This is a genomic window from Ruminococcus flavefaciens (genome assembly GCF_900116855.1).
GTDB classification, from domain to species: Bacteria; Bacillota; Clostridia; order Oscillospirales; family Ruminococcaceae; genus Ruminococcus; species Ruminococcus flavefaciens_R.
In genome coordinates, this window is the sequence record NZ_UETD01000013.1 from 1 (window position 1) to 115,343 (window position 115,343).

At 47.1% G+C, this 115,343-nt stretch carries 99 protein-coding genes, 2 tRNA genes, 1 pseudogene, 1 riboswitch and 1 other annotated feature (1 of these 104 running past the window's edge); of the genes and pseudogenes, 68 read left to right on the forward strand and 34 right to left on the reverse strand.

Annotated features, from left to right (window positions below; genetic code table 11):
- The 4 genes from DSZ37_RS13760 to DSZ37_RS13775 all read right to left on the reverse strand — a co-directional run.
- The coding region (locus tag DSZ37_RS13760) for a relaxase/mobilization nuclease domain-containing protein (RefSeq protein ID WP_181380325.1) at positions 1-719 on the reverse strand (719 nt) is incomplete at its 3' end.
- Entirely contained in the window at positions 719-1,030 is a 312-nt protein-coding gene (locus tag DSZ37_RS13765) for a plasmid mobilization protein (protein ID WP_109727467.1), read from the reverse strand. The genes DSZ37_RS13760 and DSZ37_RS13765, both read right to left, overlap by 1 nt.
- A gap of 605 nt (positions 1,031-1,635) precedes the next feature.
- Complete coding sequence (locus DSZ37_RS13770) at positions 1,636-5,916, reverse strand: calcium-binding protein (RefSeq protein WP_146198195.1); 4,281 nt, start codon at positions 5,914-5,916, stop codon at positions 1,636-1,638.
- Positions 5,913-7,313: a hypothetical protein gene (locus DSZ37_RS13775; RefSeq protein WP_109727469.1), complete on the reverse strand. Its 1,401-nt coding sequence runs from the start codon at positions 7,311-7,313 to the stop codon at positions 5,913-5,915. Before DSZ37_RS13775 ends, DSZ37_RS13770 begins: the two co-directional genes overlap by 4 nt.
- 663 nt (positions 7,314-7,976) lie before the next feature.
- Between DSZ37_RS13775 and DSZ37_RS13780 the strand changes: the two genes are divergently transcribed.
- Entirely contained in the window at positions 7,977-8,744 is a 768-nt protein-coding gene (locus DSZ37_RS13780) for a YhfC family glutamic-type intramembrane protease (RefSeq protein ID WP_207655915.1), read from the forward strand.
- A gap of 34 nt (positions 8,745-8,778) precedes the next feature.
- Here the strand turns inward: DSZ37_RS13780 and DSZ37_RS13785 are convergent, their stop codons facing one another.
- The 17 genes from DSZ37_RS13785 to DSZ37_RS13865 form a co-directional block, all read right to left on the reverse strand.
- On the reverse strand, positions 8,779-10,230 hold the full coding sequence (locus DSZ37_RS13785; RefSeq protein ID WP_109727471.1) for an LCP family protein: 1,452 nt from the start codon (positions 10,228-10,230) through the stop codon (positions 8,779-8,781).
- A gap of 74 nt (positions 10,231-10,304) precedes the next feature.
- Entirely contained in the window at positions 10,305-12,836 is a 2,532-nt protein-coding gene (locus tag DSZ37_RS13790; protein WP_109727472.1) for a hypothetical protein, read from the reverse strand.
- A gap of 10 nt (positions 12,837-12,846) precedes the next feature.
- The gene (gene rlmB / locus DSZ37_RS13795) at positions 12,847-13,608 is read right to left on the reverse strand and encodes a 23S rRNA (guanosine(2251)-2'-O)-methyltransferase RlmB (protein ID WP_109727473.1); all 762 of its coding nucleotides are present in this window, start codon (positions 13,606-13,608) and stop codon (positions 12,847-12,849) included.
- Between the two features lie 153 nt (positions 13,609-13,761).
- Positions 13,762-14,604, reverse strand: coding sequence for a metallophosphoesterase (locus DSZ37_RS13800; protein ID WP_109727474.1), 843 nt, complete (start codon positions 14,602-14,604; stop codon positions 13,762-13,764).
- Positions 14,604-14,846: an acyl carrier protein gene (locus DSZ37_RS13805; RefSeq protein WP_109727475.1), complete on the reverse strand. Its 243-nt coding sequence runs from the start codon at positions 14,844-14,846 to the stop codon at positions 14,604-14,606. The genes DSZ37_RS13800 and DSZ37_RS13805 overlap by 1 nt, the downstream gene beginning before the upstream one ends.
- Positions 14,836-16,638, reverse strand: coding sequence for an HAD-IIIC family phosphatase (locus DSZ37_RS13810; RefSeq protein WP_109727476.1), 1,803 nt, complete (start codon positions 16,636-16,638; stop codon positions 14,836-14,838). Before DSZ37_RS13810 ends, DSZ37_RS13805 begins: the two co-directional genes overlap by 11 nt.
- A 9-nt stretch (positions 16,639-16,647) precedes the next feature.
- A complete protein-coding gene (locus DSZ37_RS13815; RefSeq protein ID WP_109727477.1) occupies positions 16,648-18,150 on the reverse strand; it encodes a DHHW family protein in 1,503 nt (500 codons plus the stop codon).
- A 12-nt stretch (positions 18,151-18,162) separates the two neighbouring features.
- On the reverse strand, positions 18,163-19,563 hold the full coding sequence (locus tag DSZ37_RS13820; RefSeq protein ID WP_109727478.1) for an MBOAT family O-acyltransferase: 1,401 nt from the start codon (positions 19,561-19,563) through the stop codon (positions 18,163-18,165).
- 307 nt (positions 19,564-19,870) lie between these two features.
- Positions 19,871-20,848 (reverse strand): SPFH domain-containing protein, encoded by a 978-nt coding sequence (locus DSZ37_RS13825; RefSeq protein ID WP_109727479.1) that lies wholly within the window; start codon positions 20,846-20,848, stop codon positions 19,871-19,873.
- A 39-nt stretch (positions 20,849-20,887) separates the two neighbouring features.
- Positions 20,888-21,319 (reverse strand): NfeD family protein, encoded by a 432-nt coding sequence (locus DSZ37_RS13830; protein WP_181380327.1) that lies wholly within the window; start codon positions 21,317-21,319, stop codon positions 20,888-20,890.
- A 123-nt stretch (positions 21,320-21,442) separates the two neighbouring features.
- Entirely contained in the window at positions 21,443-22,564 is a 1,122-nt protein-coding gene (locus tag DSZ37_RS13835; RefSeq protein WP_109727481.1) for a glycoside hydrolase family 88/105 protein, read from the reverse strand.
- A complete protein-coding gene (locus DSZ37_RS13840; protein WP_109727482.1) occupies positions 22,561-23,388 on the reverse strand; it encodes a carbohydrate ABC transporter permease in 828 nt (275 codons plus the stop codon). The genes DSZ37_RS13835 and DSZ37_RS13840 overlap by 4 nt, the downstream gene beginning before the upstream one ends.
- The gene (locus DSZ37_RS13845) at positions 23,385-24,263 is read right to left on the reverse strand and encodes a carbohydrate ABC transporter permease (RefSeq protein ID WP_109727483.1); all 879 of its coding nucleotides are present in this window, start codon (positions 24,261-24,263) and stop codon (positions 23,385-23,387) included. The genes DSZ37_RS13840 and DSZ37_RS13845 overlap by 4 nt, the downstream gene beginning before the upstream one ends.
- Positions 24,260-25,570 (reverse strand): extracellular solute-binding protein, encoded by a 1,311-nt coding sequence (locus DSZ37_RS13850; RefSeq protein ID WP_109727484.1) that lies wholly within the window; start codon positions 25,568-25,570, stop codon positions 24,260-24,262. The genes DSZ37_RS13845 and DSZ37_RS13850 overlap by 4 nt, the downstream gene beginning before the upstream one ends.
- Positions 25,571-25,681: 111 nt before the next feature.
- Positions 25,682-26,455, reverse strand: a complete 774-nt coding sequence (sigG, locus tag DSZ37_RS13855) for an RNA polymerase sporulation sigma factor SigG (protein WP_109727485.1) — start codon at positions 26,453-26,455, stop codon at positions 25,682-25,684.
- A gap of 102 nt (positions 26,456-26,557) precedes the next feature.
- Positions 26,558-26,953 carry a hypothetical protein gene (locus DSZ37_RS13860; RefSeq protein WP_109727486.1) on the reverse strand — a complete coding sequence of 132 codons (396 nt, stop codon included), beginning with the start codon at positions 26,951-26,953 and terminating at the stop codon, positions 26,558-26,560.
- Positions 26,953-27,795 (reverse strand): pyridoxamine kinase, encoded by an 843-nt coding sequence (locus DSZ37_RS13865; protein WP_109727487.1) that lies wholly within the window; start codon positions 27,793-27,795, stop codon positions 26,953-26,955. Before DSZ37_RS13865 ends, DSZ37_RS13860 begins: the two co-directional genes overlap by 1 nt.
- A gap of 267 nt (positions 27,796-28,062) precedes the next feature.
- Between DSZ37_RS13865 and DSZ37_RS13870 the strand changes: the two genes are divergently transcribed.
- Positions 28,063-28,866 carry a helix-turn-helix domain-containing protein gene (locus DSZ37_RS13870; protein WP_109727488.1) on the forward strand — a complete coding sequence of 268 codons (804 nt, stop codon included), beginning with the start codon at positions 28,063-28,065 and terminating at the stop codon, positions 28,864-28,866.
- A gap of 122 nt (positions 28,867-28,988) precedes the next feature.
- On the opposite strand, the gene DSZ37_RS13875 is transcribed toward DSZ37_RS13870, so the two are convergent.
- Both DSZ37_RS13875 and DSZ37_RS13880 read right to left on the reverse strand, forming a co-directional pair.
- On the reverse strand, positions 28,989-30,614 hold the full coding sequence (locus DSZ37_RS13875) for a hypothetical protein (RefSeq protein ID WP_109727489.1): 1,626 nt from the start codon (positions 30,612-30,614) through the stop codon (positions 28,989-28,991).
- A gap of 12 nt (positions 30,615-30,626) precedes the next feature.
- Positions 30,627-31,187, reverse strand: coding sequence for an RNA polymerase sigma factor (locus tag DSZ37_RS13880; protein WP_109727490.1), 561 nt, complete (start codon positions 31,185-31,187; stop codon positions 30,627-30,629).
- Positions 31,188-31,485: 298 nt separating this feature from the next.
- On the opposite strand from DSZ37_RS13880, the gene DSZ37_RS13885 reads away from it, so the two are divergent.
- The gene (locus DSZ37_RS13885; RefSeq protein ID WP_109727491.1) at positions 31,486-32,328 is read left to right on the forward strand and encodes a DUF3737 family protein; all 843 of its coding nucleotides are present in this window, start codon (positions 31,486-31,488) and stop codon (positions 32,326-32,328) included.
- 109 nt (positions 32,329-32,437) lie between these two features.
- On the opposite strand, the gene DSZ37_RS13890 is transcribed toward DSZ37_RS13885, so the two are convergent.
- Positions 32,438-33,637 carry an acetate/propionate family kinase gene (locus tag DSZ37_RS13890; RefSeq protein ID WP_109727492.1) on the reverse strand — a complete coding sequence of 400 codons (1,200 nt, stop codon included), beginning with the start codon at positions 33,635-33,637 and terminating at the stop codon, positions 32,438-32,440.
- A 239-nt stretch (positions 33,638-33,876) separates the two neighbouring features.
- Here DSZ37_RS13890 and DSZ37_RS13900 point away from each other — a divergent pair, with 239 nt between their 5' ends.
- From DSZ37_RS13900 to DSZ37_RS14155, 52 genes and pseudogenes are all read left to right on the forward strand, one after another.
- The gene (locus DSZ37_RS13900; protein ID WP_109727494.1) at positions 33,877-35,070 is read left to right on the forward strand and encodes a tRNA(Met) cytidine acetate ligase; all 1,194 of its coding nucleotides are present in this window, start codon (positions 33,877-33,879) and stop codon (positions 35,068-35,070) included.
- Positions 35,071-35,075: 5 nt separating this feature from the next.
- Entirely contained in the window at positions 35,076-36,197 is a 1,122-nt protein-coding gene (locus DSZ37_RS13905; protein ID WP_109727495.1) for a C39 family peptidase, read from the forward strand.
- On the forward strand, positions 36,169-36,846 hold the full coding sequence (locus DSZ37_RS13910; protein WP_109727496.1) for an HAD family hydrolase: 678 nt from the start codon (positions 36,169-36,171) through the stop codon (positions 36,844-36,846). Before DSZ37_RS13905 ends, DSZ37_RS13910 begins: the two co-directional genes overlap by 29 nt.
- Positions 36,847-36,883: 37 nt before the next feature.
- Positions 36,884-37,966: a tRNA 2-thiouridine(34) synthase MnmA gene (mnmA, locus tag DSZ37_RS13915; RefSeq protein WP_207655916.1), complete on the forward strand. Its 1,083-nt coding sequence runs from the start codon at positions 36,884-36,886 to the stop codon at positions 37,964-37,966.
- Positions 37,963-38,478: pseudogene (locus DSZ37_RS13920) on the forward strand (cysteine hydrolase family protein); the annotation flags it as partial. The gene mnmA and the pseudogene DSZ37_RS13920, both read left to right, overlap by 4 nt.
- Positions 38,479-38,592: 114 nt before the next feature.
- Positions 38,593-38,967, forward strand: a complete 375-nt coding sequence (locus DSZ37_RS18040) for a GNAT family N-acetyltransferase (RefSeq protein WP_278298934.1) — start codon at positions 38,593-38,595, stop codon at positions 38,965-38,967.
- Positions 38,968-38,989: 22 nt separating this feature from the next.
- Positions 38,990-39,712: a tRNA1(Val) (adenine(37)-N6)-methyltransferase gene (locus DSZ37_RS13930; RefSeq protein WP_109727498.1), complete on the forward strand. Its 723-nt coding sequence runs from the start codon at positions 38,990-38,992 to the stop codon at positions 39,710-39,712.
- A complete protein-coding gene (gene rsmI, locus DSZ37_RS13935; RefSeq protein ID WP_109727499.1) occupies positions 39,709-40,533 on the forward strand; it encodes a 16S rRNA (cytidine(1402)-2'-O)-methyltransferase in 825 nt (274 codons plus the stop codon). The genes DSZ37_RS13930 and rsmI overlap by 4 nt, the downstream gene beginning before the upstream one ends.
- A 244-nt stretch (positions 40,534-40,777) precedes the next feature.
- Positions 40,778-41,614, forward strand: coding sequence for a PHP domain-containing protein (locus DSZ37_RS13940; RefSeq protein WP_109727500.1), 837 nt, complete (start codon positions 40,778-40,780; stop codon positions 41,612-41,614).
- 9 nt (positions 41,615-41,623) lie between these two features.
- Complete coding sequence (locus tag DSZ37_RS13945; protein ID WP_109727501.1) at positions 41,624-42,385, forward strand: YdcF family protein; 762 nt, start codon at positions 41,624-41,626, stop codon at positions 42,383-42,385.
- An 11-nt stretch (positions 42,386-42,396) separates the two neighbouring features.
- On the forward strand, positions 42,397-42,576 hold the full coding sequence (locus DSZ37_RS13950) for a hypothetical protein (RefSeq protein ID WP_109727502.1): 180 nt from the start codon (positions 42,397-42,399) through the stop codon (positions 42,574-42,576).
- A gap of 66 nt (positions 42,577-42,642) precedes the next feature.
- Positions 42,643-45,171, forward strand: coding sequence for an AMP-binding protein (locus DSZ37_RS13955; RefSeq protein ID WP_109727503.1), 2,529 nt, complete (start codon positions 42,643-42,645; stop codon positions 45,169-45,171).
- A 154-nt stretch (positions 45,172-45,325) separates the two neighbouring features.
- The gene (locus tag DSZ37_RS13960; RefSeq protein ID WP_109727504.1) at positions 45,326-48,577 is read left to right on the forward strand and encodes a lectin like domain-containing protein; all 3,252 of its coding nucleotides are present in this window, start codon (positions 45,326-45,328) and stop codon (positions 48,575-48,577) included.
- Positions 48,578-49,246: 669 nt separating this feature from the next.
- Entirely contained in the window at positions 49,247-50,710 is a 1,464-nt protein-coding gene (locus tag DSZ37_RS13965; RefSeq protein ID WP_181380328.1) for an ABC transporter substrate-binding protein, read from the forward strand.
- A gap of 108 nt (positions 50,711-50,818) precedes the next feature.
- A complete protein-coding gene (locus tag DSZ37_RS13970) occupies positions 50,819-51,874 on the forward strand; it encodes a carbohydrate ABC transporter permease (protein WP_109727505.1) in 1,056 nt (351 codons plus the stop codon).
- The gene (locus DSZ37_RS13975; RefSeq protein WP_109727506.1) at positions 51,871-52,770 is read left to right on the forward strand and encodes a carbohydrate ABC transporter permease; all 900 of its coding nucleotides are present in this window, start codon (positions 51,871-51,873) and stop codon (positions 52,768-52,770) included. Before DSZ37_RS13970 ends, DSZ37_RS13975 begins: the two co-directional genes overlap by 4 nt.
- A 118-nt stretch (positions 52,771-52,888) precedes the next feature.
- Positions 52,889-53,794 carry an ATPase, T2SS/T4P/T4SS family gene (locus tag DSZ37_RS13980; protein ID WP_109727507.1) on the forward strand — a complete coding sequence of 302 codons (906 nt, stop codon included), beginning with the start codon at positions 52,889-52,891 and terminating at the stop codon, positions 53,792-53,794.
- Between the two features lies 1 nt (position 53,795).
- Entirely contained in the window at positions 53,796-54,299 is a 504-nt protein-coding gene (locus DSZ37_RS13985) for a stage III sporulation protein AB (protein ID WP_109727508.1), read from the forward strand.
- Between the two features lie 8 nt (positions 54,300-54,307).
- Complete coding sequence (gene spoIIIAC, locus DSZ37_RS13990) at positions 54,308-54,505, forward strand: stage III sporulation protein AC (RefSeq protein WP_109727509.1); 198 nt, start codon at positions 54,308-54,310, stop codon at positions 54,503-54,505.
- Positions 54,499-54,888 (forward strand): stage III sporulation AC/AD family protein, encoded by a 390-nt coding sequence (locus DSZ37_RS13995; RefSeq protein ID WP_109727510.1) that lies wholly within the window; start codon positions 54,499-54,501, stop codon positions 54,886-54,888. Before spoIIIAC ends, DSZ37_RS13995 begins: the two co-directional genes overlap by 7 nt.
- 7 nt (positions 54,889-54,895) lie before the next feature.
- Positions 54,896-55,990, forward strand: a complete 1,095-nt coding sequence (locus DSZ37_RS14000; RefSeq protein WP_109727511.1) for a stage III sporulation protein AE — start codon at positions 54,896-54,898, stop codon at positions 55,988-55,990.
- A 1-nt stretch (position 55,991) separates the two neighbouring features.
- Complete coding sequence (locus tag DSZ37_RS14005) at positions 55,992-56,453, forward strand: hypothetical protein (RefSeq protein WP_109727512.1); 462 nt, start codon at positions 55,992-55,994, stop codon at positions 56,451-56,453.
- A complete protein-coding gene (locus DSZ37_RS14010; RefSeq protein WP_109727513.1) occupies positions 56,440-56,967 on the forward strand; it encodes a hypothetical protein in 528 nt (175 codons plus the stop codon). The genes DSZ37_RS14005 and DSZ37_RS14010 overlap by 14 nt, the downstream gene beginning before the upstream one ends.
- A gap of 13 nt (positions 56,968-56,980) precedes the next feature.
- Positions 56,981-57,532, forward strand: a complete 552-nt coding sequence (locus tag DSZ37_RS14015) for a SpoIIIAH-like family protein (protein WP_109727514.1) — start codon at positions 56,981-56,983, stop codon at positions 57,530-57,532.
- A 99-nt stretch (positions 57,533-57,631) separates the two neighbouring features.
- Positions 57,632-57,973 (forward strand): Asp23/Gls24 family envelope stress response protein, encoded by a 342-nt coding sequence (locus DSZ37_RS14020; protein WP_028520691.1) that lies wholly within the window; start codon positions 57,632-57,634, stop codon positions 57,971-57,973.
- The gene (locus DSZ37_RS14025; protein ID WP_109727515.1) at positions 57,970-58,428 is read left to right on the forward strand and encodes a GNAT family N-acetyltransferase; all 459 of its coding nucleotides are present in this window, start codon (positions 57,970-57,972) and stop codon (positions 58,426-58,428) included. Before DSZ37_RS14020 ends, DSZ37_RS14025 begins: the two co-directional genes overlap by 4 nt.
- Complete coding sequence (nusB, locus tag DSZ37_RS14030; RefSeq protein WP_109727516.1) at positions 58,415-58,831, forward strand: transcription antitermination factor NusB; 417 nt, start codon at positions 58,415-58,417, stop codon at positions 58,829-58,831. The genes DSZ37_RS14025 and nusB overlap by 14 nt, the downstream gene beginning before the upstream one ends.
- Positions 58,824-59,771: a peptidase M22 gene (locus DSZ37_RS14035; RefSeq protein WP_109727517.1), complete on the forward strand. Its 948-nt coding sequence runs from the start codon at positions 58,824-58,826 to the stop codon at positions 59,769-59,771. The genes nusB and DSZ37_RS14035 overlap by 8 nt, the downstream gene beginning before the upstream one ends.
- Positions 59,771-60,961, forward strand: coding sequence for an exodeoxyribonuclease VII large subunit (xseA, locus tag DSZ37_RS14040; protein WP_109727518.1), 1,191 nt, complete (start codon positions 59,771-59,773; stop codon positions 60,959-60,961). The genes DSZ37_RS14035 and xseA overlap by 1 nt, the downstream gene beginning before the upstream one ends.
- A gap of 4 nt (positions 60,962-60,965) precedes the next feature.
- Positions 60,966-61,169, forward strand: a complete 204-nt coding sequence (gene xseB / locus DSZ37_RS14045) for an exodeoxyribonuclease VII small subunit (protein WP_109727519.1) — start codon at positions 60,966-60,968, stop codon at positions 61,167-61,169.
- Positions 61,170-61,171: 2 nt separating this feature from the next.
- A complete protein-coding gene (locus tag DSZ37_RS14050) occupies positions 61,172-62,062 on the forward strand; it encodes a polyprenyl synthetase family protein (protein ID WP_109727520.1) in 891 nt (296 codons plus the stop codon).
- A 40-nt stretch (positions 62,063-62,102) separates the two neighbouring features.
- Positions 62,103-63,995: a 1-deoxy-D-xylulose-5-phosphate synthase gene (gene dxs, locus DSZ37_RS14055; protein WP_109727521.1), complete on the forward strand. Its 1,893-nt coding sequence runs from the start codon at positions 62,103-62,105 to the stop codon at positions 63,993-63,995.
- Positions 63,982-64,767 (forward strand): TlyA family RNA methyltransferase, encoded by a 786-nt coding sequence (locus tag DSZ37_RS14060; protein ID WP_109727522.1) that lies wholly within the window; start codon positions 63,982-63,984, stop codon positions 64,765-64,767. The genes dxs and DSZ37_RS14060 overlap by 14 nt, the downstream gene beginning before the upstream one ends.
- Positions 64,768-64,778: 11 nt before the next feature.
- On the forward strand, positions 64,779-65,633 hold the full coding sequence (locus DSZ37_RS14065) for an NAD(+)/NADH kinase (RefSeq protein ID WP_109727523.1): 855 nt from the start codon (positions 64,779-64,781) through the stop codon (positions 65,631-65,633).
- A gap of 16 nt (positions 65,634-65,649) precedes the next feature.
- Positions 65,650-66,093, forward strand: a complete 444-nt coding sequence (argR, locus tag DSZ37_RS14070; protein WP_109727524.1) for an arginine repressor — start codon at positions 65,650-65,652, stop codon at positions 66,091-66,093.
- Positions 66,094-66,102: 9 nt separating this feature from the next.
- Entirely contained in the window at positions 66,103-67,764 is a 1,662-nt protein-coding gene (recN, locus tag DSZ37_RS14075; RefSeq protein ID WP_109727525.1) for a DNA repair protein RecN, read from the forward strand.
- Positions 67,765-67,777: 13 nt separating this feature from the next.
- On the forward strand, positions 67,778-68,314 hold the full coding sequence (locus DSZ37_RS14080) for a histidine phosphatase family protein (RefSeq protein WP_109727526.1): 537 nt from the start codon (positions 67,778-67,780) through the stop codon (positions 68,312-68,314).
- A 15-nt stretch (positions 68,315-68,329) separates the two neighbouring features.
- On the forward strand, positions 68,330-70,300 hold the full coding sequence (locus DSZ37_RS14085; protein WP_109727527.1) for a beta-galactosidase: 1,971 nt from the start codon (positions 68,330-68,332) through the stop codon (positions 70,298-70,300).
- 6 nt (positions 70,301-70,306) lie between these two features.
- Positions 70,307-70,741, forward strand: coding sequence for a D-aminoacyl-tRNA deacylase (gene dtd / locus DSZ37_RS14090; RefSeq protein WP_109727528.1), 435 nt, complete (start codon positions 70,307-70,309; stop codon positions 70,739-70,741).
- Between the two features lie 145 nt (positions 70,742-70,886).
- Positions 70,887-72,491 carry a peptidoglycan D,D-transpeptidase FtsI family protein gene (locus DSZ37_RS14095; RefSeq protein ID WP_109727529.1) on the forward strand — a complete coding sequence of 535 codons (1,605 nt, stop codon included), beginning with the start codon at positions 70,887-70,889 and terminating at the stop codon, positions 72,489-72,491.
- 58 nt (positions 72,492-72,549) lie between these two features.
- Positions 72,550-72,746 (forward strand) — a binding site (T-box leader).
- Between the two features lie 59 nt (positions 72,747-72,805).
- Entirely contained in the window at positions 72,806-75,436 is a 2,631-nt protein-coding gene (gene alaS, locus DSZ37_RS14100) for an alanine--tRNA ligase (RefSeq protein WP_109727530.1), read from the forward strand.
- Between the two features lie 43 nt (positions 75,437-75,479).
- Positions 75,480-75,833: a histidine triad nucleotide-binding protein gene (locus tag DSZ37_RS14105; RefSeq protein ID WP_109727531.1), complete on the forward strand. Its 354-nt coding sequence runs from the start codon at positions 75,480-75,482 to the stop codon at positions 75,831-75,833.
- 11 nt (positions 75,834-75,844) lie between these two features.
- Positions 75,845-76,384, forward strand: a complete 540-nt coding sequence (locus DSZ37_RS14110) for a phosphoribosyltransferase family protein (protein ID WP_109727532.1) — start codon at positions 75,845-75,847, stop codon at positions 76,382-76,384.
- An 11-nt stretch (positions 76,385-76,395) separates the two neighbouring features.
- Positions 76,396-78,441 carry a ComEC/Rec2 family competence protein gene (locus tag DSZ37_RS14115; protein ID WP_109727533.1) on the forward strand — a complete coding sequence of 682 codons (2,046 nt, stop codon included), beginning with the start codon at positions 76,396-76,398 and terminating at the stop codon, positions 78,439-78,441.
- Positions 78,441-79,523, forward strand: coding sequence for a DNA polymerase III subunit delta (gene holA, locus DSZ37_RS14120; protein ID WP_109727534.1), 1,083 nt, complete (start codon positions 78,441-78,443; stop codon positions 79,521-79,523). Before DSZ37_RS14115 ends, holA begins: the two co-directional genes overlap by 1 nt.
- An 11-nt stretch (positions 79,524-79,534) precedes the next feature.
- Positions 79,535-80,134 carry a toprim domain-containing protein gene (locus DSZ37_RS14125; protein ID WP_109727535.1) on the forward strand — a complete coding sequence of 200 codons (600 nt, stop codon included), beginning with the start codon at positions 79,535-79,537 and terminating at the stop codon, positions 80,132-80,134.
- Complete coding sequence (locus DSZ37_RS14130; protein WP_109727536.1) at positions 80,124-81,503, forward strand: MBOAT family O-acyltransferase; 1,380 nt, start codon at positions 80,124-80,126, stop codon at positions 81,501-81,503. Before DSZ37_RS14125 ends, DSZ37_RS14130 begins: the two co-directional genes overlap by 11 nt.
- Positions 81,504-81,515: 12 nt before the next feature.
- Positions 81,516-82,646: a DHHW family protein gene (locus DSZ37_RS14135; RefSeq protein WP_109727537.1), complete on the forward strand. Its 1,131-nt coding sequence runs from the start codon at positions 81,516-81,518 to the stop codon at positions 82,644-82,646.
- 14 nt (positions 82,647-82,660) lie between these two features.
- Positions 82,661-83,443 carry an SDR family NAD(P)-dependent oxidoreductase gene (locus tag DSZ37_RS14140; RefSeq protein ID WP_109727538.1) on the forward strand — a complete coding sequence of 261 codons (783 nt, stop codon included), beginning with the start codon at positions 82,661-82,663 and terminating at the stop codon, positions 83,441-83,443.
- A complete protein-coding gene (locus DSZ37_RS14145; protein ID WP_109727539.1) occupies positions 83,440-83,979 on the forward strand; it encodes a hypothetical protein in 540 nt (179 codons plus the stop codon). Before DSZ37_RS14140 ends, DSZ37_RS14145 begins: the two co-directional genes overlap by 4 nt.
- Positions 83,980-84,086: 107 nt before the next feature.
- Positions 84,087-84,764: a 5'-methylthioadenosine/adenosylhomocysteine nucleosidase gene (locus DSZ37_RS14150; protein ID WP_109727540.1), complete on the forward strand. Its 678-nt coding sequence runs from the start codon at positions 84,087-84,089 to the stop codon at positions 84,762-84,764.
- A gap of 15 nt (positions 84,765-84,779) precedes the next feature.
- The gene (locus DSZ37_RS14155) at positions 84,780-85,691 is read left to right on the forward strand and encodes a dockerin type I domain-containing protein (RefSeq protein WP_109727541.1); all 912 of its coding nucleotides are present in this window, start codon (positions 84,780-84,782) and stop codon (positions 85,689-85,691) included.
- Positions 85,692-86,117: 426 nt separating this feature from the next.
- Here DSZ37_RS14155 and DSZ37_RS14160 read toward each other — a convergent pair whose 3' ends face one another.
- Positions 86,118-87,707: a sodium:solute symporter family protein gene (locus DSZ37_RS14160; RefSeq protein ID WP_109727542.1), complete on the reverse strand. Its 1,590-nt coding sequence runs from the start codon at positions 87,705-87,707 to the stop codon at positions 86,118-86,120.
- Between the two features lie 368 nt (positions 87,708-88,075).
- On the opposite strand from DSZ37_RS14160, the gene DSZ37_RS14165 reads away from it, so the two are divergent.
- Complete coding sequence (locus tag DSZ37_RS14165; protein ID WP_181380329.1) at positions 88,076-89,839, forward strand: glycoside hydrolase family 11 protein; 1,764 nt, start codon at positions 88,076-88,078, stop codon at positions 89,837-89,839.
- Positions 89,840-90,025: 186 nt separating this feature from the next.
- Here DSZ37_RS14165 and DSZ37_RS14170 read toward each other — a convergent pair.
- The 4 genes from DSZ37_RS14170 to DSZ37_RS14185 all read right to left on the reverse strand — a co-directional run bounded on the left by DSZ37_RS14170 (position 90,026) and on the right by DSZ37_RS14185 (position 95,622).
- Positions 90,026-90,109: transfer RNA gene (locus DSZ37_RS14170), tRNA-Leu, on the reverse strand.
- Between the two features lie 39 nt (positions 90,110-90,148).
- Positions 90,149-90,225 (reverse strand) — tRNA-Pro (locus DSZ37_RS14175).
- 117 nt (positions 90,226-90,342) lie between these two features.
- A complete protein-coding gene (locus DSZ37_RS14180) occupies positions 90,343-92,709 on the reverse strand; it encodes a clostripain-related cysteine peptidase (RefSeq protein WP_109727544.1) in 2,367 nt (788 codons plus the stop codon).
- A 162-nt stretch (positions 92,710-92,871) separates the two neighbouring features.
- On the reverse strand, positions 92,872-95,622 hold the full coding sequence (locus DSZ37_RS14185; RefSeq protein WP_109727545.1) for an RICIN domain-containing protein: 2,751 nt from the start codon (positions 95,620-95,622) through the stop codon (positions 92,872-92,874).
- Positions 95,623-95,862: 240 nt separating this feature from the next.
- A riboswitch (cobalamin riboswitch) is annotated at positions 95,863-96,070 on the forward strand.
- 128 nt (positions 96,071-96,198) lie between these two features.
- Between DSZ37_RS14185 and DSZ37_RS14190 the strand changes: the two genes are divergently transcribed.
- The 11 genes from DSZ37_RS14190 (at position 96,199) to DSZ37_RS14240 (ending at position 108,077) form a co-directional block, all read left to right on the forward strand.
- Positions 96,199-97,233, forward strand: coding sequence for a sirohydrochlorin cobaltochelatase (locus tag DSZ37_RS14190; protein WP_109727546.1), 1,035 nt, complete (start codon positions 96,199-96,201; stop codon positions 97,231-97,233).
- A 52-nt stretch (positions 97,234-97,285) separates the two neighbouring features.
- On the forward strand, positions 97,286-98,206 hold the full coding sequence (locus DSZ37_RS14195) for a hypothetical protein (protein ID WP_109727547.1): 921 nt from the start codon (positions 97,286-97,288) through the stop codon (positions 98,204-98,206).
- 1 nt (position 98,207) lies between these two features.
- A complete protein-coding gene (locus tag DSZ37_RS14200) occupies positions 98,208-99,323 on the forward strand; it encodes an ABC transporter substrate-binding protein (protein ID WP_109727548.1) in 1,116 nt (371 codons plus the stop codon).
- 5 nt (positions 99,324-99,328) lie between these two features.
- Entirely contained in the window at positions 99,329-100,351 is a 1,023-nt protein-coding gene (locus DSZ37_RS14205; protein WP_109727549.1) for a FecCD family ABC transporter permease, read from the forward strand.
- Positions 100,344-101,453, forward strand: a complete 1,110-nt coding sequence (locus DSZ37_RS14210) for an ABC transporter ATP-binding protein (protein ID WP_109727550.1) — start codon at positions 100,344-100,346, stop codon at positions 101,451-101,453. Before DSZ37_RS14205 ends, DSZ37_RS14210 begins: the two co-directional genes overlap by 8 nt.
- Positions 101,450-102,397, forward strand: a complete 948-nt coding sequence (locus DSZ37_RS14215; RefSeq protein ID WP_109727551.1) for a DMT family transporter — start codon at positions 101,450-101,452, stop codon at positions 102,395-102,397. Before DSZ37_RS14210 ends, DSZ37_RS14215 begins: the two co-directional genes overlap by 4 nt.
- A gap of 70 nt (positions 102,398-102,467) precedes the next feature.
- The gene (locus DSZ37_RS14220) at positions 102,468-102,674 is read left to right on the forward strand and encodes a hypothetical protein (RefSeq protein WP_109727552.1); all 207 of its coding nucleotides are present in this window, start codon (positions 102,468-102,470) and stop codon (positions 102,672-102,674) included.
- 172 nt (positions 102,675-102,846) lie between these two features.
- A complete protein-coding gene (locus tag DSZ37_RS14225) occupies positions 102,847-103,515 on the forward strand; it encodes a response regulator transcription factor (RefSeq protein ID WP_109727553.1) in 669 nt (222 codons plus the stop codon).
- A gap of 1 nt (position 103,516) precedes the next feature.
- Entirely contained in the window at positions 103,517-104,521 is a 1,005-nt protein-coding gene (locus tag DSZ37_RS14230; RefSeq protein WP_109727554.1) for a sensor histidine kinase, read from the forward strand.
- 113 nt (positions 104,522-104,634) lie between these two features.
- Positions 104,635-105,318: an ABC transporter ATP-binding protein gene (locus DSZ37_RS14235; protein WP_109727555.1), complete on the forward strand. Its 684-nt coding sequence runs from the start codon at positions 104,635-104,637 to the stop codon at positions 105,316-105,318.
- Entirely contained in the window at positions 105,315-108,077 is a 2,763-nt protein-coding gene (locus DSZ37_RS14240) for an ABC transporter permease (protein ID WP_109727556.1), read from the forward strand. Before DSZ37_RS14235 ends, DSZ37_RS14240 begins: the two co-directional genes overlap by 4 nt.
- Positions 108,078-108,117: 40 nt before the next feature.
- On the opposite strand, the gene DSZ37_RS14245 is transcribed toward DSZ37_RS14240, so the two are convergent.
- From DSZ37_RS14245 to DSZ37_RS14265, 5 genes are all read right to left on the reverse strand, one after another.
- The gene (locus DSZ37_RS14245) at positions 108,118-108,714 is read right to left on the reverse strand and encodes an acid shock protein (protein ID WP_109727557.1); all 597 of its coding nucleotides are present in this window, start codon (positions 108,712-108,714) and stop codon (positions 108,118-108,120) included.
- A 15-nt stretch (positions 108,715-108,729) separates the two neighbouring features.
- Positions 108,730-110,052, reverse strand: coding sequence for a threonine/serine ThrE exporter family protein (locus DSZ37_RS14250; RefSeq protein ID WP_109727558.1), 1,323 nt, complete (start codon positions 110,050-110,052; stop codon positions 108,730-108,732).
- Between the two features lie 109 nt (positions 110,053-110,161).
- A complete protein-coding gene (locus tag DSZ37_RS14255) occupies positions 110,162-110,788 on the reverse strand; it encodes a response regulator (RefSeq protein WP_109727559.1) in 627 nt (208 codons plus the stop codon).
- A complete protein-coding gene (locus DSZ37_RS14260; protein ID WP_109727560.1) occupies positions 110,785-112,398 on the reverse strand; it encodes a sensor histidine kinase in 1,614 nt (537 codons plus the stop codon). The genes DSZ37_RS14255 and DSZ37_RS14260 overlap by 4 nt, the downstream gene beginning before the upstream one ends.
- Before the next feature lie 215 nt (positions 112,399-112,613).
- Complete coding sequence (locus DSZ37_RS14265; RefSeq protein ID WP_146198196.1) at positions 112,614-114,818, reverse strand: hypothetical protein; 2,205 nt, start codon at positions 114,816-114,818, stop codon at positions 112,614-112,616.
- 449 nt (positions 114,819-115,267) lie between these two features.
- Between DSZ37_RS14265 and DSZ37_RS14270 the strand changes: the two genes are divergently transcribed.
- On the forward strand, positions 115,268-115,343 hold the start of the coding sequence (locus DSZ37_RS14270) for a nitroreductase family protein (protein WP_109727562.1). Its footprint extends 440 nt past the window's final position; 76 of the gene's 516 nt are visible here — the first part of the coding sequence; its start codon is at positions 115,268-115,270; its stop codon lies off the right edge, out of view.

The following is a 115,343-nucleotide window of genomic DNA, read 5'->3' on the forward strand; positions in this document are numbered from 1 at the left end:
CCGTGAAGCTTATTGTCACGGCATCTTCTGCCATTAGGACAAGTGTAGGTAATATACTTTCGGTTGTCCTCCCACCGAACATCGTAGCCTTGCTGCTTCATCAGGAAGCAGAACTGCTTCTTGGTTTTTGCTTGCTTCATCACCTGATTGATGACGTTCATCAGTTCCCACTTGAAGCTCTCGCCGCGCTTGGCTGACCTGTACTCGCTGTCGGAGAGAAAGTCTTTATTCATTTTCTTCTTAGGTGTATCAAGCAAATGGACTCCGTACCGCCGACATATCTCATCGCTGAGCTTCATCAGCTGCTCGACTGACTCTCTGTCGGAATGATACTTCTTTCCGTCCTCGAAGCTGACTGAGTTCACTACCAAATGCGAATGTATATGCTCTCTGTCGATATGAGTTGCGACTACAATTTCATATTTGTTGAAGGCTTTCTCTGCAAGCTCCACTGCGATTTTGTGAGCAAGCTCAGGCTCAATCTCATACCCACTCGGAAAGCTCTGCACCAGATGATAGTACAGACGACCGTTATATTTATGGTACAGGTTCTTAGTCGCGGTCATTTCGTCGAGTGCAGTTTCGGGAGCACAGTTGACTCCTGTCACGAACCGCTTGTCCTCTGACACGGTCTTTTCCTTTCTGCTGACGTAGCTGAGGACGTTCTTCATGCCGCCAGCGGTCTGAGTTTTGTTGTTGATAAAATGGATTATTGGCATCACTTCACCACCTTTGCTATCTCACAGACTGCCGCTGTCACTGCCCTGTGCTGCTCCACAAGCTCGTCCAGTCTGACGGAGTGAAGCCTTCCTTCGTGCGCCAGCATTGCTATCTGATTGAGGTTCCGGCCGATAGCTTTCTGCTGCTTTGCGACCTCGTCCAGCCCGTCAGCCACTACGATTTTCTTGTCAAGTGCCGACCTGAGAACGAAGTCGCTGAGGGACAGCTTGTTCCGCTGAGCCTTGTTGTGTATCCGCTCATACTCGTCATCAGTACAGCGGATAGTGATAGTTCGATTGCGTTTTCTCATTGTATCACGCTCCTTTCTTTTGTGCGATTTTTGAGAGGGGGTTCGGGGTTCGCCCCGACCAGCAAGCGTTCGGCGGACTGCCGAATGCGATGCTGGCATTTCATACTTCCGTCGCCTGTACGGCTCCGTCAGCGGTAGTTTTCTCCTTATGCCAATGCCGCCACATTCGCTCCACGTTGCGCGACAATCGCTTTCACCGCCGCAGGTGGGATAACTACCCGATTTGGACTACTGCGGCAAAAATGGGCATTCTTGTGCGTGACAGTAACTCAGCCGTGACAGTAAAACTACCGACACGGAAACCTACTGACACGCCCCGCAGATGAAGCTATATAGAGTTTTGTGAGCTGTCGGGCAACGCCTGTGTGACGGTAACATTTCTACCGTCACTACTGTCACGCTGTTATTAGCAGAGAAAGGAATGCCTCCATATATATAGCGGTGGGAAACGAAAAAAACGAAGATTTTAATAATCGGGAAGTAAATGTTTGTATATCTGCACGAGTGATGGTTCGTTACGCCATTTGTACTTAGTTATATTTACCAATCAGCAAAAAGAAAAATCCCCCACAGCACTGTGGGGGAAAATATCAATTCAATTTGATTTATGCTGCAAGATCATTTTCATTATGGTTTGTTTCTTCGCTGTCTGTTTCAGACACAGGCTCTTCTGTATCTTCATCAATAGTTTCATCTTCCTCTATAGGATCAGGCTCCTTAGTGAGTATCAGCTCCCATGTGTTCTTATCCACATAGCCCTCGGCTCCGTCTGCAAATCTGATAGTATATGAAGCCTGTCCCCACTTGAAATTGCTGATAATGAGAACGTCATCAGTATCATTTACTGAGATAGTGAGATTTGAACCCCACTGGTCTGAAACAGTTATCTCATCAGATGCAATATCTTTGAGTTCTATATAGTTGTGGTCACTGCCCCACTCATTTATGGTATCGTTAGCATAGCCCTTACCAAAGATGTAGGTATCCTCGCCATTTCCTCCGCAAAGATTATCGTCTCCTGAACCACCGTCAAGTGCATCATTTTCGTTGGTGCCCATTAGATAATCATCGCCGTCTGTTCCCACTATAGGAGCACTCTTTGCCCGGATATCATACTGACCAAGAACTGTTCCGTTGTCAAAAACAAAGCTGTAATCACGGTTGGCATTAAAGTCAAAGAACGCTTTTACGATCATTCTGTCGCCAGTATCCTCACCAAAGTCAATTATAAGGTCATTATTTGACTCACGGGTATTGTTCATATCGCCCGGGAGGTATCCATGAATTACAATCGTATGAAGATCTGATGATGCTGCGATCGTATCGACAGCATATCCTCTGCCGTAAATATATGTATCATTACCGTGATCGCCCTGAAGATAATCATTACCGGCACCGCCGTCAAGTATATCAGCACCGCCGCCGCCATAAATCATATCGTCATCGTCTCCGCCATTTAAATAGCTTGAATCATCACCGTCATAAATGGTATCAATGCCGGCTTCTCCGTATATGATGTTAGTTCCGTTTCTGCCAAGAAGAGTATCGTCTCCGCTGCCGCCATACATGAAGTCTATATTCATGCCGCCTGCAACAGTATCGTTGCCGTCTCCTGCGTAGAAGATATTGAATCTATCGCTTGCATCAAGATAATCATCCCCATCTGTGCCTTCAACAACTTCTCTTGCTGCTCCTCCGCCTATTGTCTGAATATCATCATATGACATAAATTCATAGTTGAAGGGATGATTTATAAAGTCAGAAAGAGTGATCGTGTCACCTGTATATTTATTTGTGAGTACAAATTTTCCATCTAATGAAACAGAAGTACTGTAGTCATCGACGCTTAAGCCGTCAATAAAGATTATTCTGTTATTTCCTTCTGTATCATTAACGATGTCGTCACCATGATAAATTCCGAAGTAGTAACTGTCATCGCCTGCATCTCCGTTCATAGTATCATTTCCATAACCGCTGTAGATCAGATCGTTTCCATTTGAGCCGAAAAGCTTGTTATTGCCATTTTCTCCGAAAACAAAGTCAATCGCTGATGAGCCATGGTATGTGTCATCACTTTCAGCTCCGATGAATGTCTTAGAATTACCTATAAGATCGATTATCATTGCATATTTTGACGATTTTTCTGAATAATACTCACTATATTTTGCAAACTCATTTGTGTTGTGGATTATATCGTATGATTTTAGGTAAACACCAAGATCATAAATAAGTATTTCTGTATTATAATTATTATTTTCAATCTTATTCTCTATTATCTCATTAAGAAGTGAAGTATCAAGATATTTATTGCCATTTTCATCCTCATCTTCAAATGTTACGGCCATATATCCGCCAAATGACATTTTCAGATTAAGAGCATTATAATAGCTTTCTTCAATGTTCTTGTATATCTCTTTAAGCATCTCTGCAGCAGGTGCATTAGGATTAGGACCATCTACGCCCATAAACTCATGTCCCATAAAAGCTTCGATAACATTAAGATCTCTTGCATCAATATTACCGCCTCTGCTGTTGATAGGTATATCTGTAGAATCTGTGATGAAGTAGAGAATCTTTTTAAGATAATAACGCTTAAGTGCTATATCATCGGTGTAATTGAATGAAAGACAAAGATCTAAAAGATCGCCTGTTTCGTCATCGTCAATAGCCTGTTCGATCGTTTTTACATTACCAACAGTTTCTTCACCGTCATGGACCGTACTTGTTGTGTTTACATCGAACCAGAATTCACTGATATGTTTTCCGGCAGTTCCGTCTTTAAAATATACATAAGATGTCTCTTCTCTTCGTGTACTTCTTTCATCCGCATTTTCATTATCAGAAGTATATGGATCAGCATAGCAATTCAGATCTATGTAATCAACATTCAAGGACTTCAATGAAACATAGTCGTCTCCTTCGCTATCACCAAACCAAACTACAAGCTGATCAAATAAAGAATATTCCTCATCTGTTTCTGTCTGATCAGATGTAATATTTCCGAACAAATCATCATTATCGTCTATTTTGCCATTTCCATTTGTATCAAGGCTTCTTAATGCTTCAAATCCATTTGACGATTTTTCGCCGTTTGGCATTATGAAGCAATCGCCGAACAGTTCCCCACCGTTATCGATTTTTCCGTTTCCGTTAAGATCTATTGCAAGGAAACCGTCATGATTCTTTATCCATGCTGTTTTTTCAGCAAATCCATTATTATCAAGATCAAAGTTTATTCCTTCGTCAAGAGAAGTAAACTCTATTTCATCTGTTCCTGAGAAATTGATAATGAGGGGGTCACGCTGATATTCATTCTGTGAGGCTTCATAATTGGATGATTCACTTTCAATCAAAGAAATATTATTTGTTATTTCTGATTCGTTTTCTATTAAGAGTTCATCATACATCTCCATAGTTTGTTCAATATCAAAGAGGGGTGACCCGCCAATGTAGATCATATAATCATGTAAATCTTGAACAAATGGGTGTGAGGAAGAAATGGAAATGTATTCTTTTCCATTTATTACCACAGTTTTTTCGCTTTTAATCATCTCTGCGTACATAGTGAAAAAAGAAGATGCTGTAATTATAGATTGATCACTTCGTTCAAATTGTGTTATCTGTCCAGAAGTGTTATATATTTTTAATGTATTAATTAATCTTGCTAAGATTGTACAATCCAGAAGAACCATTCCTTTTGCAATTATTTCATTAGCTGTTTCTGGATTAGTTGATGATATTATATTCAATAGATCGTCCTTTGTTTTCTTAACAAATAATTTTTGAACTTTTTGAGAATCATTTTCAATAAAATGTTTCATGGTTGGTATTACTATTTCAATAAAGGCTTTACCATTAGTTGCTGAATCTAATAATACTGAAGGAGATGAATTGGTAACTAATGTTTCTTTAACAGCTTTAGTTAATTCAATATTCATAATTTCAGGAGCTTCATTATAAATAGAATCTACTATCTCTTTAACTTCGCTATAAGAATATGCAAGTTCATAGTCTTTATCTGTTGCTGGCGATACCGCTGTTTCAGGCTCTTCCTGTTCTTGTTTTTTTTCTGCATAACGATCAAAATGATAGATTATTAAACCATCACCAGTGTTATTATAATATACTTTATATATTATAGACTCTTTACTACTATTTACCCAATTAAATAAGAATTCACCATTCGGATTGGGCATCATATAGGAATCACTCGCTCCAATTAAAAAAAACGAATTTTCAGGAATAGCATCAACTTCATTACCAATTTGTGTCTTTGGAAGGTATGCATATCTATATAATTGCTCTATACCCAGTATTCTCTTTGGAAATTGTTCATATGAAGGTGGTTTTACTTCCCAGATATGAATAGTATTATAGCCCTCTTTGGCCCAAAGATCAATGCTTCCCTTTTTTCCTTTATAAGTAGTGAAGTTTTTGATTTTTCTAATGGTGCCACTCCAGTCTTCCAAGCCTGTGTAACTTTTCTGTAGTTCTTTCCAGCTATCAAATGTTTCACTAAGTTCTTTTTTATCAGTAGTATATGTTATTTTTAACTCTCTTTTTTGAATATTTGGATTATTCTGTCTAATATGATTTTGAACTAATACATGGATTATACAATATGGCAAATGATCTACGAAATGAAGTTTCCCGAAATCATCATGATAAACATATGTATTATTGTTAGTAGCATAATCATTAAATACAGGTTCGGCCATACATTCCAACGTTGCCTCAACTAAATTTTGATTATTTGAATATCGCCCAACGATGTCGAAAAAATCTAAATCAGCTGCAAATGCTTTGCAATGTGAAAACAAAATATTTGTATAACAAAAAGTCAAAACGGATATAATTGCAAAAAACTTTGAAATGAGTTTTTTCATATATTGTATATCTCCTTTTTAAATGTGATACCTAAATTTTTAAGCAAATTAATGTTATTAGATTTGATTGTTAATTTTTCTTTCATATAACTTTCATATTCTTCTTTTCCGGGGCTTCGATCAGCAAACCATTGATTAAAACTGTTATTTTTTTCAATTGCTTCTGATTTCTTTTTTTCTACCATCGATTGCATAAATGGATTACTTTCCAAAGCTTTAACCATTCGCTGAAATTCATCAGGGAAAACTTTTTCTCTATGCGCAAGAAATTCATCGACATTATGTGTAAGAATCACAACATCTTTGTGTAATCCTGGCAGTACCGAATATCCAAGTTGATATAAGTCATCAAGCGTTTTATTTTTTTCAAAAACTTCAAGTACAAATGGCATTAGTTCCTTTTGACTTTGTTTCAGCGCATCACGCATTTCTTCGCTGTTTCCCTTTGTATAGTAAAAAGAAAATTTTTTATGTGCATTATTTTTAGCCTTAATATTTAATAAATAATTATGAGAAAAACTAATAAGCGGCATCATACACGACTGATTACTTATAGTAGATGGATTTTTATCAAACTCTATCAAATGACGTTCAAGTATATTTAAACTGATACATAATGAAAACCCTTCATATTTATGGTCAAAAGCTTTTTCTTTCATAAACGAAATAATCTGTATGACTTCATCATCTATTACTCGTATAAAATATGGATATTTACTCTTAAGTAACTTAAATCCTTTGGGCTCAAGCAACTCACCATAAACTGATTTGAAAGCGGCATTAAGAGAAAGCTTTTTTTCTTTGATTGCCCTCTTTGCAAAGCCGAGCGTAAAAGTGTTTTCATCTTTCTCTGCATCATCTGCTGAAAACAGTATATTACTGCTGTCCATTCCAATAATTGGCGCAAGCTCTGATAAACTGTCCTCAACAAATACTTCATCCTTGCTGCATATTTCGATAAAGTGATCCCATGTACCGTCCTTACTCAGAAACGGCTTCCATATCTTTTCAGAAGGCTGCGGTATATCGTCACCGAAATAATCATCAGCTCGTCCGAGAATAAGTGTATCAGCTTTTTTGCCTTTTTCGTCGTAGAGCTCCATGATAGCACAGTCGCTGTCGATAACAACTGTGTTAACACAGTTTGTACCAAGCATTTTCGCTATCCTGCCTGTGTCTTTTTGTGATGTCTGATTGCCTTGTTTGTAGGCTTCGGAAGTAATTGTCACCCATTTACAGTTATCAGCAAATCTCAAAATATATGAAAGTTCGCTTTCATCGCTGTCGCAAGCCACATAGCCGTCTTCAGCCATTTTCTTGCAGAATTTATCAACGAACTGATCCTTTGATAATTTTTCGTTGTTAAATATCTGCGTTGAAGTAAAAAAATTGCCCATTCAATTCCTCCTTTTGTAGTGTATATAAGCTGATACATATTGTAAGTATAACGTAACATTGAGTAAAAGTCAATATTCGCATATTAATTAACCTCAAACGCAAGTTATTCTTGCAACAAAGTAAATAATATCACATTTAGAAGTAATAATCAATTAAAAAAGCGTCAAATGTAATTTTTTTGCGTGAAATGCTTTTTATTATTCATAATTTCTTAATTAAGTAGATTGAGATAACTCATTACTAAATAATAAAAGTCGATACCTTTATATAGGTATCGACTATTGTTCCATTCGGTTTGATGATATTTTCTTCTATAAGGGAATCTTTCGTTGCAGGGCGTCCCCTCTCAAAAAACAGTCCACCGGACTGTTTTTTGATTCACCCCTTGCGGAGCGCTTTGTTTTATTTCGTCGCCTTAAAAGCTGAAAGCGACGACCAGAGGCGCCGCCTCTGGACTCTGCCAAAGGAACACAGTCCCTTTGGAATCCCTTACAGGCGTTCAGCAAAGTTATTACGCTAAATTATGATTTATGTTAGTTATAATTGCTGCACTGCTGTATTCGATGTTGACAGGTTCAGCTTCACATTGTATAATTGAATTACGCTTATACAAGGGGAGTGGTATTACGGAAGCGGCAGATTTAGTCTTTTCGGGCAGCACTATGTTCGCGTACCTGCTGACAGCAGTAGTTTATTTGGCTGTGCCTATTGCAGCAGTGTTTGTCATGCGCGGCTGCGGAGCTGTAAAATGGCTGCCTGTCATAGCCGGAGTTATAATGTACTTTATCTCCACAAGGCTCTGTGACCTGACAGTGTGGATAACACTTTTCTCTGCGCCCTTTGCTGTGAAACAGGCGGCGGCAGTTGAGCTGATCTGCATATTTGAGGAAACAGGGCGCTGGCTCGCTATGAAGTATCCGTTGTTCAACATAAGATCATCTCGTTCTGCTGTCTGCTACGGCATAGGACACGCAGGACTGGAGTGCTGGATGAGAGGTATCAGTACCTTCGGGCTGATAGGTACGGGCAACAGACTGAACAGGGAGGGGCTAAGTTCATTTATTGAGGGAAAAACTCCGCAAGCTGCCGATGAGGTAGTTAAGGAGCTTCAAATGCTGACGGATAAGGGTATCATTAACGGTATAGTCGATTCAATAGAGATAATCACGAATTTCGGCTTTCATATCGCTCTTTCCCTGCTCATATTCAAAAAAATGGGAGAGCCGAAGTTCAAGAGGCGCTGGCTGCTGCTCGCCATAGGTCTTCATTATGCGCTGAACTGCATATCATGGGTGACTTCATTAAGCGGTATCCCGCTTCTTAGCAGCATTTTCGGGATCATAACAGGTGCCGCCATAATTATTTTGGTCTACAGACTGATAGATGGCAGAAGCGTCATCGACGAGATACTATATCCAATGGACATATAAAAAAGCCCCTAAGCTACTGCTTCGGGGCTTACGTTTATTTTGACTCTGCGAAGACTTCGTTTTCAATGACCTGACGGTTTCCCTCAATATCATCTATCCAGAGGACATTTCCTACATCCACGTCTTCACCGTGGAATGTACCGTCAGCAGGTATCTGTATCTGCTTTACTTTATAACGGGCACAGAAAGGCATTCTGAGCGAGAGCAGGTACATATTCGCTCCTGACATATTTGTGGATACATCAGGGATAACATCTGATGCGAGATTCTTGAACATTGACGGGCGGAAGCTCTTGATCTTAGAGAATATCAAAGACATTACACGGCGCTGACGCTCTGTACGCTCAAAGTCGCTGTTGCCGACTTTTCTGATACGGGAGTAGGAGAGTGCCTGCTTGCCGTTGAGGTGGAGCTTTCCGCCGCCGTTCAGAAGGTCTGACATCCTGTCGTCACCAACAAGCTCGTTTACTTCGGATATGAGGATAACGTTGATCTCCTCTGCTTCAGCGTCTGAGACTTCGAGGTCTATGCCGCCGACAGCATCTACCAGCGATACAAAGGATACGAAATCAACGGAAACGTAGTCGTCGATGCGGACGTCGAAGTTATACTCAATGGTGTCCATGAGCAGCTCGGGACCGCCGAATGCATAGGCTGCATTGAGCTTGTTCCAGCCGTTATCGGGGATCTCCACATAGCTGTCACGCATGAATGAAGTCATGATTATCTCATTGGTCTTTCTGTTTAGCGAAACAAGTATCATAGAGTCTGAGCGGCCGCGGTCATCGGCTGTTCTGCCGTCAGTACCTATTACAAGGACGTTGCGGACATGACCCTTGCCCACACTGTCAGCGTAGTGATTGCGGTGACCCGCAGGCACCTGATTGACCTGTCTGATAAGACATACGGAAGTGCATGAGTATATTCCGAAAAGCAGCAGGAAAAGTATGAGGATTATATGTATTATCCTGCGGATTATCCTTCCTACAAGAGACTTATGTCTGCGCTTTTTCTTCTTTTTTCTGGGAGCCTCCTCCTCATGACGGGGAGCAGACGGCTTTTTTCCGCCTGTGGGCTGAGGTCTCGGAGACTGTGGAGCCATTGGCGGCGGTGGAGCATATCCACCTCCTCCCGAGGAGGTGCTGCCGTATTCCTGAGGAGCCTGTCTCTCATAGTCATAATAGCGGCGGTCACTGTAATCGAACTGCTGCTGCGGCTGAGGAGGCGGTGTGGACTGAGGAAAGCGGGGCGGCTGTCCTGTTTTTGGAAACTGAGGAGGTGCATCTGTACTGCGGTACTGAGGAGACTGAGGCTTAACGCTCTGCTGCGGAGCCTGTGATGAAGCTCTGCGATTGACCTTTCTCAGGGGAGGAAGGTCTGACTTCGGCGCGCCGTAGCCCTCAAGATCATTGGGAAGGAGCACTGTATCCTCATTATCCGTATTCTGAATGTTGTCATTTTCCCTGTCATTATATCTGTTTGACATGATAATCCCTTTCTCTTTTTATGCTTTAAGAACCTGTATCAGGCTGGTATGCCGATACAGGTTCCTTCGTTTTGTTATGTTTTTTTCAGGCTTACCGCTATGTATGTCAGAGCAGTCCATGCGATATTGTAGACTGTCAGGGCTGTTGCCGACATATACACGAAATTGGACTGGAACGCCTTTGAGAGGATCAGCAGCATACACAGTACAAATCCCAGAAGTATAGAAGCGGATTGCAGTATAAGTCCGATTATTGCGGACGAATGAACTACCTTTGTGCCGATTATAAGCTCGGCAAGTGAAGCAAATTTGCCGGTAGTAGCCATTGAAGCGCTCAGACGGACTGCTTTTTTTGTCTCCTCATAGAAGTCCTCATGGAGCTTTTTGGGGAGTATCCTTGCCATCTCCTCGGGGATACCAAAGAGAGTATTGAGCTTTTTCAGTGTTATGCAGGGATCGATGCTCTTGATGAACATACAGATCTTCTGCTTAGCCAGTTTCTTTGCCCATTTCTTCACATATCTGTCTGCAACGATATCCACAACGAAAAGCGCTGCGAGATTGCCTGATATTGAAAGATAAAGTGCATCCTTTCTGCCGTCAACGAACTCAGCTTCCTGAGTTTTTGTGGGAACGCCTTCGATGTTGTGGCTGGTCATGAGTTCGCGGTTTCCGAAGAGTACGCGCTTGTTGTTTATCCAGCCGCACATTCCCATTCCCTCCTCGTAGGAGTAGTTGTCGATGGGGTAGAGAGCACCGTTTCTGCCTGCAATGACATCCGTGAAGAGCTGGGACATGATACTTCCGGCGTTAGCTGTAAGGCTTGCAGCTTCGAGGAGAGCTTCGTCAAGCTTTGTGTTTGAGAATACCTTTATACCGTCAAGTCTTACAGTACCCTCGGGAAAGAGAGTTCCTGCATCGATGAGAATGGAGTTGGTATCATAGAAGTCGTCAACGCTCTGATAGCCGAGCATTATGCCTTTGTTTCTGATAGCGCTCTTTGAAACATTTTCAAGAGGGATATTTACTACAAAGGGCATTGCTATGCAGGAAGTGGCACATATTATCATACTGAATATTGAGAAGCCGAAAGCGGCAGCCTCCATGGAAGCAAATGTGCCCTTGCAGAAGAAAGTGAGGAATAGAGCGACTATGATGGAGGCGATGAGACACAGCGGGGAAGCCTTGCGGCAGAAGTCGTCGGTCATATCCGAGGAATATGTGTATCTCAGGAAGTCTGTCAGGAAGTCGGTCTTTCTCATAGAAGCGAGGATAGGGAAGTCGCCGAGAGTGCCTCGTGTAATGCGCTCTGCTCTGTCCTCGTCGGTCACATAGGTAACGCCGTGCCTGTCAAAGTTTTTCGACACGAACTTGAAGTTCCTCGCCGCTCGTCTGATGATAAGCAGCTTGCCTATGGCATTTATCAGCAGCGCCAGAATACCCACAGGCATATATATGTGGATATTTTCCGAGCTTACAAGGTCGGGGCGCATAAATGCGGGGATAATTGCAATGAGACAGGACAGTGCGGTGACAGCCGTCATGGAATCGCTGTCTGCCTTGAAGCTGAGCAGCTTTCGCAGTCCCTTTGTGATGACAGCCATGGAGGACAGCACCGAAACTGCGCCCAGTACGAGGTGTATGGTCAGATAGGTCTTTATATGGGACATACTGAGGAAATCAAGTACCGGAAGCTCAAACTGATTGGTCACAGTTATGAAAAGACTGAGGAAGGCAGTCATTGCCAGTATGAACACTCTTACAGAAATAGTGCTCTTCAGTTCGTATATATCCCTGCCCACGTCCTCAACATCACCGTAGTAATTGAAGTCAACGATACGCTTTGTACGCTTTGACTTTGAGTGGAGGGACATGAATTCGTCCGCCTCCTGAGTGATGTGAACATCCAGCTGACCTGCATTTATGTCAGCCTTTTCGCTGAGGTTTATGCTGGTGAGTTCAGCTCTGGGAGCGGGCTCAACGGGCTTTGCAGCTTCAACAGCGGCAGGTGAGGGGACGATATCAGTTATCTGTTTTTTGCCCTCCGGACTTTCAGCCGCCTGTATTATCTGTACCCTGCTTCGTTTTTTCTTCTTGAATTCGGGAGGAGTATACATATACTCTCCCTCGGGAGTCTCCCTTGCATAGGTATAATCGTTGTCCTTGCCGCGTCTTTTCTTGCTGCGCTTTTTAGCGCTCTGGACCTCCTTGGCTCTGGTGGAATCGCTCATTCTCCTTATTTTCGGAGCTTCGTCGGGAGTCATCTGTACGGGAGTAATAGTGCCAGAGGGTATGACCTTTCTCTGCGGATTGGTGCGTATCTCGCTCATGGCGTCAGAGCTTACAACGGCTATTTTATGCCGTGAGAGATCGGCGGGCTTTACATCGTCCGCAGGAGTATCGCTTCTGAGAGCGTTATCGAAAAGAGCTGATTTTTCGTGTGAGACGGGAGGTCTCGATTTGGCTTTTTCAACGATGTCGGGAGATTCAACAGTAGAGTTTATTATCTTCTGGGCATCGACTCTGCCCACTCTTGTCTTGGGTTCTTCGTTATCGGGAGAGTACTCGTCAAGAATAGCCTCCAGCGATGGTTTCTGTTCCGACATAATTATCTCCTTATTTGCTTCCTCTGCGCTGGCGGAGCACCTCATACATGAAGATACCTGCCGCAACGGAAGCATTGAGTGAATTTATCCTTCCCACCATGGGAAGCTTTATCATGAAGTCGCATTTTTTAGCGATGAGCTTGCTTATTCCGAAGCCCTCCGAGCCTATTACAAGACCGACTCCGCCTGTGAAGTCAGTCTCGGAGTAATCTGAGCCCGAGGCGTCTGTGCCGTATATCCACACACCGTTATCCTTGAGGGTGTCGATGCAGGCAGCAAGGTTTGAGACTCTTGCTACGGGGACGTAGCTTGCCGCACCTGCCGAGGTCTTGAAGGCAGTGGCGTTCAGAGAAGCGCTCCTGCGCTTGGGGATAATGACTCCGTCAGCGCCGGATGTCTCGGCGGTACGGATGATAGCGCCGAGATTGTGTGGGTCTTCTATTTCATCGCATATGATGATGAAGGGCTTTGTGCCCTTTTCCTGTGAGACTGCAAGGATATCCTCAACAGTCACATACTCTCCGCAGGCACCCTCGGCAACAACTCCCTGATGGGAAGCTCCGCCGGAAAGGCGTGAGAGCTTTTTATCGTCGGCGTCCTTTACAACGACGCCTTGTTCTTTTGCCATTTTGCGGATAAGTCCGAGACTTCCGCCGTTTCCGTCTATGTAGATAGTGTCGAGGTTAGCTCCTGATTTGAGTGCCTCGATGACGGGATTACGTCCGCATATGATATTTTCGGACATCTCTGCAGTTCTTTTATCTTTTTCCATACCTTACAGCGGGCTCGAAATGCCCATGCTCCTTTTGTTCTGTATAGTCATATCCCTGAAAAGGGAAGATCACTTTTTATTATACCATTATTGAGCTGAAATTACAAGAGCTTTTTTAATTTTCTGCAAATTACCGCGGAAAATAGCGGCTGCTCATCTGTTTATATCTATCACCGAAAGCTCGGGACGGTTGAATATCCTCGGAATGAATATCATTCTCAGCGGACGGGCAAGTCCTACACTTATTATATGCACCGTGCCGTTATATTCGTACATTCCCTGTGTATAATCGGGAAAGATACCCTGATCCGGGGCGTAGAGTCCCTGATCCAGCAGCTTTGGTATCCTCCACTGACCGCCGTGGGCGTGACCTGAGAGGATAAGGTCAAAGTTATCTTTATTATTGAGTCCCTCGCCGAGATAGGCGTCTATCTGCTCCGGCTGATGGGCAACAAGTATATTGTAGAAGCTGCCGTCAAGAGTATCGAAGCACTCCTCGAGCTGTGTCTTGTGTTTGCCCCATGCAACAGAGTCCTCAGCGCCGTATATCCTGACTTTTTCGCCGTTTACGACTGTCTCGGAGAAGTCTCCCATAAGCAGGGGACAGATATCTCTGACCTGATCATAGAATTCCTCGGTATCCTTTCGCATTTCCTCGTGATTGCCCGGGGAATAGAAGCAGGGATACTCAGCGGAAAGTGCCTTCATGAGGGTGAGGGCGTGTTTTGTGCCGCCCCATGCGTCTACCACATCACCGCCGAAGATAACTATATCGGGGTCTGCCTTGCGTACCTCGTCTATTATGCCTGACTGGTCTGTACCGCCGTAGAAGCAGTTGTGGAGGTCTGATATGAAAACTATCCTCATTCCGCTCTGAAGCTTCGGGCTTTTCACATCATATCTCACTGTCCGCATAGTGAAGCCCCATGCGGACAGCAGAGCAAGTACCAGCAGTATAATTGCTATGATAAGACGCTTCTTCGCCTTTTTTGACATTATTTTCCTCTTTCTGCGATAATGTTCATCATTTCACCCACGTTCTTCATGCCCGAGACCTCACGCATTTTGAAACGCATACCGAACTCGTCCTCGACTGCAGCGATGAGGTTGATGTGCTCGATGCTGTCCCAGTCCTCGATATCATCGGAGGTGGTGGAGGGGGTGACTGAAATGGATGAGTCTCCGAAAACGTCGCGGAATACCTCGTTAAGTCTTGCTGTTATCTCGTTATTGTTCATTGCTGTTCTCCTTATCACGAATTTTTATTACTTTGTTCTTGTTTTCGTAGTTTCCGATATCCAGATGCCATACAGAATCGCCGTTTTCCGCTGTACTGTCACAGGTAAAGCCGAATGTGCCGTAAAGCTCCGAGACAAGATGGTTCTTGAGAGTCTTATAGTAGAATCCGTTGAGACGGCTTATTCCTCTTTCCCTTGCAAGGCGCACAAGCTCGTCCAGCATGGCAAGCTCCATATCTCTTTTCAGTACGCGGCAGCTCATGAGCCAGAGTTCGATATCAAGCTCCTCGCCGCGGCACTTGCCTATTACTACGGAAACTATGCCGTTGTCGCCGAACTTGTCCAGAAGTCTTCCGCAGAGGCAGATATGGTCGGGGCTGAGACTGACTTCATGTATCTCGTTCTCTGTGTAACGTTTTGTGGTCAGGTTGAACTGGTTGCTCTTGTTGGTGAGCTGAGTGATACGCTGGATATATATGGGCTTGAAGCCGCATATAACAGCGTTCATATCAAGGCTCAGGAGGTAGTCCTCATAGCTCTCGAATTCCTTGCGCTGCGCAGCTCGCTGAGCATTTGCCTTGTACATCTCCGAGCGTCGCATATCGTCCTCGGAGACAGATGTCACCTCGAAGTAGCCGCCTCTTGAAAGCTTATACATAGCGTCATGGACATTGCTGAGGTTAACAGTCTGTACCATGGGGAGCTGTCCCTCTACGATGGCACACTCCGCAGGATTGTCGTCAACGAACACGAAGCTGTCAAGACCGAGGCTGAGCTCATCAGCGGCTTCTGCGATATTTCTGTCCTTGGGCTCCCAGTTCGCCTTTATGGAGACAAAATCTGAGGGGGAGAGAACACTGCTGGGGTGCTGAAGACCGAGGAGAGCGTTTTCCTTCTCATTTTTGGAGCAGACTGCAAGAAGTACACCGTAGTCCTTATAGCCCTTTATGAAGCTCTGGAATTCCTCGTATGCCTGTCCCACAGCTGTCTCGGGACCTATCTCGATGCCCTCCTGACCGTCATCGCCTATGACGCCGCCCCAGAGGGTATTATCAAGGTCGAGTTCGATGACCTTGTGGTTCTTGCCGTAAATGGACTTGATTATGCAGGCAAGGCTGTACGCAAGGTCTGGGATAACAGCAGTGCTCATGGCGTACTTATAGAGATACCATGCCTCGGCATCATGCCAGTTGGAGAGGCCGCAGACGGCTGAGAGATAATTGATATCATGGATATAGAGACCGTGAGCATTCCTTGCGTAGTCAGAGAACATAACGTTCATACGGTCGATGAAAGCACCGTGACCTGCTGTGCTCCAGCCGTCATAGCTGCCTGTGCGTCTGAACAGGGGCTGCTCGAAATTATTCTGGATTATGGGGCAGGAATAGCGCTGTATAAGGCTTTCCCAGACCTGTCTGAATATGCCGAACTGCTCATCAAGGCGCTGCTGTACGCTCTCGGGCTTCTCAGCAGGACTTTCGGGCAGAAGTGTAAGATTTCTGGAAGTCGTATGGATATATATGATGTCGGGGCAAAAGCTGTCAAGCTCGGGATTACCGAAAACTGCGTCCTCATAGAACTTGTTGTACTCCGACTGGTAGAATTCGGGTTCGATACCGAAATTCAGCAGAAAAAGCTCCAGTGCGGATACGATGTGGTTAGTCGTTGAGCCCCCCAGCACAGCGACCTTTTTCTTGACGCGGACAGTGCCGTCGGAAAGCAGAGCCTTTTTCAGAGCAAGCCTTCTGCGAATAATATCCTTGCCGTCAAACGGAAAGTTGAGTTCTCTCATTTTATCTCCTTATTTGTTAAGATTATTGTGTATGCAGCTGCGGTTTGCACCCACAGCAGAAAATGAGCACATGGCAAAAAGCACATCCGTGGCCTCAACGCTGTCGATGAAGTCGATGGCGTTCAGGTCGAAATAACGTATATCGCAGAGATAAATGTTCTCGAAGGAGCTTGTCAGCATGGGCAGCAGGGCGTTGCCGTAGCTGTCCTTGAATATGACAAGGTTTCTGCCGTTTTTGCACTCTGTATTGACATGGACTATCCTCTCGTCGGAGCCGAATACCATATAATAGCCGGAATTGGGCATAGGAGCCGGATCAAGGAGGAGGTTAGCTGCCACAGGATTTTGGAAATGTGTGTCGTACTGCGTGACAGTAACGGGAGTTTTAGGCTTATAGTATACGAAGTCCTCGGGATTATTGAGCAGCGTAGCGCTCTGTGTGTACATATAGAGTGTACCCACATATCCGGGGAGAGTGACTGTTTCATATTCCGACAGGTCAGCAAAGGGAACACCTGCCATGAGGGCAAATTCCTGTGCTGCGTAGTAAGCGCCCAGAGGCTGCCAGTGGTGGTCGGTTCGGGAGTAAATAGGCTCGTTTTTGTGTGCGTTGAGGATATTGTATGCGTCAACGGGGATGACACCCTTCAGTGAAGCCTCTATCTTGTCGAAGTCATCCTTCTCACTGTAAGCAAGGTTGCTGTACTGTTCGGGGATATAGAATGAACTTGAGGTGGGAAGCACCATTGAGTAGACGTTTTTCCCACCGAGAGCTTCTTTGTATTCATTCACAAATGAAGCGTATTCCTGTTCGGCTCCCCATGCGCCGCCGTAGAGAGTGACACCGCGCTTGTTTACGATGAGGATATTGTTGGTAAGCTCGCCCTGAGCAGGTTCTTCCTCCTGAGGTGGAGCAGTGGTTTCGGGGACAGTGGTTGTCTCTGCTGTCGGGACAGGAGACTGTACATCAGCGGTGGTGGTCACAGGAGCAGCTGTTGTCACAACAGCGGCAGGCTTCTGTATAAATCCGCTGCCGTAAAGCTCCGCACCGTCCTCGCCGTCACCGTATTTTCTGCCTTTGAGAGGGGTGATGTTATCGGCGATGAACTCCTTTATGTGAGCGCGGTCATGGACCGTATCATCGAAGTAGTCCGCAATGCCTGCGGTGTATTTGCCGTTCAGATAGCTCTTTGCCGAGAAGTCCGGGAATGTGGTGAGCATACGGTTTTCGTCATCGGCTTTTGTCTCATGGGGGAGCAGTGCAACGTAAACGAAGCCGCCTGCAAAAATAGCTCCCATAAGGATTATATTGGCAAGAGCAATAGAGTTCAGGGCAGTCTTTCTGCACTGCTTTTTCAGCTTTTTAGCCTTGATAGGTATATCTATGGCTGTGTTTTTGCGGTCCGAAGCCTCTATGGATATAACCGGCTCGGGACGCGCAGCCTTATCGTTCACATCTTCGGACTTGTTTTTTTCTTTGTCCTTTGATGTATTTTTGTTATCTTCATTCATTTGTTTGCCTCTTTAAAATCTGTAATACAGGAATGGGTGTGTGGTCGAATCTACGAGCATAATGCTTGTAATGACCAGAAGAAGTGCTGCGGCTACCGCGGCGGTTGATGATATGACAGCCTTTGAAGCGAAACGCTTGTCCGATACTTTTTTGATGGTGCTGATAATAGGGAAGCAGCATATCACCGCAATGATGAGCAGGTACATATTGTTGATGAGGGATATCCTGTCCTGCACGGCAATAAAGCCGTTTTTGCCAAATCCGAAGGCTGTCTTGAAAAATGTTCCCAGCTTTCCGATATCCTCGAAATAGAATATGCCGAAGCCGATGAATATAACGAATTTGCTGTAAATATGCCTGATGACTACGGGTATCTTCTTCATCTTCTTTTTGCCTATCTTCATTTCGATAAAGACAAAGACGCCGTAGTAGAGTCCCCAGATTATGAAGTTCCAGCTTGCACCGTGCCAGATGCCGGTGCAGAGCCATACAAGGAAGAGTCCGCCGTATTTTCTGCGCTTGCCGAAAATCGGGATATACAGCACATAGTCGCGGAAGAAGGTACTGAGCGAGATGTGCCAGCGCTGCCAGAATTCGGTGATATCCTTGCAGATAAAGGGATGGTTGAAGTTCTCATCAAAGTGGAAGCCGAAAACTCGTCCCAGACCGATGGCTATATCGGAATAGCCCGAGAAATCGAAATAAATTCGCATTCCGTATGCGATGACTCCGTACCATGCGCCAAAGGCGGTGCTGCCGCCGATATTTCCGAGAAAGCTCTCCGAGATGATATTGAGCTGGTCCGCAAGAAGGACCTTCTTTGCAAGTCCGAGGGCGATACGGTTGAAGCCGTAGGAAATATCTCGGAGCTCAACGGTGCGGCTCTCGATCTCCTTTTCGATGGTGCTGTATCTTACAATGGGACCTGCCACAAGCTGTGGGAACAGCGTAAGGAACAGCAGGAAGTTCTTGAAGCTTTTCTGCGGCTTGACCTTTTCCCAGTGACAGTCGATTATATAGGATATGGTCTGGAAGGTATAGAAGCTGATACCGATAGGAAGCCTTATATCGGGAACGGGTATAGAGCATGAAAAAAGGGCGTTGATATTTTCTGCGATAAAGCCGCTGTACTTGAATATGCCAAGCATAAGAAGGTCGTATGCAACAGCCGCAGCAGTTGCAGCAGTATCGCCCCCCTTGCCCTGATATTTTCCGATAATGAGACCTGCTGTATAGTTGACGACAGCGGTCAGCAGCATCAGGAAAATATAAACGGGCTCGCCCCATGCATAAAATACCAGCGAGAAAAATATCAACACCGTGTTTTTTTGTTTGATCCCCCTTGCGGCTGCATAGCACAGCAGGCATAAAGGGAGAAATATATATATAAAGAAAAGTCTTGAAAAAACCATTGTTCTACCGCCTTGTTGCTTTTGTTCTGTATCTTTCTTTTTTACCGCTTAAAGGCAGGCGGAACAGTTAAAATCAAATATTTATCTATATCTTTTTCCTGCGGAAAACATTAAAGCTCCGCATTGAATATTATACAACAAATGCTGCTGAAATGCAAGAGAAAAAGAGCTGGATTTACAAAATTCGGCAGCTTTTTTCAAAAATCGTATCAAGGTACAAAAAATCCGCAGTTATCTGCGGCTTTTTTGTAAGGCGGTGAATTTTTAGCTAAAAAATCCCCCCACCGTTACGGTGAGGGGATATATGTTACTGTACGTTGTTATTATCGTTTGAAACAATAGCCTTGAGACCTGTTGCCAGACCTGCAAGTCCCTGTATCTCACTTGGGATGATGATCTTTGTAGCCTTACCGTCAGCAGCTTTTGCGAAGGACTCAAGTGACTTGAGCTGGATAACTCTGTCGTTAGGATTAGCATTGTTCAGCTTAACGATACTGTCTGCAAGTGCTTCCTGAACCATTTCGATAGCTTTTGCTTCACCGGTAGCCTCAAGTATCTTCTGCTCTCTAACGGCGTCAGCTCTCAGTACCATTGCCTGCTTTTCAGCCTCTGCTTCGAGGATCTGAGCTTCCTTCTTAGCCTGTGCGCGGAGGATCTGAGATTCCTTTTCACCTTCTGCAACGAGGATCTGTGACTTCTTGTCACCCTCTGCCTGGAGGATCTTCTCACGGCGCTCACGCTCAGCCTTCATCTGCTTTTCCATAGCGTCCTGGATCTCACGAGGAGGCAGGATATTCTTGAGCTCAACGCGGTTTACCTTGATACCCCAGCGATCAGTAGCCTGATCGAGGATAGCTGTGATCTTTGAGTTGATAACGTCTCTTGATGTGAGAGTAGCATCCAGTTCCATCTCACCGATGATGTTACGGAGAGTTGTAGCTGAAAGGTTCTCGATAGCTGCGAGAGGTCTTTCAACGCCGTAGATATACTGCTTGGCGTCAGTTACCTGATAGAATACGACTGTATCTATCTGCATTGTAACGTTATCCTTTGTGATAACGGGCTGAGGTTTAAAGTCTACTACTTTTTCCTTCAGTGAAACCTTGCCTGCGATCCTGTCGATGAAGGGAACGAGAACATGGAGTCCTGTTTCCCACTCAGCGTGGAATGAGCCCAGACGCTCGATAACGAAAACATGAGCCTGAGGAACGATCCTGAAGGACCTGATGATAACGAATAAAAGAGCAACGATTACCAATAATACTATGATTCCGAATACATCCATTTTTGATTACCTCCGATTGATTTTATGGATAGTTTAATTTTACTCAGGTCTTACGCGAAGCTTCGCGCCCATGACCTTTGTGACGATGACGATAGCTCCCTCGGGAATTATCGTATTTTCGTCCTCAGGAACGGCACTCCAGTTTACCCCGTTGAGAGTGACACGACCTGTACCTTTGTCGACATTTATCTCCTCGATGACCGTGGCGTGTCTGCCGACGTCAAGTTCGGCATTCGTTGCAACAGCTGCCTTTTTCCTGCGTTTTTTTATGAGCGGTATGCTCAGCAGCAGGAATACAGACGATGATATAATGAATATACCAAGCTGTTCAAATGCGGACAACTCATAGAAATAGCTCAGCAGAAGCGTAATGAAGGCGCCTGCTGCGAACCAAATGGAAACGAGCTGTACCGTAGCGATCTCCGCGATCACGAAAGCGACAACTGCGATAGCCCAAAACAGTACACTCAAGGTGATTTCCCCCTTTCGCAAATATTTGTAGTAATCCCTACAATTCGTATTATATCACGAAAGTGTGAACTTTTCAAGTATGTTTGTCAAAAAAGCGACAAAATTTTTAGTCTTAAAGTATAATTACTGTATCTTTTTGAGCTCTGTATATGCCATTATATAGGGAGCTATGCCTTTCCCGTCATTTTCCACGACTTTTTCGCTGAGATAATACTCTGCGGAGCCGTCACGGCATGCATCGCCGCCGAGACCTCCCATAAGGCAGATATTCTTCAGCAACGGGATATCACCGCTGTTGTCGATGTACTTTTCGGTGACGGTGTTAAAGGCTTTTTTGCCTGCTGTGCGTATGTCATCACCGCAAATGCCAAGCCTTGCAGCTTTGAGGGCAGAGTAGGCAAACAGGAGGGTGCCGCTGGTCTCGGGATAGTTTCCCTCAAGCTCTGCTCTTGCGGGGAGCTGGAGCAGCATACCGTCATCGGTGCAGAAGCTGCACATATCATGAAGAAGCGAAGCAAGCTGCTGCCTCAGAGCGGAGCTGTCAGATGCTATTTCGCAGGTGTCAGCAAGGGCGGCGCAGAGCCAGCCGTTTGAGCGGAGCCAGAATTCGGGGGACAGCCCTGTTATCTTATCTGCCCAGCACATGGTATTGGTGTCGTCATAGCCGTGATAATACAGTCCCGTAACGGGATCGCGCATTATCTTTCTGATATCTGTGAACTGACGCTGAACGTCCTCGGTGACACCGCGCATATCGTGCAGCTTGGCGTACTCAGCCATGAAAGGCAGCACCATGTATGCACCGTCCAGCCAGATCTGGTCCTGATATACAGCCTTGTGCCAGAAGCTTCCGCAGGAAAGGCGCGGATGGCGCACTATCTGTTCATACCACAGCTTTTCAAACCCAAGACGGCAGCGCTCATCGCCTGTGAGCTTCCAGAGTCGGAACAGGTTCTTGCCGCCGTTTATGTTATCGAGATTGTAGTCGGCGAAGTTCATGGTGGGGATAGTGCCGTCCTCGGTGACGTATGTGTCTATAAATTTTACGGAGTAATCAAGCAGCCTTTTGTCGCCGCTTACGTCATAAAGCATAAGCAGGGCGGTTATCATGCAGTTGTCGATATAGTTCCACTTAGGCGGCTTACCGTAGAGAATGCTCTCCTGGTTCCACAAAGGGCTAAGCGGAGGAGACGGCAGTATAAACGAGTCTATATATTTTGAAATGATGTTGTCTGCTTTTGTCATCCTGACAGACCTCCTGCGGTTATACCGCTGACAAATTTTTTCTGTGCGAGTGCAAATACAGCCACGGAGGGGATAAGTCCGATGACGGACATAGCTATAACGGTGCGAAGCTCATAACCCTGACCCGTGCTGTCAACTGAAAGTCTCAAAGCCAGCGACAGGGGATATTTCTCCACCGACTGTATCATTATAAGGGGACCGAGAAAATCGTTCATGGTCCAGAGGAAGGTGAATACCGCTATTGAGATCACCGCAGGCTTTATGCACGGCACAAGCACGAGAAACAGTGTTTTCAGCGTGCCGCAGCCGTCTATCCTTGCAGCTTCGTCAAATTCCCGCGGTATCCCCTTGAAAAACTGAATGAGTATGAATACGAACATACCCTCGCCTGCAAAGAGCGCAGGCAGAGTGAGCGGGATATATGTGTCCAGCAGACTGAGTTTGCTCCAGAAGCTGTACATCGGCATAATTGTAACGATGGCAGGCATGAACATTCCGCAGATGAGCAGTCCGTAGAACAGTTTTTTCAGCGGGAAATCAAATCTTGCAAAGCCGTATGCCACCAGGACCGATGACAGTACCGCAAATACGGTCTTAGGCACTATTATCATGAATGTGTTCAGGAAATAGCGCCCCATAGTGTATGGCGTCACGGTCTGCCATGCTCTTTTATAAACTGACAGGTCGAGACCTTTCGGCATGAACCAAGCTGAGGTGAATATCTCGTCGTTGGTCTTGAAAGAAGCTCCCAGCAGCCACAGCATGGGATAGAGCATAAGCACAGCGACAGCCGTGAGGAGCAGATAGAGAAGGAGCTTTTTCATCGACCGTCCCTCCTCAGCGTTCCCGTTACCCTGTACATTATAAATACAATAAGGGCGATAAGCACGAACAGCAGCCATGACAGCGCATTTGCCGTACCTGCGTCGCCGTAGGTGAACATCTCCTCATATATGGACATACCGATAGTCCGTGTCTTTCCCAGGGGACCTCCGCCGGTCAGTATGTACGGAGCGTTGAACTCCTGCATGGCAGCAATGGTCTGGAGGACCAGATTTATGAAGATAACGTTCTTTATCTGTGGCAGAGTAATGGAGAAAAACGCCCTTGCCCGTCCGCAGCCGTCTACCCTTGCGGCTTCGTACAGCTCTTTGGGGATATCGCGGAGCGCTGCAAGGAAAATTATCATAGTTGAGCCGAACTCCCAGAGCCTCAGCAGCACTATCATAAAAAGCGCTGCGTTCGGGTCTCCGTACCAGCTTACGGGAGAAATTCCGACTGCTCCGAGGAGCTGATTGACCAGCCCTTCCGAGGTGAAAAGATACTGCCACATGATGATGACAGCGAGATTAGCTCCCAGTATAGATGGTATGTAGAAAGCTGTGCGGAATATACCGATCCCCCTCAGCTCCATATTGAGGAGCAGAGCAACAGCCAGCGAGACTGTCAGCTTCAGCGGCACAAGTATGAGGGCATACTTCAGCGTGACTGCGGCGGAGTTCCGTATCTGTCCGTCTGACAGGATATGCTTGTAGTTTTCAAAGCCGACAAAGCTGTTTCCGTCGGTGAGTCCTGTTATAAAGGATGATACGAACGGATAGACTATCAGCAGCAGTGCGCCTATGATAAAAGGCGATATAAGGAGCAGTCCCGTATATCTGCTGACACCTGTGGGATTTCGGTAGGTTCGGGTCTTCATTTTTTTATCTTCTCCAGATATTCTTTGACAGAGCGGTACATCTGCTCTGCGGCGGTCTTGGTATCAGCTGTGCCGTAGGAAACGGATTCGATAGCTGCGTTGTAAAATGACTTCATGCGCGTCAGCTCCATATACGGGCTGATGGTGATGGTATCAGCCTCGGTCAGCATATCCTCACATTCCTTGGAAAGTCCCGTAAGCGAGCCGCTTTGTTCAAGAGCATTGCGAGCTTTCCGTGACGCAGGGATACCGCGGGTAGTTCCCAGTATCTCCGCACATTCCTCATCGTTGAGGAGAAAGTCGACAAAGGCAGCAGCCTCATCGGGATGTTTTGTGTGTCCTGAAACTGCATAGAGCAGCGAAGGCTTTATCATCCAGCCGCTGTTGTTTCCGCTTTCGTCTGCAAGGAGTGGTCCTGATTCGAGGACTCCCTTTGGAAGAACCGCTTCATACTTGCCCACAGCGCTGCCCCATTCCAGAACACCTGCCACATTGCCGCCGATAAACTCGGGGGACTGATAGAGCGCGGCATTGCCGTCCTCGTCTGTACGGGTCTTTACCGTCCTGATGACATGGTTATCCTCAAGGAGCTTGTAGAAATCAAGGGCTTCGCGGATATCCTCCTCGGTAAAGCCCAGCTCGCCGTCAAGGGTTATGAACTGTCTGCCTGTTTTCTGCTGTATGTACACGACTGCAAGATACCACGCTGTGCCGCCCGACTGTATATCCAGATCCATAGGGTAGGCGTCCTCGCTGCTGAAGCTTTTTCCCAGAGCAATGAGATCCGACCATGTCTGTGGATAAGCAGCACCGATGGCGTTGTAAGCCTGTGAATTGTAGAACAGTCCGCGTCCGCTGAGGGATACCGTAACGGCATTGAGTTTACCGTCTACCCGTCCGAAGGATAGTGTTTCCTCGTCAAATCCCGAAAGATCGAGAGTGCCGCCCAGTGAGTCAAGGTCGTAGAAGCCCTTGCAGTCAGGGGACATGGATATGAGCCAGTCATAGTTTATCTGCATGATATCGGGCTCTGTACCGCTGTTCATCTGTGCAGTGACCTTTTCCGTCCAGCCGTCCCAGCCTCCGTATTCGGGGGTGACGGTGATATCGGGGTGCTTTTTGCTCCACAGATCTATGGCTTTCAGAGTCGCTTCGTGTCTGTCGTCGCCGCCCCACCATGAAAAGCGCAGCTCGCACTTGTCAAGGCTCCCATCGGGGGGCGTTACAGAAACAGCTTTTTTGCTTGCACAGGCAGAGAGTGAAAGTGCGCAGCAAAGAGCTGCGGCTTTAAAAAAAATCTTTTTCATACTCTCAGATCCCTGATATAATGATATAATGTAATTATACATCATTATAGAAGTAAAATCAATACAAAAATAGCAAAAACTCACAAAAATGCTTCCTGAGGAGAATATTTTTCATATACTGTTTTTGATGCGGTTTATCGCGCTCTTTTCAAGTCTTGACACCTGCGCCTGAGATATGCCGATCTCTCCTGCAACCTCCATCTGTGTCTTGCCGCGGAAAAACCGCAGATAGAGGATATTCTGCTCACGTTGTCCGAGTCCGCGGATGGCGTCGCGGATAGTGAGCTCGTCCATACGGCTCTCCACATCGTTCATATCGCTTATCTGGTCCATGATATAGAGATTGTCCTCTGAGTCGGAGTACACAGGCTCATACAGCGAAACGGGATCGCTGATGCTCTCAAGGGCAATGACCACATCTGAGCGCTTTTCGCCTATATCAGCGGCTATCTCGTCCATGGTAGGCTCGCGCTGAAGGTTCGAGGTAAGGCGCTCCTTTGACTGAAGTGCCTTGTATGCAAGGTCACGGAGGGAACGGCTCACCTTTACATGGCTGCTGTCGCGGAGATACCTTCTCAGCTCGCCGCTTATCATTGGGACGCAGTATGTGGAGAAGCGTACCTCCTTGGTAAGGTCGAAATTGTCGATCGCCTTCATGAGACCTATAACGCCTATCTGAAACAGGTCGTCTATATCCTCGCCCCGTCCCGTAAAGCGCTGTATAACGCTGAGCACAAGGCGCAGATTCCCCTTTATGAGCCTGTCTCTTGCGTCTTTGCTGCCCGTTTCGCGTATTTCTTTCAGCAGCTTGATCTTCTCGTCCTCTTTGAGTACGGTCAGCTCGGAAGTGTTTATCCCTGCGATGACTACTTTATTATATGCCATTACTATCCCTCCGTAAGGTATTACGAGGATATTATTGCCCGTATGCGGTCTTGTAATCACAGGGAAATAATGGCACAAAAAAGGAGCAGTGTGAACTGCTCCTTAAACTATCTCGGGTAAACGGGACATATGCTTCTTATTGAATTTGCGGATATAGGTCTTATTGAAAGCTGAAACAGCTTTTTTGTCGCTGAGATACATATTCTCGGGCAGAGCCTGAAGCACATCCGCGATATCACAGGCAAGTGCAGTGTCGCCGCCATCGAGGGTCCTGCGAAGTTCTCTTGAGGAGAATACCACAAAAGCCGTTGCAGCGTTGGGAACAGGGCTCTTTATTTGCAGCTCACAGCCCAGACTGTCTGAAAGAATGGCAAGAGCTTCATCTGCCGATATCCTGCCGTCTATCATATCCGCAAGTGCGTCAGCGGCATGACGGCTTTCCGCGGAGTCGGCGTTTGCCCTTATAAAGACAGCTGTCTTTCTGATGATATCAGTCATTACTGCTCCTTTACATAGTCGATGAGCTTGCCGAGGCATAGCTCAAAGCAGCTCCCGTACCATGTTTCTTCCATGTGTGGAATGGTAGCTTCGATACAGTCGAGAGTGAACTTCACGGATATATCAAGGCACTGCTGTATGTCCTTGCCAAGTGTACAGGCTCCGGAGAACACGCTGGAGAAAATATCTCCCGTGCCGTGAAAGCGTGAATTAACATTCCTTCCGAATGAGAAGTAGTATCTGTCGGACTCACTGTCGTAGGCAGCTGCTCCCTGCAGCTTGTCATCGTAGTGAACTCCTGTTATAACGGGGGTCTTGCAGCCCAGTTCAGCCAGTCTGCGGAGCGCGTCTTTGACGTAGTTCTCATCATAGTCCTCGGTGTAGGGGATACCGAGGAGAAAAGCGGTCTCGGTCATGTTTGGGATAATAAAGTCAGCCTTTGCACAGAGCTTCTTCATCTTCTCCACGAACTCGTCCGTAAAGCCTGCATAGAGCTTGCCTGCGTCGCCGAGAACCGGGTCTACTATTATATAATTATCATCTGTTCCGAAATCATCAAAAAAGTCGGAAACTATATCCACCTGTTCCATGGAGCCCAGATATCCTGTGTACAGAGCATCAAAGTGCAGATCCATGGTCTTCCAGTGTGAAGCTATGGCAGGGATATCGCTGGTGAGGTCGCGGAATGTATAGCCGCTGAAGCCCTCGCCCGTATGTGTGGAAAGCACAGCCGTGGGAATGACTGCGGTCTCTATGCCCATAGCCGAAATGATCGGCAGGGCAACTGTCAGTGAGCACTTTCCGAAGCATGAGATGTCCTGTATGGATACGATCTTCTTCATAATCATCTTTCTTTCAAAATAGCGTTATCAATTTATGATTATACAACAAAGATGTTCCTTTGTCAATATGCCGCGCAATACTGACAATATCATGCTGTATACACTTTATAAAAGAACCATTCTGCGAAGTATTATGTCATGATTTTGTTTTAAATGACATGATAGTACCATTGCGGGTTTGACACTGTTTCCCCTCATATGATAAAATCAAATTGGTGGTAAACTCCTTATCACTCGGCGAAAAACAGTTATAAAGGGGAATGGTGTATGAGGATAGAAAGTATAACCCTCGATCATGAAAGAACCAGAAATTTTGTAGTAGAGCGTCCCATGGGCGCAGGAGTATGGGTGTTCCTTGCACTGAAGGCAAGGGCAGTTTTTACTATCGGCGGCAGGGAGATACCTTCACCCGATAACTCTTTTATCCTGCTGACTCCCGAACAGCCATTCAGCTATCGCTGCGATGCGGACGACTTTAAGGAAGACAGCGTTTTCTTTACTCCCGATGATGAGGATATGAAGCGTATCACCGACATGAAGATACCGCTGAACAAGGTAATACCCGCAGCCGAGCTCACAGGAATAACATCACTTCTTCGCAGTATGTGCCTTGAGTACTATTCTGCCAACAAGAACAGGCTTGAGTCTGTGGACCTCTATTTCCGCCTGCTTCTCAGCAAGGTCAACGAGAGCGTTCTCAGCATGAAGAAGATAAGCGCAGTTCACGAGGGGCTTTACATAGAGAAGCTCATGTGGCTCCGCGAGAGCATTTACCGCTGGCCCTCCAAAACATGGACTGTAGACGAAATGGCAGCAGACGTGTCACTGAGCCGTTCAAGGCTCCAGCATCTCTACACCGAGACCTTCGGGATAAGCATATCCAAGGATATAATCACCAGCCGTCTGGACAAGGCGGCTGAGCTCCTGAAAAAGTCGGAATACTCCATCAACAAGGTAGCCGAGCTGGTAGGCTATCCCAATGCCTCTTACTTCAACAGACAGTTCAAGAACGGACTGGGCATGACTCCCACCGAATTCCGCAGGGAATATCAGGAACAGGAGGCAATATAAGCAAAAGCTCCGATAAATTCCGATTTATCGTAGCAGCCGTATAAAATTCAATGCCCCTAAGCGCTTTGAAACGCTTAGGGGCAAAACTTATATATGGGTATTTGTCTTCGCGGAGTTTCTTATTATTCACAGAACCATGGTTTTTTTGAGTTAAGCGTCATTTCCAGATCAATCTGCGTAGCAGTTCCGCCGCCGCTGTAAGGCAGGGGATTGATCATGTCGGTGCACTTTGAGAGATCGGCATTATGGAGAGTAGCCGATAACAGTGGTCTGCCGTAGCCAAGCAGCAGCGTAAGATATACTTCTTCGTTTTTCGGAAGCTTCCAGTTTTCGCCGTCTGTTACCCTGAACTTTATGATAAGGTCGCCGTTAAAAGAGTAATCTTCATAGGTATAAGGAGCAAAGTCCTCGGGACTCAGCTGCTGTCCTTTTTCATTGTGAAGACGTATCACATCGTCCATAGTCAGCGAGCCTGCAACGGGAGCGCTGAGGATAGCCTCTTTGAAAGTCCATTCGTTTACAGCTTCGAGAACATCTTCATAGGAATTTCTTGTCATATCTATGCTGTGTCCGCCAGTTTGGTCTGACAGTGTGCAGACGGCAAGTGCATCGGAGCTTTCGGACTTCTTTACGGTCAGATACCAGTTGCTTCTGTCGATGACGATAAACTTCATGTTCCGTGTGGGATCGAAATAATTGTAGTAGTTGCTGAACTCACGGAAGTCGCCTATTCTCAGAGCAGAGCCCTTTTTAGCAAGCTTCAGGACGTCATCAAGGTAAATGATACCCTCGTATTCTCTCTCGGGCTGAGTCTCATTTATAAAGCTCTGAACATCGTCATATCTTATATCTATGCCGTTCTTGGTATCTATGCCTTCCGTGGCAGGATATTCCTTTTTATTGATACCGCGGAGCAGCCTGATATAGAGCGGTTTCTCGGGCGGCACTCCGCCTACCCAGACAGTATATCCGCTGCCCTCATTGATCCTGAACTCCCAGATATAAAGACCTGAGCCTATATCCTGATAGATATATCCGGTAAAATCGGACCATGTGAGAGCGTCTTTTTTCTTTGAGAGCTCAATAACGTCCTTCAATGTGAGATTTTTTGACATAGGCTTTACCTGAGTTGTGGTTGCAGCCGCCGTAGTCGTAGTTTTTGTGCCTGTTTTGTCAGTCGTTTTCGCTGCGGTCTTGGCAGTAGTTTTGGCAGCTGCTCTGTCGGTGATCCTTCGTACTGTTGTACCTGCGGCAGGGCGGGTAGTCTCATGGACAGCATTTTCGCTATTGTCCGTGCTAACAGCGGTTTTGCCGCTTGTAACAGGCTGGTGAGCTGGATTATCGGTAGTTTCGACGGCAGCTTCATCAGTTACCACAGCGACGGTATGTGTAGTATCAGCAGAACTGCTTTCGATGATGTCAGAGGTCACTGTTGTGGCTGTTGCCATGATAACGGGAGTATCATCAACAGGCTTGCGGTCGGGAGCCTTCATCTTCATAATGCCCAATACTGCGCCGCAGACCACCAGTAAACAGGCGGCAGCAAGGAATACTCTGTGCAGAGCAGGGGAGCGGCGTACTACATCGGTGCCCCTTACCTCATCATCGTCAGCCATATCCATACGGCTCAGAGCCTTGCGGTAGATACGCTCCGAGGTCTTTTTGTCGGCGGCAGTATAGCTGTCTGCAATGCGGCGGACGGTCTTATCGTCTGCATTGTGCAGTATATCGCTAATGTTCCTTTTCATAATATCCCTCCTTCAAAGGGTGATGTCCATATCGGTAAGAATGGTTTTCAGCTTTTTCAGTGCTCTGCGGAGCCTGCTTCTCACCGTTATGGGGTTCATGCCGAGGATACGCGCGGTCTCGGATGAGCTTCTGTCATAGAAGTACTTCTGTATGATTATGGAGGAGTCGGGCTCGCCAAGCTCCTCAATCTTACTCAGGAGAATTGCCGATATATCGGAGCTCTCTGTGTCCGCCTCAATATCGTCTCCCGAGGCGAGAGTGTATTCTGTTTCGGCTTCAAGGGGGATATTGAGAGCGGTATGCGTATTTATTGAGCGTCGGAAGTCTATGGCGCGGCGCTTTGCAGAGGTGCCGATATAGGCTTTCAGCGAGGTATCGCGAAGCACATCATATTTCATCATGACATCGCTGAGCACCTCGGCGGTGCAGTCCTCAACATCGTTTCGGCTTCCTATTCCGCGGAGAATACTGTAAACTATGGTATAGGCATAGCTCCAGTACTCGTCAAACAGTGCCCTGAAACCTTCCTCGGGCGACTCTTTCATCATTCTCTTTATGTCGTTCTCGTTCATTATCCCACCCCCTTTTCGGAAGATACATATATATGTCTTCATTATACACATACGATGAGTAAATGTAAAGTGTTGCACAGAGATGAGCTTCCGATGCCTTTTTACGGCTGAGTTTTGCCGCAGAGTAACTTTATCTCCGCGTTACTTGCTATTTTTGTAATTTTATGATATAAGCGGCGAGCCGCCGCCCCCTGTTTCGCGGCAATGCTTTACATAAAAGCACTTTTTCTCCGCGGACGTTGATTTATTTAAATTTATATGATATAATAGTAGATATTCTACTATGAGGAGTGAGATTATGAAGGAATTACACAACGAGCACTTTACGGGGGAAAGGGCTCTGTTTCAGTGCAACGAACTCAGAATAAGCGGTTCGGTCTTCGATGACGGAGAGTCGCCGCTCAAACACAGCAGATTTATCGATCTTTCCGACTGTACCTTCGGGTGGAAGTACCCTATATGGTACAGCGAAAACATCAGGATGAAAAATTGCAGGATAGGGGAGCACGGCCGTGCGGGAATATGGTATGTCACAGATGTAAAGGTAGAAGATACTGTAATAGAAGCACCTAAGTGTTTCCGTCACTCAAACGGAATAAGCATGAACAATGTCAGCTTTCCCGGCGGGCAGGAGACCCTTTGGAAGTGTGCGAATATCCGTCTGAACAATGTGACCGCAGAAGGTGATTATTTTGCTATGGACTGTGACGGCATGGAGGTCAACAGTCTGAAGCTGACAGGCGGCTACTCCTTTGACGGCGTAAGGAATGTGACTGTCAAGAATTCTGTTATCACAGGCAGAGACGCTTTCTGGAACAGTGAGAATGTCATCATATATGATTCTGTCATCACAGGAAAGTACTTCTGCTGGAATTCACGCAACATCACCCTTGTTAACTGCACCGTGGAGAGCCTTCAGGGAATGTGCTATACGGAGAACCTTATACTCAGGAACTGCAAGCTTCCGAATACTACCCTTGCCTTTGAGTATTCTACTGTAAATGCCGATATAAAGGGCGGTATCGACAGTATCATGAACCCTTACGGCGGCGTGATAAAGGCTGACTCAATAGGAGAGACCATCATGGACGAGAAGCAGGTAGACGTATCAAGGACAAAGATCATAGTTGGCGCTCAGTAAAAAATATAGCCCCGAAGCGTTTGACGCCTCGGGGCTGTTTTGCATATTTCCTTGCAAATGAACAAGTTTATGCGTTGTTCCTTGCAATCAGCAGTTATTTATGCTATAATTACTTGGAAATAAGAGCAAGTGTATCTCTTGCGATGAGGAGCTCCTCATTTGTGGGAACGATCCATACCTCGATCTTTGAATCAGGTGTGGAGATCTTTGTGAGCTTGCCTCTGATAGAGCGGTTGAGCTCCTTGTCGATCTTGATTCCGAAGTAATCCATATCCTCACAAACCTGCTCTCTTACTTCCCATGAGTTCTCGCCGATACCGCCTGTGAAGAGGACAGCGTCGAGACCGTTCATAGCAGCTGCATAAGAGCCGATGTACTTCTTGATCTCGTAAGCCAGCATATCGGAAACCAGCTGAGCCTTTTTGTTTCCGTTGTTTGCAGCTTCCTGAATGTCACGGTTATCTGAACCAACGCCTGATACACCGAGGAAGCCTGACTTCTTGTTCATATATTCGCTCATCTGTGAAGGTGTGAAGCCGTGCTTGTCAGCAACGAAGGTTACAGCAGAGGGGTCTACGGAACCTGTTCTTGTACCCATTACAACACCGTCAAGAGGAGTGAAGCCCATTGAAGTATCTACGGACTTGCCTGCGTCAACAGCTGTGATCGATGAACCGTTTCCGAGGTGACATGAAACGATCTTGAGATCCTTGATGTCCTTGCCCATAGCCTCTGCGAGAGCAGCGGATACGAAACGGTGTGATGTGCCGTGGAAGCCGTACTTCCTTACGTGGAGCTTCTCATAATCATCATAGGGAAGACCGAACATGAATGCCTTGGGGGGCATTGTCTGATGGAAGGCTGTATCAAAAACAACTACCTGAGGTACGTTTGCGGGGATAACGCTCTTGCAGGCTCTGAGTGCCAGTGCGTGTGCGTGGTTGTGTACGGGAGCAAGCTCGCGGAGCTCGTCGATCTTGTCGATTACCTCATCGGTAACGAGAACGGACTTGTCGAATACGTCAGCGCCCTGTACTATTCTGTGACCAACAGCAGAGATAGCGTCCATGCTGTCGATGACCTTTGCATCGCCTGATGTAAGGCACTCTACCAGCTTCATGAAAGCCTCTGTATGTGTGGGGAATGAGCAGTCCTCGTCAAGAACTCTGCCGTCAGCAGTCTTGTGATTGATATGGCCGTCGATACCGATACGGTCGCAGTTGCCCTTAGCGATAACGCTCTCATCGCTCATGTCGATGAGCTGATACTTCAGTGAGGAGCTTCCTGCATTTACAACTAAGATGATCATATATGTAATTTCCTTTCAAAAAATATTTTGCATATATTATTATATACTATTTTTGAAAAATTGCAAGTCCTTTTTTGAAATTTACGGGGGGCAAGCGGCATTTTTCTGCGTGAAAGGGGCGGAAATGCTGTGCTTTAGTGTTGCAAAACACCTAAAACCGCGTCAAAAACCTGCAATAATATGTAAAGTTGAGAAAAATTTACAGAAAATCATTGAAATAAAAGAAAAGAGGTAGTAAAATGAAAGTCAGCGGTATTATCTGTGAGTATAATCCCTTCCACAACGGACATCTTTATCATATCAGAAAGACCCGTGAGAACGGCGCTACGCATATTGCTGCGGTAATGAGCGGCAATTTTGTACAGCGCGGCGATACTGCCGTTATGGACAAGCTTGAAAGAGCAAGGCTGGCAGTCCGTTCGGGAGCTGATCTTGTCATTGAGCTGCCTGTGCAGTACAGTCTTGCCTCGGCGGAGAATTTCGCGTCGGGTGCTGTTCATCTTCTGGACAGTCTGGGTGCTGTGGACGAGCTTTCATTCGGCAGCGAATGCGGCGATACGCAGAAGCTTCTGAAGGCTATGGAGACAGTTGATCTTGCGGCGCTCACACACGCCGATGAGATAAAAAGCATTATGGAAAAGGGATATACTTACCCGAGAGCGCTCAATTCCGTGGTAAACGGCTACGATCCCGAGGCGGCTGCTGTCATAGCAGAGCCCAACAACACACTTGCAGTCGAGTACCTGAGGGCGCTTAAAAGAAGCGGTTCAGCCATGGAGCCTTTCACGGTAATGCGTGAAAAGGCTGCACATGACGGTACGGAAGCTTCCGACGGCTTTGCAAGTGCATCAATGCTCCGCGAGATGATAGAGAACGGCGAGAGCATAGACAGCTTCACTACCGAGGAGTGGGCTGCTGCTGTGAGAAATGCGGTAAAAAACGGCGAGACAGCGTCCATGAGCAGGCTCGAAAGAGTCATACTCTACAAGCTGCGTACCTGCTCTGTTGAGGAGATAGCGCAGATATGCGACGTGGGACAGGGACTGGAGCACAGGATATACGGCGCGAGGATGGCAGGCTCACTTGACGAGCTGCTGTTCACGGTAAAGACGAAAAGATACACTATGGCAAGGATAAGGCGAATAATGCTTGCCCTGCTCATAGGTATAACAAAGACAGATATGGAGCAGCTGCCGCCATACGGAAGGATACTCGCCTTCAATGAGCGGGGCAGAGAGATACTTGCGAGAGCCAAGGGCTCTGCGGTGATACCATTCGGCTCCTCTATCGCAAAGCTGTCACAGCTGGGGGATACTGCTGAACGCTTTGCGGAGCTTGAGATAAGAGCTTCGGATATATATGGGCTGGCACTTGACACGGTAACGTCCGCCCAGAAGGATTATAGGGCAAAAATAATGATAGATATGGAGTAGTGTAAATGATAGCGGACTTTCTTCGTAAAGCAGCCGCAGCGGCTGCTGCGATGATCTCACTGACATCATGCGGTAAAATGGTAGTGCTCATGGACTCCGAGATCGATGACCCCCATGCTTCAGCAAATGCCTGTTCAAAGGTGGAGGTCACTAAGGCGTCTGAGCCTGCTGCCGAGCCTGTTACGGAACAGTTTACTCTTGACATAAAAATGCCCGAGGGATATGAGATCCCCAAAAGCTACGCAATAGCTGATTTCAACACCGTTCTCCAGAAGCCCGAGCTTCCTACGGGCTGTGAGGTAACGGCACTGTGCGAGGTACTCCAGTATCTCGGATTTGACATCGACAAGGTGACGCTTGCCGACGAGTTCATGCCCATGGACAACAACGGTATCACCACCATGAAGACTGCCTACATTGGTGACCCTAAGTCCGATGAGGGCTTCGGCTGCTTTGCTCCCGTTATAGTGCAGACTGCCGACGATTACTTTGAGTCGGTGAACTCTCCCTGCTACGCTGTGGACATCACAGGAAGCTCCATGCAGGAGATATACTATCAGGTGAGTCAGGGCAGACCCGTAGTTATATGGAGCACCATAAACCAGATCATAACTACTCCCAACCTGCGCTGGGTGACCAATGAGGGCGAGGAGATGTGGTTCAATGATTTCCAGCACTGCGTCGCCATTTACGGCTATGACCTCGAAGAAAAGGTTGTCCATATCGCGGACCCTCTGGTCGGAAATGTAAAATACGGTATTGAACAGTTTGAAAAGACCTATGAGGTCATGGGCAAACAGGCTGTGGTCATCTGCGGAGACGCCAAAACTCAGGGAGACTACAAGGCGCCTGCCGATAAGCCTCAGTCGCCGATACTGAGCCGCAATAAGGCTGAGCGCAAGAAAGCCGAGGAGGAAGAAGCACGCCGCAAGGCTGAGGAAGAGGAGCGCAAAAAGGCTGAGGAAGAGCGCAAGAAAGCTGAAGAGGAAGAACGCAAAAGAGCTGAGGAAGAAGAAAAACAAAGGGCTGCGGAGGAAGCAGCACAGGCTCAGGAGGAGAATGAGGCTGTTGAAGAGCCTGCTCCTGCTGAGGAACAACATGATGAAGGCGAAGAGGAGCAGGGATAACTTGATAAAAGGCGTGATTTTTGACCTTGACGGTACACTGCTTGACTCCATGACCGTGTGGAGCAGCATTGACCGCGAATTTTTAATAGAAAACGGCATTTCCGATCCTCCCCCCGAGGTCTCGGACGTTGTAAAAAAGATGACTGTGGACGAGTCTTCACAGTATTTCATCGACCGCTTCGGACTTCACTGCACCAAGGAGTATGTTATAAAGCGGATCGAAGACATGGTTCGTCAGCGCTATGAGGAGCAGATACCCCTGAAGCCCCACGCTGAGGAGGTGCTGGACTTCCTTGACAGCAGGAACGTGCCTTACGGTATAGCCACAGCTACCTATAAAGGACTGGCGGAAGCAGCGCTGAAACGCTGCGGAGTTTATGACAGGTTCCGCTTCCTGCTGACTGACAGGGAGTACCCCGCAGGAAAGAATTACCCTGATATTTTTCTCGGAGGAGCTCAGCGTCTCGGCGCACAGCCTGATGAGACCCTTGTTATCGAGGACTCGCTCCACTGCATAGAGACTGCAAAATCAGCAGGTTTTACGGTCTGCGGAGTTTATGACTCCGTTGCAGAGGCTGACAGCGGCAGGATAAAGGAGCTTTCTGACTTCTATGTGAAGTCTCTGGACGGGATAATACAAATAATTTAGGGCGAACGATGTTCGCCCGTGCTGTTTTCAAAGGAGCATACAGATGAAAAAGGTAATGGTAGGAATGAGCGGAGGAGTGGACAGCTCCGTAGCGGCGATGCTGCTCCGTGACAGAGGTTATGAAGTCATGGGCGTAACGCTGAAGCTCTTTTCCGATGAGGATATATCCGAGGCGCAGAAGGAGGGCAAGACCTGCTGTGCGCTGTCGGACGTGGAGGACGCAAGGAGCGTTGCGTACAGACTTGGCTTCGAGCATCTTGTGTTCAACTTTAAGGACAATTTCCGAGAGCACGTCATGCAGCAGTTCGCGGACAGCTACATAAGCGGCAGGACTCCCAACCCCTGCATAGAGTGTAACCGCCATGTGAAGTTCGACAAAATGCTCAGGAGAGCGCAGGAGCTGGGCTATGACTATATAGCTACGGGACACTATGCCGTGAACGAGTACGACGAGGAGAGGGGGCGCTTTTTGCTGAAACGTCCCAAGGATCGCAGCAAGGATCAGACCTATGTGCTGTATTCTCTCACTCAGGAGCAGCTCTCTCACACTCTTTTCCCTCTTGGAGAGCTGGAAAAGACTCAGGTCAGGGAGCTTGCTGAAGCTGCCGGACTGGTGAACTCCAAAAAGCCCGACAGTCAGGATATCTGTTTTGTTCCCGATGGTGACTATGCAGGCTTCATACGCCGATTTACGGGCTGTGAAACGCCCTGCGGAAGCTTTGTGGATATGGAGGGCAATGTTCTCGGAGAGCACAAGGGAATCATAAACTACACCATCGGTCAGCGTAAGGGACTTGGTATCGCTCTCGGACACCCTGCCTATGTGGTGAAGAAGGATATAGCTGCAAATACAGTCACACTCGGACTGGAGTCCGACCTGTATACAAAGTGCCTTATCGCCGACGATTTCAATCTTATATCCGTTGAGAAACTGGAGGCTCCCATGCGTGTGACTGCAAAGACACGTTACAGCCAGAAGGACCAGCCTGCTGTTGTATCATACCTCGGTAACGGCGAGTATATGGTGGAGTTTGACGAGCCGCAGAGAGCCGTTACCGGCGGTCAGGCGGTAGTCCTCTACGACGGAGATATTGTCGTGGGAGGAGGTACCATAAAATGAGCGAAACCGTCCTGCTTGTGGTAGATGTGCAGAAGCTTATAACCAATGAAAAACTCTACGCTTATGATAGATTTATCGGAAACGTCTGTAAACTAATTGAAGTGTCGCGAAAAAACGGTGTGGAAGTTATATATGTCCGCCACGATGACGGCGAGGGGCAGCCTCTGTCAAAGGGCAATGATGGCTACGATATACATGAGGACTTCGCGCCGGAAGCAGGGGAGAAAGTCTTCGACAAGTCTGTGAACAGCCCCTTCCGCGATACGGGACTTACGGAATATCTGCGCTCAAAGGGCGTCAGAAGGCTAATAGTCACAGGTTTGCAGACCGAATACTGCATAGACGCCACGGTGAAATGCGGCTTCGAGCACGGCTTTGAGATGATAGTTCCCGAATACTGCAATACCACCACCGATAATGAATACATGACCGCGGAGCAGACCTACCGCTACTATAACGTGTTTATCTGGAAGAACAGATACGCGCATTGCATTGGTATTGAGGAAGCAATCGTTATTATACAGAATAACATGGATAAATCGGAATTCTCTGAGACACATATCATCAGAAGAGCGACAAAAGAAGATGTTTCGAGAATTGCGGAGATACTTGTTTTTGCAAAACGAATGAAGTATCGCTCTATTTTTAATGATGACGCATATTCATTTTGCGAATTGCAAGTATTATCTGTCGCTGAAAAGTACCTTGAAAACGGCTTTCTTAACAATATGTTCCTGTATGATGACGGAATTATAAAAGGGCTTATCCGCATTGAGAAAGATGAGATCGTTGAATTATATGTGGATCATTTCTTCCAAGGGCAGGGAGTCGGCGCAGAGCTGATAGAATATGCCAAAGAGAATTATCCTGTCAGTTTTCTATGGACAATTGAAAAGAACACTGAGGCTGTACGCTTTTATGAAGCACATGGTTTTCATCTTACAGACATTAGGAAGTTTGAAGAAGGAACTACGGAATATCTTGTAAAAATGAAAAGATAATCATTTACCGAAAAGGAGCATTATGGAATACAAATACGAAAAGCTAACCGATAAAATATACGTCTGCGCCAGCAGTGATCACCGCTTCGGCACTGACGCTTTTCTGCTGGCTGACTTCTCACAGTATCGCGCCAAGGACAAGGTCTGCGATCTGGGTACGGGCTGCGGCATAATACCGCTGATAATGCAGAAGAAGCTGCCGCCGCAGGTGACCTATGCTGTGGATATTCAGGAGGGCGCCATAGAGCAGCTCCGACTGGGGCTTGAAAAGAGCGAGACTGCTGGGATAGTCCCTGTCTGTGCGGATCTGAAAGAGCTGTGGAAGGGTGCTCCTCTGGGACAGCTTGACCTTGTGACCTGCAATCCGCCCTATAAGGTGAACAATGCGGGCTTCCAGAGCGTTATAACTGCCCAGAAGATAGCCCGTCACGAGATATTATGCACCATTGATGACGTCTGTGCGGCTGCACAGAAGCTGCTGAAATTCGGCGGAAGACTATGTGTCTGCAACCGCCCCGAAAGGCTCAGCGACGTTATTTTTGCCATGAAGAGCCACGACATCGAGCCTAAGAGACTCCGCTTTGTATCGAAAAACGCTGAGGAAGCTCCGTGGCTGTTCCTTATCGAGGGCAAAAAAGGCTCAAAGCCTTTCATGAAGGTGGAGCCTCAGCTGTACATCCGCAGCGAGAACGGCTTCTCCGAGGAGCTTCAGAAGATATACGACACAGGAAAGGAGCAGGTATGAGCGGAACATTTTATGTTATAGGTACTCCCATCGGAAACCTTGAGGATATAACACTTCGTCAGCTTGATACGCTGGCGGCAGTGGACTTCATCTGTGCGGAGGACACTCGTGTTACACTGAAGCTGCTGAACCGCTTCGACATAAAGAAGCAGCTCATAAGCTTTCATGAGCACAGCTCCAAAGCCGATGCACAGCGCATAATCGACAGGCTTCTTGCAGGGGAGAGCTGCGGTATAGTCACCGACGCTGGTATGCCCTGCATATCCGACCCGGGAGAGGTGCTTGTGAAGCTCTGCGCCGAGCAAGGGATAGATATAAAGGTAGTTCCGGGACCCAGCGCCGTAGTTTCGGCAGTTGCGGTGTCGGGACTGAGTACGCGAAGATTTACGTTCGAGGGCTTTCTTCCCGTTCCGAAAAAGGAGAGAGCCGAGCGCCTTGAAAAGCTCCGCGGCGAGACTGCGGTCATGGTGTTCTATGAAGCTCCACACAAGCTGAAGACCACTCTTGCCGATCTTTACGGTTTTTTCGGCGGCGACCGCAGGATAGCGCTCTGCCGCGAGCTCACCAAGATACATGAGGAGGTCATAAGACTGACCCTTTCGGAGGCTGTTGAATATTACAACATTAACGAGCCGAAGGGTGAGTTCGTTCTCGTGCTTGAGGGATCTTCTGAGGATGCAGAGGACGGTATCACCATCGAACAGGCTATGGAGCAGGTCATGAAGCTCATAGATATGGGAGAAAAGCCCACAGAAGCCTGCAAGGCTGTGGCAAAGGAAACGGGCTTCAGAAAGAGCGAGCTTTATGCGAAGCTTCAGTGAGTGAAAGGCTGCCTGTGCGGTGCATTACACAGTCTGTGTGCCCCTACCTTATAATATAAAAATGATAGAAAAGTGAAAATTAGTGTAAAAAGCTTGAAATTGTAAAGAATTTGTGATATAATTATTAGCGTTATTATTACTGCTTCAGTAATTTGCAAAACCATGTTCCCCAAAAAGCGCTATATCAATACAATTATAAAAATTCTGCCGCAGATACAAGACCTGCGGCGAAAGAAGGTTCTTTATGATTTGCGATCTGCACTGTCATACCACGCTTTCCGACGGTTCACTGGGCATCGAAGATGTTATTGCTCAGGCGAAACGCATGAATATCGACTGGCTTTCGATAACCGATCACGATACGATGGCGTCCTTTTCAAGAGCTGACGTATTGGGCGAGCGCGCAGGAGTAAAGATACTCCACGGCGTAGAGCTTTCGGCATGGGATAAGGAAAGAAACAGCAAGGTACATATACTTTGCTACGCTCCGTCAAAGCCAAACAGACTTGAGGGGCTTTGTCTCAAATCCTGCGAGATAAGAAAGGAATGCTCCAGAGAAATGATCGAAAAGGTCATGGAGAAGTTCCCCATCACACAGGAGAGCATACTGAAACGCACAACGGCTTCAAAGAGCATATTCAAGCAGCACATCATGCGTGCCCTTATAGACTACGGCTATGCGCTGGAGTTCTACGGCGACCTTGACCGTGAGCTGTTCAATCCCGAAAACGGCTCCTGCTACGTTGAGCGTGAATACCCTGACGTAAATTTTGTTATTGACCTGATACACACTGCAAAGGGCGTTGCTGTCATGGCTCACCCTGCACAGTACAATAATATCGAGCTTCTTGAGGAGCTTGCCAAGAAAGGAAAGATCGACGGCGTTGAGGTGGGACATTTCTCTGCCGACGAAAGCTGCCGCAAGGAGCTTTCAGCCATTGCACAGAAGTACGGCCTCATCGAGACAGGCGGTTCGGATTTCCACGGGCTCTATAATAAGGTGCCCACACATCTTGGCAGCGAGACTACCACAAAGGAAAACCTTGACAGGATCCTCAAGCTGGCTGCAAGCATGAAATAAGAGGTAAAAATGAGCTTAAAGATCATACCGTTCATAGTTTTTCTGGGACTGTTCCTGCTTTTTGCAGCGCCTGTCGCTACGGGGATAATCAACCTCGGCAACGGCGTCGGGATGGCGTTATCCGCTGCAATGATGCTGATAGTGCTGTTCTGGGGAAAGTTCACGGGAGCTTTGGGAAGATGCTGGGAAAAGCCGCTGGGAAAGATAGTTCTTTCTCTTGTAGGGATTGCTGCGGCAGTCAGTATCGTTCTGGCTGTGGTCATCAGCGTTTTTATGATACGGGAAGCGAACGATCCGCCTGAAGACGAGAACACTACTGTTGTAGTGCTCGGCTGCAAGGTAAAGAACGGTGCTCCAAGCCTTATGCTGAAGAGGAGACTTGATGCCGCTTACGGCTATCTTTCGGAGCATGACAGTGTCTGCGCCGTCGTTTCGGGCGGACAGGGAAGTGATGAATCCATCAGCGAAGCTCAGTGCATGAAGGATTATCTTGTGGCGAGGGGCATAGCTCCCGACAGGATATTCATGGAGGATAGATCCGTGAATACCGAGGAAAACCTCCGCTTCTCAAAGGCTGTCATCAGTGAGAACGGACTTCCCGGGAAGATAACTCTCGTGACTGATAATTTCCATCAGTACCGCGCAGAGCTTATCGCTGAGTCAAACGGTATAGAGGCATACAACATATCGGGCAAGACCTCATGGTATCTGCTCCCTACTTATGGAGTCAGAGAATGGTTCGGTATAGTTTACTATAAGCTGTTCGGATAGGAGCTTTTTGCGTGAAATGGGTCATAATGCGTATATCCGACGGAATGTATGCGGTTTCACCGCGGTTTTTTGTGTTCAATAAGCTGTTTGCAAGGCGCTTCAACACCAAGAAGCAGGCAGAGGCTTATATGATATCATCAGGTTTCGACAGAAGGGCGTATACCGCCTGTGAGCTTGAAGTTGAGACATAATCGGCTGTATGCATCAGCCGGACTGCTATTTAATAGTATAAGTTATTATGTAAAGGAATGGTTATTATGAAGATCGGTTTTTCAACACTCGCTTGTCCTGAATGGTCGTGGACTGATATCTACTCTATGGCTAAGGACTTCAGATTTGACGGAATAGAGATAAGAGGTCTCGGCAATGAGATTTTTTCCGTTAAGGCACAGCCCTTTACAGATTCTCAGCTACCCAATACAGTTGCAAAGCTCCGCTCTCTCGGACTGGAGATACCCTGTCTTTCTTCGGGTGCCTGCCTGAAGTTCAAGGACAAGTATCAGGAGGCTGAGGACGAGATCAAGGCTTACGCTCAGCTTGCAAGCAAGCTCGGTGCTTCTTACATAAGAATACTCGGCGATCTTGAGCCTGCACCCGGAGGCGATGTTGATGATGAGTATATCGTGGAGACACTGAAGAAGCTTGTTCCAATTGCTGAGGAGTACAATGTTACACTGCTGGTAGAGACCAACGGCGTATATTCCGATACGGCACGTCTTGCTAAGATACTTGACAGCGTAAAGAGCAGAAAGGTGGCTGCCCTCTGGGATATGCACCACCCCTACCGTTATAACAACGAGTCTCCCGAGACAACTGTCGCAAATCTTGGCGAGTACATCAAGTATATTCAGGTCAAGGACAGCGTTATGCGCGAGGACGGCACTGTTGAGTACCGCATCATGGGCACAGGCGATATTCCCGTAAAGCAGATGATAGAGGCTCTGGACACTATCAACTACAACGGCTATATCTCACTGGAATGGGTAAAGCGCTGGGCAAGAGACCTCAGCGACGCAGGTATCGTTATACCCCAGTTCGCAGAGTATATGGCTCCCTACAAGAAGTCACACAAGCACCCCCTCCAGACCAATATGAGAGGGGACGGTCAGTATCCGTGGCCCAAGGAGAGGATACTCAACTATACATTCCCCGACATACTGGACCGTATCTGTGAGCAGTTCCCCAATCAGTATGCTTTCCGCTATACTGAGCTGGACTACACAAGAACATATCCCGAGTTCCGCGACGACGTTGACAACTTTGCACGCTCACTCCTTGCAATGGGCGTAAAGAAGGGCGACCACGTTGCTATCTGGGCTACAAATGTTCCCCAGTGGTATATAACCTTCTGGGCTACTACCAAGATAGGCGCTGTACTCGTAACAATGAATACAGAGTACCGTATCCACGAGGCTGAGTATCTGCTGAGACAGTCCGATACCATGACACTCGTTATGATCGACGGTATCAAGAACATCAACTATGTTGATATCATCAAGGAGCTCTGCCCCGAGCTTGACACCTGCGAGCCCGGTAAGCTCAACTCCGCAAGACTTCCTTACCTCAAGAACGTCATCACCGTTGATTCCAAGAACAACGGCTGCTACACATGGGAGGAGGCTGTTGAGCTTTCCAAGAACGTTCCCTACAGTGAGGTAGAGCGTGTAAGAAAGACCATTGATATCCACGATGTTGCAAATATGCAGTACACCTCGGGAACCACAGGCTTCCCCAAGGGCGTAATGCTTACACATTATAATGTAGTAAACAACGGTAAGGCTATCGGCGACTGCATGGACCTGTCCACAGCAGACCGCATGATGATACAGGTGCCTATGTTCCACTGCTTCGGCATGGTTCTGGCAATGACAGCTTCCGTTACACACGGTACAACGATGTCTCCTATAACAAGATTTTCTCCAAGAAAGGGACTGGCTTGTATCAACAAGGAGAAGATAACCTGCTTCCACGGCGTTCCCACTATGTTCATCGCTATGCTGGGACATGAGGACTTCGATAAGACCGACTTCTCCCACATGAGAACAGGTATCATGGCAGGCTCACCCTGTCCCATCAAGACCATGGAGGAAGTTATCGAGAAGATGCATATGAGCGAGATCTGTATCACATACGGTCAGACCGAGGCTTCTCCCGCTACTACCATGAGCAAGACCACAGACTCCATCGAGCAGCGTGTAAACACTGTCGGCGGACCTATCTTCGGTGTTGAGTGCCGTATCGTTGATCCTGAGACCAACGAGGTCCTCCCCGATGACGTTGACGGTGAGTTCGTTGCAAGAGGATACAATATAATGAAGGGCTACTACAAGATGCCCGAGGCTACGGCAGCAGCCATCGACTCCGAGGGCTGGCTCCACACGGGAGACCTTGCAAGACGCCGCTCAGAGGACGGTTATTTCAAGATCACAGGACGTATCAAGGATATGATAATCCGCGGCGGCGAGAACATCTACCCCAAGGAGATAGAGGACTTCCTCTATACATACCCCAAGGTAAAGGATGTTCAGGTAATTGGCGTTCCCGATGAGGACTACGGCGAGGAGATCATGGCTTGTATCGTGCTTCAGGACGGCGAGACTGCTACCGAGCAGGAGATCAAGGACTTCTGCCTTGCAAGAATGGCAAAGCACAAGTGCCCCAGATACGTTGATTTCGTTGACGGCTTCCCCATGAATGCCGCAGGAAAGATACTCAAGTACAAGATGAGAGAGCAGGCTGTCGAGAAGCTGAAGCTCCACAAGGCTGACAGTATCGTTACCGCATAATTAAAAATTATAAAGCCGTTTGTCTTCGGCACAGCAGTCGGAGACAGGCGGCTTTTTGCATAATTCTTACAAATTGGAACACTTTTGCAGATTCACTTGATTTGTTATACATTATGTGTTATAATTGTCATATATTACAGAAAGGGGAAAAGATATGAGTAAAATTCCAAGCAGATTGCTTGCGGCTGTTTCAGCGGCAATGATCTCCATTTCAGCTGCTCCAACAGCTGTTTATGCGGAAGTATCGATAAAAGACCTGTTTGATACAAATAAGGGGGCAGCTGTATCCTCTCAGGTCGGCTGTTTGTCTATGCCTGTGCTGAGAAGAAATGCAGGCGGCGACGATATGAGCCTTGCTCCTACTGCCGATTATACTCCCATAAGCAGTAAAACTATGGCGGCTGAGCCGAAATGGATGCCGACAGCCTTTGATATGAGGAATGTATACGGCTCTACCGAGATCAAGGATCAGGACATATACGGTACCTGCTGGGCTCACGCAGCCATTGAGAGCGCTCAGTCCAGTTTGCTCGCTTCCGAGCCCGATATCGATCTTTCCGAGCTCCATACAGCCTTCTATACATATTACGGAGACGATGAGCTGAAGCTATTCAATAAGAGACCTCTGGAGATACTCAACGAGGGCGGCACCTCGAGAATGGTGTCTAATCTCTGGTCGCAGTGGATAGGTCCTGTCACCGAGGAGAAGATGCCTTACTACCATACAGATATCTTTGATGACGGGACTGACATGGGCTATTTTCGCTATCAGGCGGACTATCACCTCAGAAATGCCTATAACTTTGATTTTTCCCGAAGCAGGGATAACTTTGATGAGATAAATTCTCTTGTAAAGGACTTTGTTTACAGCGGCAGAGCGGTTGATGTGTCCTATATGTCCAACAAGTCGCTTAACTGGTCGGCTGAGTACAGCAGCTCCTACACGAGCAGACCAAGACGCTTTGCCAACCATGCAGTCACAATAGTCGGATGGGACGACAATTTCTCCTCGGACCACTTCAGAAATCCTCCCGAGGGGAACGGAGCATGGCTATGCAAGAACAGCTGGGGAACAGATGACGGTGACAATGGTTATCTCTGGATATCCTATTATGACAATTCGCTGACTGATTTCGCTGTTTTTGAGCTGGATGATCTTGACGAGCATGAAATGATCTATCAGCATGACAGCTTTATACCGATACAGACTCTGTCCGCTTATGATGATCCCAAGGAGAACGGTCCGTCATATATGGCAAACGTATTTGAAGGACATTCCAATACACAGATAAGCTCCATAGGTACATACATATATAATGCAGGCACGGAGTACGAGATAACCATATATACCGATATACAGGATATCCTCGATCCGACATCGGGTATTCCGTCGAATGTGACCAAGGGAGTATGTGATCTTACTGGCTTCTACACTATCGATCTGGACAGCCCTGTTATACTTCCCGAAAACGAATGGTTCAGCGTCGTGGTAAAGCTCTATTGCCCCGACTCGCCTTTTGTAATACCGATCGAGAGCAGTATGTATGTTGAGGACGGCGCCAGAAGAAGGACTGATCTTACTTCATACAGCACCGATGAGCAGATAAGGACATATACCAGATGGGGCGAGAGCTTTACAAGCCCTGACGGTGAGAACTGGACTGATGTAGTTGATGATCCGATCATCTACAACGAGGAGGAAGAAAAGCGGCTGCTGGATTCCTTTATTTTCCAGCTCTATGACGGACTCGAGCCCGAGGATACGGAGCTTCTTGAAGATGCTAAGAGAACCGAGGGATACTATACACGACTCTTTGACAAGGGAGAGGTAATGTGTACTCTCGGAAATGTTACGCTGAAGGCTTACGGAGACCCTATCGGCAAAGTAAGCTTCTCTCACCATGAGGGTATGGTAAATGCCGATGAAAAGATATCACTTTCAACACGCATGGACGAGGGAACTATATATTACCGTACAAACGACAATGAGGAGTACAAGCCGTATACCGAGCCCTTTGCCGTAACAGAGAAAATGAAGGTATCTGCTTATAATGACCTCTCATCTGTGTATGAAAACATTGATGATGCCATGCTCAATGTGATATCAACAAGGACGTTTACTCCGCACAGACCTGTCATGAACTGGATAGGATATAAGTTCAATGAGGACACTTACCGAGAGAAGATGAAGTACCTCAAAAAGGAGAACGAAAACGAGTACTCGATAGAAGTGCCGAGCTATATCGAGAATATATCCCTTTACTGTGGTACGGAATACGCCGTGAACTTCGATGGGGACTATTTTGGCGGATGTGAGTGGATAAGAAATATACCGCTTGAATACGGCATGAACGATATTGAGCTTACTCTTACCGGCGCCGGACTGCCCGATGAGGTGATCACGATCCATGCGAACAAGGCGATGATAGGCTTTGATATGGAAAAAGAAGTTATCGACTTCAGTTACGTTGACAAGATACTGGCTCCTGACGGCAGGGAACTGATGATCGGCAGTTCTATAAGCGATTACGCAGGACAGTACCTGACCGTTATCAAGGACGGCAAGGAGAAGCAGATACTTGTCAATCCCAGACCTGTCATCAATGATCTTGAGATAGACTACCGCAATGAGATACTCGGACCCATAAGCAAAAAAATTGCCGATAAGCTCATGGTGCGTACAGGCGACGATGAGGAAAACCCGTTTATAGAGGCTGTTCCGAGAATAGCCCCGGGAGATGAATTCTACGGCACCGATATGCTCCAGTATTATATAAGGATAATCCCCGGAGAGACTATAACCTTGAAAGTCAACTCCGACAGCGAGAATATGGCGAGCAGTTCCGTTACATATAAGATACCCGAGGCTCCTAAGGAAGTTCCCGACCCGAGGGATTTTTATGAGAATTCACAGGGACTCATAGTTTCAGACGACAATTCAAAGTATGAAGCGGGATTAACGGATTATATGCCTTCTGACCTCATAGACGTTGTAGGTATGGACTACGGCTATCATGATCCTGCTGAATTCCGTGCCCTTCTCAGAAACCGCTACGGAGCAGAGGAAACGGAAATAGAAGAAGTTTTTTCAGCAGACTATCTTGAATTTGATCACCTTGAATTAAAGTGTGAGTATGTGGTGAGATATGCGGCTACGTCCGACAGCTTTGCTTCCGCAGGCGTTGTATTTATACCGCGAGTACGTGCAGATGTGAACGCAGATATGCATATTGACGCCAATGATGCTTCGGAAGTCCTTCGGCACTATGCTCTGATATCAGGCGATCTGGAAGGTTCGCTCGATGATTATGAGCAGTACATAGCCGACGTGAACAGCGACGGAAAGGTCGATGCTGTTGATGCGTCTCAGATACTCCGTATGTATGCGGATCTGTCTGTGTCATAGGAATGGTGAACGGGTTTGAAGAAGCACACAAAAAAATGCACAGAAGACGACCGGGATTTTGTATTCGTTAGGCAATAGGCATAAAAGTGTGCTCCTGTATTTGTGTAATAAACGTCAAAACGCTTTTACCGATTTGTAACTTTTATTTTTTAGAGGTGCGATTTATGTTATTGTTGCTAAAAAAATAGCGTTGAAAATGTACATTGCGCCCAAAAAAGATTAAAGAACGATACAAAGCATTGACTTTGACCGCAAAATACGGTATATTTGTAAATGCAAAAGCAATTGTTGCACAGTTCTGTATATGCGGTGCGGAAGGCATGACGGTCTGATACACAGGCAGTAAAGAACGTGATACGGTAACATTCGGAAGTGTAAGGGCTTTTATGACGAAGCCTGCGGAGTACATTCGCAGACCGAGCCGCCATGACATGAAAGAATGCGAAAGTATAAAAGACATTGCCCAGCATGATAAAAGAAAGCTAATGACGAAAGTCATGGCTATAGCTTCATAGAACAGAAGCAGGGAAGACATACGGTTGCAGGACGTCAGCGGTGAGCACAATCATCGGACAGAGAAAAATAACCGCGATGTTGCCCGCAAAACATTAATTACCGAATATTATACACGGAGATGTATAATATACATATTTAAGGAGGAAAAATCTCATGAACACACTTAAGAGAACTTTAGCTTTAGTAGCTACACTCGCAATGGCAGCTACAGCATTCGCAAGCTGTGGAGATGACAAGAAGGAGTCATCTTCAAAGGCTGACGAAACAACAACAGCTGCTCAGGAAGATACAACAGCTGCTGAGGAAACAACAGCAGAGCCTGAGGGCGACGGCACAATTGATCCCTCAGTTGGCGTAGGCGGCGACACATTCACAGTTGCAGCTTGGAACCACGATGACGTTCCTGCTCTTATCGCTCAGTGGAAGGGCCTTGACTACGATACAGTAGTTGCAGACCTCGCTGACAACAAGGTTGAGGGCATCAAGTTCATCGACTTCGGTGTAGGCGGCGGTCAGGCTTCCGAGAACTATGACCAGCTCTTCAATGACGGCAGCGACCTCGACGTTTACTTCTGCGAGGCTGACTGGGCACTCAAGTACATCAACGATGATGAGAAGACACTTCCTCTCACAAAGCTCGGTCTCGGCGATTCTGACTTCGCTAACATCTACAGCTACACAGACGAAATCGGTAAGGATTCCAACGGCGTTCGTAAGGGTATCTCATGGCAGGCTGCAGCAGGCGGCTTCGCTTACAGAGCTGACCTCGCTGAGGAATATCTCGGTGCTAAGAGCCCCGCAGAGATGCAGGAGCAGATCGGTACTTGGGAAGATTTCGTAACAGCTGCTAAGACAATCTCTGACAAGACAAGCGGCGGTGTTGCACTTGCTGATACACTTGGCGGTCTCTGGCAGGCATTCGCTTGCGGACGTACACAGCCTTGGGTTGTTGACAACAAGCTCGTTGTTGATGACTTCTGCAAGAACTTCGCTGACACAGCTAAGGAGCTCTGGGATTGCGGCGGTATCACAAAGAACAGCCAGTGGACAGACGAGTGGACAGCTGCTGGTGTATCCGGTAACTGCATGGGCTACTTCGTATCAACTTGGGGCTTCGGCGGATTCTTCCTCGATGCTGCAGGCGGCGAAGGCGGCGAGCAGTATGGTAAGTGGGCAGTATGCCAGGGCCCGACTCCTTTCTACTGGGGCGGTACTTGGATCGTTGTTAACCCCGCTACAGACAACGGTGAAGAGGCTCGTGACTTCATCCTCTCAGCTACATCTGATGAGGCTGCAATGTCTGAGTACGCTACAAAGAAGCCTGAGTATGTAAACAACTCAAAGGTTATGGATGAGCTTATCGCTGGCGATACAGTATTCAACGAGAAGATCTCCGGAAACTTCAAGGACAAGCAGAACTACTTCGCAGAGCTCGCTGAGAATGCTAAGAGCATCGACTTCAAGGGCCTTATCACTCCTTACGATGCTACAATCAAGGGCAACTTCGCTGACGCTGTTAAGGAGAACTACCTTGAGGGCGGCAAGGACTGGGATGCTACAGTTGAAGCATTCAAGGATAAGGTTGCTGAGTCTGTACCCGATCTCGAAATTGACTAATCTCTTTTGATTAATTAATAAGCAACAAATGGAGATATGCCTACGGGGTACTTATGTATCCCGTAGGTGTATATTTATCTGTACTATTATTCCGAGAGGGTGTGTGTTATGGCATCAGGCGCGCAGAGACGTATAAAGTCTATCAGCTACGCTAAGTATGGCTATATTTTTATATTGCCATTTTTTCTTGTTTATTTCTTTTTCCAGTTATGGCCGCTGATCAACACCTTTATAGTAAGTTTCCACGGCAACGGTAAGACCGTTGAAGACTGGGTAGGACTCCAGAACTATAAAGATGTCCTTTTTGGCGGTGAAGGTCGTAGAGTAAGAGTTATCCATGAGAGCTTCTTCAGATGTCTGAAGAATACAGTTATCCTCTGGGTAGGTAACTTTATTCCTCAGCTTGCTCTTTCACTTTCTCTTGCTGTATGGTTTACAGAAGCACAGTTAAAGATCCCTGGCAAGGGCTTCTTTAAGGTTGTTATGTACCTTCCAAACATCATCACAGCTGCTTCAGTAGCTGTACTCTTCCTTCAGCTCATGGGTCAGTCCGAAACTAACCCGGGAGCTATCAATTTCCTCTTATACAAGATGGGAATAGTTAAACGTGATTCGGCTTCGCTTCTATATCATACAGTACCTTTCATTGAGGGCGTATGGCAGTCACGAATCGTTATCATGTTCATTCAGACATGGATGTGGTTTGGTAATACAATGATCATGCTTATGTCTGGTATCCAGGGTATCAACCCCTCACTGTTCGAGGCTGCAAGCATCGACGGTGCAAGCTCAGGACAGGTGTTCAGAAAGATCACTCTGCCCCTTCTTACTCCTATCATGGCTTATACACTTATCACCTCCATGATCGGTGGTCTCCAGATGTTCGATATTCCTTTCCTGTACACCAAGACAGGCAACGTTAAGGATCATCTCAAGACTGTGGCTGTAATGATCTTCCAGTACTTCCATGCTCAGGCTAATGAGAATAAGATGGGCTATGCAGGTGCTGTATCAGTACTGCTGTTCTTCATCACTCTTGCACTCGGTCTTATCGCATTCTACATGACTCGTGATAAGGATGAGATCGCTAAGAAGAAGCAGCGCAAGAAGATCGCTAAGCAGGCTAAGCTTGAAAGTAAGCAGTTTGGAGGTATCAGCCTATGAGTAACGAAATGAAATCTGTTTACGGAAAAGCAAAGGATAATTACCACTTCAAGATCAGACTGAAGTCTACTATCCTTTTTATATGGTTTTTAATTCTTACCATTATATGTTTGCTTCCTATCTATATCCTTGTTATCAATGCAACAAGAACACATACTGATATAGCAAACGGACTCAGCTTTATCCCCGGAACTAATCTGAAGAACAACTGGCACAAGGTATTTAACGAGCCCGGATTCAAGCTCTGTTATAATGCCCTCGCAGGTTACAAGAACAGCTTGTTCATCACTTGCTGCTCAACTTTCCTCACAGTTTTCTTCTCAGCACTTACTGCTTACGGTATCCACGTTTACGACTTCAAGCTCAAGGAAGTAGCTTACTCGGTTATTCTCCTTGTAATGATGGTACCTATGCAGGTTACATCAGCCGGTTTCGTAAGCTTTATGTCAGATCTTAAGCTTACAAATACATACTGGCCTCTTATCATCCCTTCCATTGCGGCTCCCGCAGTCGTATACTTCATGAGGTCATACATGAAGTCTTCATTCCCGCTGGACATCGTTGAAGCAGCGAGAATCGATGGTTGTGGAGAATTCAGGACTTTCTTATCTATTGCAATTCCTATGATGAAGCCCGCTATAGCTGTTCAGGCTATCTTCGCTTTCATCGCAAGCTGGAACAACTTCTATACACCTAACATGATCCTCATCAGTGTTGATCTGAAGAAGAAGACCCTTCCTATGATGGTTTCCGCTCTCCAGTCATCTGATAAGTTCAATGATTACGGTGCTATCTATCTTGCAATTGCACTTTCTATTATTCCTATCATTATCGCTTACGTTCTCCTTTCGAGATTCATCATCGCTGGTGTAGCTCTTGGCGGCGTAAAGGAATGATCAAAAAATTACAGCACACTTCGGTGTGCTGTTTTTTTATGGGCGCAGAAATGCGCCCATTTTTTTGTTCTATCTATGTTCTTAGCTGCATACTATTAAGTGTGAGGAGATGATCAAAATGAAAGATAGTACAAGCTTTCGCGTGATCGCAGATCATATGCCCGAAGTATTACGTAATCTTATGCTTGATACGCTGCATGAACTTTCTGACGATCTGATGGAGGTACGGCTACACTCGAGCGGTCCTGTCTGTTTTGCTTTCCCGAATAAAACGCTGTTTTTGCAAAAGAATGGCGGGACGAGCTCAGCTTTAACAGAGGAAGCATACATTGTCAATAGGAAAGAGATCAGAGAATGTGCAGACAAGCTTTGCCATTATTCTGTACATAGCTGTACTAAACAGCTTTCAGAGGGCTGTTTTGTTATCGGAAACGGAATAAGAGTTGGCGTATCTGGAATATACTCCTCTGTGGAGCCATCTGTACTGACTGAATTCTGTTCCTTTAACTTTCGCTTGCCCCGAGAGGTCAAAGGCTGTGCAGACGGAATTTTCTCCGAGACCTTTGACAGAAATATCATTATTTGCGGAGCTGTAAATTCGGGCAAGACCACACTTCTCAGGGAGCTTTGCCGTCTTAACGGTGACCTCAGGAAAACCGTTCTCATTGACGAGAGAAATGAGGTAGCTGCTTTTTATAGCGGAACACCGCAGAACGATGTAGGGGCTATGACAGATATTATAGGCAATTGCAGCAGAAGCCGAGGGATCATGTCAGCGATCCGTACACTTTCTCCCGAGGTCATTGTCTGTGACGAAATTGCATCTGTTGACGATGCAGAAGCAATAATTACCGGTCTCAGCTGCGGAGTCAGGTTTATCGTTACTGCTCACGGAGAAAGCGTGAGCGAAGTCACTAAAAGAGCTGAGCTGAAAATGCTCATTGACAGCGGATTTTTCCACAAGCTGATTTTCCTTAGAGGTTCATCCTCTGTTGGGGAAGTCGGCAGGATCGTGAGGCTCTGATATGGAGCTTCGCTTTCTTGCGGTCATAATGCTCATTCTGAGCGGTGCCTTTTGCGGTGTTTTCTATTCGGAAAAGCTCAAAAGGCGAGTTGTGTACTGCCATGAAGCTGAGAAGCTCATGCGGCATTGTGAGGTTATGATAAGGACAGGCGGAACTGATATATTCGGAATTATCCGAGCCCTGCAGGCTGAGAATTTTTCTTGTCTCGGGTTTATATACGACCTTCCGCAGGAGTATTCGGCAAGCTGCCCCGTAAGAGAGAAATGGCGGACGCTTCTGTTGCGTGACAAGTCGGTTCCCGACGAGGAGAAAGCTGTACTTGCGGAGCTTGGGGAAGTCCTTGGAACAACCGATGTGCAGGGGCAGCTAAGCAGTATCGCTTCGCAGCTTGTTCGCATGGAGGAGCTTCGTGAACAGAGGCGGCAGGAATATATCCAAAAGGGGCGGCTTTACAGAAGTCTCGGCGTAATGGCAGGTGTTTCTGTCGGAATTATTCTGATTTGAGGTATTGTATGGATATTGATCTGATTTTCAAGATCGCAGGAACGGGTATCATAGTTGCTGTGCTAAATCTTGTACTGAAACGGGCAGAAAGGGAGGAACAGGCTATGATGACTACCCTTGCCGGGCTTATAGTTGTTCTTGTGGTCATAATTGACGAGATTAGCGACCTTTTTGAGAAGGTCAAATCAGTTTTCGGACTATGGTAGACAGCTGTTTTTCTGTCGGGATATTCTGTGTCTGCGGCGCACTGATCTCTGTCATATTGAGACAATATTGCTCCGAGCATTCACTGGCTGTTTCCGTTGCTGTTTCGGTATCTGTGATCATAGCAGCGGTAGTAATGCTGGAGAGCCCCTTTGCGGAGCTTCGCTCGATGATGATATCGGCAGGGATTTCCGAAAGCTATCTGAGCGCTATCTTCAAGGCAGCTGCGATATGCTGTATCACCCATATTTCGGCACAGCTATGCCGTGACAGCGGTGAGGGCGCAATGGGTGCAGCAGCCGAATTATGGGGGAGAGCAGCTCTTGTTGTGTTAAGTCTTCCTGTCCTTGAGGAGTTTATTTCTCTTCTGGGCAGGCTCATGTAGGTGGAATATGCACAAGATACTCAGAATATTTATTATAACTATATTGCTCACATTATTGCTTGTCCCCAAAAGCGTCTATGCTGAGGGCAGTCAGACCGCTGCAGACAGCTATTACTCTCAGATTGACGAAATACTTGCCGATCATGACATCGGCTATGGAACAGAGGAACTAAGCGATAAAAGCTTCCGGGAGCTTTCCGCAGCCGTAACCGATAGTATAGGCTGGGACGGCACTGATATCCTTTCTCTGCTCGGGACTATACTTATCGTCATTGTCGTAACAGCGGCTCTGAAAGCTACCGGTGAGGGGCTGTCTGATAGCTCCGCCGATATCTTCGGAACTGTCAGCGTTCTTACAGCAGTAACTGCAATAGTGCCAAAGCTTTTCGAGGTATTTGGCAGAGCGTCATCGGCTGTGCAGTCAGGCGGTAGCTTCATTGCTGTTTTCATTCCCGTTTTTTCGGGAATTACCGCAGCAATGGGCGGCATGACCTCGGCAGGGGTCTACGATGTGGCTGTTCTTGGTGCATCTGAGATATTTGTTCAGTTGTCCTCGTCGTTTATGATGCCTGTTGTGACTGCTTCAACTATGCTGGCGGTCACGGGAAGCGTATTCAGCGGTGAAGATCTCGGCAGTATCGTACGCCTTGGAAAAAAACTCATAACATGGGGCATGACTGTCGCCATGACCTTGTTTACGGGACTTCTGACTATGAAATGTACTCTTTCTGGAAAGGCTGACGGAGCGGCTGCAAAGACTACCCGATTTGTAATATCAGGCATGGTCCCTGTTGTGGGAGGAGCTGTCTCAGATGCGTATTCAACAGTACGCGGAAGCTTCGATCTTATTCGCGGAACTGTCGGAACAGCAGGCTGCATTGCTGTTATTCTTCTGTTTCTGCCGCCTGTTTTGCAGATACTCATATTCAGAGCTGTAATGTGGACGGGGACAGCTGCCGCAGAGCTTTTCTCTGTTGAAAGTGTGGCAAAGCTGCTGAAGGCGCTTGATGACGGACTTGCTATTGTGCAGTGCATACTTGTCTGTTTCGGGCTTATGTTCCTGTTTTCAACAGCTATACTATTACAAAACGCAGGAGGATAAAATGGAGGGTATAGTATCTGCCGCAGGCGGCGTATGTGCAGTATCGGCACTTATCTGTGTACTTCGCATGATCGCTGGCGGCACAAGACTTAAAGGACAGGCAGAACTGATAATGAAGCTTGTTCTTGCGGCGTCTGTTATATCACTGTTTTCGGACGGAGCCGTAAATTTTGAAGTTCCAGAGGTAAATATTGGGAGCAGTAAGGATCACAGCACTTCGCAGCAGCTCTACGATGATGAGCTTATAAGGCAGACGGGAGAGAACATTTCTCAGGTACTGAGAGGACAGCTTGAAGCATCAGGGATCGAAGCCGAAAAAATCGAGACTGAGGTTAATATTCTTTCTGACGGGAGCATAATTATTAATAGAGTCATTATCAGTTCTGCGGATAATGAAGCTGCCGCAGAGATAATTCGCAGCAGTCTCGGGCAGGAAACGGAGGTCGTGAATGGAAATAGCTGAAAAAATACGGGAGCTTCTCAAACAAAGGAAGTGGGCTGTATTCATGACTGTATGCGGAGTCACCGGACTGCTGCTGATAATGATATCCTCACTGCTGCCCGATAAAAAGACTGTATCCGACAGCACTTCCGCGAGTGGGCTCAGTCTCAGTGAATGTGATGAACATTGCAGCGATACGGAAAAGCGGCTCGGAGAAATGCTCAGCTGTATCGACGGTGCAGGAAATGTAAGAGTCTATATAACCTTCGGGAGCTGCGAGCGGTACATCTATGCTTCTGAGGGGCGCAGGAGCCGCTCTGAGGGCAAAACAGAGGAGGAAGACAAATATGTCATGATAGGCAGCGGAAGTGAAAAAACTCCCCTTGTGGAGACTATCGAAAAGCCTGAGGTGACAGGAGCGGTAATAGTCTGTGACGGCGGAGACAGTCCGTCAGTCAGGGAAAAGATGTACAAAGCCGCTTCTGCGGCACTGGGTATCTCAACGGCAAAAATCTATGTTGCAAAGCTAAGATAAAAGGAGAATTACTATGAAAAAACCATCACTTATCATCGGAAAAAAGCAGATAATCATGACCTGTCTCACACTTATGCTGGCGGTGGCGGTCTACATAAACTACACAGCCTCGCCGAAGCTTCCCGATGAGGGCGGTTCGGCGGTGTTCTCGGAGGAGAATGAGAAAGTAAGATACGGCGAGACAGAGTTCGTAAACGCTGAGGCAGAGCCCATGTCAGGGGACTACTTTGCACAGGCGCGTATAGATAAGCTGAGAGACCGTGATGAAGCGGTACAGACCTTGCAGACCATGATAGGCGGAGGAGATGTTACCGAGGACGAAATGGTAGTCAATGCACTGGACGCGGTTCAGGTCTCAAAGCTCATCGAAAGCGAGGGTACTATCGAATCTCTCATCAAAGCGCAGGGATTTCAGGACTGTATCGCATATCTTGACGGAGAAAATGCAAAGGTAGTGGTGAAGACCGAGGGGCTTGAAAAGTCGCAGGCAGCAGCCATTAAGGAGATTATTCTGGGCGAAACTGAAGTTCCTGCAGAAAATATCAGAATTTTTGAGGTGAAATAGTTGAACTGAGCGAAATAATTTGGTATAATATAATAGTAAGGGTGTAAGTACAGTTTTGATTAAAAAATACACCCAAATATGTGCCAACGGAGGTCCCATATGGAAGTTGAAGAGATGAAGCCTGAGGTATCAAGCAGACTTAAAATATCAGAGGATGTGCTCATAGCTATCGCAAAGCTGGCGGCACAGGACGTCAAGGGCGTTGCAGGTCTTGGCGGAGAAGTGGGCAAGATGAGCAAGCTCAGAAAGAACGGCCCCATAAAGATCAGCATGATGGGCGATGTTGCTGCTATCGACATGAAGATAGTTATAAAGAGCGGCGAGAAGGCGTGCAATGTTGCACAGGAGGTCCAGACAGTAGTCAAGGAGAATGTGCAGAATATGACGGGCGTCCCCGTTGCAAGAGTTAACGTAACAGTAAGCGGAGTAGTTTTTGAATGATCCGCAGGTACAGGCAGGACGACCTTGGCGGTGCAGCTGAGGTCTTCCGCTCTGCTTTTTCGTCAGAGCCATGGAAAGAGGATTGGAGCCGTGAGCTTGCGGCAGAACGTATATCCCAGCTCATGTCAGCTCCGCAGTCTGTGGGCTATGTGTATGAGGAAAACGGTGTCATTCAGGCGATACTCTGCGGAAGAAAGCTGACCTATCTCCACGGGACAGAATATGTCATAGACGAGTTCTGCGTGTCGCCGTCTGTCCAGAGACAGGGGACGGGAACTGCCGTAATGGAATATGCTGCTTATGAGCTGCGCCGCGAGGGAGTAGTCGCCATGGCACTTATGACCACAAGGGGCTATCCAAGTGAGATGTTTTATCTGAAAAACGGATTTGAAGCAATAGACGGTATGGTATTCATGTATCGTTCAATAAAGGAGAATGTAAATGACAAGACGTGAAATAAGAGACAGCGCATTCAAGCTGGTATTTGAACAGCTTCTGCGCGACGATGATATAAACGAGCTTTACGAGATCGCCGAGGAGATAGAGGAGATCACAGTAAATGATGAAGTAAAGAAGATAGTCGAGGGAACTCTCACTCATGCCGAGGAGCTGGACAGCATAATTGCAAAATACAGTAAATCCAGAAGTATTTCCCGTATCTCAAAGCTCAATCTGGCTATACTCCGTATTGCTATGTATGAGTCGCTGTACGACGATAATACTCCCATGAATGCGGCTATCAGCGAGGCTATCAAGCTTTCCATGATGTATACATATCAGGAGGATACTGCTTTCATCAACGGAGTTCTCGGCGCATTTTCAAGAGATACCCGGAAGGAAGAGAACGCAGATGCCTGAGTTTCTCGGTATAGATACCAGCAATTATACTACCTCGGCGGCAGTTTACGTCAGTGAGGATAACAGGATATATCAGACGAAGAAGCTTCTTCCAGTTAAGGAGGGGGAGCTTGGTCTGAGACAGAGCGATGCGGTATTCCATCATACGAAACAGCTTCCCGAGATGATAGAGAGGCTTTTCGGCGAGACGGAGCTCAGTGCTCCCATGACGGTAACTGCATCGGCGAGACCGCGTAATACGGAAGGCTCATATATGCCCTGTTTTCTCTGCGGAGAGGGCTTTGCACGGTCATATTCCGCAGTTACGGGAGCAAAGCTGTATACCACATCCCACCAGATCGGTCATATCCTTGCGGCACTGTATTCCGCGGACAGGCTCGAGCTTGTGAAAGAGCCGTTCATAGCCTTCCATGTCAGCGGAGGAACTACCGATTGTCTGCTGTGCGAGCCTGACGAGGATAACGTTCTCTCCATTTCGGAGATAGGCACCTCTCTTGATCTGAAGGCAGGACAGGCTGTTGACCGCACTGGTGTCATGCTGGGACTGCGTTTTCCATGCGGAGCCGAGCTTGAAAAGCTGGCGGCAGGTGCCGACAAGTATTATAAAGTTAAACCTGTCCTGAAAAACGGCAGCTGCTGTCTTTCGGGAGTTGAGAATAAGTGCGGCAGTATGCTGAAAAACGGGGAGTCCCCCGAAAACACAGCGAGATACTGCCTTGATTTTATTGCAGATACTATTATCGCCATGACAGCTTATGCCGTGGAAAAGCACGGGGAGCTGCCCCTTGTTTTCGCAGGAGGAGTTATGTCGGACGTTATTATCCGCGACAGGATAATTTCCCGATATCCCTCCGCAAGCTTTGCAGAGCCGCAGTTTTCCTGCGACAATGCGGCAGGAGTGGCGATATACGGCTATCTTAAAAGTACGGGAGAAAAGTGATGCCTGTAATCACAGTAACACAGATAAACAGATACATCGGCTCTATACTGAAAAATGACAGGAACATTCAGGGCATCATGGTCCGCGGAGAGATATCCAACTATGTGAAGCATTTCCGCAGCGGTCATGTGTACTTCACCCTGAAGGACAGCGAGAGTGCCATAAAGGCAGTGATGTTTGCGAATTCGGCAGCTCGTCTGAAGTTTGCCCCCGAGGACGGTATGGCTGTTATAGTTTCGGGAAGTATAGGAGTCTACGAGCGCGACGGAGCCTATCAGCTCTATGTGAACGATATTATCCCCGAGGGCGCAGGCGCTCAGGGAGCGGCTCTTGAGCAGCTGAAACGGAAGCTGCAAAAGGAGGGCATTTTTGACACCGCACACAAGCGCCCCATACCTGCTATGCCGAAAAAGATAGGTGCAGTTACCTCTCTCAGCGGCGCAGCGGTAAGGGATATAATAAACGTCCTTTCGAGGAGATACCCATTAGGCGAGGTCTACGCCGTAAATGCACTTGTACAGGGCGAGGGAGCTCCCGAGTCCGTGTGCAGAGGTATACTCCGCGCAGAAGCCGCGGGCTGCGATGTTATCATCGTGGGGCGAGGCGGAGGCTCCAGCGAGGACCTGAGTGCATTCAATACCGAAAAGGTGGCATATGCCATATATAATTGCAAGGTGCCTGTTATCTCGGCTGTGGGACATGAGACAGACTTTACCATTGCCGACCTTGCGGCTGACCTTAGAGCTCCCACGCCGTCAGCAGCGGCGGAGCTGGCAGCTCCCGATATATCCATGCTTTATGAGAAGATAGGCATTCTGGAGCGCCGATACGAAAAGGCTGCACTTGCGGTTCTTGACAGGAGCACCGACAGGTTTGTCGCACTGAATGCACGTCTTGCGGCACAGTCTCCCGAGAACCGTCTGAAGCTCACTGGCGAGAAGCTTTCAGCATTGAACAAGCGCCGTGATGCAGCTTTTCTGCGGTATATGGACAGGCTTGAGAGACAGCTCGGTGAAAAAGCGGCAAGGCTTGACAGTCTCAGTCCGCTGAAGGTTCTTTCAAGGGGCTATTCTCTCGTGTATAAGGAAGACAGTCTGCTCAGCAGCTCCGAGAGCCTTAAAAAAGGTGACAAAGTGAAGATAACCTTCGGGAGCGGCGGCGCGGAAGCGGAAATTACTGATAAATGGTGATATAATGGCTAAAAAAGTAACATTTGAGGACAATATGACAAGACTGGGACAAATAGTCTCTGAGCTTGAAAAGGGCGATATCCCTCTTGAAAAGGCTGTGGAGCTCTACGGTGAGGGCGTGAAGCTTTCTGCGGAGTGCAGGAAGCAGCTTGACAGCGCACAGATAAAAATAACGGAGGACGACGGAAAAGCTCCGTCGGAGGAATGAATATGACAGATATAAAGGAAAAACTCAATGAGTATATCAGGTTCACAGAGGACAACCTGAAAAAATACAATCTTCATTCGGAGGCTATGGCGGCTCAGAAAAATCTTATCGACGCCATGAACTACTCTCTTGAAGCAGGCGGAAAGCGTATACGTCCCGTGCTGGTCTATGCCTTCTGCAATGCTCTTGGCGGCGATTACAGAAACGCCTGCGCACCTGCTGCGGCTATCGAGATGATACACACCTTCTCGCTTATCCACGATGATCTTCCTGCAATGGACGATGACGACTACCGCCGCGGAAAGCCATCCTGCCACAAGGCTTTCGGCGAGGCAATGGCTATACTGGCAGGCGACGCGCTCTCGGTACAGCCCTTTGAGATAATTGCAGACGATGATCACCTCAGCAGCGAGCAGAAGGTGAAGATGATCTCATGTCTGGCTAAGGCCGTGGGCAGAGCAGGTATGATCGGCGGTCAGGTAATAGATATGGAGAACGAAGAACGCACTGATGTTAACGAGGCTGATCTCCGCAATATGTACCGCCACAAGACAGGTCAGCTCATTGCTGTTTCCTGTATGATGGGATGTATCTGTGCAGGCGCCGACGATGAGACCATCTCCGCTGCTGCTGATTACGGTTTCAAGCTGGGACTTGCCTTCCAGATAGTTGACGATATCCTTGACGTTACCAGCACTACCGAGGTGCTTGGCAAGCCCGTTGGCAGCGATGAGGAAGAGAACAAGACCACTTTCGTTACTCTTTACGGAGTTGAAAAAGCACAGGAAATAGCAAATGCAGTTACAGACGAAGCTCTCGGCTGCCTTGAAAAATTCGGAAACGACGCATTCCTCACTCAGCTGACGGAAATGCTTCTCAGAAGAAAGAATTAACGTAAAGGAGCTGCGGAGCATTCTCCGCATTTCGTAAAAAATGAAGGATAATATAAATAATAATGAAAAGGTGACTCTCAGCGAACTGGAACTGCCGCAGGACCTTAAAAAGCTGTCATTATCACAGTGTGCAGGGCTTTGCAAGGAGATAAGGAACATCCTCATCTCAACGGTTTCCAAAACGGGAGGTCATCTTGCGTCTAATCTGGGAGCTGTGGAGCTTACAATGGCTCTGCACCGCAACTTCAACTCTCCCGAGGACAAAATAGTCTGGGACGTTGGTCATCAGGCTTATACTCACAAGATACTTACGGGACGTCTGGACCGCTTTTCCACACTCCGTCAGGAGGGCGGTATATCAGGATTTCCAAAGCCTGAGGAGTCTCCGCACGATACCTTTATAAGCGGACACAGCAGTACATCAGTGTCAGTAGCCTGCGGTATTGCAGAGGCTATGAAGATTCAGGGCAAGGACAATTATGCTGTTGCCGTTATAGGTGACGGTGCAATGTCGGGCGGTATGTTCTACGAAGCTATGAATAACTGCGGCAGGGACAAAAAAAGAAATCTTATCGTGATACTCAATGACAACAATATGTCTATTTCCAAGAGTGTAGGTTCACTGTCCAAGTATCTGACCTCACTGCGAAATACAGAGAAATATCTCCACACCAAGAGAGCTGTTGAGCGCGGACTTGAGAAGATACCGCTTGTGGGCACAAGTGTTGCCAAGGGTATCAAAAACGTTAAGGATTCGGTTAAATCCAATATTCTTGAGCAGAGCACTATGTTTGAGGACATGGGCTTCATTTATCTGGGTCCCGTCAACGGTCACAGCCTTTCAGAGCTGGAGGAGGTCTTCCACATGGCTAAGACCTATCACCAGCCTGTGTTCATCCATGTCAAGACCGTAAAGGGCAAGGGTTATATCCCTGCGGAGCAGAACCCCGGTGAATACCACGGCATTTCTAAATTTGACATAACCACGGGAAATCCCGAGGTCGCTGCTGCCGACAGCTATTCTACCGTTTTCGGCAAGGAACTTGTGAGACTTGCGGAAAAGGACGACAAGCTCTGTGCTATCACAGCGGCTATGAAGTACGGAACAGGACTTCAGTTCTTCCATTTCAAGTATCCGGAGAGGTTCTTCGATGTAGGCATAGCGGAACAGCACGCTGTTACCTTTGCAGGCGGACTTGCTTCCATGGGTATGACACCTGTTTTCGCAGTGTATTCCACATTCCTCCAGAGAGCCTACGACCAGCTTGTCCATGATGTAGCTATCGGAAAGCTCCATGTGGTGCTTGGCGTTGACCGTGCAGGTATAGTAGGTGAGGACGGCGAGACCCATCAGGGACTTCTTGATGTTCCTATGCTCACCTCCATACCGAATACAGTTATTTTCTCGCCCTCATGCTATTCCGAGATGAAGATGTGCATGAAGAAGGCAATATATGAGGAAAAGGGACTGACTGCCGTAAGATATCCCAGAGGAGCGGAGAAAGTGGAGTTCAGCGAGTTCCACCTGACTACGGAGCATCTGTTCATCCGCGAGGAAAAGAGCGAAACTCTCATCATAACCTACGGAAGGCTATACAACGAAGCCTATAAAGCTCAGCAGAAGCTGAAAGCCGAGGGGATAAACTGTGATATCATGAAGCTGACAAAGATATTCCCGCTGGAGGACGACCTTGGTGACGAGATAAAGGGCTATAAGCGCATCGTATTCTTTGAGGAGTCTGTGGGCGAGGGCGGTATTTCCGAAAAAGTCGGAGATATACTGGCGGAGCTGGGCTATTGCGGCGATTACAGCAGAGTAACCGCACATGGCTTCGTAAAGCAGGCTTCTGTAAGGTCGTGTCTCGAAAAGCTTGGACTTACGGACAATAAGATGACTGAGTATATCAGGAACAAGTGCAATGGCAAGGCTTGACAGTGAGATGGTGGCACGGGGACTTGCAAGGAGCCGTGAACGCGCCAAGGAAATGATACGCTCGGGAAATGTAACTGTCAACGGTAAAACGGCAAAAAAGCCCTCGGACGAGGTCATGACAGATGATCTGATAGAGACTGCCGAGACGGATATCTACGTCGGACGCGGAGCATTGAAGCTTGAAAAGGCGTATGAGAAATTCGGACTTGACCTGAGAGGAAAGGTCTGTCTCGATATCGGAGCTTCAACAGGAGGATTTACCGATTTTATGCTTCAGCAGGGAGCAGGAAAGGTATTTGCTGTCGATGTGGGACACGGTCAGCTGGCGCAGTCTCTTATAGCAGACCCGAGAGTCGTTAATATGGAGGGCACCGATATCAGGGAGGTCACTGCCGATGATCTCGGCGGACAGGCGGACTTCATATCCGTCGATGTTTCTTTCATATCCCTTACGAAGATACTTCCCAAGGTCTATGAGCTGCTGAAAGAGGAAGCCGTGGCGGCGGTGCTCATTAAGCCACAGTTTGAGGCGGGCAGGAGCGATATAGGCAAGCGCGGCATCGTAAAGGACAGAAAGGTCCATATCCGCGTACTTTCGGAGATAGACAGCTTTGCATCGTCAATTGGTTTTATTACGGAAAAATACACCTTTTCTCCCGTCAGGGGAGGAAGCGGAAATATAGAGTATCTGGTGAAGCTTCGCAAGAGCGTGGGTGAGCCTGTGATACACGATTTCAGGGAGCTGACAGACAGCTCATTCAGTAAACTTTAAGGAGTGCGTTTATGAAGGCAGCATTGTACCCTAATTTTCAGAAGCCCAATGCGCTCACCTGCGCCCGTGAGGCTTGTGATGTCCTTGCGGACTGTGGCATAGATGTCTCGGTCAGCGAGATATTCAGAGAGGAATTTTCAGATAAGACTCATGTTATATTCGAGGATATAAACGAATCCGCCAAGTCTGCGGACATAGTGCTTGCCATCGGCGGTGACGGAACTATCCTGCGATGCGCAAAGCTGCTTATCGGAACAGATACGAAGCTTCTCGGAATAAATACAGGAACTCTCGGCTTTATGGCAGGACTTGAAGCCGATCAGCTGGACAAGCTGAGTCTGCTCACCACGGGAGAATACGAGATCTCCCACCGTATGACACTTGATGTTGTGTACCACGGCAAGGACGGAGATATAACCGCTACTGTACTCAACGAGGTCTCGGCGAGGTCAGGCAGCTTCCATATATGTGATTTTGACGTCTTTGCAGATGATTACCTCATTGGAAGATATCGTGCCGACGGCGTTCTTTTCAGCACTCCCTCAGGCTCTACAGCCTATGCACTTTCCGCCGGAGGACCCGTTATCGAGCCTGATCTTGAATGTATCGAGATGACGCTCATCTGTCCCCATTCTCTCTTTTCGAGAGCGACCATGTTCAGTCCTTCGAGAAAGCTGAGAATGATGGATACCACCACCCGTGTTGACTCCATGGTGATAAGCGTGGACGGCGAGCATTTCGCGAGCATAGGAGTCGGTGAGTCCATTGATATATGCCGCGGAAAGAATGATATTAATTTCGTAAATCTCATTGGAAATTCCTTCCATGAGTCACTCTGCAAGAAAATGTGCAAGCCCATCAAATAAGGAGCAGCTTTTTATTATGAAAAATCGCAGACACGAAGCAATTCTTGAAATAATAACCGAACAGCCTGTTGCCACTCAGGAGCTTCTTATAGAGCTGCTGGCACAGCGTGGGATAAAGACCACACAGGCTACACTGTCAAGAGATATACAGCAGCTCTCACTTGTGAAGCAGCGTGACGAGAACGGAGTCTATCGCTATTCTATGCCTGCTGCGGCGGCAGCGGAGAAGTCTCTGTTTGAAGAAGCTGTTATCTCGGTGGACTATGCTATGAATACCATAGTTCTGAAGTGCCGCGCAGGCATGGCGCAGGGGACCTGCGCTGCGATAGACTCCGTGGAGCATCAGGGCATCGTGGGGACTATCGCAGGCGACGACACTATCTTTATACTCGTACGCAGCGAGGCAGACGCGAAAAAGCTCTCAAAGAAGTTCCGCAGCGAGCTTTTTCCGAGGAGGTAAGCTCTCAGAATGTTAAAGGAAATCTATATACAGAATCTGGCAGTTATAAAGGAAGCTGTAATACCGCTGGACAGACATCTCAATATTTTCACTGGAGAGACAGGTGCAGGTAAGTCCATACTCATAAACGGTATCAATGCTGTTCTCGGACAGCGCTGTACTAAGGACATAGTCCGCACAGGCTGCGACAAAGCAGTCATAACTGCTCTGTTTACCGAGCTTTCCGATGAGGTCTGTGCCAAGCTTGACGAGCTTGGTGTATCTCACGACGACGGAGAGATAACTGTGACCCGTGAGATAAGCGCAGACGGCGGAAGCGTTTCACGAATCAATCAAAGGACAGCTTCTGCGGCGCTGCTGAAAGAGATAGGCGCTATGCTCATAAATATCCACGGACAGCATGATAATCAGATACTTCTTGACAGCGAGAAACATTTGCAGATAATGGACGACTTCGGCGGTGATGACAGCCTCTTGAGCGAGTACAGAGTTACCTTCCGCGAGCTCCAGCATACCGCGCGCAGACTGGGAGAGCTGAAAAAGCAGGAGCAGTCCCGTATCGAGCGAAGCCGCACTCTCAATGAGATAATAGACGATATAGGCGAGCTTGAGCTCCGTGAAGGCGAGGATGACGAGCTGGAAAAGGAGTATGAGACTGCAAAGAACTCCGAGAAAACGCTCATAGCCATCAAAAATGCGGTGAGCCTTATAACAGGAGATGAGGCTGCCAATGATATGATAGTCTCGGCAGAAACGGAAATAGCTGCCTATACAGATAACAGCACTCAGCTCAACAGCCTCTACGATAGGCTTTCTGCCGCCGAGATAGAGCTTGCGGACATTGCCTCCGAGCTTGAGAGCTTTGCTGACAAGGTGGAGCTTGACGGTCAGCGCCTTGAATACCTCGGCACAAGGCTCAACAACATAAACAAGATGAAACGTAAGTACGCCACCGACTGCGAGGGGCTCATAAAGCTCTATGACGATGCCTGCCGCGAGATAATGAAGCTTGAAAGCTCGGGCAGCGAGATAAAGGAACTGGCGGAGAAGCGCGAGGCTCTGCTTCACAAGGTCACAGAGCAGGCAAAGGCACTCTATGACTACCGCGAGACCGTTGCGGAGCGCTTTACACGCAGAGTTACCGAGGAACTTGAATTTCTCAATATGGCAGGAGTAATCATTGCCGTAAAGCATGAGAAGGGAAAGCTCACAGTAAACGGCATGGATACTGTGGAGTTCCTTATCTCCGCTAATAAGGGCGAGGAGCCCAAGCCAATCTCCAAGATTGCATCGGGCGGTGAGCTTTCGCGAATAATGCTTGCTCTCAAAAGCGTTATCGCGGACAAGGACTCTATCCCGACTATGATCTTTGATGAGATAGATACGGGCGTAAGCGGTAAGGCTGCCCAGAAGATAGGCATAAAGCTCCGCGAGATAGGACAGGTTCGGCAGGTCATCTGCGTTACCCACCTTTCTCAGATAGCGGTAATGGCTGACAACCACCTGCTCATTGAGAAGCAGATAGTGGGCGACCGCACTGAGACTCACGTTATGCAGCTCGATATGGACGGCAGAGTTGCCGAGATAGCAAGAATTATGGGCGGTGAGGATCCCAGTGACCTCATGCTGGACAACGCCCGTGCAGAGATAAAAAAAGCCTGCGGGCTTTAATGGAGGAAGGATATTGAAGATATATTCCACAAGACACGGACAGACCTCATATAACAAACAGGAGATCATCATGGGGACAACGGATATTGACCTTGACAGTACAGGCGAGCAGCAAGCTGAGGCTCTTGCGGAGCGGATCGCAGAGCTCGGAACTATCGATATCATCATAGCATCTCCCATGAAACGGGCGCAAAAGACAGCCCGTGAGGTCGCAGAGCGCTGCGGTCTTGATATAGTCACTGAGGAAAGATTTCGCGAGTGGGACTACGGTGCCTACGAGGGCAAGAGCCGCTTCACCGAGGGCTTTGCGGAAAACAAGGTAAATTTTGCTGTTCGTATGGGAAAGAGCGGAGAGTCGCTGCTTCAGCTAACTCACAGGGTCTATTCGGCTCTTGATGACATTATTGCAGACTACAGCAGCAAAACTGTGCTTCTGGTCACACACGGCGGAGTTTGCCGCGTTATCGAGACATACTTCAATGATATGACAAATGAGCAGTTCTCAAACTGGTTCATGGACAACTGCGGACTGCTTGAATATAACATCTGATGACGGAGGGATATAATGAAAATAGGCGTTGATTACTATCCCGAGCAATGGGACAGAGCTTTATGGCAGACCGATGCAGACCTGATGGCAAGGACTGGTGTAAAGCTCGTAAGACTTGGCGAGTTTGCGTGGTCCCGTCTTGAACCAAAGGACGGGGAGTTTGACTTTACATGGCTTGATGAGGCGATAAGCAATTTTTCACGCCACGCTATGGGCATAGTGCTGTGTACACCCACAAGCTGTCCGCCTCTGTGGATGTATGAGACTTATCCTGATATAGTTCAGGTCGGTACAGACGGAAACAGGCTCCAGACAGGCATAAGAGCTCACAGGTGCCTTAATGCTCCCATGTTCCTTTACTATGCAAAGCGTATCACGGAGCAGCTTGCAAAGAGATATGCCAATAATCCTGCTGTTGCCGCATGGCAGATAGACAACGAGCTCGAAGCCTACCCCTGCACCTGCGAGGTTTGCCGCGGACTTTTCCGTGACTGGCTCATTGATAAATATGATGACCTTGCAAATATTAACGCAGCATTCGGAAATATCGTCTGGAGCGGCGAATACAGTGATATATCGCAGATACAGCCGCCCAATGCCTATCCCAAAGCATGGCAGAACCCTGCACTCTGTCTGGAGTACAGCAGGTTTTCGGCAGATATGACTGCGAAGTTTGCACATGATATGGCTATGATAATAAAGCGTGAAAATCCAAGGGCAAAGGTCACGACTAACACATTTTTCAGCGAGAATACTCCCGATTTCTATAAGCTTTTCAGCACTCTTGATTTTGTCTCATTTGACAATTATCCGCCTGTTAAGCTTACAGATGAAGATGGAATGAGCAGCTCTCACGCTTTCCGTCTGGACATGATGAGAGGCGTGAAGCAGAAGAATTTCTGGGTCATGGAACAGCTCAGCGGTCCCACGGGAAGCTGGATGCCTATGGGACCAACGCCTCGTCCGGGACAGATAAAGGGCTACGCAATGCAGGCTATGGCTCACGGAGCAGATACCGTTATGCACTTCCGCTGGCGTACAGCCAATAAGGGCGCGGAGATGTACTGGCACGGTCTTATCGATCACAGCAATGTGCCCGGACGCAGATTCAATGAATTTGCAGAGCTTTGCAGACTTGCTCCCAAGCTCAGTGTCATAGAGACCACGGAGCTTGTTTCGGATGTGGCTATACTTTATTCTCCCGACAATGACACTGCATTCAGAATACAGCCTCAGACTGAGGGATTCAGCTACTTTGAGCAGCTCAGGTACTTCCATGCAGCTTTCTCGAAATACGGTGTAAATGTGGATATAGTATCTCCTACAACAGACCTGTCCAAGTACAAGGCAGTCATAGCTCCTTCAATGTATATCTATGACAAGAGTTCGGCTGAGAACATCTACCGCTATGTCATCAAGGGCGGTACGGTCGTCATGACTGCAAGGAGCGGAGTCAAGGACCCCTGCAACAACTGCATCATGGAGCCGCTGCCCACTGTATACAGAGAGATGATAGGAGCAGAGGTAAGCGAATATGACCCCATTGGCAAGGAAGAACAGACTATTGTTGACTTTGCGGGAAATACCTACAAATGCAGACAGTGGTGTGATATCCTTGAGCTGGGCACTGCCCGTGCATATGCCGAGTATAAGGACAGCTTCTACAGCGGAAAGCCTGCCGTTACCATGAACCGTTACTGCAGCGGTGTAGCCTATTATATCGGAACAGTGTGCCATATGGATTTCTATGAGAAGTTCGCAGGCAATATCATGAAACAGACGGGCATTCCGAGACTGAAAGACCTGCCAAAGGGCGTTGAGGTCACAACAAGGACAAACGGGCTTGACGATTATATTTTCTTCTTCAATAATTCGGAGCAGGAGGCGGATATAATTCTTCCCAAGGCTATGTTCAGCATCATAGACGACACCGAGAAGGATAAGCTGAAGCTGAAGCCCTTCGATATGGATATAGTCAGAAAGTAGGCAAATATGAGGATAGTTTTACAGCGAGTTACCTCCGCAAGCGTTACGGTTGACGGAGAGGTCATAGGGAAGATAGGAACGGGATTTCTGCTGCTCTTCGGAGTAGGGCATGAGGATACCGAGGAGGATTGCCGCAGACTTGCCGACAAGATATCCGGACTGCGAATATTCTCCGATGAGAACGACAAGATAAACCTTGATCTTGAAAGCGTAGGCGGAGAGATTCTGGTAGTTCCGCAGTTCACTCTTTATGCGGACTGCCGCAAGGGAAACCGTCCGAACTTCATTCAGGCAGCCAAGCCCGAAAAGGCAAATGCTCTGTATGAGTACTTTGTGGATTACCTCAGAAGCAAGGGCAAGCACGTTGAAACGGGCTCATTCGGAGCCGATATGAAGGTGGAGCTCCTCAATGACGGACCCTTTACAGTAATACTTGAATAAAAAAGTCCCGACACATGAGTAATAAGTCGGTAATACAATGCCCCGAAGCGCTTTTGTAACGCCTCGGGGCATTTTTTGTTATTGATAGCTGCTAAGAGCTGAATAAATCGAGTTCAGCCGCCAAGACTTACCATGAGGTGATATAATGGTAAGAAAAAGAGGGGAACACGGAGTTATACTGCTGACAGCCGCGTTTTTTATCGTCTTTGCGGTTCTCGCCTGCAATTTCTATCGTATTTCCTACGAGGGGACGAGCTTGCCTGCGTTCAATTCGGAACACACGATTACAATTGAGGCAGGAAACTGTCAGGGAACTATCTATGACAGGAATATGCGTCCTATTGTCAATGGGGATATGCAGAACATAGCAGTAGCAGTTCCATCGGCACTGGACCGGGAAACTGCTGCCGGATATGCCCTTGACAGAGTGAGCTTTCTTGAAGACTTTGACAGGGGTGAGCCATTTGTTTTTGAGTGCAGTGAAAGGACTATCGAGGGTGACGGACTCACTGTATTCAGCGTACCTGTAAGGTATTCGGAACATCAGAAAGCAAGGCATATTATCGGGTATCTTTCCGAGGGCAGAGGAGCTGACGGCATAGAATACGCCTATGATTCTGTCCTGAGAGCAGAGCTTCCGCAAAACAGTGTTACCTATTCGACTGACGGCTTTGGAAATGTACTCATTGGCGACGGAAAGAAGATATTCCGCTCCGAGTCCTACAAAAGCGGAGTTGTCCTCACTCTTGACAGGGATATACAGCAGATATGTGAGGAATGCGGCAAGGGCATAGAAACAGGAGCTATAGTCTGCGCGGATATAAAAACGGGTGATATTCTTGCTATGGCAAGCTTTCCAGACTATGACCCGTCGGAAATGGAAAAGGCGATGAACGACAGCAGGTGTCCGCTTATCGACCGCGCTCTTTATTCCTACAGCGTGGGCTCGGTTTTTAAGCTTGTGACTGCCGCATCTGCCCTTGAACAGGGATTTGGCGGCAATATGTACAGCTGCAGCGGCAGTATAGACATAGGCGGAAAGCAGTTCAACTGTCATAAGCTTGACGGTCACGGGCTTCAGGATATGTCTGAGGCAATGAAGAATTCCTGCAACACTTACTTCATCGATCTTGCACAGAGTCTTGATATCGAGGAGTTCAGGCGAAAGGCTACCTATCTCGGCTTCGGCAGGGAGAACTATCTCTGTGCAGGCATCACAGGGTCGGGAGGAGTGCTTCCCACCTGTGAGGAGCTGACCGTGCCTGCGGAGCTTGCAAACTTTGCCTTTGGACAGGGCAAGCTTTCCGCAACGCCGCTTCAGATAACACAGCTTACCTGTGCTATTGCAGGAGGCGGACGTATGCCTGTGCTCAGACTCATAAAGGGGCTTACTGCCGACGGCAGCGCAGTCAGTGGTGAAAAGGCTCCGCAGATATCGGAAGTGATGAGCAGCGAGTACGCAGAAGCTCTGCGGAAGATGATGGTGCTGGCAGTCCGCGAGAATGATAATTCTAAGGCGAGGACAAAAAAGATAAGTGTTGGCGCCAAGACCTCTACCGCTCAGACGGGAAGATACAACAAAAAGGGGGATGAGCTCTGTCATGCATGGATAACGGGATTTTTTCCTGCAAGGAAGCCGAAATATGCAGTCACGGTCCTCATTGAGAACGGCGGTTACGGCAATGACGCTGCCGCACCAGTATTCAGGAGGATAGCCGAGAGGATAGCTGACCTTGAAAATGAGAAATAATGCAGTAATTTTTTTGTGAAATAGTTGACATTTCCGAAAAACAGCGTTATAATATATTTGTATTGCAATGACGGGATTGACTGTCTGTAAGCGGAGTTCAGAGAGAAGGCGTTTGGTGCGAGCCTTTATCCGCAGGACGGGTGCTGCCCCTGAGCTACTCTGAGAAATCAGGGCGTATTTCTGCGTTAAGGATATTGAGGAAGGGGCTGTGCTCCTTCAAATTTGGGTGGTACCACGAGAGCCTTCGTCCCATTTGGCGGCGGGGCTTTTTTTGTATTGCTAAGTTTTATATTTTTATTAAAGGAGATATATTTATGCAGTGGACAGGTCTTAACGATCTACGTGAAAAGTATTTATCCTTCTTTGAGAGCAAGAACCATACAAGAATGGCAAGCGCATCTCTTGTACCTCAGGGTGACAAGAGCCTGCTTCTCATCAATTCGGGTATGGCACCTCTGAAGAAGTTCTTCCTCGGACAGGCTACGCCTCCCAACAAGAGAGTGACGACCTGCCAGAAGTGCATCAGAACTCCCGATATCGAAAGCGTCGGCAAGACAGCTCGTCACGGTACATACTTCGAGATGCTGGGCAACTTCTCGTTTGGTGACTACTTCAAGACAGAGGCTATCGAGTGGGCGTGGGAGTTCCTTACAAAGACTCTTGAGATACCTGCCGAGAAGCTCTGGATCACTATTTTCGAGAGCGATGACGAGGCTGAGCAGATCTGGGAGAACCACATCGGTATCCCTCACGACAGGATAATCCGTCTCGGAAAGAAGGACAACTTCTGGGAGCACGGCTCAGGTCCCTGCGGTCCATGTTCAGAGATCCATTTCGACCGCGGCGAGGCTTACGGTCCCTTTGAGAGCTTTGAGCAGGCAAGCGACTGTGACAGAGTCATCGAGATATGGAACCTTGTATTCAGCCAGTTCGACAGCGACGGTGAAGGTCACTATGCTGAGATGAAGAACAAGAACATCGATACAGGTATGGGTCTTGAGAGACTTGCCTGTGTAATGCAGGGCGTTGACAACATCTTCGAGGTAGACACTGTCCAGAACATAATGAAGCACATTTCAAAGATAGCAGGCGTTGAGTACAAGAAGGACGCCAAGACTGACGTTTCTCTCCGCGTTATCACCGATCATATCAGAAGCACTACATTCATGGTAGGTGACGGAATACTTCCTTCAAACGAGGGCAGAGGATATGTTCTCCGCCGTCTCCTTAGAAGAGCTGCGCGTCACGGCAGACTCTTAGGCATCACAAAGCCTTTCCTCTGCGATGTATGTGATACTGTTATCAACGAGAACGCGAACGCTTATCCGGAGCTTGCTGAGAAGCGCGACTACATAAAGAAGATAATCGGCGTTGAGGAAGAAGCTTTTGCCAAGACTATCGACAAGGGCACAGAGCTCCTCAACCAGTTCACAGAAAAGCTGGCAGCTGAGGGCGGTAAGGTACTCTCAGGCGACGACGCATTCAAGCTCTCCGACACATACGGCTTCCCCATTGACCTTACAGAGGAGATCTGCGAGGAGAAGGGCTACACAGTTGACCGTGATCGCTTCACAGAGCTGGCTAAGGAGCAGAGAGCAAGAGCAAAGGCTGACCACGCTGCAAAGGCAGGCTCATCATGGGCTGACAACAGCATAAAGGTAGATGCTCCCGCAACTATATTCACAGGCTATACAGATTTTGAAGCCGACAGTGCTGAGATACTCGCTATCTACAGAGATGGTGTTGAGGTAGAGACCGCTGTTGAGGGCGACAATGTAGTTATCGTTCTTGATGTAACTCCTTTCTATGCTGAGAGCGGCGGACAGGTAGGCGATACGGGTATGCTCCTCAATGGCGCAAATATCGCTGCTGTTGACGATACCATCAAGTCCGAGGGACACTTCCTCCACATCGCAACAATAGAGCAGGGCAGCCTTTCCAAGGGCGACAATGTTATCGCTCAGATCGAAAAGGATCGCAGAATGGCTATCATGCGTAACCATACAACAGCCCACCTTCTCCAGCACGCACTCAGACAGGTGCTGGGCGATCATGTTCATCAGGCAGGACAGCTTGTTAACGAGAAGGCTTGCCGTTTTGACTTCAACCACTTCAGCGCTATGACCGATGAGGAGATAGCTAAGGTAGAGGATATCGTAAATGCCGAGATCATGTCAGCATTCCCCGTAACTATGGAGGAAATGCCCATCGAGGAGGCAAGAAAGCTCGGAGCTATGGCTCTCTTCGGTGAGAAGTACGGCAACACAGTTAGAGTCGTAACAGCTCACAACTCCATCGAGTTCTGCGGCGGTACTCATGTATCCAACACTTCACAGATCGGACTTTTCAAGATAGTTTCCGAGAGCTCCGTAGCAGCAGGCGTAAGACGTATCGAGGCTGTAACAGGTCTTAACGTTATTGCTCTCCTCAACGAGTTCAAGAGCACTATCGCAAGGTCCGCAAAGGCTCTGAAGCTTGCCAACGTAAACGAGCTTCCCGAGAAGTGTGCAGCAATGGCAGCTGAGTCCAAGGAAAAGGACAAGAAGCTGGAAAGCCTTACACAGCAGATCGCTAATTCCAAGACAGCAGCTCTCTTTGACAATGCAAAGGAAGTAAGCGGCGTGAAGATAGTTTCCGCAAGAATGGACGGCTCTGCTCCCGATGCTCTCAGAAAGCTCGGCGACAGCGTCAAGGACAAGAATGAGGCTATTATAGCTCTCTTCGCAGGAACGATAGGCGAAAAGGGTACATTCTACTGCGTATGCACAAAGGATGCTGTTGCAAAGGGTGCTAACGCAGGCAAGATAGTCCGTGAGATAGCAGCTGTAACAGGCGGCAAGGGCGGCGGAAAGCCAGACGGCGCTATGGCAGGTGCAGGCGACATAAGCAAGATAGACGAGGCAATGGCAAAGTTTGCAGACGTTGTTGCCGATACAATGAAGTAATAAAGGTCAGAGAGCTGACCCATAAAAACAGAGGAGGATCAATATGGACTGTTTATTCTGTAAGATAATTGACGGCGAGATACCAAGCACAAAGGTATATGAGGACGAATTCGTGTATGCCTTCAAGGACATTGCTCCCATCGCACCCATGCACATACTTATAATCCCCAAGGTTCATATAACAAGTGCCAACGACATCAACGAGGAAAACTCCTCCGTAGTTGCCAAGGTATTTGAGGCAGCAGGCAAGATCGCCAAGGAGCAGGGCTATGACAGCTACCGTATAATCAACAACTGCGGTGATGATGCAGGTCAGACAGTCAAGCACCTTCACTTCCACCTTCTCGGCGGCGTAAAAATGGGCTGGGGACCCGAGTCCCTCGGAAAAACTGAATAAGGAGCATTATTATGGCAGGTTCATATAAAATGACTATTGCAGGACTTGAGAGGGAGCTCCCTCTCTGTCCTCTCAATGACAAGATCGATATAGCAGCTTTCGTTATGTTTTCTGACGTAGAGCTTACAGTTGCTGCTGCTGAGCAGCTTCTGGACAAGTCTCCCTACTTTGACGTCATTCTTACAGCAGAATCAAAGGGCATCCCTCTTGCATACGAGATGTCAAGACAGAGCGGCAAGCCCTATGTTGTTGCAAGAAAGTCCGTAAAGCTCTATATGACAGACCCCATTGCGGTAACCGTAAAGTCCATCACAACTGCGGCAGAGCAGACACTTTACCTCTCACAGGAAAAGGTTGCAATGCTGAAGGGCAAGAAGGTGCTTCTGGTTGATGACGTTATCAGCACAGGAGAGTCTCTCACAGCTCTTGAAAAGCTCACTGCAGCTGCAGGCGGCGAGATATCAGGCAGATCCGCAGTTCTTGCAGAGGGTGACGCAGCGGACAGGAAGGACATTGCTTTCCTCGAGAAATTACCGCTCTTCTTTAAATAAGGAATAGAATTATGAAGCGAAAAATGATTGGAGCTGCGGCAGCGTATATGGCGGGATTGTTTTTCGCTTCGTTTTTTTCAAATATCCCGTTTCTCGTCATTCTTTCACTGATACTGGCGGCAGCTCTTTTAGTCGGCAGAAAATACGGCTTCAAGACAGGTGACTACCTTATGCTTTCGGTATTCTTTGTGTCAGCGGTATCGGTGTTCAGTATCTGTACTGCGGTACGTTACAAACCTGTTGTTGAAATGGTCGGTAAAGAAGGATGCTTCCGCGGAGAGGTCGTCGAGGCATATCGTTACAGCGGCAGCAACTCCTCATATATCCTCAGAGGCAGGATCAATGACGAGATATCCGCTAAGATAAGCTTTTACGGCGGAGAACTTGAGGCGGACACAGGGGATATCATCACTATTGGCAGCTGTATCTTCTCAAAGCCCTCAAAGGACTATCTTTTCGACAGCGAAAGCTATTACAAGTCTGACGGGATATTTTTAACTGTGACTTATGCGGAAGATGTAACAGCTCAGCCGTTCCGCACACATAAACTCCGTGAGCATATCAGGAGATACCGTGAGAAAAACATATCCGATTTCCGCGTAGCCCTTGGCGGTGACAGCGGAGACCTGCTGGCAGGAATGGTGTTCGGTGAGAAGCGCGGCATGGATGATAATGTAAGAACTGCGGTATATCGCTGTGGAATAGGGCATATTCTTGCTGTATCCGGTCTTCATGTTTCCGTTGCAGTGCTTGTTCTCATGTTGATATTGAAGCGATGCCGCGTGAATAAGTATATCTCATTCGCAGTTATGGAGGTGCTCCTGCTGTTTCTGACTGCTATGGCGAACTATCCTGTTTCTGCCATAAGAGCGGCAGTGATGATGAATTTTCTCTATGGGGCGAAGCTGTTCAGACGTCAGAATGATACTTTCAATTCCCTTGCAGGTGCTGTTCTGCTCATTTGCCTTGTCTCTCCGTATTCAGTTTACGATGAAGGCTTTCTTATGTCGGTGGCAGGAACATTCGGTATCGGCGTTGCTGCACCGTGTATGACAAAGGATATGCCTCGTGACAGCTTTCTGCATAGAGCAGCTGTGAGCTTTGTGACCATGCTGTGTACAACGCTGTGTGTGTTCCCGTTGTCGCTGCTGTATTTTGACGAGACATCTCTCATCTCGCCGCTTAGCAATATGATACTTGTTCCGCTGTGCTCGGTCTCTATGATCGTGGGACTTATCTATGCACTCACAGGCGGAGCTCTTGATCTGCTGTTTGTATCAAAGCTGATAAATGATCTGATCCTTCGGATATCCGATTCACTCGCAAGACTCAGGATCACACATTTTTCCACAGACAGCCGAACTCTCATGACGGGACTTATTATCTGTTCGGTGATCGTATTTTTCGGATTTGCTTTATTCAGAAGCAGAAGAGCTACAGCTGTGACGGTGTCGGCTGCTGTGATTTTTATGTTCACAGGCGCAGCTGTTCAGCGTATGGTGCGGAATGACCATGTTATAGTTGCAGTGCTTGGCAAGGGCAATAATGCCGCTGTTGTAGTAAATGACAAGGGAACTGTCACTGTTGCGGATCTGAGCGGGCATTACCGTTCATCTGCCTATGTAAGGAAGTATCTTGCAAGGAACAGCATTGAAACTGTCGATACTGTCCTGCTGTCAAACAGGTCTGAGTCAGCCTTTGCTTCCTATGTGAAGGCACTTGAATACACGAAAACAGGAAAATGGTATGCAGAAGGTGCGGAGAGCAGAATAAAGACCGTTCCGCAGCTCACATATTTGGGCGAGGACGGTTTTACAGTTGAAAGCAGCAGCTGCGATATCACACTTTCAGGCGGCGCGCTCAATATAAAATGTGATGACGGCGAAGTCGTTATCGAAAAAGGCGGGGATGCCGTTACAGGTGCTCTGACGGTGATCTACGGCAAGGCTCCGCAAGACGCGGATGAGGCTCCCGATAATGTGATCTATACAGAAAAAGGCAATAATTTTGAAATATGGTTTTCCGCAGAGGGAAGCTTTGAGATAAGGAGGCTGTAATGCCACAGACAGACCCAAAGACCATAAAGGCTCAGCTGAAAAAAGGCGAGCTGAAGAATATTTATTATATCTTCGGCAAGAATGTTCCCGAGGTCGAAAAGCTTACAAAGCAGATAATCAAAGCGGCTGTAGGTGATAACGAGGACTTTGCCCTTAACAAGCTTGAAGGACGTTACCTCGATATCTCTGAGCTTTATGATATGATACAGATGGTACCCATGATGTCGGAGTACAACTGTATACTCATAAACGACTACAACTGTGAAAAGCCGCGTGAGGTCATGGCAGGAATACGGGCGGAGGATGTCAATAAAAAGCTTCTTGATGCTTTAAAGGATATCCCGCCACAGACCGTTGTTATCTTCAATGTCACAGGCTTTGAGGTCCCTGTTAAGAACGATTTCAAAACAGGCAGGTCGGTCATCAAGGACAAGAACAAAAAGCTTTTTGACTACGCTGCCAAGGTGGGCGAGGCTGTGGAATGTCCCATAAAGTCGGAAAATGAGCTTGCCAAGGATATTGCCGCCAGCGTTTCGGCAAGGGGCAGTCTCATATCTCTGGACAATGCCCGTGAGCTTGCAGATATGTGTCAGTCCGACACGCTTACTATACGCAATGAGATAGACAAGCTGTGTGCGTATGCAGGAAAAAACGAGATAACTTCCGATATCCTGCATAATCTTGTACACAGACAGAGCGATGCTACGTTCTATAAGCTTGCTGACGCTGTGGCAGCCTTCAACAAACGCGCTGCCTTTGACGCTCTTGATGAGCTTATGCAGGACAGGGACAACAGGGGAGCTGTTCTCGGTAATATCACCGCTTCCTTTATAGATATGTACCGTGCTGCCTGTGCAAGGCAGAAGGGAAGACAGATAGCTGATGTCAAGGCTGATTTCGGCTATGTATGGGAGTTCAAGGTCAAGAATGCCTTCCGCGACAGCTCCAGAATGAGCATCAGGAGACTGCGTCAGTGCGTTGAGATACTTCGTGATACCAATATGATGCTGAATTCGGGAAGCTGTGATGAGAAGATCGTACTTGAACAGACCGTCACAAAAATGCTCATGACAAAGAATTAGCGGAGGAGAACATGATAAAGATAGATGAAGCCATAATCGTGGAGGGAAAGTATGACAAAATAAAGCTTTCGTCCATAGTAGATGCAGTTATCATAATAACAAACGGCTTCGGTATTTTCAAAGACACGGAGAAGCTGGAGCTTATCCGCTATTACGCAAGAAAAACAGGGATAATCATACTCACCGACTCTGACGCCGCAGGAAGAAAGATACGCGGCTATATCAAGGGTGCTGTCGGGGACGGAAAGATAACCAATGTTTATATCCCCGATGTTTTCGGCAAGGAAAAACGTAAGGTGAAGCCCTCTGCCGAGGGAAAGCTTGGAGTAGAGGGAATGGACCCGAAGGTGCTGCTGGAAGCTTTCGGAAAGTCGGGCATAACCGCTTCCGAGGGCGGAAAGCGCTCAGATATAACTAAGCTTACCCTTTATGAGCTGGGACTCAGCGGCGGCGAAAACAGCCGTGAGCTCAGGGAAAAGCTCCAGCGCCGTCTCGGACTGCCGAGACAGCTTTCCGCAGGTGCGCTTATAGAGGTCCTTTCCACTATGATGGACAGTGCTGAGCTTGCCCGTATCACAGGTGAGATAAAGGGGGAAAGCAATGGTATATAGCAGCCTTCTTTTCATATACGGTTTTCTGCCCGTTTCGTTAATTCTGTACTATATAACACCGAAAAAATTCCGTGAGATGATGCTTCTTTTTCTCAGTGCCGCCTTCTGCTGCATGATAAGTTTGTATTTCCTCATTTTCATTGCAGTGTTTGCTGCTGTAAATTACATCTTCATGCACCTTATAAGCAGGTCACGCAGGAATGAGAAGCTTTCAGCTGTTCCTCTTGCAGTGGGGATAATAATTGATCTTGTAGCTGTATTTGCGTTCAGGACCGAGTTTTTCACTTGGCTGCACAGAATGATAAGAGCTCCCGAAGGCTTTTATCCCGTGGGAATTTCTTTCTTTGCACTTGGAGCTGTCGGAACTCTCATAGATGTGTACAAGGGCAGGATCAAAGCAGACAGGAACATGGTTCGTTTTGCATTGTACATAATGTTTTTCCCGAGACTGCTTATGGGACCGCTCCTCCGGTACAGAGTTTTCACCAATATTCTGAGCAACAGAAGCGAGAGCCTTTCGGAGATGGGCGTCGGAATGACCATATTTGTAAAGGGACTTGCAAAGAAAGTTATTGCCGCCGATAATCTGTATATGCTTTATACAGCAGCGAGAAGCGGTGATGTCAGCGAGATATCTGCGGTTACAGCATGGCTGGGAGCCGTGGCTTATATCCTGTGCCTGTACTTTGAACTCTCGGGCTTTGCGGATATGGGAACGGGTACAGCCTACCTGTTCGGACTCAAATTCCCCCAGAGCTTCAATTATCCCTTATTCAGCATCAGACTGAAGTATTTTGCGGCGCGATGGCAGTCTCAGGTGACTCAGTGGCTGAGAAGATACATAACCAAGCCCATATATGGCGTTTGCAGTAAAAGATTGCTGCGCGAGATCGTGTTCATCATGGGCTGGGGACTTTTCGGGTTCTGGTATACAGTTGATCTCGGCGGTACAGTCTGGGGCATTCTGATCGGAACTGCTGTGATTATCGAGAGCAGGCTCCTCAAAAAGAAGATAATGAATTTTACGGGTATGATATATACCTTTTTCACAGTAGTAATTCTTGGAGTTTTCTTGTCGGGAGACAGTCTCGGCGGCTCTGTGAGATATCTTTTTGCCATGGTGGGCGGCAACGGGATATTGGCTGATGCAGATGGGTTTTACCTTGTAAAAACCTATATTGTACTGCTGCTTGTTACCATGTATGCTTCGACCGATCTGTTCAGGAACCTCATGACCCGTACGGGAAGAAACAAAGTCAAGGCAGCTGTTATGGCTGTTTCTCCTGTTCTGGTGCTTGCGGTGCTTATTCTTTGCACTGCCGTTATTTCGTACAGCGGAAGCTCGGATATGCTTCTGATGAAGCTGTAAGGAGGTGGAGATATGATGAAGCTTACAAGCAGGATAACTGCTCTGCTGACTCTTGCGTTTATAGCAGTTTTCTCGGCAATGACCTTCTTTGGCGGAAAACGTGATATCTCTCCCGAGGAGAACAGAGTCCTTGCCAAGGCTCCCGAATTGAATGCCAAAGAGCTTTATGACGGCAGAACAGGTGAGAAGCTCGACAGATATGTTACCGACCATTTTGCAGGACGAAACAGATGGCTTGTGGGAAGCTCTCTCATACAGACGGAACTCTCCGAGAGCATTGTCAACGGCGTATATGTCAGCGACGACAGACTCATAAGCACCGATGACAAAGGTATCACAGACGCTTCTGCTATGGCGGAGGTATTTGACAGCTTTGCAGAAAACTATGACGGAATGGTTTATTTTGCTGCGATCCCTACCTCAGCAGGCGTTTACGGAGACGTTCTTCCCGGGCATATTGTCAGGCAGACGGAAAGCCAGCAGATAAACGCGCTCTATTACGCTATGGACAGCGATATACGAAAGATCGATGCATATAATATACTTAAAATGCTCAAGGATAACTATATTTATTACCGAAACGATACTAAATGGACGAGCTACGGGGCATACTGTGTATATAAAACTGTCATACAGAAGCTTGGCTTTCAGCCTAACTCATACGACAAATACAGTATCGAGCACGTTACTGATAATTTCCGCGGCAACCTCTATAACAGGACACTTTCACGCCGTCCCAAGGCGGATATAATGGATATCTATGAGTATCATAACGGCGCGGAGGTAACTTCGTGCATCGTAGTTCGCAGGGACGGTATAAATGCCGAGGGGCAGATATTCGACAGGGAAAAGCTTGAAACAGGGGATAAGTATTCCATGTATCTCGGGGACGCTGTTCCGATCATGAGGATAACCACATCTGCCAACACGGATAAAAAGCTCCTCGTGATAAAGGACGATTTCGGCGATTGCTTCGTGCCGTTTCTTTTTCAGCATTACAGTGAGATAACGGTAGTCGATCCTTCGGTGATGACCGGAAAGCTGTCGGACTATGTAAATGCTGACGATTATGGACAGACACTGTTTCTGTTCGGGACAGATTCATTGAGTGACAGGGAAATGATGTCAAAAATCACACCATGAAAGGAATGATATGAATGAAAGCATTAGTTACGGGAGCAACATCCGGTATAGGACAGAGTATTGCAAGAAAGCTTGCAAAAAGAGGCTGGGAGCTCATACTCACAGGCAGGAATGAGGAAGCTCTAAAGGAGATGCAGAAAACTCTCGGCAAGGGCACAGAGATAATCGCTGCCGATCTTGCAAAAAAGGAGGAGGTATTCAGAGTCTATAAGTTCTGTCAGGGCAAGGAAGTGGATATGCTTGTAAACAATGCAGGCTACGGTCTGTTCGGAAAATTCGACGAGACTGACCTTGAAGACGAGCTGAATATGATAAACGTTAATATCACCGCACTTCATATACTGACAAAGCTTTTTTTACGCGACTTCAAGAAGCAGGACCACGGTACTATACTGAATGTGGCTTCTGCGGCGGGCTTCATGTCAGGACCTCTCATGGCTGCATACTACGCCTCAAAGAACTATGTACTCCGCCTGTCACTGGCAATATATGAGGAGCTTCGCCGTGACAAGTCAAATGTTACCATTACGGTGCTTTGTCCCGGACCTGTTGCTACAAACTTCAATAACCGCGCAGGAGTCAGCTTTTCCGTGAAGCCCATAACTGCGGATTATGCTGCTGAATATGCGCTTCATAAGGCAATGACAGGAAAGTTCTTTGCCGTTCCGGGGCTGACCGTAAGACTCGGCACATGGGGAGCACGTTTCGTTCCGCACAAGCTTCTTTCTGCTATCGTATACAATATCCAGCAGGCAAAGAAAACTGCCGACGGAAAGGAAAAGGCACTGAATAAATGAGAGACATAAGCTACAGAGTAGCGCTGGGTGGTATCGTTTCCGCACTTTGTCTGGTGACGATGTTCCTTGCGGGAGTAATCCCTGCGCTTTATCTGCTGCTTCCGGGGATAGCAGGCATACTGCTGATGATAATTGCCGTTGAGGTAAATATACCTTGGGCATTTCTGACGTATCTGTCGGTAAGCCTGCTTTCCCTGTTCATAACCTTCGATAAGGAAGCTGCACTGATATTTATAATGTTCTTCGGACATTATCCCATACTCAGATTCTATATCCGGAAGATACCACTGAAGCTTCTGAGACTGATCGTTAAGCTGATACTGTTCAATGCTTGTATCATCGGATATTTCTATGTTACGGTATATATTTTCGGACTTGATGAGATGCTGGACGAATTCAGCGATTTCGGAAGATACGGTGCATACATAATGCTTGGTATCTGCAACATGATCTTCCTTGTGTATGATCTTGATCTGGACTTTATGTACAGAATATACCAGAAAAGGATAATGCCAAAATTCAAACAAAAAAGATAGACCGCTCCGATTTTCAGTACAATTCGGGACGGTCTTTTTATATGACTTGATTTCTTAATAATTATGTGCTATAATAAAAACGTAATTTTTTATTTGGAGTGATAACAATGAAGACTATAGCTATAATCGGAGCAATGCCATCAGAACTTGCTGACATAAGAGAGATACTCGGTAAAGCCGAGATAAAGCGTATCTCAGGCTTCGATTTTTACATCAATGAAAGAAACGGCAAAACTGTGGTCAATGCCTGCTGCGGAATAGCAAAGGTAAATGCAGCGCTTTGTACACAGGTAATGATAGATAATTTCCACCCTGACTGTGTGATCAATACGGGTATTGCAGGCGGAATGAACAGTGCAGTAAAGGTCTGCGATATCGTGATCTCAACAGAGGTGCTGCCTCATGATCTGGATCTCCATTTCCTCAAGGATTACCCTCCCTATTGTGCAATATTCAAGGCTGACGACGTGCTTATGGATACTGCTGAAAAGGTGTGCGGAGAATTCGGAGTAAAATCCTTCAGAGGCAGGATCGTTTCGGGAGAAGCATTCATTTCAAGCAATGATGTGAAGAATTCTATTCAGGAAAGATTCGATCCCTATGCCGTTGATATGGAGAGTGCTGCGGTGGGACACTGCTGCTATCTCAATGAGCTTCCCTATGTAAGCGTCCGCTGCATATCAGACAATGCAGATGACGAGGGAGCAATGTCATTTGACGAATTTGAAAAGATTGCAGCAAAGCGCGTTGCGGAGATCGTTCTCCGAATGGCAGAGCTGCTCTGAAAGGAGTAACCTAAAATGAAAAAAATCATCTCACTCATTTCATCTATCGTGCTTGCAGCAGGTATGACTACTGCTCTGGCAGCAAATGCAGAAGAGGAAAAAAAGATAGAGATAGACTACAAGCCGTCTTTCTACTTTAAGGCTGAAGAGGGCACAGGCGTTGAGGTACTCAAGTATGGTACCGTATTCGTAAACAAGACTGTTGCAGGAGAAGGTGCAAAGGTATCAGCATCTGTATACTTTAAAGACGATGATAAGTGTGCAGGTCAGGTATTTGCAAAGTGGAACTGTGATAATCCTGATCTTCAGCTTACCGATCTGACAGGACCGTTTGCAAAGGCAGGCAATTGTCCTTTCAAGATCACAGGAATCAATTCGGATGCGGATCTTGTAAACACTATGGATACTTTCCCTGATTTAAATATGCTGATCATCAACTATATGGATACAAATGTAATGAGACCCATGCAGCTTGCAGGTTCTGCTTCCGATGATTATCCGCTGGCTTACTTCAGCGCAAAATTCAAGGATGGTGCAGCAGGCGGAAGCTATGATATCAAAATGTATGATGACGGCAAAACATTTCGTACCAATGTTGCACCGAGATTTGTTGATGATCTTTCAATAAGTGTTGATATTTTCCCTGCTGAGGACAGCGAGAGCCTTCGTGTCAATGCTTCTGACAGAAAGCTTGGCGATATAAACAACGACGGAAAGATCGACGCAGTTGATGCTTCGGGAATCCTTGCAGCTTATGCTAAGATATCGTCAAATAAGGATTCCGAGATGACAGCTGACCAGATGGCTGCCGCTGACGTTGACGGCAACAGAAAGGTCGACGCAGTTGACGCCAGCAACGTTCTCGGATATTATGCTTACATTTCGGGAAGCGGTTCAGGCACACTCAACGAATTCGTGAAGAAGTGATAATAAAAAAGCAGCTGTTTACGGACAGCGACAATATCTGAATAAAAGCCATAGTATTTCTGATTTTAGGTCAGTGGTACTATGGCTTTTTTTAATTGCGGCAGTGTTTTATAATGACACATTTAAATCGGAATTTAGCGCGTATGCGCTAAGTTGATAGTTGAAAGTTGAGAGTTGAGAGTTAATGTGTTCGCTTCGCTCACAATATTTAAATACTGTCGCCGCAGGCGACTCCACAACTTTCAACTCTAAACTCTCAACTCTAAACTCAAATCAAAATTTAGCTTTGCTAAATTTTGATTTACCTGAATAAACACACTGCCCCTGAGCATCTTTGTAACGCTCAGGGGCAATATCTATATGTTCAACTGTCTTCATAGAAGATTCTTATAAAAATACGGGAACGCCAAGCGTTCCCGTTTACTTTTATTTTGCAGCAAGGCTGCTGAATGCGTTGTCTATGATCTTCTTCTCGGGAGCCTTTGTGAAGCTGCTCACGATAGGCACAATAATGAGAGATACGATCATTGCGAAAGCACCTGCATTGATAGGTGAGAGAAGATTGAGCGGACAGTTGAGATCGATAACTGCCTGTCTGATGCCGCTGAAAGCTTCGATATTGAGGCTGAAAAGGAGCATATGAGCGACGCTGATTCCAACACCTGTGATAAAGCTTGTCCAGCAGGCAGCCTTTGAAGCCTTCTTCATAAAGAGACCATAGAGGAAAGGCCCGAGGAAAGCGCCCGAGAGAGCTCCCCATGAGTATGACATAAGTGTAGAAATGGAAGCGTTCTTGTTGCAGGCGATGATAACCGAGATAACGAGGAATACTGCGATGAAAACACGCATGAATGTTACCTGCTTCTTATCGTCGAAGTTCTTAACACGGGGCTTGATAAGGTCATTTGTAAGAGTTGAGCTTGATGTAAGAACAAGTGAAGAGAGTGTGGAGAGTGAAGCAGAGAGAACAAGTACAACTACAAGACCTATAAGCAGATTTGGCAGAGCCTGATGGATGAGTGCAGGAACCATAGTGTCATATACGGGCTTGCCGTTGACAGTGTCTATGAATGTCCTGCCGGAACCGTCAGCGCTGTCAAGTGTGCAGTAAAGTCTTACGAAGCCGCCCATGAAGTATGAGCCGCCTGCTACTACGATAGCGAAGAATGTGGAGATAACGGCGCCCTTTTTGATAGCCTGTTCGTCCTTAATAGCGTAGAACTTCTGGACCATCTGAGGGAGTCCCCATGTACCGAGAGAGGTAAGGAGAACAACTCCGAGGAGGTTGATCGGATCGGGACCGAAGAGTGAACCGAGAGTACCTGTTTCGGTCTTGCTGTCGGAAATACTGTTGAGAGCATCAAGTGCAGCCGAGAGACCGTCCTTTTTCTGGACTGTAAGTGCAACGACAGTGCCGATACCGATGAGCATGATGATACCCTGGAAGAAGTCATTGAGAGCGGTAGCCTTGTATCCGCCCAGTGTAACATAGATAGCTGAGAGAACAGCCATAGCGATTATGATGTATGTACCGCCGTTTTCACCAAGGTCGAATACCATGCCGAAAAGTCTTGAAAGACCGTTGTATACTGAAGCGGTATAGGGGATAAGGAAGATGAAAACGATGAGAGCAGAGGCTGTTTTGAGCTTAGTTGAGTCAAATCTGTGCTCAAAGTATTCGGGCATTGTCTTTGCGCCGAGGTGGTTTGTCATAAGACGGGTACGCTTGCCTATGAGGAAGAATGGGATAAGGCTTCCGATGATGGCGTTGCCTATACCTACCCATGTAGCTGATGCACCGTACATCCAGCCGAACTGACCTGCATATCCGATGAAAACAACTGCCGAGAAGTAAGTTGTGCCGTAGGAGAAAGCGGTGAGCCATGAACCTACGCTTCTGCCGCCCAGCATAAAGTCCTCAGTGGACTTTGTCTTGCGTGACATATATAGTCCTATTCCGACCATTATGGCGACGTAAATTCCGAGAATGACGAATGTTGCGGCTTGTGAGCCCATTGATATCAAGACCTTTCTTTTTGATTTACAGTTTTGAATTATAAACTTGTAAAGCTTTAAATGAATAAAGTTGTTAACCGAGACTAATTATACTATATAATTATAATAATGTCAATAGGATTTCAGAAAAAATGCCGCATTATCAATATAAAAACGTTAAGCACATATAACAAAAAAGTATAGATAAGTTCTGCTCATTAATAAGGCAATAATTGACAAGGAACAGATGAAAAAAGCAATTTTTGGTAAGAAAGCGATTAAAATACAACATTTTTGCACAATAATTTACTTGAATTAATTCAAATATGGTGATATTATTTGGTTATAAAGCCTAAAAGGCTTTAAATTGCATGATAGGAGGAATAATAATGAACAAACTATTCAAACGAATCGTATCCATTGCCATGTCAGCCTCCATGTGTATGTCAGGTGGGATCGCTGCTGCCCATGCAGAAGATGATCCGTCGTGGTCTTTCTTGCCTTTTGAGGAGATCAATACTGATCAAACCAATGTTGAGGGCTGCAGCGGACTCTATGATTACGCTGCATGGAGGAGCAATGAAGCCGATGAGACAAAATTCAGTGTCGGCAGCTTCGGTGTATACAACTGCGAATGGGACCTTACCGACAGCGCCCTGTTCATGACAGGACATAAAGTTGATAAACGCGGCACCAGTTATATCGAAGGCTCTGACATCTATATCTCATACCGTGCCAATGTAGATTGTGACGGTTACTATACCTTTGGCGCATATGGCTGGATGAATGACTGTTCAACAGAGTACTTTATAATTGATGACTGGGGCGATTACAAGCCTTGTCAGGATAAGGAGCCTGTTGGTTCAGTAGAGACAGAAGGCGGAGTATATGACATTTACAAAGTAAGAACTGTTTCATCACTTTGCACATTGAACTCATCGATCGGTCCTTATCAGTACTGGAGCGTTCGCCGTGAGAAGCTTTCAGAGGACTACAGCACTTTCTCCAATACGATAGCTGTATCCGAGCATTTTGCCGCATGGGAAGAGGCAGGAATGCCTGTTGACGATCTTTATGAGGTAATGCTTTGCGTTGACCCGTACAACTCTAAGGGCAAGGCTAATGTTCTTCGGAATAGCATATACTATGCAGTTACTGATCCCGATGCTGAAACTCCCGAGCCAAATGAAGATCCTTATGTTCCCGAGAATATAGATCAGGTAACATTCACCGAAGCAGCAGGTGATGAGCGCGGAGGATACTTCTATAGCCTTTACGATGATACTATCTTCGGTCAGGGCGGCACTATGAAGATGGACGTCCTTGACGGCGGCAACTTCAACTGTGAATGGAATAACAATCACAGTGTTTCATTTTGCAGAGGTCTCGCTTATCTTGACAAGAACAACACAAGGTCTATCGTAAGAGAGTATGCAGGTGAAGATATCTCCATAGATTATAAGGCTGATATCGAATCAGACGGCACAGTTTTTGCAGGTTCATACAGCTGTCTCAATAATAGCAGAGTTGATTGTTACATAGTTGACGGCTGGAAGGACTGGCAGATAAGCGATAGATCAGAGTATCTCGGTACAGAAACCATTGGTGACGGAATTTACGATATTTACAAGACACCGTTCAACGGCTTCTTTGAGGAATACTGGAGTGTCCGCAAGGACAACAAGCTTTCAGAAGACGGAACCATGGAAGGTTCTATCCCTGTTACTGCGCATCTTGCAGCATATGTAAAGTATGGGCTTGATATCGCTGATCCCGAAAGAGTAATGTTTAACGTAGAGGGCAGAGACGGCTCAAGCGGTTCTGCCGAGGTCACAAAGAACATCGTTAAGATAGATGATGTTGATATTGCAGTATCTGCCGGATTTGAGTCGCTGGAGAATGCAGAGACTGATGCCGAGGAGGAAGACGTTTACATTCCCGGAGACCTCAACAATGATCTGACGGTTGATTCGTTTGATCTTGTTGTTGCCCGCAGAGAGCTTATAAAGGCGATCGACGGCAAAGACACTATTGTTGAGGCTGATATCGACTGCAGCGGCGCTACAAAGATAAATGATCTGGTGCTTATCACAAGAATAGTTCTCGGAGACGAGGTGTCTGTTCCCAAGACAAGGCCTCAGCGCGTAAAGTAAAATGAAAAGCTCCCCGAAGGGGAGCCCCCTCTGGCGGAACGTGGCATAAAATTACCGAGCCCATACTATCAGGCTCGGTAACCCACTTTTTCCGCTAAGGGAAGCTGACTAAAAGGGGAGCTTTTTTACTGTATGATCTACATAAAACAAAATGGACTGTATGAGAATACAGTCCATTTTGTTCAGTGCCGCTGACCGGACTTGAACCGGTACGATATTGCTACCGAGGGATTTTAAGTCCCTTGTGTCTGCCAATTCCACCACAGCGGCGTATAAAAGGACAGTATACATGATACAATACTGTCCTTATGGTCGAGGTGACAGGATTTGAACCTGCGGCCCCTACGTCCCGAACGTAGTACTCTACCAAACTGAGCCACACCTCGACAGCATTAATATTATACTACAATCGGGAAGTAATGTCAAGTGTAAATAAATTTTGTGTATTTATTTTTATTTTTTTACAATACAAAAAGGAGCAGCCCGAAGGCTGCTCCTTGCGTTTAGTCAACAACGATAGGCTCTGACCAGTAGTCCTGATTGTATATATCAGAGAAACGATAGAGGATGTGGCACGAACCGCTTCCTACATCTGTATTGCTTATGGTCATATTATTTGTAACAGTAACCTGATCGCCGATGAAGTAGCTGTCCTGATACTTCATATCGTAAGTGTAGTAATCGCAGATGAAGTCGAGGGTATCACCAACTGTAAGCTCAGTCAGGTTCTTTGCAACAGCGTCTGTTTCGCCGTTTACATAGTCTGTAGAAGCGCCTGCGATATATCCGTCGGGATGTTCATCGTCAAAGACGATTATGAGGTTTACTCTTTCACCGTTGAGGAGAGCAGGAACATAGCCTCTGATGATCTGTTCTGTGCCGTTGTATGTTGTATCTGTGTGGTAGTAGGCTACAACGTTGCCGTTGATGGAGAGCCAGTTCTTCTCTGTGTCGGCAATAAGAGCGCCGTCATCATCGAATGTGAACAGGTTATCCAGACCGAGGTCAATGTATCCTGAGCCGTCGTCATAGAACATATTGAGGTCAAGCTTGTGTACCATTTCCCACTGTGCATCTTCCAGCTTCATGGTGTACTTGCCGTCCTTCTGCTCCCAGACGAGATTAGAGGGATCGAAGTAATGAGTGGAGAGGTACTCAGCTGTGCCATCAACATCGGTATCGTCCATGAATGCAGTGTTGGAGCTGTCAAGACCTTCAATGCTCCTGCCGCCGCCTCCGCCGAGGAAGCTTGAAAGGAGAGAGCCTATCATGTCTGAGCTGCCTGATGAGCCTGAAGAACCGCCCAGACCAAACAGCGAGCCGAGAGCTGAGCCTGTTCCGCCCGCAGCGATCTGTCCGCCTGTTTCGAGCTTAGCGAACTGCTTGATGCACTTTGAGTACTCAGCGTCCATACCGATCTTATCGTAAGTATTGCAGGCTGAATCAACGTAAGAAGTACGCTGATACGGGAAATAAATGGAAACGCCGTAAGCGTTTGTCATATTTGAAGAGGTGAGGTTATACTTTACAGCATTTCTGAGGGCATCTGCGAGAGCCTTACCCTCAGCAGTTCCGACGTTCTCTGCAAGATTTACAAGATCGACCTGATCTATGCGTGAGCTCTCTGCGAATTCGCGGGTAGCATATCTTGCGTTTGAGATGTCCTTGTACTCGTTGTTTGATATCTTTGTGCTTACAGACTTTGCGAAGGACGAAAGCTTTGAAGGAACCGTATTTGAGAACTCGGCAAGGTCGATAACTGATAGTGTAGTCTTCTGACCTCTGCACTTCTTGCCACACTCTGAAACGAAATCGTCAACGATATTTTTGCCGATGTCGAGAGTAGGCATCGAAGTGTTCTTGCCGAGGTTGGTGAGCCATCTTGTGTAGTACCAGCCGATACCGGGCTCTGTTTCCTCGGAAGCGATAAGGTAGTCAGCGTGATCGTTGAGCATGAGAGCTGTCTCGGCAGTAGCCATAAGGCAGGCATCAAAGCCGATGAAATCAAACTGAACGCCGCCGCTCTTGAGTGCCTGCTTGATACCTGCAAGGCTCATTGAGCCGCTGTTCTTGTTCTTTTCGTCATATCCGTAGCCTGTTACAGATCCGCCGCCGTGATCCCAGAGGATGAGCTCGTTTCTGTTAGCAGGGAAGTTCTTTGAGCAGAACTGAATGAAAGATGCAAGGTTGTTTGGGTCAGTCATAGGCTTGCTGCCTGCGTCTTCAACAAGTCTGCCGATCTGACCGTTCTTGATTTGGTAGATCTGGTTGACCTTGTTGCTGATTCCGCTTACCTTCCACTTTGAGCAGCCGCCTGTGAATACGATGACATTTACGTTATCGCCGTAGGTAGCAGCTCTCATCTCCTCCATATCGGAGGATGCCATACCGTACTTGGACTCGAGGTCAGTACCGCACATATAGACCATAATGGTAACTACGTCTTCGTTATTGCCCTTGATGACTGTTCTCTTATCGCGGGAGCCTGTTGCAACGCTTGTGTCAACAGCATTATCACTGGTAAGGCTTCCCGAAGCAGTATCCTCGGTGCTGAAACCGAAGCCTGATGGAACAGAGCCTATATCAACGCCGCCGCTGCCGCCTGTAAGGGAGCCGAGGAGATCGCCGCCGCCTCCGCTGCCGCCGCTGAACATTTTGAAAAGGAAAAAGCCGATAATAAGCAGTGTTATAAGTCCTCCGCCGCCTGCAGCAGCTCTTTTGGCACCACCGCCGCCGCCTGTCTGACCGCCTGAATAGCTGCCGGAACCTACGGGACCTGTTCCGAGGCCGTCGCCTCGTCTATGTGCTCCGCTGCCGCCAGAGGTGACGTTTTTACGTCTGCCCTGTGGTCTGTTCTGATTAGGATCCATAATAACCTCCGTAATTTTTCTCTTTAGCAGGATAAAAGCCTGCATACATATATATTGTACACATTTTCACAGAGAATGTCAAGTTAAAAGCGGTTACAAATTGGCATATCGGCAAAAAATAGGCGCAGCCGCAGGGATGATACTGCGACAGCGCTCAAGAGGTCAATTATTTGTGAGAAGCTTTCTCAGTCTTATATTGTCGAATACATCTATAACGCCGTCGCCGTTGAGATCGGCAGCATCGTTGTCAATGACAGTTTCGGCTTTCAGGAGATATTTCTGGAGAAGTACCAGATCGGATACGTTTCGTGATCCGTCACCGTTTATATCACCGAGGACAGGAGTTGTTTCCTCGGGGACGATGGGCTCGAGAACGAATTTCTGGCTCTCGCTTCCCGTAAACAGGTTCACACAGAACTCCTTTTCCGATTCATCTGTAGGATAGGGGAGATCAGCGCAGGTGATGCCCTGAGTCAGGGAATAGCTTCCGTCGCTGTTGCAGATGACAGTGAATTTCTGGGAGTCGTCGCCTGTGAACTCTGTCAGCTCAAAATACTGCCCCTCATTTGAGGTAAGAGCTTTTCCGCGCTTGTCCTTGACAGAGTAGGTGCCATCGGAAAGTCGCGTGAAGGTCCATATCTGATCGTTAAGGGTAAAAGGCATATTGCCGAACATATCAGGCTGAACACTGATACCCTGAGCGTTGAACTGTACTATCTTGCCTTTCATATTGAACAAATAAAGGCCGCTGCTGACGTTTCTTATAGTGTAGCTTCCGTCGGTAACTGCGGGGTGAACAGGGAGCAGGCTCCATAGCTGGCAGCCGCCCTCCCAGTAGTTCCACTGGTTGATGTTGCCGCCGTTTTCCTTTGACCATTCATAGACATCAAGACCGCCCTTGCCCTCTGAGCACTTGGAAACTATTCCGTAGTCCAGACCGCTTTTTACCAGTCTGAACAGCTGATTGGACTTGCCGCTGTACTTCTGGAGCTCAATGTTTACACCGTCCGCGGCTGAGTTTTCTGCCACAGCCATACACATGGATTCGTCGCCAACAGATACTATCCTGCAATAGTCCTTGTCAACGGAGATGATACGCCATTGCTGAGCCCAGCTGCCGTTGCGCTCCCACTGCTGGATATTGGTACCCTCGTCCAGCTTGCCGTTTGGCAGGTCGATAGCCATGCCGCTGTTCTGGTTCACTATGTAATATGAAGCACCGCTGAGAAGTGCAGTGCCGCTGAGATAGGGCTCTGCACCTGTGCCGGATACTGTTTCGGCTTTGTTTATGAGCTGAGACTCGCTGTCGGTGAAGTCAGCAGTTGCCGAGCGCAGAGAACCTGTGAACTGCTTTGTCTGAGCGCCCCATATGGTGTGGTTGTTGGTGCCCACAGCAGTAAATGACATGACCTTTTTACCGTTCTCGTCCTTGGCAGCGAGGAAATAGCCGTTGTAGACCTGCCCGTCTATGGTTATTTCCGCAGCGGAGGTGTCCATAGCCTGAGACCATTTTCCTGTAGCCGCACCGCTGATACTTCCGTCGGAGTTTAGCTTTATATTGCTGTAATTGATTATCTTTCCGTCGGTAGCTGTACCGTGGTCAATGAATTCATAATCACCGACGATATCCTCGGTATTGTAGCCTGTTGCGGACATTTCGTCCCTTGCATATTCAAAGGGAGCCACAACCGGCCAGCCCTTTTCGTTGAAGTACATCGAGTGTACACGGACCTCATGGAACTCGTTGCCGTCGTCAAATCTGGCGTGATAGAAAAGGTACCACTTTCCGTCATCATCGCGGAGCACTGAGTTGTGTCCGCAGGCCATATAAGCTTTGTCAAGGGAGCTGAATTTGTAGTTGCCCATGACCTTCAGACCTGTTGCGTCAAGGTTGGGATTTGTGGGCAGTACAGCCTGCCTTCCTGCCGGGTCTGTGAACGGACCGAGAGGTGATGTGGAGCGGAATACGCGCATATTGTAGCCGCCGTTGGAGGTAAGTCCGCCATAAGTTACCCACAGGTAATAGTAGCCTGTATCGGCGTTGTACTCAATAAAGGGACCCTCACCGGATTTGCCGTAGCCGCCGGATATTTTTGTGCCAAAGTAGCTGTCCACCATGCGTCCGTCGGAGGTCTGTCCTGTTTTGGGATGTATGCACTGACCTGTTGCAGGGTCTATCTCCAGAGTGAAGATACCTCCCGACCACGAGCCGTAGCACATATACATCTTTCCGTCGGTATCAAAATATATGGTCGGATCGATAGCGTTGGGGAAAAGCTGGTTATTGAAGTCATTATTTCTGAACCAGCTGTTGTTGAAGCTTACCTGACCTGCTGCAATAAGCTCGTCGATATTTGTAGAGGTATATTTCTTGTTCACATTCTTTGTGGAGCTCTTAACATAGGCGTCATTGTTCGTGAAGCCGGAGTATATGAGAGTGTCCACAAATGTATAGGGACCCTCGATATTCTTTGAAGCAGCATATGCGATTACCGAGCGCATATAGGTCGAAGATGTACAGAAGTACATGAGGTAAGCGCCCTTTGAGCCGTCGCTGTTTATGTAATCGGCGTCCCATACAACATCGGGAGCCCAGACCGCAAAACCGCCCTCGCAATCCTCAAGGTCTTCGCCTGCCCAAGCGAATGCTTTTTTCAGATTCTGAGACAGACTGCCGAATTCCACATTATTGTTCGTGGCATAGCCGTTGGAGAAGCGCCTCCAGTTCATAAGGTCGGCAGATTTAGCTGCTTCGATATGTGAGCCGAAAACGTAATATGTTCCGTTGTCCTTGATAATTGAGGGGTCGTGGACCGATACACGGGCGTTTGCGGCAGATGAGGGTATCACAGCCTGAGCTGACATTATCATCAGTCCCGACAGTGCAGCCGTAAGGAGTTTTTTTAGCTTCATAAACGTCCTCCTTTGATGGATTTATTGTATATATTATAGTGTTTTTTGTAAAAAATGTCAATGCAAACGGAGTGCAGAAAAGTATGCAATTCATTACATATAATGTGCATAAGAGTATAAGGCAGATACATAGAATTGTCCGCCAAAAATGCTGCGATTTTGTCGAAAGTTCCGATTTTTCGGTAAACTCTTGGAAAGTCGGTGCAACTGTGATATAATGTACAAGTATTCATGAATATTTAATATTTAAAGGTGAACGGTGCTTCCTATCGCGCGAGCGGTGCAGGAAGATAATAGGGAAGCAGGTGAAAGACCTGCACGATCTCGTCACTGTGACCGTACAGCATTATCCATGTGCCGGAGAGTGCAGCCACTGCGAAAAGCGGGAAGGCGGAGAAATGTGTTATTGCACGGAAGTCAGGAGACCTGCCGTTTGTCGGTACAGAGCTGAAAGCTCGGATCACGAGGCATTGATCGTACCATTGCTCATATACTGAGTGTTTTGTCATGCCTTCTGCTTTGCGGAGGGCATTTTTGCGCACGACCTTTGTCTCCTGGAAAAACAGGAGGAAAAACATGAAAAAGATTATCGCAGCTATTTCTGCAATCACACTGACGGCAGCCTGCTTTGCTTCATGCAGCAGCGACAGCAAGGACAGTAAGTCCGAATCCGCAACTGAGGCAACGACCGTGGCTGAGACTACGACCGAAGAATCTACAGAGGAAGATACAACAGAAGCGGAGGAAGAGGAAATGGACGACGAGGAGAACTACGACACAGGCGACGCTTCACTTGACAATGTCCGCAATCAGGACGATATAGGCGATAACGAGCTTCTCGTTGTAAGCTTCGGTACAAGCTTCAATGACAGCAGACGCCTTACAATAGGAGCTATCGAGGATGCATTGGAAAAGGCATTCCCCGATTATTCAGTCCGCCGCGGATTTACTGCAAATATTATCATCGACCATGTCAACAGACGCGATGGTATCCTTATTGACGACCTTGATGCAGCACTTCAGAGAGCAGTTGACAACGAGGTAAAGAATCTTGTCGTACAGCCCACCCACCTGATGAACGGACTTGAGTACGATGAGCTTTCAGAGAAGGTCGCAGAGTATTCAGATGCATTTGACAAGGTAGTTATCGGTGAGCCTCTCCTCACAACAGATGAGGACTTCTCAAGAGTAGAGAAGGCTATCACAGAATGGACTAAGGAGTACGATGACGGCGAGACCGCTATCTGCTTCATGGGACACGGTACAGAGGCTGAATCAAACGGTATTTATGCTAAGATGCAGGAGCTTCTCACAGCTGACGGCTACGCAAATTACTATGTAGGTACAGTTGAAGCAACACCTTCACTTGACGACGTAATTGCAAAGGTCAAGGAAGGAAATTACAAGAGAGTTATCCTTGAGCCTCTTATGGTAGTTGCAGGCGATCACGCAAACAATGATATGGCGGGCGACGAGGAGGACTCATGGAAGTCCGCATTCTTAGCCGAGGGCTATGACGTAGAGTGTGTTCTGAGAGGACTCGGTGAGAACGAGGATATCCGCAGCATCTATGTTGACCACGCACAGGCAGCTATCGACTCTATCAAGTGATAAATGATCCGCAGCCGACTCAGTGTCGGCTGCTTCTTTAAAAGGTGATAATATGAAAAAGACTACTATTTTTATTGCTGCGCTGCTGATCTCAGCAGTTTCGCTCTGTTCATGTTCAGAAAAGACAAGCTCATCATCGTCAGCTGTTCAGGAGACTACAGCCACAGAAACTGCCGCTGCCGAGACAACAGCCGAGGAGACCACTTCCGAAGCAACAACAGAACAGGTCACAGCTCCCCAGCAGGAGGTAGGCTATGAGGGCATGGAAGCTGTCTATGCTGACAGCGTAGCCGATGGAGAGTACGACATCAATGTTGATTCAAGCTCCACCATGTTCAAGATAACCGAATGCAAGCTCACAGTAGCTGACGGAAGCATGACCGCAAGGCTTACAATGAGCGGCAGCGGCTATGAGTACCTTTATATGGGAACAGGGGATAAGGCTCAAAAGGCAGATGAGTCTGAGTATATCCCTGCCGAAGAAGAAGGCGATGTTGCAGCCTTTACAGTTCCCGTTGAGGCACTTGATAAGGAGACAGACTGTGCGGCATACAGCAAGAGAAAGGAACAGTGGTACGACAGAAAGCTTGTTTTCCGCGCTGATTCACTTCCTAAAGGCGCACTGCTCGGTGCTGAGGACATAACTCCCGATACTCTCGGTCTTTCAGACGGCGAATATACTATCGAAGTATCTCTTGAGGGCGGCTCGGGAAAGGCTTCCGTTCAGTCTCCTGCAAAGCTCACCGTTGAGAACGGACAGGCTTACGCCGAACTGATTTGGAGCAGCAATAAGTACGATTACATGGTAGTTGACGGTGAGAAGATACTTCCCACAAGCACAGATGAGTTCTCTGTGTTTGACATACCTGTTTCTTCATTGGGTAAGATGGCTGTGTCTGCTGACACAACAGCCATGAGTACACCTCACGAGATAAGCTATACCCTTACCTTTGAGCCCGATACCATAAAGTGATATGCTGAAACGTATATTGCTTTCGGCAGCAGCCTGCATTTTACTTGCAGGCTGTTCTGCAAAAGGGACAGCGGTGTCAAAGACGGAGACTCCCGAAAACAGCCTGAAGCTTGAATATGCAAAGCAGTTCACAGCCGAGTATGTGGATAACGGCTGTACACTTGTCACTATCGGGGAGGACAGGTACATGGTAGTTCCTGAGGGGAAAACAGCTCCATCCGGCTATTCCGACGCAGCTGTCATACAGCAGCCACTTGAATGCGTGTACAATGCCGCTTCCTCTGCTATGGACCTCATAGACGGTGCAGGTGCGCTGGACAGGGTCTCCATGACCTCCACTAAATATGAGGACTGGTGTCTGAGTTCCGTCAGAGAAGCTATGGACAGCGGAGATATAAGCTATATCGGCAAATACAGTGCTCCCGACTATGAGGCTTTGCTTGAAATGGACTGCGGACTCGCCATAGAGTCCACAATGATCTATCACAGTCCAGAGGTCAGGGAGCAGATAGAGGCACTTGGCATTCCCGTGCTTGTTGAGCGATCAAGCTATGAGAAAGACCCTCTCGGCAGAATGGAATGGATAAAGCTATACGGTATACTTTTCGGCTGCGAGGAGCAGGCTGAGCAGCTTTTCAACGAAAAGACACAGCTTCTCGGAGATATACTTACAGATGAAAAGAGCGGAAAAACTGCTGCTTTCTTTTACATTAACTCGTCGGGAGGAGTTGTGGTCCGCAAGCCTGCCGACTATGTTCCCGAAATGATGCGAATGGCAGGGGGAGAGTATATTTTCTCCAACAGCGATCTTGGCACGGATGACAACGCACTTTCTACCATGACCATTCAGCCTGAGACCTTTTATGAGAAGGCGTGGGACGCAGATGTGCTCATATACAATTCCGATATTGCAGGAAGTGTGGAGAGCATCAGCGAGCTTATGGAGAAATATCCGCTGCTGAGTGATTTTACCGCTGTGAAAAACGGTGATGTATGGTGTACTGAGAAAAATATGTTTCAGCAGACCACGGGAGCTGCCGATATGATAGCTGAGCTTCATCTTATTTTTACTGGTGAAGCCGATAATAAAATGAATTTCATGTACAGACTGGAGTGATAACAGTGAAGACTCAGAGAGTACGGCTTATAGCAGGATATATTGTTTTGCTGCTGCTGCTCGTTATCCTTGCGGCAGTAAATATATGTGCAGGCAGCGCGGATATATCCGTATCACGGCTCAGAAGCGCACTTGCCGAACCTGAGTCTGACAAGGTCGCCTATAATATCATAACACAGCTCAGGCTCCCGAGAACTGCTGCGGCAGCTATTCTTGGCGGAGCGCTGGCTGTATCGGGCTTTCTGCTCCAGAATTTCTTTGCAAATCCCATTGCAGGTCCTTATATACTTGGAATATCCTCGGGAGCAAAGCTTACGGTAGCCTTGCTGATGGTGCTGTCCCTGTCACAGGGATTTGCAGTCAGCTCCCTTGGAATGATAGGAGCCGCCTTTGTGGGCGCCATGATGTCTATGGGCATCGTTCTTATGATATCGGGCAGGGTAAAGCGGATGTCCGTGCTTATCGTCTGCGGAGTAATGATAGGCTACATCTGCTCTTCCGTTACAGAGCTCGTGGTGAACTTTTCCGACGACTCAAACATCGTGAACCTGCACAACTGGTCCATGGGAAGCTTTTCCGGCATAGGCAAAGGTGAAGCGCTGACTGCGGCAGCGGTAGTATTTCCTGCCTGCATAGCTGCGTTTCTGCTTTCAAAGCCCATGAATGCCTATCAGCTCGGCGAGAGCTATGCTGTAAATTCGGGTGTGAGGATAAAGGCATTCCGCGCTTTGCTGATACTGCTTTCGAGTATTCTTTCTGCCTGTGTTACTGCATTTGCAGGACCTGTTTCCTTCGTGGGAGTTGCAGTCCCGCACATTATAAAGAGCGTTTTCGGTACTGCAAAGCCCGTTCGGATACTGCCTGCCTGTTTTCTTGGAGGAGCTGTTTTCTGTCTGCTCTGCGACCTTATAACGCGAACGCTGTTTGCTCCCACAGAGCTGAGTATCAGCACGGTAACGGCTGTTTTCGGCGCTCCTGTTGTAGTATATATGCTTCTTCACAGAGAGAGGGGGAGAGCAAATGTCTGAAACGATACTCCGAGCTGAGGAGCTTTCCGCAGGCTACGGCAGAAATGTCGTAGTAAACGGGCTGACCCTCGAAGCTCAGCGCGGGAGGATACTTACTCTCATCGGTCCCAACGGTGCAGGAAAGTCCACTGTACTCAAAACCATCTGCCGTCAGCTCGAGCCCATTGGGGGAAAAGTTTTTATTGATGGCAGAGATATCAGCAGCCTCAGCGGTAATGAACTGGCAAGAGCGGTATCAGTACTCCTCACAGGCAGGATAAAGACCGAATATATGAGCTGTATAGACGTTGTGGAAATGGGACGCTACCCCTACACAGGCAGACTGGGACTTCTGTCCGCGGAGGATCATGAACTGGTAAAGCAGGCTATGGAGCTTGTTGGGGTCACTGAGCTTGCAGAGCGTGATTTTGACAGGATAAGCGACGGACAGCGTCAGCGTGTTCTTCTGGCAGGAGCCATCTGCCGCAGACCTGATGTGCTCATACTTGACGAGCCGACGACCTTCCTTGATGTAAGAGCAAAGCTTGAGCTGATGGATCTGCTGAAAAGGCTGGCTTCCCGGAAGAATATAGCAGTCATTCTTTCGCTCCATGAGCTGGAACTGGCACAGCGAGTATCCGATACGATTCTTTGCATAAAGGACTCAGCTGCTGACAGGATCGGAACCCCTGAGGAGATATTTTCCAACGGTTATATTGGGGAGCTTTACGGAGTTTCCGAGGGGAGCATCTGTGAGGCTTATGGCTCTCCCGAGCTTTCAAGACTCACAGATGCTCCCGGGATATTCATAATAGGCGGAGGAGGCAGCGGTATCTCGCTTTACCGCAGACTCAGACGCAAAGGCATATCTTTTGCGGCAGGCATCATACATGAAAACGATATTGAGTATCCTGCAGCGAAGGCGCTTGCTGCCGAGCTTGTCACCGAAGCGCCATTTGAAGCCGTTTCGGCGGAAAAACTTGCTAAGGCTTCCGAAATAATGAGAAAATGCGGCAGAGCAGTATGCACCGTAAAGAAATTCGGTACAATGAACGCCGGCTGCCGACAGCTTGCCGAAGAAGCTGAAGCTCTCGGAATACTTGAAAAAGAGGAGAATATATGAAGGAACGCTCTGTACTTACCAGAAAAGCAGCTGTAATACCGCTGACGATGCTGTGCTGTCTGCTGTGGGGAAGTGCCTTTCCGTGTATAAAGCTTGGATACGGCTATTCTGGCATAGGCTCCGATGATACAGCTTCACAGATACTTTACGCAGGGCTTCGCTTCGCGCTTGCAGGTGTTCTTGCATTGATCATGGGAAGCCTCACTGCCCGAAAGCCTTTGATACCGAGGAGAAAAGCTGTTCCAAAGATCGTGATGCTGTCACTGTTCCAGACCATATTGCAGTATACGTTCTTTTACATAGGTCTCGCACGCAGCACAGGCATGAAAAGCTCGGTCATCACAGCTTCAAACGTGTTCCTGTCAATACTTGTAGCTTCGCTGATATTCAGAACGGAGAAGCTGACATTCAGAAAGATACTTGGCTGTGCAGTCGGTTTTTCTGGAGTTGTCCTCATTAATCTGAGCGGTATAGGCGGCGGATTCAGGCTGACGGGAGAAGGCTTTGTATTCCTTTCTGCTCTGTCATATGCTTTTTCGGCAGCACTTATAAAGCGTTTTTCTGCTGAGGAAGACCCTGTTATGCTCAGCGGCTGGCAGTTCATCATCGGCGGAACATTCATGACCGTACTCGGGCTTGTTCTCGGCGGACGTATCGGGACTGTCGATCTCCGTGGAGCTGCAATGCTTGTATATCTTGCCATCGTTTCCGCAGCTGCTTTTTCTATATGGGGTACGCTTTTGAAGCATAATCCTGTGTCAATGATATCGGTGTTCGGATTTATGAATCCCGTTTTTGGTGTTATACTGTCGTTCCTGCTGCTTTCTGAGAGGAGTGAGGCAGGTCCGCTGCGTGTTGTTGCAGCTCTCGGACTGGTAGCTCTGGGTATTGTTATAGTCAATTATACGCCAAAGATAATGAGGAGAGAAAAAACTGCTCTTTAAGACTAATTTAAGATTGGTTTAAGGATTAGGGATTATGATGTTACCGATATGATAATTTGGGGGTAAATATATGAGGAAATTTTTGCTTGTTTTAACACTGTGCGGTGCAGTATCCATGCTATGCTCATGCGGGACCGACATAGCAATGCCCGAAGATGAGAATGGTTCCGTAATTTATGTTTCTCCCGCAGATCAGGCGGAGACGGAAGCGGCTTCTGAGGCAGAGACCACAACACCTCAGAAGGCAGATATGAAGTTTTATGTAAGCATCAATTAAGAAAAGCAGCTCGGATGAGCTGCTTTTTTGCTGTGTTTATATTATGATCGGCGTACTTTTCACGGCTGTTTCCCGATTTAACCTGCATAACAGCACTTTTCTCAGTAAATCTTGCTATTTAAAAAAAAATATGTTATTATATAGAGTATGAAAAAGAAAGGTGCTGAACACTATGAACAGGATACTTCTTGTAGAAGATGATAAAGAAATAATAGCCAATCTCACCGAATTTCTTACGGGTGAGGGCTTCAGCGTAAAAAATGCAAACGGTCAGACCAAGGCGCTTGAAATGGTGGAAAGCGGAGAATTTGACCTTGTGCTGCTTGATGTGTCTCTTGCCGAGGGCAACGGTTTTGCGGTGTGCTCTGCCATTAAGGCGAACACCTGCCTTCCTGTGATATTTCTCACAGCATCGGGAGACGAATTCAGCACGGTTACAGGCTTTGATCTCGGAGCTGATGACTACATTGCCAAGCCTTTCCGTCCCCGTGAGCTTGTTTCCCGTATAAAGAACGTTCTCAGACTGACAGGCAGCACAGGCTCGGTGACTCAGCTTGGTGATGTCCTTGTTGATACGGTAAAGGGAACTGCCAGCAAAAACGGTAAGGACCTTTTTCTGTCGGCACTTGAATACAGACTTCTCCTTGTCTTTATCAATAACAGGGGAGCAGTTATGACGAGGACAAAGCTTCTTGAGTCGATCTGGGATATTGCAGGTGAGTTTGTCAACGACAATACCCTTACTGTATATATTAAACGTCTGCGTGAAAAGATAGAGGCCGATCCGTCTGATCCGACTATAATAAAGACTGTAAGAGGTCTGGGGTACAGGGTGGATTGACATGAAGCTAATGAGAAATTCCGAGATAGCTGTCTCGACATTTATAATGTCAGTGATAGCGGTCATAGCGGCAGGCTGTGTATTTTTCTATGACCGAAAGCTGGTCATTCCCTTGCTGCTTCTGTGTGCTGCTTTCATTGCAGTATTCCTGATTTCATCATTTTGGAGATATAAAAGGATAACTAAGCTGTCAAATGATATCGACAGGATACTTCACGGGGAAGAAAACATCAATATCGAGAACTACACAGAGGGGGACATAGGAGTGCTCCGCAGCGAGGTCTACAAAATGACGATACGGCTGAGGGAGCAGAAGTCGGGACTATTGCAGGATAAGGTATATCTTGCCGATCTTCTTGCGGATATATCCCATCAGATAAGGACTCCGCTCACCTCAATAAACATACTTGTATCCATGATCTCCGACCCTGATATGTCTGAGGAGAAGCGCGAACAGACAGTCCATAAGCTATACGGGCTGCTGTCCCGTATAGACTGGCTTATAACTGCGCTGCTGAAAATGTCAAAGCTTGATGCAGGAACTATAAGGTTCCACAAGGAGAAAGTGACCATGAAGGAGCTGCTCGACAAGGCTTGTATGCCTGTGAGAGTTCCTATCGAGCTTCGCGGACAGGAGCTGGACATAATGGCAGAAGGAGAGCTTGAATGTGATGTGGCATGGACTTGTGAGGCTATCGGCAACATAGTCAAGAACTGTATGGAGCACACTCCCGACGGCGGTAAGATCACAGTCAGAGGTACGAAAAATCCGCTATATTCCGAGATCGTTATCACTGACAGCGGAAGCGGTATATCCTCTGAAGACCTTCCGCATATCTTTGAAAGGTTTTATAAGGGCAGGTCATCGGAGGATAAAGGCGGCTTCGGTATCGGCCTTGCTCTTGCACGCATGATAGTGACAGAGCAGAACGGTACTATTAAAGCAGATAATTCTTCTGATGGCGGAGCTGTTTTCAGTATCAGGCTTTATGAGGCAACAGTTTAAGGCAGGGATTTCCTGCCTTTTTCTTTTGTGACAGATTTGTTATATTAAAGTCACCGTTGTGTCATATTGACATGGTAAGATATAGACATAAACTCAGAAAGGAAGATACGCTAATGGAAATATTACGAGTTGAAAATCTTTGCAAGACATACGGAAGCGGTGAAAACGAGGTCCGCGCTCTTGACAATGTGAGCTTTTCGGTTAAAAAAGGAGAATTTGTTGCAATAATAGGTCCTTCGGGTTCGGGAAAATCCACACTGCTCCACATCCTCGGAGGTGTTGACAAGCCCACATCAGGAAAGGTGTTCATGGATGACAGTGATGTATACACTCAGAATGACGAACAGCTTGCTATATTCCGCCGCAGACAGGTGGGACTCATATATCAGTTCTATAATCTTATCCCTGTGCTGAATGTTACAGAGAACATTACTCTCCCTGTGCTTATGGACGGACAGAAGGTCAACGAGGAGAGACTGAACGAGCTCCTTGATATACTCAAGCTCAAGGGCCGTGAGGAGCACCTTCCCAATCAGCTTTCAGGCGGTCAGCAGCAGAGAGTCTCAATAGGCAGAGCGCTGATGAATGCCCCTGCGGTAGTTCTTGCAGACGAGCCTACGGGCAACCTTGACAGCAAGAACAGCAAGGAGATAGTTGACCTGCTGAAAGTCTCCAATAAGAAATACGGTCAGACACTTGTCATCATCACTCATGATGAGAATATCGCACTTCAGGCAGACCGTATCATAGCCATTGAGGACGGCAGGATAACCCGTGACGAGGTGATCCGCAAATGAAAATATTCAACAAGGTAACGCTTCAGTCTCTGAAGAAGAACAAAGCGCGTACTATCGTAACCATAATAGGTATCATGCTTTCCACGGCACTTATATGTGCTGTTACTACATCATTTGCCTCTGCAAGGAACTTTGCTATCGGGTATTACGAATACACCGAAGGAAAGTGGCACGGACTTGAACAGTATACAGACAAGGATACATACGACCTTATAGAAGGCTCCGACAAGGTCAAGGACACAGGAGTCCTGAGCTATATCGGTTATGCTGAGATCGACAGCACTAACAGCTACAAGCCCTATCTCTACATCTCGGGTTATGAGGAAGACGAGACGGGAATAATCCCCATACACATGATCTCGGGACGTCTGCCCGAGAACAGCAGCGAGATACTTCTTCCCGAACATCTCAGCGCAAACGGTGAAGTGGAGCTCCATGAGGGAGACAAGCTCACTCTCGAAATAGGCGACAGAAAGCCTGCTCCCGAGAAAGTCAGGGGAATTGCGGATATTCCCGAATATATAGACATTCCCGATGAGGCGGTAAGCGATATTATCCTTACACAGGAAAATCCTTTTCAGGGATTTGATGATGAGGACGGCGACGCGATCTCGGTAGAAAAACTCGATGTAAGAGAGACAAGGGAATATACGGTTGTCGGATTTTATGAACGCCCTGATTTTGAGGATATTTACTGTGCAGGCTATACCGCACTGACAGTTCCCGATGAGTACACCGATGATACCATGTTCACAGTATACTACCGCATGAACAACATGAAGGATATCTATGACTTCATGAAGGAAAATAAACTTGATGGCATGGCTCATTCTGACCTTCTCATGTTCAGCGGTGTATCGAAGTACAAGACTTTTTACAGTGTGGTATACGGACTTGCTGCCGTAGTTATCGGGCTCATCATGTTCGGCTCCATAATGCTGATATACAATGCTTTCGCTATCTCTGTCGCTGACAGAACGAAGCAGTTCGGACTTCTCTCATCCATTGGCGCTACAAAGAAGCAGCTCCGCAAGATGGTACGCTTTGAAGCGATCTCCCTTGGCGCTATCGGTATCCCTCTGGGTATAATTCTTGGAATAGTGGGTATGTGGGTGACCTTCCTTGCAATCGGAAGCAGGTTCTCTGCATTTGTGGGAGACCGTTATCCCGAGCCCATGCGTATCTGTGTATCGCCCGTAGCTATCGCAGCAGCCTGTGTTATCGCATTTGTGACCATAATGATCTCTGCATGGATCCCATCTATCAGAGCCACAAGGATAACAGCAGTAGAAGCTATCCGCCAGAGCAAGGACATAAAGCAGAAGAAGCACATAAAGACTCCCAAGATAATTCAAAAGCTTTTTGGCGTATCAGGCGTGCTTGCACACAAGTATTTCAAGAGAAGCAAGAAGAAGTACCGTGCGACCATTATCAGTCTTTTCCTGAGCATAGTGCTCTTTATTTCGGCATACTCCTTCACGGCATATCTTGTAGATGCAATAAAGGACGCAAATAATTCTTTTGGAATGGACTACATTCTCAATGTATATGAGCCCGAAGGCGTTGAGGACGCATCTGATGATCCTCTTGAGATACTCCGCTGTATAAGAAACACCGAGCATATAACCGACTCAGCTTTCTATTTAAGCGATTATGGCTTCAGAGTATACGCTGATGAAAGAGATATACGAGAGGAATATATTGAAAAAAATGCTGAGCAGTCCGGACGTGGTGATGAAAATATTAAACATGACGGATTCAGATTATATGATCAGCATTATTATTATGTTGATGATGATACTTTCAGACAGCTTCTTAAAAGCGAAGGTTTATCCGAAAGCGAGTTCATGAATAAAGATCATCCCCTCGGAATACTTGTTGACAATACTCTGCTCTTAAACGAAAAGAGCGGCAGAATGGAGCGGACAAAGATATTCAATAATAATGATTTCGACATAACGCTCCTGAAAAGCAAGAAAATAGAAGGATATTATTATTGTGGTGATTATATTGACAGCGCAATATATGTAAACATTGAGGATGAGCTTGACAAAATGTATGTCCCATATGATGAGTGCCTTGAAGATATTACAATGCATATAGGAAAGGTAACGGATAAGCGTCCTTATTTTGTAAGCTCATATGGAGTGTCCGTGATATATCCATACAGTCTCAGAAAAGAGATACTCGGAGATTATACTAATGATATGTATTCGTATGATTATGCTATCAATGCCGACGATACCAAGGCAGGCTATGAGGCACTGAAAACTACACTCAAGGAAAACGGAATTCCCGACGGAGAGTTCTGGAACTATGCAGAGAGCATTGAGTCAGAACGCAGCATGATAGTCATCGTCAAAGTATTCGCATACGGATTTATCGTACTTATCTCACTTATCGCCGCAGCAAACGTATTCAATACCATAACCACCAATATCAACCTCCGCCGCAGAGAGTTCGCAATGCTGAAATCCGTGGGAATGACAGCAAAGGGCATGAGAAGAATGCTGAACTACGAGTGCCTGCTTTACGGCACAAAGGCACTTCTGTACGGACTTCCCGTATCAGTGGGCGTGACCTATCTCATCTATCTCTCTATCAATGAAGGTATAGACACATCTTTCTTTGTTCCGTGGGTAGCAGTTGCGGTTGCAGTACTCAGCGTATTCCTTGTGGTATTCTCCACTATGATGTTCTCAATGAGCAAGATAAAGAAGGATAACCCCATAGATGCACTTAAAAACGAAAACCTTTGATATAAACAAAAGCCGCAGGTAAAACTGCGGCTTTTTCATGTTATTCGGTTTGTTCATTGCTGTCCAGCCTGTCCATAAGAAAGTTGAACAAGCCTTTACCCTCATCCTTTGAGTCGAGGTCGACATCTTTTGCATTGCTTTTCCATTCGGAGCTGTCGGGAAGATGATTGTAGGCGAGGTTATGCTGGTGCCATTCAAAAGCCATACCCTCGGCAGCTCTGTAGCTCTGCATATCAGCGCTGTGTATGGGGTGTACGGAGATAAGCGCCTGACATATCAAAAGGATATCGTCCTCATCTTCTATCTTGTATGAGTCGGTTATGTGCCAGTTGTCGGGCTCATACAGTGCATAGAACTCCTCGCCGCCATAGCTGAAGATGTAATCCACACCATTTCCGTCGGTATCGTGAAGTCCGATATCATCGGGAGAGCTCAGGAGAGAAGCGTCATATGCAGTATACTCTGTTATGGACTCGGTCACGTCAGTCGGAGCGGCAGTGGTAATTGCTTCTTCTGTAGTTGGTACAGTCACAGCCTCTGTGGTCACCGCTGCGGTATTCTCGGTGAAAGTCACCTTGTTACAGCCCGACAAAACGCTCATCACAGCGGCTGACAAAAGGGCAAGCTGTTTTTTCATGGGCTTTCCTCCCTGTCAGCTGCTCTTGCGGAAGTTCTTGTCAGTGATTATTCTTGCGAAGATAAGTCCCAGAGGGAGTGCTGCAACAATGAGGACAGCCTTTGTGAGCCAAAGACCGCCTGTTGCGATATCGTTGAGAGCGATGTAGTAGATTCCCTTGTACATGAACATTCCCGGAACCATGATAACGATAGACGGAACGGTAAGAGTTATTCTCGGATAGCCTATCCAGTGGTGTATTGCGGAGGCGAGAAGTCCTGCGGTAAGAGCGCCTATGAAAGCTGCAAGACCAACGTGTATCTCAGCCATATCGATGAGCTCAAGACGGAGAGTATTTGCTATCATTCCGATGAGACCTGCTGTTGCAGCCATTTTTCTTGTGCTGTTGAACATAAGAGAAAAACCGTAAACTCCGCAGAAGCTTGTTATCATGGTGATAGCAAATCGGAGCAGGGGATCAAGCTGATACGCTTCAAAGTCCTGAGGATGAAAGTTGAATATGAGGGCTGATACCCAGCCTGTCAGTGTGGCTACAAGGATTATCAGCAGGGCGTAAGTGACTCGCTCGATACCCGAGCGAAGATCCAGCTTTGCAAGGTCCATACCGCCGGTTATCAGCGGAAAACCGGGGATAACGAAAAGCATTGAGCATATGTATCCTGCCTGATGTATGTCGGATACATTCAGCAGGAGCTCTGCCAGCTTTATAAAAAGCACATATGTACAGCAGGCAGATGCAACGCCTATGGCAACATTTGCAAAGAGCGTTATTTGTTTTTCGAGCATTTTCTTTCGGACGAAGTTTCCGACGCCTGCGCCGAAGAATGCACAGATCATCTCAACTATACCTCCGCCGAGGAGAAATGTGAAGGCACAGCAGGCGAGAGCGGAAGCCAGACCGAGGTTCCATGCCTTGTAATTGCCCTTCATATCCTGGAATTTATCCAGTATCATGTGGAACTGCTGAACGGAATATTTTCCCACGCGTTCCGCAAAACCGTCGGCAAAGTTTTCAAGCTCGTTCAGTTTGTCGGTGTTGACGCCTGTATTGTTCAGCGATATAGCGTTGGTGTAGGTCTCACCGTTGCCTATGCAGGTGTATTCTATGGACAGCAGACCGATATCTGCATTGCAGGTTATATCCAATGCTCGGGCAAGCTTGTTCATGGAAGCTCTTACACGCCATGCCGCTGTACCCACAGAGAGCATCATCAATCCTATCCTGCCTACAAGAGTAGCCTTTTCGCTCAGAGATGCGTTTATAGCAGGCTCCATGCTTTCACTGTCAACTACCCCATGCCAGTCTATCGACATATGCTGTTTTCTGAATTTACTCATAAAGCACTCCTTTTTAATTAGTTGGACCAATGTGTATTATACCACCTTTGGAAGAGAAATGCAACACCATTGCAGTAAAAAACGGAGCTTCAAATGCTCCGTTTTTTGTTTATATTATGTTGTTTTTGATAGCAAATACAGCAAGCTGAGTTCTGTCCTTCAGACCAAGCTTTTCGAGAAGGCGTGAGATACCGTTCCTCACGGTACCCTCGGCGAGAAACAGCTTTGAAGCTATCTCCTTATTGTCAGCTCCGTCGCAGATAAGTCTCAGAAAGTCTATCTCGCGGTCGGTGAGGTCAAAGTTTTTAGCATCCTGCTGAACATAAACATCTTTTTTTATGGAGCGGAAGATGTTGTCGCAGAAAACGTTTATACCGCCTGCCACAGCCTTTATGGAGTTGATTATCTTATCGTTGTCCATCTCCTTGAGGATATAGCCGTCAGCACCGCTGGCAATTGCTTTGTCAACGGTCTCCTTGTCATCAAAAGTAGTGAGCACCAGCACCTTTACATCGTGGAGCGTGTCCTTTATTTTCCTTGTGCCGTAGCCCCCGTCATAGTCGGGCATACGCATATCCATGAGGACCACATCGGGCTTCAGCCTTACGCTCATCTCATAAGCTTCCTTGCCGTTTGAAGCCTCTCCCACAACATTCAGCTCGCTGTCGCCTGCAAGCACGGCTTTCAGACCTGCACGGAGTATCTGAACGTCATCAGCAAGAATAATATTTATCATATCTGCACCTCTTTTAACGGAATTTTAATAATCGTATTGAAGCCTTCTCCCTTGACTGAAGAGAATTTTACTGTACCTCCTAGACTCTCGGTACGCTCCCTTATGCCGCGGAGCCCGTTGTGCTCGGATATTTTCTCACATCCCTTGCCATTGTCGAGGATATACATCTCAAGGCGGTCGTCAAGGAACTTCAGGATTATATCTATGCGATCCGCCTCCGAGTATCTGAGGGCGTTGGTAATGGTCTCGCGGCAGTTATCGTACATCTCCTTGATACAGAAGCTGTACCTTTCATCCTCGCTACCTTGTATACACAGCTCTGTCTCTACACCGCGTACAGCGGTTATAACGGTCTGTACAGCCTTTGTTACCGATGTCATGAACTCATCGTCCCTGAGGTTGTTGATAGTGCACCTGAGCTGAGTGACTCCGCTTCGGGAAAGACCGTCTATCTCGGAGATATTGCTGAGCATCGAGCTGATATCGGGGGAGGTTTTTTCGGCTTCAAACCTGAGCATTTTTGCCAGTGAGCTTATCATTGTAAAGGTATGGCCTGCGGAGTCGTGCATCTCCTGAGCGATACGGTTGCGCTCCTGTTCGAGACTGAGCTTTTTTTCTGCGGAGGCAAGCTCGTGATACTCGGTGACATTGCTTATGGTTATTACCTTTGCAACAGTGTTGCCGCTTTTGTTGCAGATGCCGGACTGGTTCAGACTGTAGTAGTTGCCGTTGAGATTGACTTCAGCAGATTTGAAGTCGGGTGAGACATCCTGACCCGAGGCAGCCGAAAGAGCGGCAAGGAAATGCTTGACATCAGTTACGCCTGACAAGAAATCGATGGAGTCGGCGTACCTGTTTTTATATGAAAGATTATTGTTAACATCAAAAATAACAACTCCGCTGTTGATGTTATTTATAGTATCACGGATGGCTATATTATTGATATTGAGCAGACCGTATCTTCCCAGCGCAATGATGATGAGCAGGCTGGAAAAGCCGAAGAAAAGAGGAGTAAGAGTTGCCTTTGACTTAAAAATACCTGCAAGGGAAAGGGTGTTGATACCCAGCGGGATAGCTGCCGACAGTATGAGCAGGATCGACTGCTTTGTTATCTGGTCGGAGCGCCTTGTATGCTTGAGACATATTATGGTAATGCCTGCGATGATACATATGTAATAAATTACCTGAAAAACGTAGAAAAGAGGACCGTATTCCACTTTACCCGCTTCAAAGACGGCATAATAAAGATGATGCATCGGATTTGAAAATGTCATTATTATCGCAGAAACAGTAATTATTGGCATCAGATTGAGAACCTTTCTTACTTTTGCTCCTGCATCTGAGTATTCTGCCGAAAGCATAAGCCAAAGCGGACCGAAACAGCTTATACCCACATTTCCTATGGAGTAGCTTATCCAGTACTGAGTCCTTGTATAAGAAAAAAGAATGAGCATTTCGGAGATGAGCCATAGTACGATCGAGACCTGACAGCTTATGAACAGCCGCGTCAGCCTGTTCTTGTTTCCGCGGCGTATGACCCATGTAAGTGAGCCTATCATACCGCACAGTCCCAGTCCCAGAAGTACGGCAGAGACGATATTATTTACCATATTACACCTCCTAAACTGAATTATAGCATATAATAGAAGAAATAGCAAGGGGCGCGGAGATAAACTGCTGTATTTTCAATTTTTCCGCGAAACAGGGGGGGCTGCGGCTCTCCGCTTATAGTATATAATCCCATGAATAGCAAGAACTGCGGCGTTAAAGTTCATATTTTATGCAGAAAGTGGAAACGCTCCGCATGATGCGGAGCGTTACAGGGTCACCACGTCCAGCTGCTGAATCTTTTTACAACTGATGAACGGAGGGTCTCGTTATTCTTTTTGCAGTATTCATTTACTGCGGCAAGAGCAATAAGTATCATTCCTGCGAAGAACAGGTATATCCACCAGTTGAGTGCCATGAGATATTCTCTTGTAGCGTATAATGTTACTATAAGAAGGCATGATGCAGAGGTAATGAACCATGTCTTTGATCTTGCCATTATTGATACGATAAGCACTAATAGCATAACTGTCATTACGATAATAGTGTTTGCACCGTTGTCAAAGCGTATAGCGTCAATGAGGAGTGCAATGAATGAGAGAATGAATATTGCATTTGAGCTGTATCTGGCTGCCTCGGTGTTTTTACGCCAGATAAAGCGGCAGGCAGCACCTGTGAGTGCAACGATGGCGATCGTTATCTTGGATGAGAGCTCTGCGGAAGATGGTATGAGGAAAGGTCTTGTGATGAGTGCGATAGCTGTAAGGGCTGTTGTAACTGTGAGAAGTATTGAAGCTGTGACAGGGGCGGTATTCTTTTTTATGAAGCAGGCTGTATAGATGGCTGCTGCCATAAGTACTGCAAATGCAGCATTTCTGCTTGAGCCAAACATAAGTATTATTGGCAGCCAGCCTGTTACGAGCATAGAGTCAATAGTGAACTTTTCTTCCGTTGAAGTGAATATGCCTTTGTTGTAGATGGCTCTTGAAACGAGCATATAAACCACAAATACCGACGACATAGCAATGAGCTTCTCTATCTCGTGTTCCATGCTGCCTGTGATCCAGACATATATGGTCATTACAAATGAAGCAGCTGAGATAAGTGATGTGATGTTGCTGCGCACCCTGTTTGATACTGCGAAATGCAGGAGGCATATTGCTGCAGGGATGATGAAGAGGCGATCCAATGCAGGCAGGCACATGAGCATGACACCTGCGATGCAGAGGTCTGTGTATACTGCAAAGAGCATTTTATTTGAAGAACCTGCTGATCTCTTGTTAAGAATGAATGCTGCACCTGTGAAGATGAGAGCAAGTATGCTGTATGATATCAGCAGTACAGTCTTGAATGACAGATCAGCTTCGTATGCTGCGACCTCTGCCAGTCGGAAAAAAGTGATGAGAGGCATGATAACAGCCGATATACCGGCAAGTTTGCTGATGATCTCATTTTTGCTGAATACATATCCGCCTATTATTGCTGACATTAAGAGGCCTATAAGGAGTTCGGGGACGTAAGCCGTTTTTGTTAATTCTTCAAGGCATACTAATGAAGCTATTACAGAAGAACCGAATGTGAAGCTCATTGTGAAAATGTGCCTGAATGCAGGGATAAAGCTGTGCATAAGGTAGAGTGCGAATGATAAAGCGAAGAACAGGAGGATACCGTATCTTACGCCGTGATCCTCATATATAGACAGGCTTCCCATAAGGGCGAGGAGCAGACTAACAAGAGATTCGGCGTATATCAGGGCTTCATTTTTGAAGTATAAGCCGTAGAATATAAGCTGACAGATAATAACTGCGAAGACGAAGTAAGACTGAACTGTGGGTGAGGTAATGACCGAAACAGCGTATACTGCTGATATTGAACCATAGATCAGAGCCGAAACGGAGCCGACTGTTTTGTATGCCATATTGTTTGCAGATCTGACTGTCAGTTTTAAACCGTAGATGAGCGCAGTTATGACTGCCTGAAGAATTATAAATATAGTAACGGAACCTTCGAGATCGTTACCGATCTGCAATGCTGCAAATAGTACGGCGAGAGCTGATACAGAAAGGGCTGTATACATGAGAGCCTGATTCTTGAATATCTTTTTGCCTATGAACAGCATAACAGCAGCTGCTGCCGAGCCAAGTGCAAGCAGTGCAAATGTGCCGTCGCCGCTGAATGACAGCCATTCTCCCATGAGATGGTAGAAGCCTGCTGTCAGTACAGCTGTTGAGATGAAGCCTGTACCAAGGATATAGAATGATATCGATGTGCCTGAGAGCTTGAGGAACCTGCCGATAACTGCGCTGAGCATGAATGATACAACAGAAGCTGCGCAGATTATGGCTACTCTGCCTTCATGTGATGTGTGTACCCAGCTTGCGACTCCGAATGCAAGTCCTGACAGAACTACAAATATGGTTCCGATAAGGAAAAGCACGTTTGATACAGTCATATCGTTTTTTTCTTTGCGAGGAGCATTCATTGTCTGCTCCTGAACGGGATAAGCTGCACGCGGAGGATAAGGAGCAGCACACATACGCGGCGGCGCTGTGTTTCTGTATGCTTGAACTCCGGGCGGCAACGGAGCTGAACTGCTCTTTCCCGATCTGTTTACAATGCTTATGACAATGAAAGGCACTGCAAACGGGATAATAATGAAGAGTGCAACAATAATATAAATATTCAACATATCCATCATCCTTTCTCTGAGTGAATATTGCTGTTGTTTACTGTGACTATATCATAACATTTTTTGTGCGGATATGTAAGGTGTTATTCGTCATTTATGTAATGACAAATGTCACTCATTTGGTGACTGATGACATCTTAAAAACATCATGATAACGTGGTATCATATGTATATGCCATCTATATTGAAAGTCACGCTGAAAAGTGGTATAATATCTACATAATGAAAAGGAGGCAGTTTATATGGATTTTACAGAGCTTTCGGAGAGCAGATACTCCGTCAGGAAGTTTAAGGACAGACCTGTCAGCAAGGAGCATA

Bases quoted from the DNA above. Each gene is read 5' to 3' on its own strand.
- DSZ37_RS13765 (WP_109727467.1), bottom strand. From the start codon at position 1,030: ATGAGAAAACGCAATCGAACTATCACTATCCGCTGTACTGATGACGAG.
- DSZ37_RS13770 (WP_146198195.1), bottom strand. From the start codon at position 5,916: ATGAAAAAACTCATTTCAAAGTTTTTTGCAATTATATCCGTTTTGACT.
- DSZ37_RS13775 (WP_109727469.1), bottom strand. From the start codon at position 7,313: ATGGGCAATTTTTTTACTTCAACGCAGATATTTAACAACGAAAAATTA.
- DSZ37_RS13780 (WP_207655915.1), top strand. From the start codon at position 7,977: ATGTTCGCGTACCTGCTGACAGCAGTAGTTTATTTGGCTGTGCCTATT.
- DSZ37_RS13785 (WP_109727471.1), bottom strand. From the start codon at position 10,230: ATGTCAAACAGATATAATGACAGGGAAAATGACAACATTCAGAATACG.
- DSZ37_RS13790 (WP_109727472.1), bottom strand. From the start codon at position 12,836: ATGTCGGAACAGAAACCATCGCTGGAGGCTATTCTTGACGAGTACTCT.
- rlmB (WP_109727473.1), bottom strand. From the start codon at position 13,608: ATGGAAAAAGATAAAAGAACTGCAGAGATGTCCGAAAATATCATATGC.
- DSZ37_RS13800 (WP_109727474.1), bottom strand. From the start codon at position 14,604: ATGTCAAAAAAGGCGAAGAAGCGTCTTATCATAGCAATTATACTGCTG.
- DSZ37_RS13805 (WP_109727475.1), bottom strand. From the start codon at position 14,846: ATGAACAATAACGAGATAACAGCAAGACTTAACGAGGTATTCCGCGAC.
- DSZ37_RS13810 (WP_109727476.1), bottom strand. From the start codon at position 16,638: ATGAGAGAACTCAACTTTCCGTTTGACGGCAAGGATATTATTCGCAGA.
- DSZ37_RS13815 (WP_109727477.1), bottom strand. From the start codon at position 18,150: ATGAATGAAGATAACAAAAATACATCAAAGGACAAAGAAAAAAACAAG.
- DSZ37_RS13820 (WP_109727478.1), bottom strand. From the start codon at position 19,563: ATGGTTTTTTCAAGACTTTTCTTTATATATATATTTCTCCCTTTATGC.
- DSZ37_RS13825 (WP_109727479.1), bottom strand. From the start codon at position 20,848: ATGGATGTATTCGGAATCATAGTATTATTGGTAATCGTTGCTCTTTTA.
- DSZ37_RS13835 (WP_109727481.1), bottom strand. From the start codon at position 22,564: ATGACAAAAGCAGACAACATCATTTCAAAATATATAGACTCGTTTATA.
- DSZ37_RS13840 (WP_109727482.1), bottom strand. From the start codon at position 23,388: ATGAAAAAGCTCCTTCTCTATCTGCTCCTCACGGCTGTCGCTGTGCTT.
- DSZ37_RS13845 (WP_109727483.1), bottom strand. From the start codon at position 24,263: ATGAAGACCCGAACCTACCGAAATCCCACAGGTGTCAGCAGATATACG.
- DSZ37_RS13850 (WP_109727484.1), bottom strand. From the start codon at position 25,570: ATGAAAAAGATTTTTTTTAAAGCCGCAGCTCTTTGCTGCGCACTTTCA.
- sigG (WP_109727485.1), bottom strand. From the start codon at position 26,455: ATGGCATATAATAAAGTAGTCATCGCAGGGATAAACACTTCCGAGCTG.
- DSZ37_RS13860 (WP_109727486.1), bottom strand. From the start codon at position 26,953: ATGACTGATATCATCAGAAAGACAGCTGTCTTTATAAGGGCAAACGCC.
- DSZ37_RS13865 (WP_109727487.1), bottom strand. From the start codon at position 27,795: ATGAAGAAGATCGTATCCATACAGGACATCTCATGCTTCGGAAAGTGC.
- DSZ37_RS13870 (WP_109727488.1), top strand. From the start codon at position 28,063: ATGAGGATAGAAAGTATAACCCTCGATCATGAAAGAACCAGAAATTTT.
- DSZ37_RS13875 (WP_109727489.1), bottom strand. From the start codon at position 30,614: ATGAAAAGGAACATTAGCGATATACTGCACAATGCAGACGATAAGACC.
- DSZ37_RS13880 (WP_109727490.1), bottom strand. From the start codon at position 31,187: ATGAACGAGAACGACATAAAGAGAATGATGAAAGAGTCGCCCGAGGAA.
- DSZ37_RS13885 (WP_109727491.1), top strand. From the start codon at position 31,486: ATGAAGGAATTACACAACGAGCACTTTACGGGGGAAAGGGCTCTGTTT.
- DSZ37_RS13890 (WP_109727492.1), bottom strand. From the start codon at position 33,637: ATGATCATCTTAGTTGTAAATGCAGGAAGCTCCTCACTGAAGTATCAG.
- DSZ37_RS13900 (WP_109727494.1), top strand. From the start codon at position 33,877: ATGAAAGTCAGCGGTATTATCTGTGAGTATAATCCCTTCCACAACGGA.
- DSZ37_RS13905 (WP_109727495.1), top strand. From the start codon at position 35,076: ATGATAGCGGACTTTCTTCGTAAAGCAGCCGCAGCGGCTGCTGCGATG.
- DSZ37_RS13910 (WP_109727496.1), top strand. From the start codon at position 36,169: ATGATGAAGGCGAAGAGGAGCAGGGATAACTTGATAAAAGGCGTGATT.
- DSZ37_RS18040 (WP_278298934.1), top strand. From the start codon at position 38,593: ATGAAGTATCGCTCTATTTTTAATGATGACGCATATTCATTTTGCGAA.
- DSZ37_RS13930 (WP_109727498.1), top strand. From the start codon at position 38,990: ATGGAATACAAATACGAAAAGCTAACCGATAAAATATACGTCTGCGCC.
- rsmI (WP_109727499.1), top strand. From the start codon at position 39,709: ATGAGCGGAACATTTTATGTTATAGGTACTCCCATCGGAAACCTTGAG.
- DSZ37_RS13940 (WP_109727500.1), top strand. From the start codon at position 40,778: ATGATTTGCGATCTGCACTGTCATACCACGCTTTCCGACGGTTCACTG.
- DSZ37_RS13945 (WP_109727501.1), top strand. From the start codon at position 41,624: ATGAGCTTAAAGATCATACCGTTCATAGTTTTTCTGGGACTGTTCCTG.
- DSZ37_RS13955 (WP_109727503.1), top strand. From the start codon at position 42,643: ATGAAGATCGGTTTTTCAACACTCGCTTGTCCTGAATGGTCGTGGACT.
- DSZ37_RS13960 (WP_109727504.1), top strand. From the start codon at position 45,326: ATGAGTAAAATTCCAAGCAGATTGCTTGCGGCTGTTTCAGCGGCAATG.
- DSZ37_RS13965 (WP_181380328.1), top strand. From the start codon at position 49,247: ATGAACACACTTAAGAGAACTTTAGCTTTAGTAGCTACACTCGCAATG.
- DSZ37_RS13970 (WP_109727505.1), top strand. From the start codon at position 50,819: ATGGCATCAGGCGCGCAGAGACGTATAAAGTCTATCAGCTACGCTAAG.
- DSZ37_RS13975 (WP_109727506.1), top strand. From the start codon at position 51,871: ATGAGTAACGAAATGAAATCTGTTTACGGAAAAGCAAAGGATAATTAC.
- DSZ37_RS13980 (WP_109727507.1), top strand. From the start codon at position 52,889: ATGAAAGATAGTACAAGCTTTCGCGTGATCGCAGATCATATGCCCGAA.
- DSZ37_RS13985 (WP_109727508.1), top strand. From the start codon at position 53,796: ATGGAGCTTCGCTTTCTTGCGGTCATAATGCTCATTCTGAGCGGTGCC.
- spoIIIAC (WP_109727509.1), top strand. From the start codon at position 54,308: ATGGATATTGATCTGATTTTCAAGATCGCAGGAACGGGTATCATAGTT.
- DSZ37_RS13995 (WP_109727510.1), top strand. From the start codon at position 54,499: ATGGTAGACAGCTGTTTTTCTGTCGGGATATTCTGTGTCTGCGGCGCA.
- DSZ37_RS14000 (WP_109727511.1), top strand. From the start codon at position 54,896: ATGCACAAGATACTCAGAATATTTATTATAACTATATTGCTCACATTA.
- DSZ37_RS14005 (WP_109727512.1), top strand. From the start codon at position 55,992: ATGGAGGGTATAGTATCTGCCGCAGGCGGCGTATGTGCAGTATCGGCA.
- DSZ37_RS14010 (WP_109727513.1), top strand. From the start codon at position 56,440: ATGGAAATAGCTGAAAAAATACGGGAGCTTCTCAAACAAAGGAAGTGG.
- DSZ37_RS14015 (WP_109727514.1), top strand. From the start codon at position 56,981: ATGAAAAAACCATCACTTATCATCGGAAAAAAGCAGATAATCATGACC.
- DSZ37_RS14020 (WP_028520691.1), top strand. From the start codon at position 57,632: ATGGAAGTTGAAGAGATGAAGCCTGAGGTATCAAGCAGACTTAAAATA.
- DSZ37_RS14025 (WP_109727515.1), top strand. From the start codon at position 57,970: ATGATCCGCAGGTACAGGCAGGACGACCTTGGCGGTGCAGCTGAGGTC.
- nusB (WP_109727516.1), top strand. From the start codon at position 58,415: ATGACAAGACGTGAAATAAGAGACAGCGCATTCAAGCTGGTATTTGAA.
- DSZ37_RS14035 (WP_109727517.1), top strand. From the start codon at position 58,824: ATGCCTGAGTTTCTCGGTATAGATACCAGCAATTATACTACCTCGGCG.
- xseA (WP_109727518.1), top strand. From the start codon at position 59,771: ATGCCTGTAATCACAGTAACACAGATAAACAGATACATCGGCTCTATA.
- xseB (WP_109727519.1), top strand. From the start codon at position 60,966: ATGGCTAAAAAAGTAACATTTGAGGACAATATGACAAGACTGGGACAA.
- DSZ37_RS14050 (WP_109727520.1), top strand. From the start codon at position 61,172: ATGACAGATATAAAGGAAAAACTCAATGAGTATATCAGGTTCACAGAG.
- dxs (WP_109727521.1), top strand. From the start codon at position 62,103: ATGAAGGATAATATAAATAATAATGAAAAGGTGACTCTCAGCGAACTG.
- DSZ37_RS14060 (WP_109727522.1), top strand. From the start codon at position 63,982: ATGGCAAGGCTTGACAGTGAGATGGTGGCACGGGGACTTGCAAGGAGC.
- DSZ37_RS14065 (WP_109727523.1), top strand. From the start codon at position 64,779: ATGAAGGCAGCATTGTACCCTAATTTTCAGAAGCCCAATGCGCTCACC.
- argR (WP_109727524.1), top strand. From the start codon at position 65,650: ATGAAAAATCGCAGACACGAAGCAATTCTTGAAATAATAACCGAACAG.
- recN (WP_109727525.1), top strand. From the start codon at position 66,103: ATGTTAAAGGAAATCTATATACAGAATCTGGCAGTTATAAAGGAAGCT.
- DSZ37_RS14085 (WP_109727527.1), top strand. From the start codon at position 68,330: ATGAAAATAGGCGTTGATTACTATCCCGAGCAATGGGACAGAGCTTTA.
- dtd (WP_109727528.1), top strand. From the start codon at position 70,307: ATGAGGATAGTTTTACAGCGAGTTACCTCCGCAAGCGTTACGGTTGAC.
- DSZ37_RS14095 (WP_109727529.1), top strand. From the start codon at position 70,887: ATGGTAAGAAAAAGAGGGGAACACGGAGTTATACTGCTGACAGCCGCG.
- alaS (WP_109727530.1), top strand. From the start codon at position 72,806: ATGCAGTGGACAGGTCTTAACGATCTACGTGAAAAGTATTTATCCTTC.
- DSZ37_RS14105 (WP_109727531.1), top strand. From the start codon at position 75,480: ATGGACTGTTTATTCTGTAAGATAATTGACGGCGAGATACCAAGCACA.
- DSZ37_RS14110 (WP_109727532.1), top strand. From the start codon at position 75,845: ATGGCAGGTTCATATAAAATGACTATTGCAGGACTTGAGAGGGAGCTC.
- DSZ37_RS14115 (WP_109727533.1), top strand. From the start codon at position 76,396: ATGAAGCGAAAAATGATTGGAGCTGCGGCAGCGTATATGGCGGGATTG.
- holA (WP_109727534.1), top strand. From the start codon at position 78,441: ATGCCACAGACAGACCCAAAGACCATAAAGGCTCAGCTGAAAAAAGGC.
- DSZ37_RS14125 (WP_109727535.1), top strand. From the start codon at position 79,535: ATGATAAAGATAGATGAAGCCATAATCGTGGAGGGAAAGTATGACAAA.
- DSZ37_RS14130 (WP_109727536.1), top strand. From the start codon at position 80,124: ATGGTATATAGCAGCCTTCTTTTCATATACGGTTTTCTGCCCGTTTCG.
- DSZ37_RS14135 (WP_109727537.1), top strand. From the start codon at position 81,516: ATGATGAAGCTTACAAGCAGGATAACTGCTCTGCTGACTCTTGCGTTT.
- DSZ37_RS14140 (WP_109727538.1), top strand. From the start codon at position 82,661: ATGAAAGCATTAGTTACGGGAGCAACATCCGGTATAGGACAGAGTATT.
- DSZ37_RS14145 (WP_109727539.1), top strand. From the start codon at position 83,440: ATGAGAGACATAAGCTACAGAGTAGCGCTGGGTGGTATCGTTTCCGCA.
- DSZ37_RS14150 (WP_109727540.1), top strand. From the start codon at position 84,087: ATGAAGACTATAGCTATAATCGGAGCAATGCCATCAGAACTTGCTGAC.
- DSZ37_RS14155 (WP_109727541.1), top strand. From the start codon at position 84,780: ATGAAAAAAATCATCTCACTCATTTCATCTATCGTGCTTGCAGCAGGT.
- DSZ37_RS14160 (WP_109727542.1), bottom strand. From the start codon at position 87,707: ATGGGCTCACAAGCCGCAACATTCGTCATTCTCGGAATTTACGTCGCC.
- DSZ37_RS14165 (WP_181380329.1), top strand. From the start codon at position 88,076: ATGAACAAACTATTCAAACGAATCGTATCCATTGCCATGTCAGCCTCC.
- DSZ37_RS14180 (WP_109727544.1), bottom strand. From the start codon at position 92,709: ATGGATCCTAATCAGAACAGACCACAGGGCAGACGTAAAAACGTCACC.
- DSZ37_RS14185 (WP_109727545.1), bottom strand. From the start codon at position 95,622: ATGAAGCTAAAAAAACTCCTTACGGCTGCACTGTCGGGACTGATGATA.
- DSZ37_RS14190 (WP_109727546.1), top strand. From the start codon at position 96,199: ATGAAAAAGATTATCGCAGCTATTTCTGCAATCACACTGACGGCAGCC.
- DSZ37_RS14195 (WP_109727547.1), top strand. From the start codon at position 97,286: ATGAAAAAGACTACTATTTTTATTGCTGCGCTGCTGATCTCAGCAGTT.
- DSZ37_RS14200 (WP_109727548.1), top strand. From the start codon at position 98,208: ATGCTGAAACGTATATTGCTTTCGGCAGCAGCCTGCATTTTACTTGCA.
- DSZ37_RS14210 (WP_109727550.1), top strand. From the start codon at position 100,344: ATGTCTGAAACGATACTCCGAGCTGAGGAGCTTTCCGCAGGCTACGGC.
- DSZ37_RS14215 (WP_109727551.1), top strand. From the start codon at position 101,450: ATGAAGGAACGCTCTGTACTTACCAGAAAAGCAGCTGTAATACCGCTG.
- DSZ37_RS14220 (WP_109727552.1), top strand. From the start codon at position 102,468: ATGAGGAAATTTTTGCTTGTTTTAACACTGTGCGGTGCAGTATCCATG.
- DSZ37_RS14225 (WP_109727553.1), top strand. From the start codon at position 102,847: ATGAACAGGATACTTCTTGTAGAAGATGATAAAGAAATAATAGCCAAT.
- DSZ37_RS14230 (WP_109727554.1), top strand. From the start codon at position 103,517: ATGAAGCTAATGAGAAATTCCGAGATAGCTGTCTCGACATTTATAATG.
- DSZ37_RS14235 (WP_109727555.1), top strand. From the start codon at position 104,635: ATGGAAATATTACGAGTTGAAAATCTTTGCAAGACATACGGAAGCGGT.
- DSZ37_RS14240 (WP_109727556.1), top strand. From the start codon at position 105,315: ATGAAAATATTCAACAAGGTAACGCTTCAGTCTCTGAAGAAGAACAAA.
- DSZ37_RS14245 (WP_109727557.1), bottom strand. From the start codon at position 108,714: ATGAAAAAACAGCTTGCCCTTTTGTCAGCCGCTGTGATGAGCGTTTTG.
- DSZ37_RS14250 (WP_109727558.1), bottom strand. From the start codon at position 110,052: ATGAGTAAATTCAGAAAACAGCATATGTCGATAGACTGGCATGGGGTA.
- DSZ37_RS14255 (WP_109727559.1), bottom strand. From the start codon at position 110,788: ATGATAAATATTATTCTTGCTGATGACGTTCAGATACTCCGTGCAGGT.
- DSZ37_RS14260 (WP_109727560.1), bottom strand. From the start codon at position 112,398: ATGGTAAATAATATCGTCTCTGCCGTACTTCTGGGACTGGGACTGTGC.
- DSZ37_RS14265 (WP_146198196.1), bottom strand. From the start codon at position 114,818: ATGAATGCTCCTCGCAAAGAAAAAAACGATATGACTGTATCAAACGTG.